We start from the raw sequence: 114909 nt of genomic DNA on the forward strand, positions 1-114909 counted from the left end.
CGGAAGCGCGAGAAAACATGCGGCCTGGCGTGTCTACTCTTCCAGCAAGCCGTTTTCCGTGAGCATATCCTGTACCAGTTCCAGGCGCAGCACGGGATTGTCCTGGCTCAGCAGGAGCTGTTTCTGCATGGCGCTCAGGGACAGCAGCTCGCACCAGCGGTTCGCCACCCAGCCGCACTCGTCGAGGCGGTACGGCGGCTGCAGGGGCATCTGTTCCGGCGGAATCTTTTGTTCCTGCAAGGTGCGGATCAGGGCGCCCAGCGCGTCGGCCACGTTCTGCTGCTCCTGGGGGATGGGGATGGTTTTGTCGGGCGGCAAGGTTTCAATCTGCGCCATCCACAAGCCGTGCTTCAGCTGTTCGCTGGAGACGATGTGGAAGCGCTGCATGCCCATGCATTTGATTTGCAGCAAGCCCGACAAGGGCGCGGCCCAGTCGATAACGCGCGCCAGCGTGCCCACGGGCGCCAGGGTTTCCAGCTGGCCCGGCTTGCGCACTTCCGCGCCGTCCAGCAACTGCACCACGCCGAACGGCTGCTCGCCCATGATGCACTGACGTATCATGTCCAGGTAGCGTACCTCGAAGATCTGCAGGGGCAGATAGCCGTCGGGATACAGCACCGTATTGAGCGGGAACAAAGGTATCGAGGTCATGGCGCATGATGGCACGAATGCGATATCCGTGCTGCGCGCCTTGCCCTGCCCGGCCAACTGCGCCGATTATTTGTAGAAGCGCCTTTTCTTGGCCCGCTCCGCCGCCTTCGGCGCCAGCACTTTCACGATCTTTTTCTGGATGGTGCCGCCGGCGGACGTGCCCGGCACGCGGTGTTCCGCCTCGAAACCGGGTTCCTCGTTGCGTTTGAGGGTTTGCCGCGTCAGCGCTTCCACGGCCGACAGCAATTCGACTTCGTCGGCGCAGACGAGGGAAATGGCTTCGCCCGAGGCGCCCGCGCGGCCCGTGCGGCCGATGCGGTGGATATAGTCTTCCGCCACGGTGGGCAAGTCGAAATTGACGACGACGGGCAACTGGTCGATATCGAGGCCACGGGCGGCCACGTCGGTAGCCACCAGCACTTGCACCTCGGCAGATTTGAAACGGGCCAGCGCGCGCAGGCGGTTCGGCTGGGTCTTGTCGCCGTGGATGGAATCGGCGCGCACGCCCTGCTCCAGCAAGGTGTTCACCAGCAGCTCGACGCCCTTGCGCGTCTTGACGAAGACGAGGACCTGGCCCCAGCGCTTTTTCTTCAGCAAGTGCAAGAACAGTTCCGGCTTGCGTTTCTTGTCGCACACGATCACCGACTGCTTCACGGCCTTCACCGTGCTGTTGCGCGCGCTGACTTCCACCGAAATCGGGTCTTTCAGCATGGTCTTCGCCATGGCGCGGATGGCGTCCGAGAACGTGGCAGAGAACAGCAGGGTCTGGCGCTGCTTGGGCATCGTCATCAGCAATATATCGAGTTCGCGCTCGAAGCCGAGGTCCAGCATGCGGTCCGCCTCGTCCAGCACCAGCGTCTGCACTTGCTCGAACTTGACGGCGCCCTGCGTCTGCAAGTCCAGCAAACGGCCCGGCGTGGCCACCAGCACGTCGAGGCCCTTGCGCAGCTTGCTGATCTGTGGCTCGATGGGCACGCCGCCATAGGCGACAAAGCTGCGCAGCGGCAAGTTGCCGCCATAGCTGCGGAAGCTGGCATAGACTTGCTCGGCCAGCTCGCGCGTGGGCACCAGCACCAGCACGCGCACGCATTGGGGCGCCACCACGCCTTCCAGGGTCAGGCGCTGCAGCAGCGGCACGGCAAAGCCGGCCGTCTTGCCCGTGCCCGTCTGGGCGGCGGCCATCAGGTCGCGCCCGGCCAGCACGGCCGGGATTGCCTGTGCCTGCACGGGCGTGGGCTTGGCATAGCCGAGCTCATCGAGTTTGCGGGCCAGGGGATCGATCAGGCCGAGGGAGGAAAACGTCATGGGGAAAGCAATCTTGGCAAATGAAAAGGCGGCGCGCACGGGCTGGCCGCGCGCGCAATTGCCGAGATTATAGGCCAGCGGGGATGCCGGCCGGGGTTTTCAGCGCGAGAACATCGCCATCAGAACTTCATTTCCAGGGTCGCGCGCGCCTGCGGCGAGCTCGGCGAGATGCTGTTGCGCACGATCGTGCCGCTGGCATCTGTATAGATGGTGTCGCTTTCGAAGTCTTGCGCCAGCAGGTTCGACACGGCCAGGCGCAGCTGGTTCTTCGCATCGAATTTCCACAGCGCATAAATGTCGACGTCGCGCCGCGGCGACGTATAGGCGCTCTGGCGCTCGGTGATGCGCACGGGGCCGCCGTTGCGGAAGTTGAAGCTGCCGCCCGTCGTCAGCATGCCGTCCGGCGTCTTGTAGTCGATGCCGAAATTGCCGCTGACGGGCGTTTGCTGGTCGAGCCGGTTATTCGGCCCCGGCACCTGCTCCACCTGCGACCAGTTGCGGCTGACGCTGGCGCGCAGGTCGATGGCCGGCACGGGCGCGGCCAGCACGGCGCGCAGCGGGAACTTCGCTTCCAGTTCCAGTGTCTGCGTATTCGCGCGGCCATCGTTGACGGGCGTGGAGACCCAGCGATCATTGATGAACAGCAAGCCCTGGCGCGTATAGCCATCGATGCGGCGGGCCGAGGCGCGCGCACTGAGCAAGGCGCCTTCGGCCCAGTAGTGCTCATATGAGGCATCGATGCCCAGCGCCAGCTCCGGTTTCAGGTAGGGATTGCCTTCGCGGTCGGGGTCCGTCTGGCTGTTATTCGTCGAGGTATTGCGGCGCGGAATCAGGCTCGCCGTGGGCTGCGCCTTGTAGGTGCGCGTCAGGGCCAGGCGCACCTGGTCGCCCTTGGTATCGGGCAACTTCCACAGGGTTTGCAGCAGCGGGCTCCACACGCTGGTGCGCTGGTTCACTTCGTCGTAGGTATCGCCCGCGCTGCGCGTATCGATGCCTTCCCAGCGCACGCCCGCATACATCGACCAGCGCGGCGTGATTTCCCATTCATCCTGCACGTACAGGGCCAGGCGCTGGATGGTGGCGTCGAAACCCTCGTCGCTGTTGACGGGCGGGCGCGCGCCCAAGGCCGCCAGCGCCGCTTCGCGCTGGCGGCGCGTTTCCTCGCGCTCCGTGTAGGCGCCATCCCAGCCCATCGACAGAGCATGGCCGGGCAGCAAGGGCGAGGAGTACTTGCCGGTGGAACTGACGCCGTTTTCCGTCGCCTTCACGCCCACCTTGCGCTCGAGCGCCAGGCCGCTGCCGTCGATAAAGCCCTGCTGCAGGCTGTCGGACGTGTTGCGGGCGGCCGAGGCGCCGATCTTCAGTTCCAGTTTGGCGCCGCCGGCCAGCTTGTGCATCCACGTCAGGTCGCTGCGGCCGAAGGCATTGTGGTTGCTGGAGCTGCCCGTGTTGGTGTCGTAATCGGGGCGCAAGCCCAGTTCTGTTTCCGCGCGGCTGAAATTGCGGTGGTTCGAGCGCCCGCCGTTGAAAAAGAATTGCGCCGTCACGTTATCGCCGTTGGCCAGCACCCAGTTCAGGCGCGGCGACAGATTGATGCCTTCCGGACGACCGTCGCCCGTGCCATTCGTGCGGCGCAGCAAGTTTTGCCGGCCGTCAGGCGCGTAGCCCAGTTCCAGTCCGGGATTGTCGTAGTGGTAATCGTAGCGGAACAGCGAGCCGGCCAGCGAATACGAGAAATTGCCGTCGCGGTCGGACAATTGCAGGTTCACGCTGGGCGAGAAGCTCACGTCGCTGCCCTGCACGCCCAGCTTGAGTTCGCGCTGCGCCGTCTTGACCGCTTTTTTCAGCACCACGTTGATGGTGCCGGCAATCGACTGGGTGCTGTATTCGGCGCTGGCCGCATGCAAAATCTCGATGCGTTCGATCACGTCGGGCGACAGGGTGTCGAGCGAAAAGCCGGCCGGCGCCCGCTCGCCGTTGAGCAATATCTGCGTGTAGCCGCTGCCCAGGCCCCGCATGCGGATTTCGCCGCCCGAACGCCCGGCCGCGCCGGACACGGTAATGCCGGGCAAGCGCTTGAGCACGTCGGTGACGTTCGTGTCGCCATACTTGAGGATTTCCTCGCTGCCCACGATCATCTTGCTGGCCGTATCGTCGCGGCGCGGATCGTAGCCGCTGCCCTTGACTTCGACCGTTTGCATGGCGGGCGCGGCGGTTTTATCGGCCTTCAGCGGCGCGGCGGCGGCACCGTCGGCGGCTGGCGTTTCGGATGGCTGGGCCTGGACATTCCAGGCGAGTAAAACGGCGGAACAAACAACGGTGAGGCGGAGGCAACGGCGTGGCATCATGACCTGGCTGAAAAAGTTGGCTGAATAAAAATGGCTAAAAACTAAAAAACCGGCCGCCATATTGTGCTGCAATTTTTTCCGAGCGACACAGTTTCCTGAAAATATTTCCTATGGCAAATTAAATTCGGTGGCAGACTGCGATACGCACCCTTGCATACGGCACATATCATTGCCTGCCACATCGCCGCTATAATGCGTTTTTCGCCGATTCCCATCACCCCGTCAAAGGCTTCCCATCGTGTCTGACCGTCTTGCCGTTTTGCCTCAATATCTGCTGCCCAAGGGAGCGTTGACCAACTTCGCCGGCCGCATCGCCGGTGCCAAGGGCGGCGCCATGACCACGCGGCTGATCCGCTGGTTCGTCGGCCGCTACAACGTCAACATGGATGAGGCGCTGGACCCGGACATCACGCACTACGCCAGCTTCAACGACTTTTTCACGCGCGCGCTGCGCCCTGATGCCCGCCCGCTGGCCAAGGCCGACTACGTCTGCCCCGTCGATGGCCGCATCAGCCAGTTCGGCACGATCGACAAGGACCAGATCTTCCAGGCCAAGGGCCACAACTTCAGCACCACGGCCCTGGTAGGCGGCGACGCGGCGCTGGCGGCCCAGTTCGAACACGGCAGCTTCGCCAACCTGTACCTGAGCCCGCGCGACTACCACCGCATCCACATGCCGTGCGACGGCCGTTTGACGCGCATGATTTATGTGCCCGGCGAATTATTCTCCGTCAACCCGACGACGGCGCGCGGCATTCCCGGCCTGTTCGCCCGCAACGAGCGCGTCGTCTGCGTATTCGACACGGCCAACGGCCCCTTCGTCATGACCCTGGTGGGCGCCACCATCGTCGGCAGCATGGCCACCGTCTGGCACGGCGTCGTCAACCCGCCCCGCACGGGCGAGATCCGCGACTGGAGCTATGCCAACGACAATGTGGTGCTGAAACAGGGCGAAGAGCTGGGCCGCTTCCTGCTCGGTTCCACCGTCGTGATGCTGTTCCCGAAAGACACCGTGCAATTCAACGCCAACTGGCAACCGGCCGGCCCCGTGCAGCTGGGCGAAGTCATGGGCAACGTGCCCAGGTAGATCCTCTGGACGCGCCTACACGGGCGCGTCGGTCCGGTACATTTCTTCCATCAAATCGAGAAACGCCCGCGTCTTGGCCGGCATCAAGCGCCGGCCGGGAAATACGGCCCAGCCCGTGACCAGCGGGAAACTCCACTCCGGCAGCACGCGCACCAGTTCCCCCGTCGCCACATAGGCCTTGGCGAAGCGGTCCGTGCTGGCCGCGATGCCCACGCCCGTGCAGGCCATGCGCACCAGCAATTCCGGCGAATTGGCCAGCAGGCGCACGGGCAAATCGCGCTCCCACGTCGTCTTGCCGCGAATCAAGGTCCAGTGCACGAGGCCATGCACGGCCCGTGGCAAGCTGAGCAGATCATGGCCATACAGATCGTCGGGATGCTCGGGCAAGCCGTGCACGCTCGTGTATTGCGGCGAGGCATACAGCGCCAGGGTACTGAAGGCCACGCGGCGCGCGGACAGGCTGGCGTCGTCGGGCAGGTTGCCCATGCGGATGGCCAGGTCGAAATTTTCCTCCAATAAATCCACGCGGCGCGCCGACAAGTCCAGTTCCAGCGAAATGGCCGGATAACGGCGCACGAACTCGGCCAGCACCTGGCGCATCAGCGCGTCGCCGAAGTCGGCCGGCATGGAAATGCGCAGCAAGCCGCTGGGCCCCGCCTGGCGGTGCTGCGCCAGCGCGCCGGCCGCCTCCGTTTCCTCGACCACCTTGCGCGCGTGCTCGAGCAAGCTGGCGCCAAATTCCGTCAGCGCCAGCTTGCGCGTGGTGCGCAGCAACAGCCGTTCGCCCAGCTTCGCTTCCAGCTGCGAGATGCGGCGCGACAGGGTCGACTTGGGCAAGTCCACGCGCACGGCGGCGCGCGAAAAACTGCCGCACTCGACGACGCGGGCGAACAGCAGCAAATCTCCGGGATCGATATCCATCGCTTACCTTTACAGTCAATTGTTCCATGAGTGGATTAATGTTATCCATTTTAACGGCTTCCGCATCAATTTTGGAATTGCTATAGTTCATCCATCGCAAGACACCTCACAACGGAGAAAACAAGATGAACATCCTGCAAATCAATTCCAGCGCCCGCAGCACCGGTTCCGCCTCGACCCGCCTGGCTGACGCCATCGTTGCCCGCGTGCAAGCCGCCAACCCCGGCGCTACCGTGGCGCGCCGCGACCTGGCTGCCCAACCGCACCCCGTGCTCGACGAGCCGACCCTGCAAGCGCTGTTCACGCCGGCCGACAAACGCACGCCGGAACAGGCAGCCCGCATCGCCCTGGACGACGCTTTGATTGCGCAAGTGCAAGCGGCTGACGTCATCGTCATCGGCGCGCCGATGTACAACTTCGGCATCACCGTGCAACTGAAAAGCTGGTTCGACGCGATTGCCCGCGCCAACGTCACCTTCAAGTACACGGAAAACGGCCCCGTGGGCCTCTTGGCCGGCAAGAAAGTCTACGTGGGACTGTCCCGCGGCGGCTTGCACCGCGACAGCGCCAACGATAGCCAGGTGCCTTACCTGAACACCATGTTCGGCTTCCTGGGCATGACCGACGTGCAGTACGTGTATTCGGAAGGCATGGGCATGGGCCCGGAAGCCGTCGCCAAGGCGCAAGCCCAGGCGGACGCCGAGATCAACGCCATTTTGGTGTAATTCCCAGCAGTGAATGGGGCGGCGCACTGGCGCCGTCCTGGCCTAGAGGAGAAAGCAATGAGCGACATCACCACCGTCAACAAGCCACGCGCCGTCGAGCGCGTGATCGCCGGCCAGGCCGTCATGGATGGCGCCGGCGTGAAGATCAACCGCGTGCTGACGCAGCAGTTGCAGCGCCGTCTCGACCCATTCTTGATGCTCGACAACTTTGCCAGCGACAAGCCGAACGACTATATCGCCGGTTTCCCCGAGCATCCGCACCGGGGTTTCGAGACGGTGTCGTACATGATCACGGGGCGCATGCGCCACAAGGACAGCGCTGGCCACGAAGGCTTGCTGAGCTCGGGCGGCGTGCAATGGATGACGGCCGGCAGCGGCGTGATCCACTCGGAAATGCCGGAGCAGGAAGAAGGCGTGATGGAAGGTTTTCAGCTGTGGCTGAACCTGCCCGCGCGCGACAAGATGCGCACGCCGTGGTACCGCGATTTCACGAGCAACGAAATCCCCCGCTACACGACGGACGCGGGCGTGGCCGTGCAAGTGATCGCAGGGACCAGCCATGGCGTGACGGGCGCCGTGCAGCGGGAGCTGACGGAACCGCTGTACCTCGATATCGACTTGCCTGCCGGCAGCAGTTTCGAGCAGCCCTTGCCACCAGGCCATAACGCCTTCCTGTACACCTTCCGCGGCGAAGTGCAGGTCGATGGCAAGGCCGTGCCCGCCCTGCGCATGGCCATCTTCGCCAATACGCCAGACAGCGACGGCGTGCGCATCGAAGCACCGGACGGCGGCCGCGTGATCCTCGTCGCCGGCCAGCCCTTGAACGAGCCCATCGCGCAGTATGGCCCGTTTGTCATGAATACCCAGGCGGAAGTATTCCAGGCCGTGCAGGACTTCCGCGAAGGCAAGTTTGGCGAGACGGCCGCGCAGTAAATGATGTATCTCAGCAAAAACCTGCAGTGCCTTTAGGCCTGCGGGTTTTTTGTCGTGCCGACTATGTTGTTGCTTTTCAATTACACTGACGGCAACCTCATTCAACAAAGCATTCCATGCAGCCGACGCACACCGAACACGACGCCACCCATTTGCACGCCCACCTGAAAGGCGACGCCAAGCACACCCACTCATTCGAGGGCCGCAGCCAGAGCATCCTCGCGTGGGCGCTGGGCCTGACCCTGTCGTTTGCCGGCATCGAGGTGGCGGCCGGCTTCCTGTCCAATTCGCTGGCGCTGATTTCCGACGCGGGCCACATGGTGACTGACGCGGCCGCGCTGGGCCTGGCCTTGCTGGCGCAGCTGATCGCGCGCCGCCCGCCGTCGCCGCGCCACTCGTTCGGCTTTGGCCGCGCCGAGGCGCTGGCCGCCTTCGTCAACGGCCTGGCCATGCTGTGCGTGGTGGGCTGGATCTGCTATGAAGCCGTGCTGCGCTTTTCCGCCCCGCAACCCGTCAAGGGCGGCATTGTCTTCGTCGTCGCCTTCATCGGCCTGGCGATCAACGTGGTGGTGGCGTGGGTGCTGTCGAAAGACAAGCAAAGCGTGAATACGCGGGCCGCCCTCGTGCACGTGATGGGTGACCTGCTCGGCTCGGTCGCCGCCATCGTCGCGGGCGCCGTGATTTACTTCACGGGCTGGATGCAGATCGACCCGCTGCTGTCCGTGCTGGTATCCCTGCTGATTCTGAAATCCACGTTTGGAGTATTGAAGGAGTCCTACCATTTCCTGATGGAAGGCGTGCCCATGCACATCGACTACGTCCAGGTGGGCGCGGACGTGGAACAAGTGGACGGCGTGATCGCCGTGCACGATCTGCATGTGTGGGACATGTCGCCGGGCCAGCCGGCCCTGATCGGCCACGTGGAAATCGAACACCTCGACCATTGGCCGAAGGTCTTGCGCGCGATCAAGAAAATGCTGCTGGCCAAGCATGGCATCGACCATATTACCCTGCAGCCGGAGACGGCGGCGATGGCGGGGCTGCATCAAGATGATCACAGCCATAGGAAGTTGACTTAAGGTCGCCAAGAAAGGCAGATGTTTGATGACGAATACCTCTCAGATTGAACACAAGGCAATCCTCAGAACACTTTGGTATCAAAAAGACGAGGCAAACACGGGCACACTTTCGCAAGCTGATCTTGTTCAGCGTACTGAACCAATGATCATCCTTGGCGAAGCTGGAATGGGGAAGTCCTATCTTCTTGAATGGCTGGCCACAAATTCAGCCTATGCACGCTGTACTGCTCGCCAACTCCTTAATCGTCATAATCCTCATACCCTTCTTGGCGATGCCAAAATTTTGTTAATTGACGCTTTAGATGAAGTGAGCACACAACAGGGTGGAGATGCAGTTGACCAAGTCCTTCAAAAGCTGGGAGAGCTTGGCTACCCGACTTTTGTATTGTCATGTCGTGTAGCGGATTGGCGTAGTGCTACTGGCCTGGCAGCTATTAACGAGCAATATGTAGAAAAACCACTTGAACTGCACCTTGAACCTTTCAATGATGATGATGCAGTCAATTTTCTTGGTTCTAGACTGGGAAACGATACAGCACAAAAAGTGATCGAGCATTTCAATGCGCGTAACCTGCAGGGCCTGCTCGGTAATCCACAAACACTAGAGCTAATAGTCAGAGTTGCTGATAAGGAAGATTTACCAGAGACGCGTAGTGAACTTTTCTCAAAAGCAATCGAAGTATTACGAGTTGAACATCAGGATAGCAAAGCGTCCTACCAACCCGCGGAGGAAGCCGGACTCAACGCTACTGGTGCAGCTTTTGCGGCATTAATCCTGACTGGTAGCGAAGCTTTGGTGCGGAAAGCAGCAGCGAACCTAAGCGAAGGAGAGCTACTACTTGCCGATATCTCTATTCTTCCGGGCACCAATGATATCCGGGCGATGCTATCAAGTAGACTATTCAAGGCGGACGGCGCAGACCGGTTCAGCTACTGGCATCGCCGGATCGGTGAATTCCTGGCTGCACATTGGCTGGCAAAGAACGCTAACACGCAACGCAAACGCAGACGTCTTCTTACTCTGTTTCACAGTCATGGTTTGGTACCTGCAAACCTTCGGGGACTTCATGCTTGGCTAGCGCGCGAACCCTCGCTTGCATTTCAAGTAATTGCGGCAGACCCTATGGGAGTCATCGAATATGGTGACGCCGATGACATCTCACTTGAACAAGCACGTGCCCTTATTAACGCCCTGCAACGCCTTGCTAGTGATAATCCTGATTTCCGCGACTGGGGTTCCTATTCGGTACGTGGGATCGTTCAATCAGAACTCCTCAGCGAGGTGCGCGAACTGATCACTCATCCTAAAACACCATTCGGTCTGCGTCTGCTTATACTTGAAGCGATGAAAGGAGCGAAGATTGCGTCTGATCTCACGAACGAACTACGTGCTCTCGTACTAGACGACAGCGCTTTTTTCGCAAATAGAAGCGCAGCAGCGGAGGCACTTGGGGGATTAGTAGTCGATGAAGATTGGGCAACTATCATACGAACTCTACACGCATATGGAAACGATCTCTCCGTTCGTCTAGCGATAGAAATAAGCGATGAAGTCGGCTATGCTCATTTAGATGACAGTTTGATTGTCGACCTAGTCATAAGCCATACACAGATCGACAATCGCACGATTGGTATCCTTCTACGTATGCAGCAACACTTACCGCTCTCACGTCTTGATGGAATTCTTGATCACCTTGCATCTGCAACGAAAGCACTAGGTAATCCACTCAATCCCCATACAATTTACGATATTGCCGATTTTGCCAATTATCTCATCGTAAGGCGCGTTAGCGCTGGCGGAGTATCGGCAGATAATCTCTGGTCGTGGCTAGATACATTTGATAGCTGGGTAGGGCATCAACTAACACATAAACAACAGTTAGATGAGCTTATTCGAAATGATGATTCTCTACGTCAATGCATCCAAAATCTCGTGCTGTTAGAAAAAGCAATGATGACTCTATCGAAAAAAGAGCATTTTCTCTGACCAGAAGAGCCCCAAGCCTTTTTCCGACATCTAGCGATGACGTTATTGCCTTGCTAAAAAACTCGATCCAGCCAACCGAAACGATCTGCGTTGGCGTGGAATCGTAAATCTTGCCATGTATATGGATGAGACTAGCGCCATAATCAAAGAGGCTGCACTGCCCTTCGCAGAACATAGGCCAGATTTGCAAGCTTGGATAAAAAACCCGAGTATCTCAATTAACTAAATTTCAGATCCACAACAAAAGACTAGAACTTCGACAATCGGCAAAGCACGCCAGAAAATACGCTGAACAACGTCAATATTTCACAGCTAAAATCGACCGTATTCGTTTGGGTGAAGGCGATATACTCATCCAACCAGCCAAAGCCTATCTCAACCTGTTCAGCGATCTCGACAAGTCGATCGCAGCTCATCAACGTATCGCGAATTGGCTCGGAGATGAAGTCGCTGATGCTGCGCGCAATGGTTTTGAGGTATTCCTAAAAAGAAACCCGCCATCTCCTACTGCCAAAGAAATTGCCGACTCACATGCACAAGGCCGGCATTGGGAATTGGCTTACGTCATAGTTGTAGCTCTTGCAGAACGCTTCCGGCAAGATATTAAGTTGGATGACCTTACTGATGAATGCTTAATGGCGGGATTTTTCGAATTACGCCGCAGCAAAACAGAAAAAGACGCAGGAATCGACGGTTTAGATGGAGCGCTGGAGGCAGCACTCCATAAACGTGGAGTATGGTGTGCCGCGATGCGACTGTATTATGAGCCTCAGTTTGTGGCGCGGCTCACCTATGTTGATGAACTCTATGCATTGATGCGGGATGAAAAAAATGCGATTGCCGCAGCCGATCTCGCAGACGATTGGTTGAGGCGCTTTCCAAAAATGCCGCACGCCCCCGAATTGGAACTGATTACCCGCCTCCTCCGCTCCGGAGATTTCGACAAATTACGTCACGCAAGAGAGCGATTTACAGAAATAAACGATGAAGAGCGCTGCCGTAACTGGTTTGCTACTGGCGTGCTAGTTGATTTCGAAAGAAATTTGACATGTCTTGAAAATTCCACGGTTGATCCAGAAGTGCTTTGGAATTTAAAAAACTGATCGGCGGGGCTTCTACTGATGGCGCCAATATCGCACTCAATTCCTCACAGTTAGAATGGATCATTAGAACCTTTCGTCCACTCTGGCCATTTGCCCATCGTCAGACTGGCGGCTTTGGTGGGAATAAAAATGCCTGGGATGCTAGCGATCAACTGACTTACCTTATTCGCCGCCTTGGTAATGATGCTAGCAGCGAAGCCAGTGCATCACTCCAACGTCTGAGAAATGCGCCGGATGATAGCTATACAGAAACAATCAAATCTATAGCCTCCGAGCAAGCACGAATCCGTGTCGAGGTTACCTATACAGCACCTACGCTTGACGCTATCAATGCAATCGTTCTCGATAGCGCACCTTCGAATGCCACCGATCTCCAATCCTTCATGATAGAAGAACTGTTAGTCGTGCAAGCAAAAATCAAGAGTGACGATGCAGAATCATGGCGGGGCTTCTATAACCACAACACCGCGTGCGATGAAGAGCGCTGCCGTGATCATCTGCTCGGGCTCCTGCGCCAAGGTTCAGAGGGAATAGTACTCGAACCAGAAACCCATATTGCCGCAGACAAAGAAGTCGACATCACCTGTTCGGTGGGATCGATACGTATCCCAATTGAAATTAAGGGGCAATGGCATCCCCAACTGTGGGTTGGCGCAGATGCTCAGCTTGATGCACTCTATACGCAAGATTGGCACGCAGATGGATGCGGTATTTATCTTGTGCTGTGGTTTGGAAAAGGACAGCCAGCAAACAAGACTCTCAAAAATCCAGGTAACCCCAGAGTCCCCCCTCAAAACCCTGAGGAGCTTCACCAGATGCTAACGGCCTCCAGCAGAGCCGCATCCGAAGGACGCGTCATAGTCTTTATACTTGATTTGACGCGTCCCTGAAAAGTTGCGGATTTACATGAATTGCCCCGCACTCAGTATGGGGCTCAAGTTCATCAATTTATTTATATTGGCCAATAAATCAGTCAATTTCCATGGCCGGATTCATTGGCAAATATTAATTGGGCTACGTCAAAGATTAACTGCGTCTTGCTTCCAGCACGCCACTCACATCCTTGATCACATTCAGCGCTTTTAATAACTGCGCCGTCGAGCTGATCTCGGCCGTAAACGTCATGCGGGCCTGGCCCTTGGCGCTTTGGGTGTTGACGCCGATCACGTTGATCTTTTCGCGCGAAAAGATTTCGGAGATGTCGCGCAGCAAGCCCTGGCGGTCGCCGGCCAGAATGAAGATGTCGACCGGATACACGGTATCGTGCCCGCCCGTGCTGCCCCATTCGGTAAAAATCACGCGCTCGGGCGACTTGGCGCGCATTTCCTCGAAGTTTTTACACGTGGCGCGGTGGATCGAGACGCCCTTGCCGCGCGTGACGAAACCGACGATGCTGTCCGGCGGCGCCGGCTTGCAGCACTTGGCCAGCACCGTCATCAAGCCTTCCGTACCGACCACCAGCACGCCGGACTTGGCGCCCTGCTCCACGCTGGAAGCGCGGCTCTTGCCCACCAGTACGGCGTCTTCCGGCACCACCACTTCGCCATTGTCGTGCAGCGCCTGCTCCACGTGGCGCAGGCTGAATTCATCCTTGCCCACCGACAGGAACAGCTCGTCGACCTTGGCAAAGCCCAGCTTTTGCGCCAGCGCCTCGAGGTTGACGGCCGTCTTGCCTTCGCGCTGCAGGGACTTTTCCACCAGCGCCCGGCCGTGGGCCAGGGTTTCCTGCATGTCGATGGCGTGGAACCAGGCGCGGATCTTCGAGCGCGTGCGCGTGCTGACGGCGTAGCCGGCGCTGAGCCAGTCGCGCGACGGCCCGGCCGTGCCCGGCGCGCCCTTGGCCGTGATGATTTCGCAGGTCTGGCCGTTCTTCAGCTGGGTATTCAGGGGCACCATGATGCCGTCGACCTTGGCGCCGCGGCAGCGGTGGCCCACGTCCGTGTGCAGGTGATAGGCAAAGTCGACGGGCGTGGCGCCCACGGGCAATTCCAGCACGCGCGCCTGCGGCGTCATGACGAAGATGCGGTCATCCAGGGTGGCGGATTTGAGCTTTTCCACCCATTCGCGCTGGATTTCTTCCTGGCCCACGACGGCATCGGCCACTTCCGTTTTCCACGCCAGCAACTGGCGCAGCCAGGCGATCTTTTCGTCGTATTTCTGCCCGGCAAAGTTCGAGCCGCCCTCTTCCTTGTAGCGCCAGTGCGCGGCCACGCCGTATTCGGCAAAGCTGTGCATTTCATTCGTGCGTATCTGCACTTCCAGCGGGCGGCCATCCTCGGCCGTCACCACCGTGTGCAGCGACTGATACCCATTCGGTTTCGGGCGCGAAATGTAATCGTCGAACTCTTTCGGGATGGGGGTCCAGATATTGTGGACCACGCCCAGCACCGTGTAGCAAGTTTTCACGTCGGCAACGATGACGCGGAAGGCGCGCACGTCGTACAGGGCCGTGAAATCGAGTTCCTTGCCGCGCATCTTGTTCCAGATGCTGTAAATGTGTTTCGGGCGGCCAAATACTTCCGCCTGGATACCGGCCGAAGCCAGTTCCGTCTGCAGGCGCAAAATCGCCGAGGACACGAAGCCCTCGCGCATCATGCGCTTTTCTTCCAGCATCTTGGCGATGCGTTTATACGCTTCCGGCTCGATGAAGCGGAACGATAAATCTTCCAGTTCCCACTTCAATTGCCAGATGCCGAGGCGGTTGGCCAGCGGCGCGTACAGATCCAGGGTTTCCTTGCCGTACTCGCGCGTCATTTCATTGAACAGCTTCAAGTCGGCAAAGTAGCGCAAGGTCGTCACGCAGGCGGCCAGGCGCACCAGCACGACACGCATGTCGGACGCCATTGCCAGCAACATCTTGCGCAAGGTTTCCACCTGGGCCACGGCTTGCTGCGCCGCATTCTTGCCGCGCCCGCCAGCGCCGCCGTGCTGCGCCTGGGTCAGCGCGCGCAGACGGATCAGCTGGCGCACGCCTGTTGCCAGGTCGCACACCTGCTTGCCGAAGCGCGGCTCGATGTCGGCCGCCGTGTCCGGTTCCAGCAAGGTCAGCTCGAACATCAGGCCCGCGATGCGCGTTTCCGCATCGCTGCGCAAAAACGCCAGGGTGGTGGCCACGCCGATGGCGAACTCCAGCGCGGAACGGCCGGCAAAGGTCTGCTTGTCGCCATATGCTTCGGTGGCATACGCGAGCGCATCCAGCACGCGCGCGCTGTCCGGCGCACTCAAGCCCTCTACCAGTTGTTCCGAGGTGGCGCTATTCGGGGCCGAGATGGAAACCATGTGATACCTTTAAACTTAACAACTCAATAACTGAATGACTTAGCGCTCTGCAGCGATGATGACGATTTCTACCAAGCAAGCCGGATTGGCCAGTTTCGCTTCCACCGTGGCGCGCGGCGGCGTGTGGCTTGATGCGACCCAGTCGTCCCACACTTCATTCATGCCGTCGAAATCCTTCATGTCGGCGATATAGATCTGGCACGACAGGATGCACGTCTTGTCGCTGCCCGCTTCCATCAGCAGACGGTCGACGTGGCCCAGCACTTCGCGCGTCTGGCCGACGATGCCTTGCGTGGTGTCTTCCGCGATCTGGCCCGCCAGGTAGATGGTGCTGTTGTGTATCGCTACTTCGGAGAGGCGTTTGCCTACGTGCAGTCGTGTAATTTCCATGCTTCTTCTTTCGGTTGTTTCAAAATCGGTACAGCGGTATCGCTTGATATCTGATTACTTGCCTAGCAAAAACTTGCGGGCGATGGCGATCTGGTCGTCGTGCACGAAAGTGGGCGCATGGCCCACGCCAGCGATCTCGACCAGCTGCGCCTTCGGGCCGCGGCCCAGCATGATCTGCGCCGTATCGTGCGACAGCAGATCGGATTCCGACCCGCGCACCAGCAAGGTGGGGCAGCGCACGGCATCATACGCGGCCCACAGCATGGCTTCGTCGCTGGCCGCCGATTCCGGCGTTGCCGAGCGGAACGGCATGGCCAGTCCCATATCATAGTGGCGGCGCCAATGGCCATCCTTGTCTTGCCGCAACACATCCACCGCCAGTTTATGCCATTCCGCGTCCGTGTGCGGGCCGAAGCTGGCGGACACGTCGCGCACAAACTTGGCGCCCTGCTCGAAGGTCTCGAAACGCAAGTCCTGGCCGATGTAGTCGCCGATGCGCTGCAAGGCTTCCGGCGCCAGGGTCGGGCCGATATCGTTCAGGACCAGCTTGCTGATCGGGCTGTCCGGCAGCGAAGCCAGGCCCAGGCCGATCAAGCCGCCCATCGAGGTGCCGAACCAGTCCACCGTCTGGCGCTCGCCATTGGCCAGCACGCGCGCCAGCAGGGTCACCATGTCGCTTACGTATTGCGGCACGCGGTAGAACTGGGGATTGGCCAGCCAGCCCGAGCGCCCGCGCCCCACCACGTCGGGGCAGATCACGCGGTAATCGCTGGCCATGGCGCGCGCCAGGTTGTCGAAGTCGTCCGCCACGCGCGTCACGCCGTGGGCGCAGACGAGCACGTTCGGATTGTCGGGTGCGCCCCACTCCTTGTACGACATGGTATGCAAGCCCGCGGGGGAGATGCATTGCACTGACTTGATGCTCGCTTCGATCATGCCGATTCCTTATTTGATATAAAAAGAGCACCGCTTCCTGCCTTCTGCCGGGTCTCCCGCGCGCGACGCTACGGCAGTGTAGCGCAGCGCGGGCAATGCTCCAAGCGCGCGCCTGAAATGCTGCGCCGCAGCACGCTGGCCATGGCGCAATACCCGATATAGCGAAACTGCATATCTGCGGTTATCCACAATTGAGCACGCCTGGCAATGGGCGGATGATTCGCAGCATCAACCCGCAAGAGGAGACCACTCGTGAAAAAACCATTCTATAAAATCCTGTACGTGCAGGTGCTGTTCGCCATCGTGGCTGGCGTGCTGCTGGGGGTGTTCTACCCATCGAACGCCGTCGACATGAAACCGCTGGGCGACGGCTTTATCAAACTGATCAAGATGATCATCGCCCCCGTGATCTTCTGTACCGTGGTCTCCGGCATCGCCGGCATGCAGGACGTCAAGAAAATCGGCCGCGTGGGCGGCAAGGCGCTGCTGTACTTCGAAGTGGTCTCCACCTTCGCACTGGCCATCGGCTTGCTGGTTGCCAATATCCTGAAACCGGGTGCCGGCTTCAACGCCGATCCGGCCCACCTGGACGCCAAGTCGATCGCGCAATACACGCACGCCGAAGGCATGACCACCGTCGACTTCCTGATGAACATCATCCCGAAGACCTTCGTCGATGCCTTCGCCAAGGGCGACATCCTGCAAGTGCTGTTGATCGCCATCCTGTTCGGCTTCTCGCTGTCCCTGCTGGGCGAGCGCGGCCGTCCGGTCACCAAGCTGATCGACGAGCTGTCGCATGCCATCTTTGGCATGGTCAACATCATCATGAAAGTCGCACCGATCGGCGCGTTCGGCGCGATGGCCTTTACCATCGGTAAATACGGCCTGGCGTCGCTGATTCCGCTGGCAAAACTGATGGGTTCGTTCTACCTGACCTGTTTCCTGTTCGTCTTCGTCGTGCTGGGCCTGATCGCCAAGTACACGGGCTTCTCCATCGGCCGCTTCCTGTTGTACATCAAGGAAGAACTGCTGATCGTGCTCGGCACCAGCTCGTCGGAATCGGCCCTGCCGGCCCTGATGAAGAAACTCGAGCGCCTGGGCTGCTCCAAGCCAGTCGTCGGTCTGGTCGTGCCGACCGGCTACTCGTTCAACCTGGACGGCACCAACATCTACATGACCATGGCCGCCCTGTTCGTGGCGCAGGCAACCAACACGGAACTGACGATCTGGCAAGAGCTCACCATCCTGGGCGTGGCGATGCTGACGTCGAAAGGCGCGTCCGGCATCACGGGCGCCGGCTTCATCACCCTGGCCGCCACCCTGGCCGTGGTGCCGACGATTCCCGTGGCCGGCATGGCGCTGATCCTGGGCATCGACCGCTTCATGAGCGAATGCCGCGCGCTGACCAACTTTGTCGGTAACGGCGTGGCCACCATCGTCGTGTCGAAATGGGAAAAGGAACTGGACATGGACAAGCTGCACAGCGAGTTGGCCCATCCCACCCACCCGGCCGACGACGCCTACGTTGCACCGAACGTGAACATCGTCAAGTAAGCCCGTCAAGCAAGCTGTACTCTCCATTGAAAAGCCCCGCAGAGCGATCTGCGGGGCTTTTTGCATGCGCGGGTTTTTTATTGCATCATCAACATATAGTAAATCATGCATCAATATTTTACTGGATGATCAATGAATAAAAACCATTACAGTACTGCTTACCGTTCGCCGCCAGGCTCCCGCATAATGACATTGCGTTGATGCAAGCCAGACACCGAACCATCCACCTTTGAATGGAGTACGCCATGTCCCTCTCGCCCGCCCTCTACGCCACCTGGTCCCCACGCTTGCTGGGCCTGCTGCGCATCATCCTCGGCTTCCTCTTCCTGCAGCATGGCACGGCCAAGCTGTTCGGCGCGCCGCACGTGGCCATGTTCGACGGCTTGCAACTGTTTTCCCTGATGGGTGCGGCCGGCGTCATCGAGTTGGTGGGCGGCACCCTGCTGCTGGTCGGCCTGTTCACGCGCCCCGTCGCCTTCATCCTGTCGGGCCAGATGGCTGCCGCCTACTTCATCGCGCATGCGCCGGCCGGCTTTTTGCCGATCCTGAACGGCGGCGAAATGGCCGTGATGTACTGCTTCACCTTCCTGTACTTCGCGGCAGCGGGCGCCGGCGCCTACAGCCTGGACGGGCTGCGCGGCAAGGCCGGCGCATAAAAAAGGGCGGACATCGCTGTCCGCCCTGCTTCGATACGACCATCTGCCTGCTTACACGGCGGAAACGTCCAGTTCCGCGCCCGTGGCCGCCTGCACCTGCTCCTTGGTCACGCCCGGCGCCAGTTCCACCAGCTTCAGGCCGTTTTCCGTCACGTCGATGACACCCAGGTCGCTGATGATGACATCGACCACGCCCACGCCCGTCAGCGGCAGGTCGCACTGCTTGAGCAGCTTGTGCGACGTCGTGCCATCCTTGGCCGTAGCCACGTGCTCCATCAGCACGACGACGCGCTTGACGCCGGCGACGAGGTCCATCGCGCCGCCCATGCCCTTGACCATCTTGCCTGGAATCATCCAGTTCGCCAGGTCGCCCTTTTCCGACACTTGCATGGCGCCCAGGATGGCCAGATTGATCTTGCCTCCACGAATCATGCCGAAGGAATCAGCCGAGCTGAAGTAGGCGGCGCCGGGCAAGGCCGTCACCGTCTGCTTGCCCGCGTTGATCAGGTCGGCATCGACCTCATCCTCGGTGGGAAACGGGCCGATGCCCAGCAAGCCGTTTTCCGACTGCAGGAATACTTCGATATTCTCCGGCACATAGTTGGCCACCAGGGTCGGCAAGCCGATGCCCAGGTTCACATAAAAGCCATCCTGCAATTCCTTTGCCGCGCGCGCGGCCATTTCGTCACGTGTCCAAGCCATTATTATCTCCCTCAATTTTCGTGGAACGCCTGTCCAAACCTACTGCGCGGCGCGCTTTGCGGCCTGCGATGCTCACCGTACTAAAGTACGGTTGCGCTTCTTAGCCACAAATCACTGCCGCTCGCTACGGTTTTGCCATGCGTAAATCTTCTATTTATTAGTCGGCGCGCACGGTGCGCTGCTCGATGCGTTTTTCCGGGTTCGCGTTGACCACGATGCGGTGCACGAAGATGCTCGGCGTGTGGACCTGGTCCGGATCGATCTCACCCACTTCGACCAGTTTTTCCACTTCGACGATGGTGATCTTGCCCGCCATGGCCACGTTCGGGTTGAAATTGCGCGCCGTTTTGCGATAGACCAAATTGCCCGCGCGGTCGGCCATGTAGGCTTTGACCAGCGCCACATCGGCCACCAGGCTGCGTTCCATCACGTATTGTTCGCCGTCGAATTCACGGATTTCCTTGCCATCGGCAACGATGGTGCCCACGCCCGTCTTGGTGAAGAAGGCGGGGATGCCGGCGCCGCCGGCGCGCAGCTTCTCGGCCAGGGTGCCTTGCGGCGTGAATTCCAGTTCCAGCTCGCCCGCCAGGTACTGGCGCGCGAATTCCTTGTTTTCACCCACATAGGAGGCGATCATTTTCTTGATCTGGCGCGTGGTCAGCAGCTGGCCCAGGCCGAAGCCGTCCACGCCGGCGTTGTTGGAAATGGCCGTCAGGCCCCTCACGCCCGAATCGCGCAAGGCGCCGATCAGGGCTTCGGGAATGCCGCACAGGCCGAAGCCGCCGACGGCGATGGTCTGGCCATCTTGGACGATACCGGCCAGCGCCGAGGCGGCGTCAGGATAAACTTTATTCATGGGTGTCCCTCTATCTTTTGTTAAGCTTTGGTCTTGAGTCCATGACTCAGGCAGCGACTCAGCATAAAATACGCGAGTGGAAAGTACAATACCGTAGAACTACCGGCGCCGTGCCGGCCATCCCCCTGTGAGAGTGATACGTATCAGATGAACGCCGCGTCAGCCATCGATTATGAAAGCATCTTCCTGCACGCGCCCGTGGGCATGTGCATGTCGGAAAACCGTATCATGCGCAGCTGCAACGAAGCGCTGGCAGCCATGTTCGGCTATGCGCGCGCCCAGCTCGACGACCAGTCCTTCGAAGTACTCTACCCCACGCACGACGAATTCCTGCGCACGGGTGACCGCATCATCCCCATCATGAACGCCAGGGGCCGCTATTCGGACGAGCGCATCATGCGCCGCAGTAATGGGGAATTGTTCTGGTGCCACGTCACGGGCCACGCCATGCTGCCGAACAAACCGCTGGGAGCGGGCATCTGGACGTTCGAGGATGTCAGCGAGAAACGTCCCGTGACGGCGGAGCTGACTCCGCGCGAGCGCGAAATCGCCGCCCTGCTGGTGGAAGGCAAGACCAGTAAGGTCATCGCCCGCCAGATCGACCTCAGCCCCCGCACGGTGGAAATGCACCGCGCCAAGCTGATGCGCAAGTTCGCCGCCTCGACGTCGTCCGAACTGGTACACAAGCTGGTGGGACTGCAGCTGCAGCGTTAGAAGGTACTCATTCCACCGTCTGCGGAAATGATCGCACCATTGATGAAGTGCGAATCCTCGCCCGCCAGCAACAGCAGCAGGCCGTCGAGGTCTTCCGGCTTGCCCGGGCGTTTATTTGGCAGCATCTCGATCAGCTTCTTGCCCTGCTCGGTGGCGAAATAATCTTCGTTGATCTCGGTGGAAATGTAACCGGGGCAGATGGCGTTGGTGTTGATGCCATATTTACCCCATTCCACGGCCATGGCGCGCGTCATGTGCACCATGCCCGCCTTGCTCATGCAGTACACGCCGATCTGCGGCAGCACCTGCAAGCCCGCCATCGAGGCGATATTGATGATGCGGTGCTGTTTCTTCGGATCGCCCTTGGCGCGCGCGATCATGCGTTTGGCCGTCTGCTGGGCCACGAAGAACGAACCGCGCAGGTTGGTGTCCATCACGAACGAGTAATCTTCGGGCGTGACGTCGACCAGGCGTTGCGTGGTGGAGACACCTGAATTGTTGACGAGGATATCGATGGGGCCCGCTTCCGTTTCCGCATGCGCGATGGCCGACTTGATGCTGGCGAAATCGGTCACGTCGAGCGACACCACGTGCGCGGCGCCGCCGTCCGCCTCGATTTCGGCGCGCAACTCCTTCAGGCGTTCGGTGCGGCGCGAGGCCAGCACGACCTGGGCGCCGGCCTGGGCCAGCACTTTCGCAAAGCGCGCGCCGAGGCCGCTCGATGCGCCGGTAATCAGGGCAATCTTGCCCTCGAAATTGACTTCTATGCCCACGAGCTACTCCTGTTTTATTTTAGATAACACTTTACGCCGTGCCGCCGGCACCGGGGCAAAATACCCTGCGCCGTACTTGAGCAAAGGTAAACGTCATCATTACACAAAATGGCCGGATTTAGATTGCGGCGAGGGGCAATGTCACGCAAAATGGCGCCAAAGTTGCAATCCTCGCCAAAAACAAGCACACTCGTGCTTAAATTTCCCCGAAGATTCCTCACCCACCCATTTAGTGACTAACAATCGAGACCATGACACAGCCTAATAACTTAGTTGAACAGTACGGACCGCGCGAGACCATGGAGTATGACGTGGTGATCGTCGGCGGCGGCCCCGCAGGCCTGGCGGCGGCGATCCGCCTGAAGCAGCTGGCCGCGGAAAAGAGCCAGGAGGTGTCCGTCTGCGTGCTGGAAAAAGGCGGCGAACTGGGCGCGCATATCCTGTCGGGCGCCATCATGGACCCGAAAGCGCTGACGGAACTGATTCCGAACTGGAAAGAACTGGGCGCGCCCCTGAACACCGAAGTGACGGAAGACCGCATCCTGTTCCTGACCGAAACGAAAGCCTATAAAACGCCAGGCTTCGCCGTGCCGGCCTGCTTTGAAAACCATGGCAACTACATCGTCTCGCTGGGCAACGTGGTGCGCTGGATGGGCCAGCAGGCGGAAAAACTGGGCGTGGAAATCTTCCCCGGCTTCCCGGCCGCGGAAATCCTCTACAACGACGACGGCTCCGTGAAGGGCGTGGCAACGGGCAATATGGGCGTCAAGCGCGACGGCGAGCCGGGTCCCGACTTCCAGCTGGGCATGGAATTGCACGCCAAGTACACCCTGTTCGCCGAAGGCGCGCGCGGCCACCTGGGCAAGCAATTGATGGCCAAGTATGACTTGAACGCCGGCAAGGATCCGCAATCGTACGGCATCGGCATCAAGGAATTGTGGGAAATCGACCCGGCCCAGCACAAGCCGGGCCTGGTGATCCACTCGAGCGGCTGGCCGCTGGACACGAAAACCTATGGCGGTTCCTTCCTGTACCACCTGGAAAACAACCAGGTCATGGTCGGCTACGTGGTGGGCCTGAACTACGAAAACCCCTACCTGTCGCCGTACGAGGAATTCCAGCGTTATAAAACGCATCCGGAAATCCGCAAGTTCTTCGAAGGCGGCAAGCGCATCTCGTACGGCGCGCGGGCGATCGCGGCCGGCGGCCTGCAATCGCTGCCGAAGCTGGTGTTTGCCGGCGGCGCGCTGATCGGCTGCGATGCGGGCTTTTTGAACATGAGCCGCATCAAGGGCAGCCACGCGGCCATCAAGAGCGGCATGCTGGCGGCGGACGCGGCCTTCGGCGCGCTGGGCGAGCAGCGCCAGCACGACGAACTGACGAGCTACCCTGTGGCATTCGAGAAATCCTGGCTGCATGAAGAACTGCACGTGGCGCGCAACGTCAAGCCATGGCTGTCGAAGGGTTTGTACCTGGGCAGCCTGATGACGGGCATCGACCAGCTGATCTTCCGCGGCAAGGCGCCGTGGACCCTGCACCACTCGCATGGCGACCACGAATGCCTGAAACCGGCGGCCCAGTCGAAACCGATCGTGTATCCGAAACCGGATGGCAAGCTGACCTTCGACAAGATGTCGTCCGTGTTCATCTCGAACACGAACCACGCGGAAGACCAGCCCATCCACCTGACCTTGAAGAACGCCAGCGTGCCCGTCGACGTCAACCTGGCCACGTATGCGGGTCCGGAAGCACGTTACTGTCCCGCCGGCGTGTACGAATTCGTGAAGAACGACGACGGCGCAGAGCGCCTGCAGATCAATGCGCAAAACTGCGTGCACTGCAAGACCTGCGACATCAAGGACCCCACGCAGAATATCGTGTGGGTGACACCGGAAGGCGGCGGCGGGCCGAACTATCCGAACATGTAAGCTCGTCGCGCGGCATGCCAGCGCAGCAGCGCTAGCGCTGCCGCGCTTCGGCTGCCGCGGTTTCTACAGATACTTGTCGCCCGCCTGGCGGCCGCGTACGGTTTTTGCCGGCGCGCCATAGCTGACGCACAGATCTTCCACGGGCCGCGTCACGACGGCGCCGGCGCCGACCACGCAATGACTGCCAATCCGCATGCGCTGCAGCAGCAAGGCGCCCATGCCCAGGGCGCTGCACCTGCCGATAAGGCAATTGCCGCCCGTCGCGGCGGCAGGCGCCAGGCTGGAAAACGCCTCCATCACGGAATCGTGGTCGAGCGAGGCGCGCGTATTGACGATACAGCCCTCCCCCACGTCGCAGCCGGGATTGATCACCGCCCCCGCCATCACCACGCTGCCCGCGCCGACGCGCACGGCCCTGGCAACGCTTGCCTGCGGATGCACGGCGCTGACGAATGGCAGTTGCGGGCACAATGCCGCCACGCGCGCCGTCACGCTTGCCCGCACAAAATTGTCGCCGATGGCCACCAGCACCCCGGACACGGCGAGCCGTTCCACCAGGACCGGCAAATCGGACTCGGCGCCAAGCACGCGATAACCCGAGGTTTCTTCGCCGATCGTCCGGAACGCGTCGATCAAGCCGGCAATGCGAAAGTTCCCCTGTCGCTCGACCACGTCGATCACGACCTTCGCATGGCCCGATGAGCCTATGATTAAAATGTTTTGCATATATCTGCTGAAAAATGAACGATATCGGGCAGCGGCCATCCACCAGGGAAGGCGCCAATGCCGGGCATCATACCAGCAGCCCGGCGCGAGGCATGCCGTCCATTCCCCTGCAAGGTTTTTAAAACGGCCACTTTTTCCCACGCTTTGACCAGCCAGCAACAGCTAGTTTGCATTGCGACAGCATTCCTGGATAAATTCCATCTGGAAAGTTTCTCAGAAGCACTTTCACCAGTTACAATTCCCTCTGCTAACTATTTCACCTCCGCCCGCCCATGAACGCTAACGCCCTTCCCGCAGTGCCCCTCGACGCCGACTTGCAGCAGGCAATTGCCGAACACCAGGCTGGCCGGTATGCCGAGGCGGAAGCGCTTTACCTGGCGATTCTGCAGGCACAGCCGTATCACGCCATTGCCAACCATAATATGGGCTTGCTGGCGGGCCAGCTGGGGCAATACCAGGCCGGCTTGCCGTATCTGCACAAGGCGCTGTCGGTCAATCCCGACGAAGGCCAGTTCTGGCTGTCGTATGCGGATGGCTTGCTGAAGGCGGGCGAACGCGAGCAGGCGCTGGAAATCGTCACGGCGGCCATCGCGCGCGGCCTGGACAACGACCAGTCGCAAGGCTTGCGCAGCCGCATCGAAACGGCGATCGCCAGCACGCCGACAGCGCAGGAAACGCAGCACGTCATTGCGCTGTATCAAGCCGGCCACCACGCCGAACTGGAAGCGGCCAGCCGCGACCTGACGCAGCGCTACCCAGACTCCGACTTTGCCTGGAGCGTGCTGGGCACCGCCCTGCAATTACAGGGCAAGGACGCCTTCGAGGCCCTGCTGAAAACCACGCAACTGGCGCCCAACGATGCCGAGGCACATGGCAACCTGGGCACCGCATGGCAGGAACGGGGCATGTACGAGCAGGCGGTCGACAGCTATACCCGGGCGCTGGAACTGAATCCGGACTTTGTCGAGGCACATGGCAACCTGGCGGCGGCGCTGCAGGCGCAAGGCAAGCTGGAGCAAGCCGAACAGGCATACCGGCAGGCGCTGGCGCTGCGACCCGATTACGCCAAGGGCCATTTCAATCTGGGCAATACACTGCAAGCGATGCAGCGCAGCGCCGAAGCCGTCGCGTGCTATCAACGCGCGCTGGCCCTGCTGCCGGGCGACGCGGACATCTACCTGAACCTGGGCAATGCCCAGCAAGACCTGCAGCAATGGCACGCGGCCATCGTCAGCTACCGGGCGGTGCTGCAACTGGCGCCCCACACCACGGCGGCGCATGCCAATCTGGCCGCGGCGCTGCATGAAGCCGAAGACTACGCGGGTGCCGTGGCCAGCTACCGCCGCGCCATCGCACTGCATCCCGGCGACGCCAAGCTGCACAACAACCTGGGACGCGCGCTCCAGTCGCTGGACCAGGCGGAGGAAGCCATCGCCGCATATGCCCAGGCGATCGCGCTCGATGGCGATTTCACCCAGGCGCTGAGCAATCTGGGATTGCTTCAATGCAAACAAAAAAATTACACGGCGGCCATCGAGTACTGCGCCAGAGTGCTGCGCCTGCAGCCGGACGATGCGCAAGCCTGCGGCCAGCTCGCCATCGCCTACGGCGCGGCCGAAGACCGGGACAATGCCCTCAAGTATTTCCAGCAAGCCATTGACCTGGCCCCCGGCAGCGCCGCGAACCACAGGCAGCTGGCCGATTACTACAGCACCATCAAACGCTATCCGCTCGCCGTGGAGGCATACCGCCGCACGCTGGAACTCGATGCCGGCGATAGCGAAACGCACAATCACCTGGGCGTCGCCCTGCAGGAACTGGAGCAATACGAGGCAGCCACCGCCGCCTATGAGCGCGCGCTGGAACTGGAACCGAAAAACATCTCGGCGCTGTGCAACCTGGGTTCGACGCGGCAGGCGCAGAAACAATTGGAACACGCAAAGCGGACGTATCTGGCCGCACTCGAGCTCGACCCCGCCTTCGAGCGCGCGCACTTTGCACTCGGCAATTGCTACGTGCTCATGAACGAGCCTTTGCTGGCGCTCGAGTGCTACCACAAGACGCTGGAGATCAATCCCGACTATCGTGACGCCTACGTCAACATCAGCGCCACCTTCAGCAATATCGGCAGGATAGAAGAAGCCATTGAAACCTGCCGCAAGGGCCTGGCCGTCTGCCCGCTGTGGGAAACCCTGTTCAGCAACTACCTGTTCTTGTTGTCGCATAGCACCGAGATCGATCCGCAGGCGCTCTTTGCGGAGCATCAGCGTTTCAGCGCCACCTTTGAAACGCATATCGCCAAGGGACGCGCAGACCACAGCAACAGCCGCGACCCGCTGCGCACCTTGAAAGTCGGCTTCGTGTCAGGCGACCTGCACAACCATCCGGTGCCGCACTTCCTCATTCCGGTACTGGAAAATATCGCCGATGGCGCCCAATTGTCGCTGTATGCCTACCACAACAATCCGCAAAACGACGATATCACGGAGCGCCTGCGGGAAGTCATTCCCCACTGGCGCCAGGTGGAACACCTGTCCGACCCGGACCTGGGCCAGCTGATCCGCGACGATGGCATCGACATCCTCATCGATCTGTCGGGCCACACGGGCAAGAACCGGCTGCTCATGTTTGCTGGCAAGCCCGCGCCTGTCCAGGCCAGCTGGATCGGCTACCCGCTCACGACGGGACTGCAATCGATCGATTACTATCTGGGCGACCAGCACTTCACGCCGCCGGACGAACTGGGCGACCAGTTCTCCGAGAAACTGATGCTGCTGCCCGCCTGCGTTCCGTTCCTGCCGTCCAAGCTGGCGCCCAGCGTCCAGCCGGCGCCTGTATTGACTAATGGCTACATCACGTTTGGCAGTTTCAACCGCACCAATAAAATCAATCGTCAGGTCATCGCGCGCTGGGCCAGGGTGCTGCGCGCCGTCCCCGACGCCAGGATGATCGTGGCGGCCATGCCGAAATCGGAAGCGCCGCCGCAACTGGCAGCCTGGTTCGCGGAAGAAGGCATTGCGCCCGAGCGCCTGACCTTCGAAGGACGCACGGGGATGGCGCAATTCATGGCCATCCATCACCGCATCGATATCTGCCTCGATGCCTTCCCCTACTGCGGCAGCACGACGACCCTGCATGCGCTGTGGATGGGCGTCCCCACGCTCACGACGGCAGGGCCCACCATGCCTAGCCGCGCCGGCAACATGATCTTGCGCCAGGTCGAACTCGATGACTTCATCGCCGCCGACGAAGAGGATCTCGTGCGCAAGAGCGTGGCCATGGCGGCCAACCCCATGCTGCTGGGCGCCTACCGCTTCAGCATGCGGCACCGCCTGGAGCGCTCCGTCCTGGGCAAGCCCAAGCTGATTACGGAGGGGCTGGAAAATGGCTTGCGCATGGCATGGCAACGCTGGTGCGAAGGCTTGCCGCCCGTTTCGTTCGAAGCCCCCGTGGCCGTGCCCAACCCGCCGATCGGATTATGATGAGTATCAAGAAAAACAAGCCGGTCTATGTCACCCAGCCCCTGCTGCCGCCGCTGGAGGATTTCCTGCCCTATCTGGAAACGATCTGGGACAACAAGATCCTGACGAATGGCGGCCCGTTCCACCAGCAGCTCGAGCAGGCGCTGTGCGACTACCTGGGCGTCAAGCACATCTGCCTGTTCGCCAACGGCACGCTGGCATTGATGACGGCCTTGCAGGCGCTGCGCATCAACGGCGAAGTGATCACGACGCCGTATTCGTTCGTCGCCACCGCCCACTCGCTGCTGTGGAACAACATCAAGCCCGTCTTTGCCGACATCGAGCCGCATAGCCTGAACCTCGACCCGACCAAAATCGAGGCGGCCATCACGCCGCAGACCACGGCCATCATGCCGGTGCATTGCTACGGCCGGCCATGCGACATCGAGGCCATCGAGAAAATTGCCGACAACTATAATCTGAAGGTGATCTACGATGCGGCGCATGCGTTCGGCGTGCGCCACCGGGGCGGCAGCGTGCTCAATCACGGCGACCTTTCCGTGATCAGCTTTCACGCCACGAAGATCTTCAACACCTTCGAAGGCGGCGCCATCGTCTGCCCCGACGCCAAGACCAAGCAGCGCATCGACCACCTGAAAAACTTCGGCTTCGTCGATGAAGTCACGGTGGTGGCCGCTGGCATCAACGGCAAGATGAGCGAGATCAATGCCGCCTTCGGCTTGCTGCAGCTCAAGGGCATCGACGGCGCGCGCCAGAAGCGCAAGGCCATCGATGCGCACTACCGCCAGCAACTGGCCGGCATTCCAGGCATCACCTGCGTGCAGCAAGGGGATGCCGAGGCGGCCAACCACGCCTATTTCCCGATTCTGGTGGGTCCCGGCTATCCGCTGTCGCGCGACGCCCTGTTTCAATCGCTGCGCGACCAGGAAATCTACGCGCGCCGCTATTTTTACCCGCTCATCAGCGACTTCCCCATGTACCGCGGCATGCCGTCCGCCGCACACGCGAACCTGCCCGTGGCGCGGCTGGCGTCGTCGCAAGTGATCTGCCTGCCCATCTATCCGGATCTGGACATGGCAACCGTCGATGCCATCATCGCCATGATCGCCGCCCCCGCCTTGCAGCAAGAAACCGTACGGAACATCGCCTGATGCACATTTCCACCGAAACCAATTTCTCGGGCGTGGCGGAGAACCATGCCTGGTCGGCACAGTTCACGGTACTCGGCTACGACGATGGCGCGATCAGCACCCTGCCGCATCAATTCTTCCGCGACTGGCTGGACCAGGAACCGGAGAACGGCCACTTTTATATCGGGCGCGGCTCCTGCTTCGGTGTCGGTTCGCTGGTGAAATATGACAGCGGACAGCAAAGCCTGTGCGTGGGACGCTATGTGGCCGGCGGCTCGCGCCTGAGTTTCATCCTGAATGGCCAGCACGAGATGCGCACGATCTCGACGTACATGCTGTCGATCCTCGGCGGCGGCCTGAAAAATGTGCCGCCGCCGCAGTACGCCGACACGGTGATCAAGAACGATGTGTGGATCGGCGACGAAGTGATGGTGCTGGGCGGCAGCGTGATCGAAAACGGCTGCATCATCGGCGCACGCTCGCTGCTGCCACCGAATTTCCGCTCGGAACCCTATGGCATTTATGCGGGCTCGCCGGCGCGCCTGATACGCTACCGTTTCACGGAAAAAGTCCGTGCCGCGCTGCTCGAGCTGGCCTGGTGGGAAATGCCGCTGGAATGGGTGCGCAACAACAACGCCATGTTCCTGGAAGACCTGTGCGCCGACGAAGCGAAGGCATTGCTGGTCCTCGACATCCTGAAAAGCAGCCGCAAACAATGGGAAGCGGAACACGGCGGTGTGGCGGATTGAAGCCGGCATGGATTATCATTCAGGCAAGGGGAAAATATATTTCCACGCGGCATTTAATAAAGTGAAATGAATGGTCGTCTTGTACTGGTAGGAGCAGATAAACCGTCGCTCCTCACCATAACCACCCAATTAGGAATGACACCATGCTGAGTCTTCACACCAACGCTGCCTCCCTGTCGGCACAAAATTCGATCTCGAATACCCAATCCAAACTGTCGACTTCGATGACGCGCCTGAGCACCGGCTTCCGCATCAACTCGGCCATGGACGACGCTGCCGGCCTGCAAATCGCCACCCGCCTGAAAGCGCAAACCAGCGGCATGACCGTTGCGATGAACAACACGCAAAACAGCACCTCGCTGCTGCAAACGGCTGAAGGCGCGTTCGCCGAAGTGACCAACATGCTGGTACGCATGAAAGACCTGGCTACCCAGGCTTCCGATGCCTCGTCGACCGCAGCCGACAAGACCGCCATGCAAGCTGAATACAATGCATTGGGTCAAGAGCTGTACAACGTCATGACCAACACCACGTTCGGCGGCACCAAGCTGCTGGGCAAAGGAAGCGCTGCTGCCGACGGCACGCTGTCGACGTCGATGACGTTCCAGATCGGCGCCAGCTCGACGGAAAAAATGACCTTCGACGTATCGGGCAACCTGTCCACGCTGAACACCGCCCTGAGCGGCCTGAGCGCGAACTTCTCGAGCGGCGCATCGACCGGCGCGACGGAACTGACCGCTTCCGCCAACGCCACCATCGGCCTGCTGGCGACCGCCATCGACAGCGTCAGCACCGTGCGTTCGGCACTGGGCGCGACGGCCAACCGTCTGGACCACGTCAACACCAACCTGTCGAACATCGCCACCAACACCAAAGCCGCTACCGGCCGCATCATGGACACCGACTTCGCGACCGAAAGCTCGAACATGACGTCGTCGCAAATGCTGCTGCAAGCTGGCACCGCGATGCTGAAACAAAGCAACAGCATGTCCTCGATGGTCATGTCCCTGCTGCAATAATATGGACTTGGCCGCTTGCGGCCAATCTATCGAAGCCAGACTCCGGTCTGGCTTTTTTCATGCGCGCCTGGCGCGGGCATGCCGTCGCACGGGTCTGGCGGAGCGGCGAGGCAACAAATACCATTTATTTTTAAAAATTTCCGTAAAGCATTTAATTAAGGTGGCGGCACGGTCGTCTTGTACTGATAGGAGCAGATAAATCGTCGCTCCTCACCGTAACCACCCAATTAGGAATGACACCATGCTGAGCCTTCACACCAACGCTGCCTCCCTGTCGGCACAAAATTCGATCTCGAATACCCAATCCAAACTGTCGACTTCGATGACGCGCCTGAGCACCGGCTTCCGCATCAACTCGGCCATGGACGACGCTGCCGGCCTGCAGATCGCCACCCGTCTGAAAGCACAAACCAGCGGCATGACCGTTGCGATGAACAACACGCAAAACAGCACCTCGCTGCTGCAAACGGCTGAAGGCGCATTCGCCGAAGTGACCAACATGCTGGTACGCATGAAAGACCTGGCTACCCAGGCTTCCGACGCCTCGTCGACCGGCGCCGACAAGACCGCCATGCAAGCTGAATACAATGCATTGGGCCAGGAACTGTACAACGTCATGACCAACACCACGTTCGGCGGCACCAAGCTGCTGGGCGACGGCGCGGCTGCCGCCTCCGGCACGCTGTCGACGTCGATGACGTTCCAGATCGGCGCCAGCTCGACGGAAAAAATGAGCTTCGACGTATCGGGCAACCTGACCGCGCTGAACGCAGCCCTGACCGGCCTGAGCAAAAACTTCTCGTCGGCAGCATCGACGGGCGCGACGGAACTGACCGCCACCGCCAACGCCACCATCGGCCTGCTGGCTACCGCCATCGACAGCGTCAGCACCGTGCGTTCGGCACTGGGCGCGACGGCCAACCGTCTGGACCACGTCAACACCAACCTGTCGAACATCGCCACCAACACCAAAGCCGCTACCGGCCGCATCATGGACACCGACTTCGCGACCGAAAGCTCGAACATGACGTCGTCGCAAATGCTGCTGCAAGCTGGCACCGCGATGCTGAAACAAAGCAACAGCATGTCCTCGATGGTCATGTCCCTGCTGCAATAATATGGACTTGGCCGCTTGCGGCCAACCTATCGAAGCCAGACTCCGGTCTGGCTTTTTTCGCCTGCAGCGCGACGCATTCAGGCAAATTGAACTAAATTGCCATCACGTTTAACGATGTTGCCGGCATAGTCGCCTATACAAGGCAGAACACCGAACAATCATCCACTGGAGCCGCCGCGTGCTGAGCATTCATACCAATACCGCCGCACTGTCTGCCCAGCGGGCCATGGGCTGGGCCCAGCAGCTGCTGTCGACGTCGATGACGCGCCTCTCCACAGGCTTTCGCATCAACTCGGCCATGGACGACGCGGCCGGCTTGCAGATCGCCACCAGGCTCAGCGCCCAGACCAGCGGCATGGCGGTGGCCATGCGCAACACGCAAAACAGCACCTCGCTGCTGCAGACGGCCGAAGGCGCGTTTGGCGAAGTCACCAGCATGCTGGTGCGCATGAAAGACCTGGCCACCCAGGCAGCGGACGCCTCGTCGAACCAGAAGGACCGCGACGCCATGCAGGGCGAATACGATGCGCTGGGCGCCGAACTGTACAACGTGATGACGAACACCCGCTACGGCGGCACCTTATTGCTGGGCAACGGCGGCGCCGGCAACGGCACCTTGTCGCAAGCCATGACGTTCCAGATCGGCACCAGCGGCAGCGAGACCATGCAGTTCAGCGTGGCGGGCGACATGGCCGGCCTGGATGCGGCGCTGCAGGCGATCTCGGCCAATTTCGCGCCAGGCGCCACGCCCGGCAGCGAATTTGCCAGCAACAGCAGCGCCAACGGCATGATCGACCTGCTGGCGGCGGCCGTCGACAAGGTCGGCAGCGTGCGCTCGGCGCTGGGCGCCACGGCGAACCGGCTCGGCCATGTCTACAATAACCTGTCCAACATGATCACCCACACCAAGACCGCCATCGGCCGCATCATGGATGTCGACTACGCGGCCGAAAGCGCCAACATGACCTCGGCGCAAATGCTGATGCAGGCGAGCACGGCCATGCTCAAGCAAAGCCAGAGCATGAGCAAGCTGATTCTTTCTTTACTACAATAGTGACTGGCAGGACGCGATGGCGGATCGGATGAATAGGTATCAGCAGGAAGCAATGGCATGGCGATAGACCGCATTGCATCGGGCAATCCCGTGCCCCTGATTACCCAGCGCTTCGACGTCAGCCCCGCGACGCCGATGGTGCCGGGCGTGGTCCAGCCGCTGGTGCCGATCGGGCCCTACATGGCACCCGCACCGGACGCCGGCACCCTGCCCGCCCAGCTGCAGCAGCAGGGCCAGGACAGCCTGGCGTCCCTCATCAAGCCCAACGCCGACGGCACGGGCGGCGCCATGCCGCGCGACAGCAGCGCCATGCAGGTCAATCAGCTGTTCTTCACGCGCCAGCTGGTGTGGCAGCCGCCCGACGCGGCGCAGCTGGCCGCCTCGTGGCGCGTGATGGTCAAGACCTATGGCGAGCAATATGCGGCCCTGCAGGAACAGGCGCGCGGCCAGCACGTGCCGGGCAGCCTGTTCATGGCCGAGCAGCAACCGGCGCTGCTGCGCGAAGGCGCGCGTCCGCCCCTGACGGTCGACAGCGAAGCGTGGCGCTTTGCCGTGTATGGCTGGGGCGGCCAGCGCCTGCTGCTGCGCGTGCTGGCCAGCGATGAAGACGAAGAGGCAACGCCGAGGCGGCGCGGCAAGGTGGCGCTGCGCGTCGAGCTGATCATCATCGGCATCGGCCGGGTCGTGATCCAGATGGAGCCGTCCGGCGACGGCGTGCTGCTGGAACTGGCCGCCGACGAGGAAGCGGCACTGCGCCACCTGCGCCTGGCCCTGCCCGAGATCGCCGGCGCCGTGCGGCGCGCGGGCCTGCGCGTCGTGCGCTGCCGCCTGAACCGCCAGCTGCACGCGCAGCGCATGCACGGCAATTACCCGATGCAGGCGGGTGCCGCTGCGCTGTCGCTGCCCCTGTTCCGCGCCATGGCCGAAGTGGCCTTGCTGCTGACGCAGCCGGAAGCGGAAGCGGCGGCCGATCCCGATGCGCCCGCAGCACCTGCGGCGGCGGCAGAAGAAGAGACCATCGCCGCCTCGAAGGAAGTGGCGGCGCCGCTCGGCTACGACTATGGCGACGAGGCAGAAGCGGCGCAAGGCGGCACCGTGCTGCTGCTGGCCGATGGCCAGGAGCACGACCTGTTGCCGCCCATCGACGAGCAGGATTGATACAGCAGGATTGATACAGCACAAAAAAACGGCGCCCGCAGCGCCGTTTTTGTTATTGCCCCGCCGTTTACCCCACCGTGCCGATGATGCTCACTTCGCGGTTTTCCGGGATTTCGTTGTACGACAGCACATGCAGGCCCGGCGCGAACAGGCGCGCGTAGCGGGCCAGCAGCGGACGGATCTGCGGCAGCACCAGCAGCAGCGGCGGCGTGGCCTGCTGCTTCATCTGCTCGCGCGCCACCGGCATGTTCACTTGCAGCTGCGACAGCAGGTGCGGGTCGATCGGATAGTTATCGAGCGTCACCTTGCCCGACTGGCGCGCCTGGTTCAATGAGCCGAGCAGCATGTTTTCCAGCTCGCCGCCCAGGTTAAACGCCTGCATTTCCATCTTCTGGCCAAACAGGCCGCTGACGATCTGGCGCCGCAGCGCGCAACGCACTTCGGCCGCCAGCAGGATAGGATCCTTGGTGGTTTCCGAACTGTCGAGCAAGGTAGTGGCGATGGGCACGATATCCTTCAGGGACACGTTTTCCGCCAGCAAGACGCGGAACACGCGCAGCAGCTGCGTGTGCGTCAGCGCCTTGTCCAGCGCGCCGGCCAACTTGGGCGACAGGGCCGTCAGGCGCTCCATCATGTTCGAGACGTCTTCGTGGCGGAACAGTTCCGGCAGGTATTCGCGCACCATCTTCGACAAGTGCGTGGCGATCACGCTGGGCGCCTCGATGACCTGGTAGCCCAGGCCCAGCGCATGCGCCTTTTCGCTCGGTTCGATCCACGTGACGGGCATGCCGTAGGCCGGCTCGATGCCGGGAATGCCATCCAGCTGGCCATACACGTTCGGCGACGGGATCGCCATCAGCCGGTCGGCCTGCACTTCCGCCTGCGCCACCACGGTGCCGGACAGCACGATCGCGTATTGCGACGGTTTCAGGGCCAGGTCGTCGCGCACGCCGATATTCGGCAGCAGCAAACCCATCGCCTCGGACAAACTCTGTCGCACGCCCTTGACGCGCTTGTTCAGCGGCTCGCCTTGCGTTTTATCCACCATGCCGACCAGTTTATAGCCGAGCATCACCATCAATGGCTGCACGGCCGGCAGTTGCTGCCACTCCAGTTCGGCCGGCTTGTCGTCGCGCAAGGCCGCCTCGATGGCCGCCATGCCGGCAGCGTCCGGCCCCTTCACGCGCTTGGTCAATCGCCAGGCCACGAAGGCCAGCACGGCCGCGAAGGTCATGAACATGAACCACGGCATGCCCGGAATCAGGGCCAGCGCCACCATCATGCCGGCCGCGCTGAAGATCACCGTTGGCGAGGTCAGTACCTGGCCTGCCACCTGCTGTTCGAAGTCGCCCGAATCGCTGATGCGGGTCACCAGGATGGCAGCCGCGGCCGACAGCAGCAGCGCCGGGATCTGCGCCACCAGGCCATCGCCGATGGTCAGCAGCGCGTATTGACGGAAGGCATCGCCAAACGACAGATCGTGCATCAGCGAACCGATGGCCACGCCGCCGACCATGTTGATGATCAGGATCAGGATACTGGCGACGGCATCGCCGCGCACGAACTTCGACGCGCCGTCCATGGCGCCGTAGAAATCCGCTTCGGCGGCCACGTCCTTGCGGCGGATCTGGGCTTTTTCCTGGTTGATCAGGCCGGCGTTCAGGTCGGCATCGATGGCCATCTGCTTGCCCGGCAAGGCATCGAGGGTGAAGCGCGCCGACACCTCGGAAATACGCTCGGCGCCCTTGGTGACGACGGCGAAGTTGATGATCATCAAGATCACGAAGACCACGATACCGACGACGAAGTTACCGCCGATCACCACGTTACCGAAGGCCTCGATCACCTTACCGGCCGCGTCCGCGCCAGTATGGCCGTGCAGCAGCACCACGCGCGTGGACGCCACGTTGAGGGTCAGCCTGAGCATGGTGGTGGCCAGGATCACCGTCGGGAAGACGGAGAAATCGAGGGGCCGCTTGGCCGACACGCTGACGAGGATGACGATCAGTGCCAGCACGATATTGAAAGTGAACAGGATATCGAGCAGCACGGGCGGCAGCGGCAGGATGATCATCGCCAGGATCACCAGCAGGAACAGCGGCGTGGCGAACTTGTGGCGGCGCATTTCGGCAACCAACCGGTTCAGGAAATTCATGGCGGTACGACCTCGCTCAAATGAGATGGCACGGCCATCTCGGTGGGTAATACGGGCTGGGCAGCACGCTGCCCGGACCGGAATGCTTTCAATTGCAGGATGTAGTTCAGCACCTGCGACACGGCCTGGTACAGCTGCACGGGAATCTGCTGCTGCACCTGGCTGGTGTTGTAGATGGCGCGCGCCAGCGGCGGCAACTCCAGCGTTTCGATATGGTGTTCCTTCGCCACTTGCCGGATATACAGCGCCATCTCGTCGACGCCCTTGGCAACGACGAACGGCGCCTCGGCGCGGTCCTGGTCATACTTGAGCGCGACGGCGTAGTGCTCGGGATTGACGATCACCACGTCGGCGTCGGGCACGGTCTTGCGCACGCTGCGCCGGCCGATCTGCTGCTGCAGCTGGCGGATGCGCTGGCGCACTTCGGGCCGCCCTTCGCTGCTCTTGTGTTCTTCCTTGACGTCCTGCTTGCTCATGCGCTGGTTGCGGGCAAAGAAAAACGCCTGCGCCGGCACGTCGATGATGGCGAACAGCACGAAGACGGAAATGAGCGCCATCAGGCCGTCAAGCATCAGCGCGGAACCGTCGAGCATGGCTTGCTGCAGGGGCCGGTGTTGCAAATCCACGTACTGCGTCAGGCTGGAGCGGCTCACGTGCACGAGCACCATGCCCAGCACGGCGGCCTTGGCGATGGACAGGCCGAATTCAAAGCCATGCTTGGGCGACACCAGGCGGCCCAGGTTCTTGGCCGGGCTCAGGCGCTCCATCTTCGGCATCCAGTTCTTCGTGCTGACGACCCAGCCGCCGGGGATCAGTGAGCCGAGCACGACGAACAGGGGCACGCAAAACAGCGGCACGATCATCTTGATCAGCAAGCCCACCGAGGTGGTAAACGCCATCGACATGGCATTGTCCAGCGCGCCCTTGCTGTCGAGCGGCATGAAGGCCATGGCGAACAGCTCGCGAAAGCTGACCAGATAGCCCGGCAGCAGGTAGATGAAGACCTTCATGCTGATCAAAATGCCCAGCGCCGTCGACAGGTCGCGCGAACGCACCACCTGCCCTTCCTGGCGCGATTTCTTCAGCTTCTGGGCTGACGCCTTTTCTGTCTTGTCGCCCGTGCTGCTATCCGCCATGGGCCACCCGCATCTGTTCGGCGATCATGTCGAGCACGCGGTTCGTCATGGCGACATAGTGTTCCGGGATAAAGCGCACGATCTGCATCAGCATCAGCAGGCCGAACATGGTGATCATGGAAAAACCCAGCGAAAACAGGTTCAGCGACGGCGCCACGCGGTTCAGGAAACCAAAGCCCAGCTGCACCACCATGGTGGAAAAGATGATGGGCAAGGCCAGCAGCATGGCCGCGGCGAAGATCCACGCCACGTTGTACGCCACCGTCTGCAGCAGCAGCGGCCCGTAGCCCTGCCCCACTGGCCAGGCCTTGAAACTGGCGCCGATCACGCCCGTCAGCACGAGGTGGCCGTCGATGGCGAAAAACACGATCATGCACATGATGGTGAGCAAACCCGTGATCACGTCCGACGAAGTGCCGTTGAGCGGGTCGTTCATGACGGCCATGGAAAAGCCCACCTGGCTCGACACGAGGTAACCGAGCACCGACATGACGGACATGGCGAAGTGGAAGGCCAGGCCCAGGACGAAGCCGACGATGGCCTGCTCCAGGGTGGCGACGACGGCGTGCAGGGAAAACGGATCGATCTTCAGCAAGTCCTGCGAGATGCCCGACGCCTGCATCACGGGCAGCATCAGGATCGCCAGCACCAGCGACAGCAGCACCCGCACGGGCACCGGCACCATGGCGTCGCCGATCACGGGCGAGGCGCTGAGCATGGCCAGGATGCGGCAGAACGGCCACCACACGGCCAGCAGAAACGGCAGCACCTGATTGAAAATCTGATCCATGGCGCGCGGCGCTATCCGACCAGGGTGGCCGCGCGCTGAAAAATGGACACGCAATAATCCATCAGGTAGCCGGCCATCCAGCGTCCGGCCAGGATCAGGGCCAGCAAGGTGACCAGCAGGCGCGGCAGGAAACTCATGGTCTGTTCATTGATCGAGGTGGCCGCCTGCACCAGCGCGACCAGCAGGCCCATGAGCAAACCCGGCACGACCAGGATGACCACCAGCAGCATCACGACATGCAGCGCTTCGATGATCAGGTCGACGGCGACTTCAGGGTAAACATCGCTCAATAGCCCTGTATGCTGGTAACCAAGGTGTTGACGGTCAGGGTCCAGCCGTCGACCAGCACGAACAGCAGCAGCTTGAACGGCAACGAGATCACCAGCGGCGAGAGCATCATCATACCCATGGCCATCAGCACGGACGCCACCACCAGATCGATGATGAGGAACGGTATGAACAGCATGCAGCCGATCTGGAACGCCGTCTTGAGTTCGGACAAGACAAACGCGGCCAGCTTGACCGTGAAGCTGTGGTCTTGCGGACGCATGCTCGACGGTTCGCCGGCCAGGTGGGCGATCTGCGCCAGCGCGGCCTTGCTCGTCTGCGCCAGCATGAAGCGCGAAATCGGCACTTCGGCGATCTTCAGGGCTTCCTGCATGCCGATCTGGTCGCGGTCGTACGGCACGAACGCTTCCTTCCACACCTGGTCGCCGATGGGGCGCATGACCAGCAAGGTGAGGATCAGGGCGATGCCCGTGACAATGCGGTTGGGCAAGCCCTGCTGCAGGCCCAGGGCCTGGCGCAGCAGGGACAGCACGATGACGAAGCGGGTAAAGCTGGTCATCATCATGACCATCACGGGCAGCAGCCCGAGCAGGGTCATGACAACGAGGATCTGCATCTTCACCGACAGGTCGGTCTTTGCGCCCGGCACCACGCCGGCCAGCAGGTCCTGCGCGCCGGCGGCGCCGCAGCACAGCATCAAAAGAGGAACAGCCAGCGCGGCAGCCAGCGCGCCGCGGCGCCGGCTCAAACCGGGTACCGCCAGCTTCATGCTGTCATCAGGTCGAGATTGAGGCCGTCGAGATCGATGACTTTGAGGCCATAGTTCTCGCCGGCCACCACCACTTCGGCGCGGCCGATCGGCGTGCCGTTGACCTTGATCACCAGCGGTTCGCCGGCCAGCATATCGAGTTCGATCACGCTTTCCGGGCCGATCGCCATCAGCTCTTCCAGCGAAATGCGGGCCGAGCCCACTTCCAGGGTCAGGGTGACGGGAATCTTGCGCATCATCTGCGGAATGTCGCGGCGCGCGCGGGTGCTGGCCACGTCGGAGACGTCGCCCTGGTCGATGATCATGTCATCGCCCAGGTCTTCCAGCAGGGTTTCGCTCTGGTTGGTATCGGTCATATTCATATTATTCGACATCTTCAAATGAGGTTAAACAGAGCTTGCCCTTGTGTTCGGAAACAGCCGCTGTAAATAAACGGGAGTCGTCCAGCATGACGTCGGTACGACTGAGGCTGACGGGAATCACGTCGCCCACGCGCAAGTCGAACAAGGCGCCCAGCTGCATCTGCTTGCTGACCAGCCGGCCTTCCAGGGTCACTTGCAGGCGCGACGCGAGCGGGCGCACGCTGCCGCGCAAGGCTTTCTTCGCTTGCGCGCGCTCGGGCAGCAGGCCGCGCAGCACGTCGGCCATCAGGCGCTTGTCGAGCGAAAACCAGAACTGGCCGCTCTGCCCCGCCTCGACGTCGCTGAGCGCCACCGTGATGATCCAGCTGCCGCGCGCCGGATGCACGCCCGACTGCACGGCAACCTCGGCACTGGTGTCGATGTCGCTGCTCTTGCCCAGGGTTTGCAGGTTCTTGTGGATGCGGGCAAACAAGCTGCCCACCAACTGTTGTCCCAGCACCACAGCGAGGCGCTCCTCCGTGGCCGTCACGCGTACCTGCGCCGGATCGGGCAGCGCCCCCTTGGCGCCGGCACTACCATAGCGATAGTTCAGCACGCTCAAGAGTATCTGCCGCTCGAGCGCAAAGCCCGGCTGGCCGGCCGGCGCGGAAAAACTCAGCCAGCGGTTCGCGCCGTCCTCGTTCTCCACGCGCGACAAGCTCACGGCATCGATCTGGAAATTGCCCCAATAGCGACGGCTCATGGGCTGGCGCAGGGCCACGGCCAGGTCGTCGCGCAACTGGGCGCCGAATACATGCAGCAAATGGACAGGACGTCCAAGCAGACAGGAATCGAGGACTTGATGGCGCGCAGTTTGATCTGTCTTGGTAATGATTGTCATGTAGTGGTCATGTCGGTATTGCGGTGGCAGAACAAATTATACGGATCGCCCGAAATTAAATACAGCATCATCTTGGCCTGGCCGGCAGGCCCGCAAGCAAACGATTGCGCATCGTATCGCATGGTAGATGACTACGGTGCTGAACAATACATGAAAACGCTAAATATTGCCATGTATCAATATTCCTTGAGCCAATCCACTCTTTACTTTATAGTTGCCGCGAGGTAAGCTTATAGCGACAAAATAGTGATTTGCAGTGCGCCATTCCGCTTACCTGATTCCGGTTTTTATGGCAGTTTCCATTCCGTTATTGCCACCAGAAGAAACTTTTATCAGATAAATATTAGTTGTCATGGCCATGTGAATCATGTCGGCGCAGGTTTGCTGAGTTTGTTCGAGTCTGCTTCAGCGGATGGTGTGGCAACTGATAAAACTGATGGGCCTTGTGGACCGGGCCGGGCAGGATGGCATGATTGCACTGCTGCCGGATTGGCAACACCAGTAATTCTATTGATACGTCACCGCATATTGAAAGTAGAGGGCAAGATGAGCAACGAACTCGCAGGTCTGATCAAGGCCGATCTGGCAGCACTGAGCAATGACGCGCGCGCCCTGGGCGCCAGCATCGCGCCCGCCGCCCAGTTCGGCGCGCCGGAACAATCGGGCTTCTCCTTTGCGCAAAGCATGCAAGACGCCATCGGCAAGGTCAACGGCGACGACCGCCTGGCCGCGCAGAAAATGAGCGACGTCGACAGCGGCAAGAGCGACGACATGGTCGGCGCCATGCTGGCCAGCCAGGAAGCAAGCCTGTCCTTCTCCATGTTGATGCAAGTGCGCAACAAGGTCATGGGCGCCGTCGACGAACTCATCAAACTGCCTCTGTAATCTTCACGTCCTGATCCACGCCCAGCCTCCCAGCGAAAGTTACCCCAAGTGATTACCACCATGAAGTCCGCATTTGCGCGCTGGCGCCCTGGCGCCCAGCCCGCCATCCCGCCCGCCCTGCTGAAAAACCTGGTTCCCATCGTCGTGCTGGCCATCGGCATCACCGCCATGGTGACCATGTATGCCTGGCGCGACCAGGCCAACTACAAGCCGGTGTTTGGCGCGCGCGAAAAGGTGGCCGTGACGGACATGATGGCCACGCTGGACGCCGAGCACATCCCCTACCGCCTGCATCCGGACAGCGGCCAGGTGCTGGTGCCCGACGCCATGCTGGGCAAGGTGCGCATGCTGCTCGCCTCGAAGGGCGTGACGGCGCAGCTGCCGGCCGGCCTGGAACTGATGGACAAGAATGATCCGCTGGGCGTGTCGCAATTCGTGCAGGACGTGCGCTTCCGCCGCGGCCTGGAAGGCGAACTGGCGCAAAGCATCATGACGATGGACGCGATCGCTTCGGCGCGCGTCCATCTGTCGATCGCCAAGTCGACCTCGTTCGTCGCCAGCGATGGCGACAAATCGTCCGCCTCCGTGGTGGTGGCGCTGAAACCGGGCCGCACCCTGGCGCCGGAACAGATCGCCGCCGTCATCAACATGGTGGCCGGCAGCGTCGCCAGCCTGGCGCCCACGCGCGTGAGCCTGGTCGACCAGGGCGGCAACCTGCTGTCCTCGCACGTCGACCTGACGGACGGTTTCGATGCGTCGGCCGCCGGCAATGAAGGCGCGAAACGTTTCCAGGATGAAATCCGCCGCAACGTCACGGGCTTGCTCGGCCCCGTCATCGGCGAAGACAACTTCAAGCTCAGCGTGACGGCCGCCGTGAACAACGACCGCGTGGACGAAACGCTGGAAAAATACGGCGAAGCCCCGAAAGTGACGAGCGAAGCGATGCGCGAAGAGCAGGAACGCAACCGCACCGTGGCCGGCATTCCCGGCAGCCTGTCGAACCGTCCGCCTGCGGCCGCCGTGCCGGCACCGGCCGACGCCGCCGGCGCCGCGCCCGCCGATGGCGCACCGAAGCCATCCGACGACGGCACGGCCCGCAAGAACGCCACCACGCGCCAGTACGCGTACGACCGCAGCATCACGCAGATCAAGCGCAGCCGCGGCCGCCTGGAAAAACTCAGCGTCGCCGTCGTTCTCAACAGTGCCGCCGCGCCGAATCCGAAAACGGGCTGGACCCCTGCCGAACTGGGCAATATTGAAAAAATGCTCAACAGCGGCCTGGGCATCAACGCCCAGCGCGGCGACAGCCTGAGCCTGACGGCGCTGGCCTTCCCTGCCAAGCCGCCCGTGGCGCAGTGGTGGGAAGAGCGCGACACCGTCGTCGATTTCAGCGGCTGGCTGCTGTACGCACTGGGCGCCGTGCTCGGCTACTTCCTGATCCTGCGTCCGCTGCTGCGCCTGCTGACCTCGCGCCTGGCGCCGCCGCCACTGAAACAGCTCGATCCAGCCCTGGCACTGGGCGGCAGCAGCGCCGCCGCCGGCGCCAATGGCGTGGCCGCAGCCGGCGCGCCGGCCTTGGGCGTAAATGGCAGCCCGCTGGCGCTCGAAGGCGAGGCCGCCGCCGGCAACAGCATGCCGGTGGTGCCGCTGCTGGAAAATTATGACTTGCCGCCACCGGGCTCGGCGGTCGACGTGATGGTCGACCACCTGAAAGTGCTGGCGGAAAAAGAACCCGAGCGTGTCGCCGAAGTCGTCAAACAATGGATGCAGAAAAATGGCCGAACTCAACAACAATAATCCCTCCGACGGCGCAGAGTACGAAAGCGTCAGCCTGACTCCCGTGGAACAGGCCGCTATCGTGCTGCTGAGCATAGGCGAAGAACAGGCCGCCAATGTGCTGCGCTGCCTGTCGCGTGAAGAATTGCTGGAAGTCACGCAAGTGATGTCGCGCATGAGCGGCATCAAGGTCGAATCCGTGAAAACGGCCATGCAGACCTTCTTCGACGACTACCGCCAGCAAAGCGGCGTGCATGGCGCCTCGCGCAGCTACCTGAAGCGTTCGCTGGACATGGCGCTGGGCAGCGATATCGCAAATAGCGTGCTCAACAACATTTACGGTGACGCCATCCGTCCCAAAATGGCGCGCCTGCAGTGGGCCTCGCCAAAGTGGCTGGCCGAATACATCGTCAACGAGCACGTGCAGATGCAAGCCGTGTTCCTGGCCTTCCTGCCGCCCGCGCTGGCCGGCCAGATCCTCGACGCCCTGCCCGCCGAAGGCCGCGACCTGGTCTTGCTGAACCTGGCGCGCCTGGACGAGATCGACCGCGACCTGCTGGTCGAGCTCGACGAGCTGGTGGGCCGTTGCCTGGGCACGCTCGACACGCAAAGCACCAGCGTCGAAGGCATCCGCCAGGCGGCCGAGATTCTCAACCGCATGCCGGGCAACCGCGCCGCGCTGGTCGAACTGCTGCGCGCGCACGACCCGGACGTCGTCTCGGAAATCGAACTGAGCATGTACGACTTCCTGATCCTGGCCACGCAGAGCGATGTCACGCTCACGCGCATCCTGGAAGACGTGCCGATGGAACAGTGGGCCATTGCACTGAAGGGCGCGGAACCGTCGATCCGCGACGCCGTGCTGAAGACCATGCCGCGCCGCCAGGCACAGAGCTTCGAAGACATGATGCGCCGTTCCGGTCCCGTGCCGCTGTCGCGCATCGAACAGACGCGCCAGGAAATCATGGCCACCGTCAAGGGCCTCGCCGATGCGGGCGAGATCGAAGTGCAGTTGTTTGCTGAAGCGGTGATCGAATGAAACACTTCCGCTCGTATCGTTTCCCGCCCCTGTCGCAATTCATCGCCGCCGGCCAGCGCGCCGCCAGCGAGGACACGGACGGCCAGTGGCAGGCATCCGTCTCGGAAGGCTTCGAGCAGGGCCAGCGCGACGGCTACGAAGTGGGCCTGGTGCAAGGCCAGCAGGACGGCTATGACGCCGGGCGCAGCGATGGCATGGCGCAGGGCCGCGAAGAAGGCCGCAATGAAACCCTGGTGGCGCTGGACCGCCTGGCCCGCCCCGTCGACGCCATCCTGCGCGACCTGAAGAAAGTGCGCGCCGATTACCGCGAAGCGCAGCGCAAGGAAGTGGTCGACCTGGTGGCCAAGGTGGCGCGCCAGGTGATCCGCGCGGAACTGGCGCTGCAGCCGGTGCAATTGCTGGCCCTGGTCGACGAGACCCTGGCGTCGATGCCGCCTACGCGCGAGGAAATCGACGTCTTCCTCAATCCGGAAGAATTGAAACGCATCAGCGAACTCGATCCGAAGCGCGCCAAGCGCTGGAACCTGATCGCCGACGCGCGCCTCGACGCGGGCGAATGCCGCATCAAGGCGGGCGACAATGAAGTCGACGCCGGCTGCCATCAGCGCCTGTCGGCCTGCATGGAACAGGTCAGCAGCCACCTGGCGCTGGCCGCCGAACACGCGGACCAGGGCGCGCCTGCATGATCGCCGACACGCTGCGCAGCTTCGAGATCGGCGATATCCCGGTCGCGACACCGACCGGCCGCCTGGTCGGCGCTTCCGGCCTGCTGCTGGAAAGCGCCGGCTGCCGCCTGCACACGGGCCAGCGTTGTCAGATTGAAACTGTGAGCGGCGAGTGGCTCGATGCGCAAGTCGTCGGTTTCCGCGAAAAACTGTCCTACCTGATGCCGTTCAAGAAGGCGACGGGCCTGACCACGGGCGCCAGAGTCCTGCCCCTGCCCGACAAGGCCAGCCTGCAGATCGGCCCCTCGTGGCTGGGCCGCATGGTCAACGGCCTGGGCGAGCCGATCGACGACCTGGGCCGCCTCGGCGGCGAACACGTCCTGAAGTGACGCCGCCGAAAATCAATCCACTGAAGAAACAACCGGTCGTCGAGCCGCTGGACGTGGGCGTGCGGGCGATTAACAGCATGCTGACCTTGGGCAAGGGCCAGCGCGTGGGCCTGATGGCCGGCTCCGGCGTGGGCAAGAGCGTGCTGCTGGGCCTGATCACGCGCCAGACGGTGGCCGACGTCGTCGTCGTCGGTCTGATCGGGGAACGGGGCCGCGAAGTGCGCGAATTCGTGGAAAAGTCGCTCGGTGCCGAAGGCTTGAAAAAGGCCGTGCTGGTGATCGCGCCGGCCGACGAATCGCCCTTGATGCGCATCATGGCCACCGAACTGTGCCATTCGATCGCCGCGCATTTCCGCGACCAGGGCAAGCACGTGCTGCTGCTGGTCGACTCGCTCACGCGCTATGCAATGGCCTTGCGCGAAGTGGCGCTGGCCCTGGGCGAGCCGCCGGCCACGCGCGGCTATCCGCCGTCCGTGTTTTCGAACCTGCCGCAACTGGTGGAAAGCGCCGGCAACGGCGCCCACCTTGACGGCAGCATGAGCGCCATCTACACGGTGCTGGCCGAAGGCGACGACCAGCAGGACCCCGTGGTCGACACGGCGCGCGCGATTCTCGACGGCCACATCGTGCTCACGCGCGAACTGGCCGAGCGGGGCCACTACCCCGCCATCGACATCGCCGCCTCGATCAGCCGCTGCATGGCGCAGGTGATCACGCCCGGGCACATGCAGGCGGCGCGCGCGCTGAAAGCGTCGATGGCGCGCCATGCGCGCGTGCGCGACCTGATCCCGCTGGGCGCCTACGTGCCCGGCGCCGATCCGATCACCGACCGCGCCGTGCAGCTGCACGCGCCCATCGAAGCCTTCCTGTGCCAGGGCACGAAGGAAGAGGCGCCGATGGGACCGTGCATCGAACAACTTGAACAGATCATGGCCTAGGAGCATACGTGAGCGACGCGCATACCATCCGCAACCTGACCACCCTGGTCGGCCTGCGCAGCACCGAAGTGGAACGCCTGCAAAGCGAAATGGCGGCGCAGACGGCCGTGCGCGAGCGCTACCAGAAGAACCTGGAGCGCCTGACGGGCCTGTACACGGATAGCGGCCCCAGCGGCGCCCTGCCCCTGGCCCTGTCCGTCAATTGCGGCAACTTCAAGCAGGCGGTGATGCAGATGGCCGACCAGCACCGTACCGACCTGCATTTGCACGAAGCCAACATGGCCGTTTCGCAACGCGCGCTGAATACGGCCTGGGCCAAGCGCGAGGTGCTGGACCAGGTGCTGACGCAAAAACAAAAGCATGTTGCAAATGAGCAACACCGAGTTGATGCCAAGCGACAAGACGAGCTGGCGACGCAATTCTGGTTCCGCGGGCAGGTAAAATGAGGCTTGTGTAAGTTTCTTTCAGGAAAACTTCACGAAACGGGAATGGGGGTCGCCTTGTACCGGTATATCCCTTTATTCAGGAGTCTGGCATGGCAAACGCAATTACCGCACCACGATACGATCCGCTCGTCACAGCAGAACAACTGGCAACCAAATCGGTCGCGGCGCAAAAGGCAGCCCTGGCGGCTCAGACCACGCTGGCCAACAACACCACTAGCGCGCTGAGCAGCCTGAAATCGGCCATCTCGGCATTCCAGCTGGCGATGACGACCATGACGTCCAGCAAATCCGTGCTGAGCCAGTCCGCCACCTTCAGCAATACCGCGTATGGCACGGCCACGGCCGGCATCAAGGCGGCGCCGGGCAGCTATGCGTTCTTTGTCGAACAACTGGCCACGGCCAGCCAGACTTCGTATGGCGGCTTGAGCAGCACCACGCCCGCCAACGGCGGCAACATGACCATCCGCATCGGCGACCCGCTGGCCGCTGTCACGGCCGACAACGCCTTCGACATCGACCTGGCAGCCGCCAACAAGGATGGCGACGCCTACCTGACGCCACAGGAGCTCGCCGCCGCCATCAATGGCAACAGCAAGAATAACGCGCGCGTCACCGCTTCCGTCATCAATATCGGCAGCCAGGCGCAACTGGTGCTGACGTCGAATCTCACGGGCGTGGCCAATGCCGTCTCGATCGACACCGGCAGCGTGACGGATCCGGCGCTGCAGACGGCGCTGCAGAGCGACATGAAAAGCCTCGTGGCACCCAAGGATGCCATCGTCTGGCTGGGTGCCCAGGGCACCGGCACCAAGATCACCCAGGCATCGAACACGTTTACCAACGTGCCCGACGTGAAAATGACGTTCACCAAGGCCATGACGGCAGGCGAGAATCCCCTGACCGTGACCGTCGGCACCGACAGTGCCGGCACCATCGCCAACGTGCAAGCCTTCGTCGACGCCTACAACAAGCTGAAAAGCGTGATGGATGGCCTGGCCAGCCCCGGCAATCCGGAGAAAAATATCGCCGCCGGCATCTTTGCCCACGACTCCGGCCTGAACGCCCTGCGCAGCAGCATGGGCGATGCCTTGCGCCTGAACGTCGATGGCGTATCGCTGGTGGCGTACGGCATTACCGCCCAGCGCGACGGTACGATCAGCCTGAATACGGCCAAGCTGACGGCCAAGCTGGCGGACAATCCAGGCGGCCTGGACAAGCTGTTCGGCAACAACAGCCTGTCGGCCCCTGCCGGCGTGCTCGGCGGCCTGGACAAGGTGCTGGGCCAGTGGAGCAATGTCACCAAAGGCCAGATCACCCAGCGCATGGCAGCGACGGACAAGTTGCAGAAAAGCCTGGCCAAGAGCAGCGAGCGTCTGACCAACCAGTACAACACGGCGTACACCCGTTTCCTGGATCAGTATTCCCGCCTGCAAGTATTGCAGGAACAAATGACGCGGAATTCCGACATGTTCGATGCCATGTTCAGTAACGACAAATCCTAAGGCGGACGTGCCAGCCGCGCCGCCACAGTTAACATAGCGAGAAGATAACAATGTTGAACAATGAAGCTTACGGCAGCTACCACGCCGTCAACCTGGACTCCCAGACCGCCCGCGCCACACCGGTCGAACTGGTACTGGTGCTGACGGACGGCCTGCTGGAAGAACTGGCGCGCGCGCGCGGCATATCGTGGGCAAGCGCTACGAGCAGAAGGCGATCAGCCTGGACAAGTGCACGCAAATCATCAATGGTTTGTCGAGCTCGCTCGATTTCGACAATGGCGGCGAGGTGGTGGTCAATCTGGCGCGCCTGTACGACTACTGCGTGGCGCGCCTGTACACGGCCGGCATCAAGCTCGACCCGACGCTGATCGACGAAGTGACGACCTTGATGACCACCATCAAGCGCGGCTGGGTGGGCGTCCAGGCCAACAATGCCTAGGCGCGCCGCGCTGCAGCAGCTGAGCCGGCAATTGAGCGCGGCGCTTGCCGAGCCGGACTGGGCGGCGATGGAAAAACTCTCGGCCAGCCTGGCGAAAAACATCCCGCTGCTGGCCGAACGTGGCGCATGGACTGCGCTGGAACAAACAGAATTGTTGCAATTGCGCAAAATTCACGCGCAAGCGGTTAAAATTTGCTCTGAGGAAAAAGAACGCCTGGGCTTACACCTGGGTGCATTACAGGCAAATAAGGAAGGTTGGGTCGCCTACGCCGCGCTCGGCGAATACGACTCGGACGGGAATCAAGCATGATCATGAACTTCAACACGGCGCCGGCCGCTCCGGCACGGGCGGCCCCAGCCGCACCTGCACCAGCACCGGCGCCAGCGCCTTCCCAGGCCGCCGCCTTGCCCGGCGCGCCAGGCTATGGCGGCAATGGCGCCGCCCCCGCCGCCCTGCCCCTGTTTGCGCAGGTGCTCGACGTGACGGGCGTGGACAAGGCCGACGCCGGCACGCCCGCGCCCGCCAAGGACGGCGATGCCGAGAGCCAGGCCGATGGCAGCCTGCCGGCCATGGCCGCCCCCGTCATCGGCTTGCCGGTGACGATGCTGCCGCCAACGGATGCGGCCGCGGCCGAAGCGCGCGCCAGCGCGCAGGCACAGACACAAGCGCAGGCGAATGTGGCTCAAGCGAACCCGGCACTCAACATCAGCCTGCATCCGGCGGCGGTCACCCTGAACGCGGCTGCGCCGGCAACGCCGCAAGCGGCAGGCCGCGACACGCGCGAACCGCTGGCCGCCGCCAATCCGGCGACAGCCGCCAAAGGCAGTGCGCCGGCGCAGCCGTTCGAATCGCTGCTGCAGCAGAGCACGCCGGTGACTGCCGCCGCCCCTGCCGTCACCGCGTTCACCGCGCGCGAAGGCGAACGCGGCGCCGCGGCGCCGGTCGCGCCCAACCTGGGCCTGGCGGGCGCGGTGGCCAACACCGCCACGGCGGCCCCGGCCGGCGACACCATCAAACTCAACGGTCCAGCCCAGCAGTGGCAGGAACCGCTGCGCGAAGCGCTGGGCGAACGCCTGCAGACGCAGATCGGCCGCAACAGCGAACACGCGACGATCCGCCTCGAGCCGCCCATGCTGGGCCGGATTGAAATTTCCATCCGCCACACGGCCGGCGCGCTGCAGGTAAACGTCACGGCATCGAACTCGGAAGTGTTGCGCCAGCTGCAAGGCATCGGCGAAAACATGCGCAGCGACCTGGCGCAGCGCCAGTACACCGACGTGGCCGTGAATATCAGCGCCACCCCGCGCAGCCCCGCCGCCCAGGCGTTTGCCGAAGGCGATGCGCGCGGCCAGCGTCAGCCGGGCCGCCAGCAGGACGATGCCGAACCGGGCCGCGCCCTGTCCGACGGCAGCACTGCCGCCACCACTTACGCCATGCACGAGCGAGAGAGCGCCTGATGAATATGAAAATGAAACTGATCGCCGGCTTTGTCGGCGTGGCCGTGCTGGCCGCCGGCGCGGCTGGCGGCGCCATGTGGTACCTGGCCAAGCCGGTCGCCGGCCATGCCGATGCCGCCGAAGCGAAAGCCCCGCCGCCGCCCGCCACGGGCAAGAAGGCGCGCAAGTTCATCACGCTGGACAAGGTCATCGTGATGCTGCGCCGCGGCCCCGGCGAAGGCGACACGCATTACCTGTCGGCCGACCTGGTGATCGCCACCACCGAGGAAAAGGAAAAGCTGACCAAGGATCACTTGCCGCTGATGCGCTCGATCGCCGTCAGCACCCTGTCGAGTTTCCCGCTGGACAAGGCGCAAACCATGACCGTGGAACAGTATGCCGAGCAGATCAACAAGGCCTTCAATGTCAGCTACGAGCGCGAACAGATGGAAAAGCCGTTCACCGAAGTCATGGTCGGCAAGCTGATCATTGAATAAGCCAACACGCCAGCCGACCTAGTGGGAGATCCCTTGGCCTATGTAGAGCAATACCAGGAAGCGTATGGCGCCGGCGAATATGCCGCCGCCAGCGCTTGCGCGGCCGTGCTCAGCGTTGCTGAAGAGCAACAACATCTGGTGGCGTACTCCCCGCTGGTGAAACGCATCGTGCGCCAGCTCAATTCGCAGGTGTCGGGCGCCATCGACCGCGACGACATGGAACAGATCGGCCTGATGGGCCTGCTCGAAGCCCTGCGCCGCTACGGCGTGCCGGACCAGTCTTTCGGCAGCTATGCCAGTCTGCGCATCCGCGGCGCCATCCTCGATGAACTGCGGCGCCAGGACTGGCGCCCGCGCGCCGTGCGCCAGGAAAGCCACCGCCTGCGCGACAGCGTGCGCGCCCTGACCCGGCGCCTGGGACGCGAGCCGCAGGAAGCGGAAATCATGGCAGCCCTGAAGTTGACGCCGGAAGCCTTCCAGGAATATCAATTGGCGGAAAACGCCGAGCTGATCGCCAGTTTCGACGAAGTGCTGCAGGAAAGCCTGGGACAGGCCGACAGCGCACCGAGCCCGGAAGAGCAATTGATGGTGCGGCGCAGCCTGGAACAAGCGCTGCGCGCGCTGGACGAACGCGAGCAGCGCGTGATCCAGATGTATTACGAATTCGAACTGAGCTACAAAGAAATAGCCGCCGTACTGGACCTGAGCGACGCCCGCGTCTGCCAGCTCAACAAGACGGCGCTGGGCAAGATGAAAGCCATGCTGCAAGACGCATAAGTTTCAGCACTATCCATCAAATTGACGCAGCACAATGACGCAGAAAGGCAGTTGACATGGTAATTATCGGTATCTTAATCGTGATGGGGTGTGTATTCGGAGGCTTCGCCCTGATGGGCGGCACCGTCCACGCGATCTGGCAACCGGTCGAGCTGATCATCATCATCGGCGCCGCCGTCGGCGCCCTGGTGCTGGGCAACCCCAAGCATGTACTCGGCGAAATGCTGCACCAGATGCGCAAGATCGTCACGCACAAGAAGCAAGGCTCGGAATTCCAGCGCCAGTTGCTGCTGCTGATGTATGAACTGCTGCAAACGGCCGCCGGCGGCCTGAAGGCGCTCGACGCCCACGTCGAGGCGCCGCGCGAAAGCGCCCTGTTCCAGCGCTATCCGCTGGTGCTGGAAGAGCCGAAGCTGCTCGCCTTCATCGTCGACAACTTCCGTTTGATGGCGATGGGCAAGATCAACGCGCATGAACTCGAAGGCGTGCTGGAACAGGAACTGGAAGCCATCCACGACGAACTGCTGCAACCGTCGAAGTCGCTGCACAAGATCGCCGAAGCCATGCCCGGCTTCGGTATTCTGGCCGCCGTGCTGGGCATCGTGATGGCCATGAATTCCGTGGCCGACGGCGCCGATGCGGCGGAGATCTCGGAAAAAGTGGGCGCCGCCATGGTCGGCACCTTCATCGGCATCTTCTTTTGCTACGGCGTGCTCGATCCGATGTGCAACATGATGAAACAGCTGGTGGGCGAGGAAGGCTCGACCATGGAATGCGTGAAGGTCGTGCTGGTGACGCACGTGGCGGGCAAGCCGCCCCTGCTGGCCATCGATGCGGGCCGCCGCCTGGTGCAACTGAACATCAAGCCGAGCTTCGCCCAGCTGGAAAGCTGGATCAATGCGCTGGAAGATGGCGGCGCCGAACAAGAGCAAGGCCAAGGCCGGGGAGGCCGCCGTGCTAAAGCCGCATGAGAAACATGAACAGGCCATCATCAAGCGTGCCGGACGCAAGCACGACGACGATGGCCATGGCGGCGCCTGGAAAGTAGCGTTCGCCGACTTTTGCCTGGCCCTGCTGTCGCTGTTCCTCGTGCTGTGGCTGATGGCCGCGCGCGAGCAGCAGGCGATGAAGGAAATCATGATGGATGCATCGGCCAGCAGCCGCCAGGGCGAAGGCCAGGGCGTCATGCCGGAACAGAGCGGCGGTCCCCGTGGCAGCCTCATCGAGCGCTTCCCCATGCCCCGCAAGGGCTCGGGCGACACGCGCACGGAAGGCAAGCAGACGCAGGACGGCAAGGCCGGAGCAGCGCCGCAAAACCAGACGAAAGTGAGCTACCAGTCGCCGGAAGACTTGCTGAGCCTGTCGCGCGCGCTCGACAAGCTCAGCGACGAAGCGGGATTGAAGAGCAACCTGCAATCGGTGATCACGCCGTACGGCTTGCGCGTCATGCTGCACGATACGGACAAGCAAGGCATGTTCGTGCGCGGCAGCGCCGTGCCGACCGACCGTTTCCGCAAGCTGTTGCGCCAGATGGGTCCCGTGTTTGCGCAAATGGACAACCAGATGCTGATCGTCGGCCACACGGACTCGATGCAATACGCTAATACTGGCTATGAAGGCTTTTCGAACTGGACCCTGTCGGCCAACCGCGCCATGTCGGCGCGCGCACAATTGCTGATCGGCAGCATGAGTCCGGACAGCGTGCTGCAAGTGGTGGGCATGGCCGACCGCGCGCCGCTGGACGTGAAAAATGCCAGCGCCGGCATCAACCGCCGCATCGAACTGTTAATATTGACGCGTGGCCAGGCCGACAGCATCGCCGCCATGTTCGGCATGGCCGGACAAAAACCGCAAGGCGAGGAGCTGCAGGTGGGTGAGCCGGACTCGGGCACCTTGCAGCGCCTGCGCGACAAACTGGGCCTGCCCGCAAAGAAGGAACGGGACGAGCATGCAAATTAAGGGCAAGGGACAACGTATGAAAATCTCCTCCGGCAATACCGGCGCCGCCGTGCGCAGCAGCGCCGTCGCGCCGGCCGAGGCGATCGCCGAGAACGCGGGCGCCGCGGGCGCCATGGCCGGCTCGTCGGCCGGGGCGGAACTGCAATCGGCCGTGCTGCAACCGGCCATGGCCGCCCTGCGCGCCATGCCCGAGATCGACCACGAGCGCGTAGCCATGCTGCGCGATGCGCTGGCCAAGGGCGAATTGCCGTTCGATCCATCGAAGCTGGCAGGCTTGATCCAGCGTTTCCACGGCGGCGAATCGTGACCCCACCGCGCAAGGGCATCACGCGCCAGGAAGCCGTGCGCCGCGTGCTGCTAGGCATGACGGAAGACCGCGCCGGCTATGCCGCCCTGCAAACCTTATTGGAAGAGCAATTCCAGGCCACCCTGCAGCACCAGAGCGCCCGGCTGACGGCGCTGGCCGACCAGGTCATCGCCGCCGTCGAACCGCTCGACGCGCGCCGCCGGCAACGGGTCAGCCTGGTCACTGCCCTGCTGGGCCCGCAAGGCGATATGGCACAATTGTTTGCGTTGTTGCAAGAAGACGCGCGCAGCAAGGCCCAGGCTGAGTGGGCCGCGCTCGAGCAGATGGTGCTCGAATGCAAGCGCCTGAATGCCCGCAACAGCGATTTATTAACAGAGCAGTACAGCATCATGCAGCGCGTGCTGCATGGCGAGGAAGATACGTATGCGCCAGGCTGATTTCCTGACCACCCGCGCCACGGCGGCGACGCCATCGACGGCGGCGACCCATGCCGTGCAAAGCAATATGCGCGCCACCGAATCCGCCGCCTCCGGCGGCAGCTTTGGCAGCGTGTTCCGGCAAGTGCAGGGCGAAGTAGCCCGCTTCATCGAACAGGGCGGCGGCAACGCCACCAGCCTGAGCCCGCAAGGACGCGCCTACCTGGAGCAGAGCCAGCCCGTGAATGTGCTGGGCGCCATCAGTCAGGGCGGCGATATCGGTGAAACGCAGCAGCAATTCCTCGCCTCGATCAAGCCATGGACGCAGGAAACGGGCGCGCGCCTGGGCGTGGCGCCGGAAATCGTTGCCGCCCACGCGGCGCTGGAATCAGGCTGGGGCCAGCGTCCGCTGCGCCAGGGCACGGGCGCGGATACGAATAACTTGTTCGGCATCAAGGCCGGCGGGAAATGGCAGGGCGACGTGGCCAGCAATGTCACCACCGAATACGAAGCGGGCAGCGGCACGGCCCTGAAGAAAACGGAGCGCTTCCGCAGCTACCCGGACCAGGCCAGCGCCTTCCGCGACTATGCGCAGGTGTTGCTCGACAACCCGCGCTACCGCGCCGCCCTGAACACGGGCGCCGATGCGGGCGCCTTCGCGCAAGGCCTGGCGCGCGGCGGCTATGCCACCGATCCCAACTACGCCGCCAAGCTGACTCAGCTGGCGACACGGCTGCAGCGCACGGCCGCCGCCGAGTAAGTTTCCCTCAACGGCCGGGAAGTTCGGCCGGTTCCACCACGCCCGCATCGACCACCCTGGCACGTATCACCGTGCCGCTGGTGGCGTTGCGCACGCGGATCAGCTCGCCCAGCGCGCCCGGGTCCATCGCTTCGCCGGCCATGCTCACTTCCACCTGTTCCTTGCGCGCCACGATATTCACCGCACTGCCCCGCTTGACCAGCACGGGCGACGCCAGCTGCCCTTGCCGCAGCACTTCGCCCGTACGCAAGCTGCGCCGGCTCGACAGGCCAACGGCGCCGGGCAAGGAAGAAATGCTGTCCGGCACCATCGTCACGTCGCGCCGCGCCATCGTCACGTCACCCGCCTGCAGCGGCGTATTCGCCGTGACGGGGGCGCTGGTGACGGCCACTTGCGCCGTGATACTGCCGCGCGCCAGCATTTCATAGCGCCATCCGTTGCTTCCAGGACACACCGCGACAAAGCGCATGCGCTGCGCCGAGCGGCTGTCCGCCGTTTCCAGCGTGACGGGCGCCGCGCACGCCGGCACGGGGCGCGTGCTTTTCACGACGGCCACTTGAAACTGCGGTTCCAGCAATCCTGCCGTGGCCGCCTGCTGTGCCAATTGCTCCCGCGCCAACTGTTCCACACGTGAAAATATATTGTCGGCTGGCAATTCTGCGCGACCTGCACTACTATATAGGCTGGTCAGTAAAAAGAGACCAGGAAGCAGTATGTAGCGACATTGCGCCTTGTTCCACATCACGGAATAGTTCTCAAAGTAAATCATTGCTAACCTTAATCAAAGATACTGAAGCGGCATGACCTTACCATGCGTCAACATGACCAGGCTGGGATTTTACCTCTGCACCACCTATTTTCTGGCCCGAACCGCAAAAAGCACGATCGAATTCAATACAAAGGATGACCATGGGGATTAATTTCAAGGATGCGCTGGGCGTGCACGCCGATGCGCTCGCGCTGCGCGCCGACCGTACACGCGTGCTGGCGGCCAACATCGCCAATGAAAACACGCCCGGCTTCCAAGCCATGGACATGGATTTCGGCAGCGCCCTGCAGCAGCTGCAGGACAACGAGGCCGGCCTGCTGTCGACCGATGACGACGCCAGCGCCCTGTACCGCGTTCCCTACCACCCCAGCCGCGACGGCAATACCGTCGAAATCGGCGTGGAGCAGGCGGCGTTCTCGCAGAATGCCACCGACTTCCAGACCAGCCTCACTTTCGTCAACATGAAACTGAAGGGGCTGTCCAAGGCCATTTCCGGACAATAAGGATCAGCATGAGCTTCCAGGATATTTCCAAGATCGCCGGTTCGGCGATGGCGGCGCAAACCGTGCGCCTCAATACCATCGCCAGCAACCTGGCCAATGCCGATTCCGTTGCCGGTTCCGAAGGCGAGACCTACCGCGCGCGCAAACCCGTGTTTGCGGCCGTGATGGATGGCCCCGGCGCCAGCGGCGCCGGCGGACGGGTTCAGGTGCTCGACGTGGTGCAAAGCGATGAGCCGCTGCGCAAGGTGTATGAACCGGGCCACCCGATGGCCAATGCCGATGGCATGGTGTTCTACCCCAACGTCAATCAGGTTGCCGAGATGACCGACATGATGTCGGCGTCGCGCGCCTTTGAAACGAATGTCGAAGTTCTGGGCCGCATCAAGTCGATGCAGCAATCGCTCCTCAAATTAGGTGAAGCATAATCCATGGAAACCAATCTCTTTACAAATAACACCAGCGGCAGCAACAACGGCAGCAATGCCGTCAAGTCGCAAGGCAATGCCACCCAGGACATGTTCACCAAATTGCTGGTTGCGCAGATCAAGAACCAGGATCCCCTCGCGCCGACCGACCCGAGCCAGTTCGTCAATCAATTGACGCAGCAGGCGCAGACGGAAGCGATGCAGAACCTGTCGGCGCTGACCAGCGCCAATGCCAGCGTGCTGCAATCGATGCAAGTGCTGGCCCTGGGCGCGCAAGTGGGTTCCGAAGTCATGGTCAACAGCGACACGGTGCAACTCGACAAGAGCAAGGTCAGCGGCAGCATCGCGCTGGCCGCCGGCACCACCAAGACCACGGTGACCTTGAAAGGCATCGACGACAAGGAATACAAGATCGAACTGGGCGCCAAGGGAGCCGGCACGGTGCCGTTCACCATCGACCCCGTCGCGCTGGGCTTGCCTGCTGGCACCTACAGCATGAAGGTCAGCACCAGCGGCACCGAAAAGCCGACGGTCGACATCGCAGGCAAGCTCAACAGCGTGCGCCTGTCGTCCGGCGGCAGCATGATCCTGAGCGTGTCGAACCTGGGCGAAGTCAACCCTGGCGCGATCACCGGTTTCAACGGCAAGACGGCTTGATCCGCCCTTCCCTTCGTTTCCTGAACACTAATATCGTCCTTCACTAAAGGAAATCAACATGAGTTTCGACATCGCCCTGTCCGGTATCCAGTCCATCAACCAGCAGTTGAACAGCACCAGTAACAATATCGCCAATGCCGGCACCTACGGCTTCAAGAGCAGCCGCGCCAACTTTTCGGCCATGTATGCCGGTTCGCGCGCCACGGGCACGGAAATCGGCTCGCTGACGCAAAGCATGTCGCTCAATGGCGGCGTGCTGAACACGGGCCGGGCACTCGACGCGGCCATCGACGGCCGCGGCTATTTCGTCACGCGCGATGCGCAAAACACCATGACCTACAGCCGCGTCGGCATCTTTTCCGCCAGCAATGAGGGCAAGCTGATCGACTCGAACGGCCGCCTGGTGCAGGGTTATGCCGCCGTCAAGGGCACCACCACCCTGGGCACCATGGGCGACATGCTCATTCCGACGGGCCAGATTCCCGCCGTGGCAACGACCAAGCTGGCGTATGCGGCCAATATGTCGTCCGAATGGGCCGTGAAAACCCCGCCTTTCAGCAAGACCAATGAACTGAGCTACAACAGCGCCAAATCCTCGATCGTCTACGATTCGCTGGGCGCCAAGCACTCGCTGGGCCAGTACTTCGTCAAGACGGCGACGGGCGTGGACGTGCACTACACCTTCGACAACGCCGACGTGACGCCGGTAACGAGCATGACCTTCGACACGAACGGCAAGCTGGTGACGGGCGCGTCCGCCTCGCCAGTGCTGCCGACGCCGCCTGGCGCGGCGCCGATGACGGTCGCCATCGATTACACGGGCACGACCCAGTTCGCCGGCGAGGCGACGACCTCGACCGACCGCGCCGACGGCTATGCCTCGGGCACCTACACGGGCGTGGAACTGGCCGACGACGGCTCCGTCGTGGCGAAGTACACGAACGGCCAAAAGCAGAGCATCGGCGTGATCGCCCTGGCCACCTTCCCCGACGAAGGCGCGCTGACGGCCGTCAACGATACCAGCTGGGTCGCCTCGACCACCTCCGGCACCGCCATGTATGACCGCCCGGGCGTGGGCATGGCCGGCAAACTGGTGACGAGCTCGCTGGAACAGTCGAACGTCGACATCACCTCGGAACTGGTGGGCCTGATGACGTCGCAGCGTAACTACCAGGCGAACTCGAAGGTCATCTCGACCGAGAACGCCATGCTGCAATCGCTGATGCAAGCGCTGTAATCCACGATACGCAAAGGTAAAGAGCAATGGATGCGCTGATTTATACCGCCATGAGCGGGGCCGACCGCGCCCTGCGGGCACAGCAGGTACACGCCAACAATCTGGCCAATATCGAGACGGGCGGCTTTCGCGCCAACCTGGAAGTGTCCACTGCCCAGCCGCTGCAAAACGGCTATGGCTACGACGACCGCCACATGACGCAGACGCAGTCGAGCGCCGTCGGCACGCGCACGGGCACCATCAAGGAAACGGGACGCGAACTCGACGTGGCAGTCACGGGCCCCGGCTTTCTCGCGGTGCAATGGCAAAACGGCGAAGCCTACACGCGCGCCGGCGCCATGGACCTCGATGAGACGGGCGCGCTGACCATCAACGGCCGGCCCGTGCTGGGCGAAGGCGGCCCCATCACGATTCCCGAGCACACCAGCCTGTCGATCGGCGCCGATGGCACGATTTCCATCCAGGTGCCGGGGACGGCGCAGATGCAGACCGTCGACAAGCTCAAGCTGGTCAATGCGGAAGCGGGCGAGCTGACGAAGAACGAGGCGGGCCTGATCGTGGCGCGCGGCGGCGAAGACTTGCAGGCCGATCCGGCGGTGCGCCTGCGCGACCGCCACCTGGAAGGCAGCAACGTCTCTGCCGTCGAGGAAATGGTCGCCACCATGAGCCTGAACCGCAGTTTCGAGATGCAGATGAAAATTTTCAAGGCCAGCGACGCGATGACCGAGTCCGGCAACCGCCTGCTGGGCGCCTAAGCCCAACGCCAACCAATTACCAGGAGTAAATCATGAATCCAGCAATGTGGATCAGCAAGACCGGCGTGCAGGCGCAGGACGCCAAACTGCAAGCCATCGCGAACAACCTGGCCAACGTCAATACCGTTGGCTTCAAGCGCGACCGCGTCGTCTTCGAAGACCTGTTCTACCAGGTCGAGCAGCAGCCGGGCACGCAGCGCGCCGACAATACCCTGTCGCCATCGGGCGTACAGCTGGGTAACGGCACGCACATGGTGGGCACGCAAAAGGTGTTTACCACGGGCAGCCTGCAAACGACGAGCCGCGAATTCGACGTCGCCATCACCGGCAACGGCTTCCTGCAGGTGCTGCGCCCGAACGGCGAAGCGGCCTACACGCGCGCCGGCCAGCTGGGCATCAATGAAAACGGCGTGATGGTCAACGCCCAGGGCTTGCCGCTGGTGCCGCAGATCACCGTGCCGAACAACGCCACGGCGATCACCATCGGCGAAAACGGCATGGTCACGGCCACCGTGCCGGGCAATGTCAACGGCACCCAGCTGGGCCAGCTGAACCTGTCCAGCTTCGTCAACCCGACGGGCCTGCTGGCACTCGGTGAAAACCTGTTCCAGGAAACGGCATCGAGCGGCACGCCGACGGAAGGCCGTCCCGGCGAAGGCGCCCTGGGCAAGCTGAAACAGTTCGCGCTGGAAGGCTCGAACGTGCAGGTGGTCGAGGAGATGGTCGACATGATCGCGGCCCAGCGCACCTATGAAATGAACACCAAGGTGCTGTCGGCCGCCGACAATATGCTGCAATACCTGGCGCAAGCGGCACGCTGATGACAGTCGCCATGAAAGCCACGGCGGCCCTGCTGCTGGTGCTGGGCGCCGGTTGCGCCAGCCGGCCGGCCGCGCCGGTGGCGCCCAGCTTTTCCGATACGCCGCTGCCCGTGGCGCCGCGCAGCGCCGCGCGCGGCGGCGTGGGCGGCGGCGTCTTCAATGCCGATGCGGGCCTGGACCTGATCTCGGACAGCCGCGCCTTCCGCGTGGGCGACGTCGTCACGGTGGCCCTGCAGGAAACCACGCAGGCGAGCAAGAAGGCCGGCACCTCGTTCAACAAGGGCTCGTCCGTCGGCGTGAATGCGGCCAACATCCTCGGCAAGACCTTCCCGAAGACGGGCATCGACCTGTCGGCCGACCGCAACTTCGCCGGCGACTCGACCAGCACGCAGCAAAATGCGCTGTCCGGTGCCATCACCGTGATCGTGCAGGAAGTGCTGCCGAACGGCTTGCTGCGCGTGCAGGGCGAAAAAACGCTGACCCTGAACCAGGGCGAGGAATTCGTGCGCCTGCGCGGCTACCTGCGCGCGGCCGACATCGATTCGAACAACCAGGTCTCGTCCTTGCGCATCGCCAATGCACAGATCGCCTATTCCGGCCAGGGCACCCTGGCCGAAGCCAATACACCAGGCTGGCTGACGCGCTTCTTCGTCGGCCCATGGATGCCGTTTTAAGGTGACCTCATGAAATTTCGTTCCGCCCTGCCCCTGGCAGCCATGCTGGCCGCGCTCTCCGGCCTCGCCCTGCCCGCCAGCGCCGCGCAAGTGCTGCGCAACCTGGTCAGCATCGAAGGCGTGCGCGACAACCCGCTGGTCGGCTATGGCCTCGTCGTGGGCCTGAACGGCAGCGGCGACACCACCCAGGTGAAGTTTTCCAGCCAGTCCGTGGTCAACATGCTCAAGCAGTTCGGTGTGAAGATGCCGGACGGCGCCGAAGCGAAAAGCAAGAACGTCGCCACCGTCATGGTCAGCGCCGTATTTCCACCAGGATACCGCCGCGGCCAGGCCATCGACGTCACCGTCTCCTCCCTGGGCGACGCGAAAAGCTTGCGCGGCGGCACCTTGCTGCTGACGCCATTGCGCGCGGCCGACAATGAAACGTATGCGCTGGCGCAAGGCAACGTCGTCGTCGGCGGCCTCAACGCCACTGGCAAGAGCGGCTCGTCCGTCACCGTCAACACCCCCACCTCGGGCCGCATTCCCAACGGCGCCAACATCGAGCGCGAGATTCTCAGCGATTTCTCCACCAAGCCGACCGTCACCCTGAACTTGCGCCACCCGCATTTCGAGACGGCCATCAATATCGTCGAAGCCGTCAACCGCCGCTTCGGCGCCGTCGCCACCACGCGCGACGCCACCAGCGTGGAAGTGCTGGCGCCGGAAAACCCGACCCAGCGCGTGGCCTTCATGGCCAAGCTCGAAGCGCTCTCCGTCGACGTGGGCGTCGATACGCCGAAAGTGGTGTTCAATTCGCGCACCGGCACCGTGGTCATCGCCGAAGGCTTGCGCGTCAAGGCCGCCGCCGTCACGCACGGCTCGCTGAAAGTGGTCATTTCGGAAAGCTCGGCCGTCAGCCAGCCGGCGCCGTTCGGCCGCGGCCAGACCACCGTCACGCCGCAGTCGAAAGTGTCCGTCGACCAGGGCAACGGCAATATGTTCAAATGGCCGGCCGGCGCCAAGCTGCAGTCGATCATCGACGTCGTCAACAGCCTGGGCGCCTCGCCCGACGACATCATGGCAATTCTGCAAGCCCTCGACCAGGCCGGCGCCATCGAGGGCGAACTGGTGGTCATCTAACGTGGCACTGAAAGCGGAATGGAAATGAATGTAAACGACAGCAGCAGCGCCCTGCCCTCGGCGCTCGACGACCGCTCCCCTCCGGCAGCCACGCCGGCCGATCCCCGCTATGCGGCCAAGGCCACCGAGGCGGCCGTCAAGTTCGAAGCCTTCTTCATCTCGCACATGCTGCGCCAGATGCGTTCGGGCACGCGCGAGATGGCGGGCGAGGACAGCGTCTTCAAGGACCCCGTCAACAGCGACATGCTGGAAATGGCCGACAATCTGGTGGCCGACAAGATGGCCGGCCAGCGCGCGTTCGGCATCGCCGACGCCATCCTGCGCCAGCTGCTGCCGCCTGCCGGCGCTCCCGTGGCGGCCCGTGGCACTGTCAAGACCGACAATATTGCAGCGCCGCTTAATAAATCCGTCTGAAGCGTCGCCTGTACAAGGTAACAACGAATCAATGCCTGCCCACCCGCACGCGCCACTCTCTTCACGAAAGAAACTTGCCCAATGAGCATCATCAGCAATGCATTGTCAGGCAGCATCGCCGCCCAGGCCGCACTCAACGCGGCCAGCCAGAACATCGCCAACCTGCAAACGGCGGGCTACACGCGCCAGGGCGTGCTGTTGTCCTCGCTTGGCGCCGGCGTGGGCGTGCGCTCGGCCGGCAATGGCGTGGAAGTGTCCGCCCTGCTGCGCTTTGCCGATGCCTATAAAAGCCAGCAAATGTGGCGCGCCGCGTCCGATCAGGGCGCCCGGTCGCAGACCCAGCCTTACCTGACCCAGCTCGAGCGGGTGATGGGCGACGACGCTTCCAGCATCAGCAACGGCATCGACGGCTTTTTCGCCGCCCTGAACGCCTCGGCCGTCGACCCGACGTCGACGCCGCTGCGCCAGCAGATCGTCACCTCCGCCGACGCCATGGCGCAGCGCTTCAACAGCATCAGCACCGTCATGAGCAACCAGTTGCTGTCGGTGCAGCAGCAACGCTCGGCGATCGTGCCGCAAGCCAATACCACGCTGGCGAATATCGCCGCGCTGAACCAGCGCATCAGCACGTCCACGGCGGCGGGCACGAATGTGTCGTCGCTGATGGATGCGCGCGACCAGCTGATCGATGGCCTGGCCTCGCAAATGGGTATCGAAGTGCTCGACCAGCCGGACGGCTCGCGCAATGTCTCGCTGAAGTCGGGCCAGCCGCTGGTCATCGGCAGCCTGGCCGGCACCCTGAGCAGCAACATGACGAACACGGGCGAACAAACCCTGAGTCTCGATTTCGCCAAGTCGACGTACACCCTCGACCCGGTGGCCATCGGCGGCCAGATGGGCGGCCTGGGCGAGTTCGAGCAAAACACCCTGAAACCGCTGCAGCAGTCGCTGCAAGACATGGCAACCCAGCTGACCAGCAAGGTCAACGCGCAGCTGGCCCTGGGCAAGACCATGGCTGGCACGGCCGGCGGTCCCCTGCTGGTCTACGCGAATGGCAAGTTGAGCATTACCCCCGGCTTCAACGCCAAGGACCTGGCCCTGTCGCTGACGGGCCAGGCCGGCGACAGCGGCAACTTGCAAAAATTGATCGAAATCAAGAATCAGCCGATCACCGTCAGCTGGGTGGGTTCTGTCCTGATGAGCGACGCGGATACGCAGCTGGTCGGCAAGCTGGGCATCTACAGCCAGCAGAACCAGTCCTTGCTGAAGACGGCCAACACGGTGCGCTCGCAAGCGATCGACGACTGGAAATCGACCAGCGGCGTGAACAAGGATGAAGAAGCGATGAGCCTGGTCGAATTCCAGAATATGTATCAAGCAAACATGAAAGTCATTTCCGTGGCGAACAGCTTGTTTGACGCCACCTTGCAAATGATGGGTTAAGGAGAAGATCATGCGTGTCGCCAGTAGCCAGTACCAATCGCTGATCAATATTTCGCTTCAGCAAAATCAGGAACGCATCAACTTCCTGACCCAGCAGATGTCGTCGGGCCTGCGCATCCAGCTGCCATCGGACGATCCGATCGGCAACGTGCGCATTTCGCGCCTGACGCGCGAGCAAGCCATGGTCACCCAGTACCAGGACAATATCGCCACGGTCAAAGTGCGCCTGCTGAAGAATGAAAACTACCTGTCGAGCATGGTCACCGACATGGGCCAGGCGCGCGACCTGCTCGTGTGGGCCGCCGACGGCAGCAATACGCCGGGCGACCTGAACGCGATGACGCAATCGCTGACGGCCATGCGCGACAGCGTGCTGTACACGGCCAACCTGAAGGACCAGGAAGGCCGCTACATGTTTTCCGGCACCGCCACCGACCAGCCAGCGATCAAGTACGACCCGGCGGCGGCCGTCGGCTCGCGCTACAGCTACATCGGCAATACCGACACGCAAACCGTGGTGGTCGGCAATGGCGTGACGCAGGCGGCCAACGTCGACGTGAAGAACCTGGAAGTATGGCTCAACAAGATCGACCAGGTCGTCGCCACCCTCGGTGCGCCGGGCGTGAACCCCAACGATCCGGCCGTGCGCGCCATCGTCAACGACGGCCTCGGCGGCACCGATGACGGCATGGATTTACTCTCAGGCAAGATCGCCATCTTCGGCGGCGCGCAAAACATCCTTACCACGCTGTCGGGCAACCTGGCCAATGTCTCGCTGTCGAACAATTCGGCCCTGCTGGACCTGAAAAAGACCGACATGGGCGCGGCGGCCATTGAACTGACCGGCTACCAGACGGCCCTGCAGGCAACATACAAGGCCTACGCCAAGGTTGGCACTATTTCCCTGTTTGATCTTCTCTGACCATCATGCAAATCGTTCAGACCTCCTCCTCTTCCGGCGTCAATGCCAAAGGCGCCGGCACCGCCCGCGTCGTCGATGACGCGTCCGCCGCCATCAACGGCAGCGCCAGCGCGCGCAGCGAGGCGCCGGCGGCGAAGAGGTCGACGGCGAGCCTGCAGCGTGGCCTGAGCAACTGGGATCACCAGTTGCAGGGGGAGATTTCCAACGCGCAGCAAACACTCGATTACCTGGAACGCAGCAGCAGCCAGCTGCAGGCGCTGAAAAGCGAGCTGGCGGCCAAGCTGGCCGCGCGCCAGGGCCGCGAAGGGCAAGTCGAGGCAAGAGTGCGCCAGTTCAGCAATACCTGGCGCCAGCGCGCCAGCGCCTCGGGCGGCACGCTCGATGCACAGCTCAGCTATACCAGCCCGCAGGCGGCACAGCAGCAATTCAGCATCCGCGGCCTGACCATGGCCAGCCTGCAGGAAGGCCCGCAGGAAGTGCTGGCGTTTTCCGTGGGCGGCGCGAACCAGGCCTTGCGCTCGGTCAATATCGAGCCTGGCCTGAGCGCGAACGAAATCGTCTCGCGCTTCGACCGCGCCCTCATGCCGTCAGGCATCAGCGTCAAGCAGGGCGAGAACGGCGAACTAGTGTTCAGCACGCCGGAAGCGGCCTGGGCCAACGTACGCGACAGCCTGTCCGTGCGCGGCAGCGGCATCCGCTACCCGACCGGCCAGATGAGCCGCGTGCGCACGGATGCGGAGCCGGCCGCCATCGCCCCGGAAGAATGGAATACGGGCGACGTGGAAGCCCTGCGCGCCACCCTGCAGCAAGTGGTGCAGGCGCTGGCGCAGCTGCAGGCGGCGCGCAGCGCCGTCAGCCTGGCCCTGGCGCAGGCGACGGGACGGGTCGCCCGCGCACAACCGGTGCAGGTGAACGTCAGCATGGATACCCTGGCGGAAAACTTCACGCAAAAGGCCAGCGAGCCCGGCTACGAATCGCTGCTGGCGATCAGCTCGGCATTGGTCGGCATCAGCCGCGAAAGAGTCGTCGCCCTGCTGGGCCTGGAATAAGCGCTCTTCGCCCGTGCGCCGCCCTGGCGCACGCGGCAATAATGGGGCACGCCCCCTGGCTCAGGACGGTGAAAATCCGTAGGCTCTGTCCCCGACAAATAGGGGAACTCAAGGAATCTTCCCCAGCCCCGGCTGTCTGACTGTTCATATCAGACAAACGGGAGCCTTCCATGCAGCCAGCCGAATGGAAAACCTTCATCGCCCAGTTTGCCGCACTGAGCCGTCGCCAGCGTCTGGCGAGCACTGCTCTGCTGCGCGGGGCAGGATCGCAGAACGCCGTCGTGGCACTGGTCGAAAGCGTGGCCCGGCAGCGGCTACACTGTCCCGCCTGCAACAGCAGCCATGCGCACCGGCACGGTCATGCGCACGGACTGCAGCGCTACCGTTGCGTGCCGTGCGGGCGCACCTTCAATGCGCTCACCGGCACGCCGCTGGCCCGCTTGCGCCACAAGACCTTGTGGCTCGACTACGCCGACTGCCTGCTCGAGTCGGCTTCCGTGCGCAAGGCAGCAAGCCAGCTGGGCGTGCACCGCAACACCGCCTTTCGCTGGCGTCACCGGTTTTTAAGCCTGGCCAAGACGGACCGGCCCCATTGCCTGCATGGCATCGCCGAAGCGGACGAGCTGTATGTGCTGGAGTCAGAAAAGGGCGCGCGGCATCTGACGCGGCCGGCGCGCCGCCGTGGTGGCCATGCCCACAAGCGCGGCATTTCCAGTGAACAAGTCTGCATCCTGGTGGCGCGTGACCGCACGGGACAAACCCTCGATTTCGTCGCGGGAAAAGGGGCGCTGACCAAGGCGCAGCTGCATGCTTGCCTGCCACCCGTGATCGACAAGGACGTCTTGCTGATGACCGACGGCCACGCTGCCTATCGCGCCTTCGCGCGTGAAGCCGGCATCAGTCACCAGGCCGTCAACTTGCGTGCCGGCATCCGCGTGCAGGGCGCCGCCCACGTGCAGAACGTCAACGCGTATCACAGCCGCTTGCGCGGCTGGCTGCGCATCTTCCATGGCGTGGCCAGCCGTTATCTGCCGAATTACCTGGGCTGGCGCTGGATACTGGACGCCGGGCGCATCCGCTCCCCAGAAACATTATTGAAGGCAACGCTGGGAGAGTTCCCACATTTGACGGTGACATAGCCAATCCGTAAGATGCTGCTGTCGCCATCCACTTCCGGAGTTTCCTTGATAAAAACCGCCGCCCGGCTGATCAGCTATGCCCTGCTGGGCAAATCCGGCAAGCACCCCCTCGATATCGCCAAGGTGCGCAAGGTACTGATTTTGCGCAATGACAAGATCGGCGACATGATCGTCACCTCGGCCCTGCTGCGCGAGCTGAAGAAAAACTATCCGCACTGGCAGATCGACGTGGCCGCCAGCAGCGCCAACCGCGATGTCATCGCCGACAACCCGCACGTGAACGAGATCCTCATCTGGGACAAGCAGCCGCTGCTGCGCGACTTGCGCACCACCATCGCCGACCTGCGCCGGCGCCGCTACGACGTCATCTTCAATCCCTACAACCGCTTTTCGATTCCCTTGCTGCTGCGTATCAAATGGCTGGGTGCGCGCTACTTGACGGGCTTTGCCATTCCCAAGTACGGCACCTCGACGGCGAAGCTGGGCATGTTCGACCATACGGTGCCGTGCAACCGCAGCCGCCACATCCTGCACAGCTTTTTCGCCACGTTCGAACAATTTGGCTTGCGCGACATCGATATGCGCTACGAACTGTTCGGCGTGGACAAGCACGCGGCCCGGGTCGATGCCGCCTGCGACACCCTGCTGCGCACACATGCAGGCTTGTTTTGCCTCAATTTTCAGGGCAGCAATGCGCAGCGCACGGTCAGCGTGGCCGACGCCCAGCGCTGCTGCGCCACCCTAGCGGCGCGCTATCCGCGCCATGCGCTGCTGGTGATCGCCGCGCCGGGCACCGAGGCGCGCGCCGCCGAGATCGTGCGCGGCGCCGGCCATGCCAACGTGATGAGCGCGCCCACCACCGGCCACATCCTGGAACTGGCGGCCCTGATCCGGCGCTGCGAACTGGTGCTGTCGCCCGACACGTCGGTGATCCACATCGCCTCGGCGTACGACAAGAAAATCGTCGGCTACTACATCCGCACCGACAACTACCGCTTGTTCTATCCGGCCAGCCGCCATTACCGCGTCATCCTGGCGCCGGGCCTGACCCTGGCCTCGGTCAGCGATGCCGAGACGCTGGCCGCCGTGGAAGAGCTGATGGAAGGCGCCGGGCAGACGCAGGAGACGCTTCAGGCCGCCGGCTGAGACGCCAGCAGGCGGTCCATCTGCCCCGCCGGCAGCGCGCGCGAGAAGAAATAGCCCTGCGCATAGTCGCAGCCGGCGGCACGCAGCAGATCGCGCTGCGACGCCGTCTCCACGCCTTCGGCCACGACCTTCAGCCCCAGCCGCTGCGCCAGCGCGATGATCGCCTCGCACAGGCCCTGCCCGGCGCCCTCGCGCCCCAGTTCGCCGACCAGGGAACGGCCGATCTTGAGAAAATCGATATCGGCCTTCTTGATGCACGCGAGCGACACCTGCCCGCTGCCGAAATCGTCGAGCGCCAGGGCCAGGCCCATGGCGCGGAACTGGCGCAGGCGGTCGACCACCTGGCGCCCCTCGTCGAGCAGCACCGCTTCCCTCGCCTCGATGGCGATGGCGCCCGGCGCCAGCCCCTGGCGCGCCAGATGGCCGCCCCAGTCTTGGTATAGCGCGGCGTCGCAGCGAAATTCCATCGCCGACTTGTTGATGCAGATCTGGAACGCAGGGCCATATTCATCCTGCCACAGCCGCGCCTGGCGCACGACCTGGCGAAACACCCACTCGCCGATATCGATGATCAGGCCGTTCGCCTCGGCAAAGGCGATGAAATCGGCGGGCACCAGCAAGCCGCGCAGCGGATGGCGCCAGCGCAGCAGCGCCTCGGCCCGTTCGATGGCCCCATCGCGCAGGCGGATGATGGGCTGGTAGTGCACTTCGAACTGGTCCTGCGCCAGCGCCAGGCGCATCTCGCGCACCGTGCTGCGGCGCAGTTCGGCCGCCTGCTGCAAGGCCGGCGTGAAATAGCTGTAGCCGTTGCGCCCCGCACTCTTGGCCGCGTACATGGCCTGGTCGGCATGCCGCAGCAAGGCGTCCGGCGACTCGGCGTCGGCTGGATACAGGGCCACGCCCACGCTGGCCGACACTTGCGCCGTGTCGCCGTCGAGCATGAAAGGCAGGGCCAGCGCGGCCGTCAGTTCCTGCAGCACGCGCTCGATGCCGCCCAGCTGTCCCACGCCGGCCAGGATGACGGTAAATTCGTCGCCCCCCAGCCGCGCCACCGTATCCGTGGCGCGCACGCGCTCGCTGATGCGGCGCGCCGCCTGGCGCAGCAGCATGTCGCCCTTCTCGTGGCCGAGACGGTCATTCACCTGCTTGAAATGGTCGAGGTCGATGAACAGCAGGGCCAGGCAGGCGCCCTCGCGTTTGGCATGGGCCGCCTCGTGCTGCAAGCGGTCGAGAAACATGTGGCGGTTCGGCAAGCCCGTCAGCTGGTCGAAATTGGCTTGCCGCCAGATGCGCTCGGACGCCGCGCGCTGCGCCGTGATGTCGCTGACCAGCGCCAGCGCGCCCAGATAGGTGCCGCTGGAATCGAAGATGGGGTTGGTGGCCAGGGTGGCCCACAAGGTGCTGCCGTCACGCCGCAGGAACTTGAATTCGTGGCGCTCGACAATGCCATCCTGGCGCCGCGCAATGTTGCGCTCCAGGATGGCGCGCCCCTCCTCATCCATGAAGGCGGCCAGCGGCTGGCCCAGCATATCCTCGATCTGGCAATCGAGCATGTGCGCCATCTTCGGATTGACAAAGCTCGTCAGCGCCTGCGCATCGATTTCCCAGATGCCCTCCTCGGCGCTGTGCACGATGCGCCGGAAACGCTCTTCGCTGCGTTCGAGCGCGGCCAGCTTGCCCTCGGCCTGCTCCAGCACCAGGCGCAGCGCCTGGCCGTTCGGATCGGCGCTGCCCAGCAGGCTGACGGGCAAGCTGGCCTCGCGCGCGCCGGGACGCGGCGGCGGCAGCTGCACCTGCAGCTGGATACGCTCGGGCTCGCTGCTATTGAGCACGCGCTGCACGAACCGCTCGTAATCGTGGCGGAACGCCTCGTGGACAAAGGAACGGAACTGCACGTGGCCAGGATGCCCGCGCGCCAGGCCGAACAGTTCGGCCGCCACCAGGTTGACCTGCAGGATCACGCCATCGAGGCCCAGCACGAAATAGGCGACGGGCGCGAGCAGGTATAAATCGTTGAAATAGGCTTGCTCGCGTTCGGCCTTCATCCGTTCCGGACTGAAGACGCCATCGTCAAGCAGGGGCGCGACGTGCCGCGGCACGCCGTCGTGGACGCGCGGGGAGGAATCCGGAGCAGGTACTGCTGACGGTGGTGTGTCCATGGCTATCCTTTGCACCGCCGCCCTGGCAAACAGGTGGGTGCAGTAGCGAGACTAGCACGCGTCACGCGCAGTGTCGAGCCATGCCTGCCGCAGATAACGTTTCCGCAACAAAGCCGGTCAGCGGCCCTGCCCCATACCGCGCCGGCGCAAGCCGAAATCATGGCCGACCACCAGCAAGGTGCTGGCCACCAGGCTGGACAGTCCCACGATCAGCTGGATCAGCTTATCGTCAGGCAATATCCACAAGGACGAAGCGGGCGTCTCGCAACCCGTGGCGGCGCTGATCAGGGGAGACACCCAGGCCGCGTCCGGCGTCACGTCGAGCACGACGGCGCCGTCGGCGCTCGTCTGCATATAGATGTCGCCCCCTCGGCCAGGGTAAAGCAGATGCCCACGCCCGTTTCCGTGGCGCGGATATTGTCCTGCATGCTGCGGTTATGTTCCTCGATCCACACTTCCACGTCGTACGGCGTCTCCAGGTGCTCCCACGGGCGGGGGCGGAAACGGGGACGTTCGTCCGCGCCGGCGGGGGTATCGGGGATGTTGCTGTCTGCTGCGCCTTGCATGCTCGTGACCTTTTCTGCGGTGATGTTCTGCGGTGATGCGCGGGAGCGTTGGCCCGCCAGCCGCCATTATCCCTCGTTCGCAGGCAATATGCGATTACGCGCATCAACACATCAGGAAAACTGACAGCTATCAACTTTTAACATCAGCATGACTGACTTAAAATACGCGCCATCTCTTCTTTACAGGCTTTACATGCAAGGCATCAAACGCAAAATCGTCTACGTCACCGCCTTTGAAATCATTGGCATGGCCATTTCCACGGCCTGGCTGACCCTGCTTTCGGGCGAGTCGCCCACCAGCACGGGCCCGCTGGCCATCATGATCACCACCATCGCCGTGATCTGGAACCTGCTCTACAACACGGCGTTCGAATACTGGGAAATCCGCCAGGTATCGCGCACGCGCACCGTCTGGCGCCGCATCCTGCATGCGATCGGCTTCCAGATCACGCTCGTCATCTACCTGATCCCGCTGATCGCCTGGTGGCTCGACATCAGCCTGTGGCAAGCGTTCGTGCTGGACTTCGCGCTGATGCTGATCATCCCCTGCTACAGCTTCATCTTCAACTACTTCTTCGACGGCCTGTTCGGCGTGCCCCTGTCGGCGCAGCAGCCGAAGGAAGAGCCCAGCGACGTTCAGGCCGCTTCGCTGAGCAACTGAAGAAAGGACCGCGCCGCCATGCCCAGCGGCCGGTCCTTCATCCACACCAGGTGGATGGGCACGACCAGGCCATTACCCGTATTCTTGAACGCCACGCGGCGCACGCGCCCCGCCGCCAGCGAGTCCTGGATGGCCGAGGCGGCGAAGTTGCCCCAGCCCAGCCCCGCTTCCACCATCGCCAGCGCCATCGGCAAGCTGTCCGTGCGCCAGTAGGACAGCCCCACCACGGGGCGCGCATCGGCCAGGTCGAGTTCCCGGCTGGCGACGATGATCTGGCGCAAATTCACCAATTCCTCGATATACAGGGGCCGGCCCGCCGCGTCGGGCGGATGCTGGGTGGAGATAATCGCCAGCAAGGCATCGCTGCCCACCAGCTGGAACTGTTCCTCGTGATTGATGCGCCCGCCGGCAAAGGCCATGCAGGCGCTGATGCGGCCCCGGTGCAGCATGTCGAGCACGTCGTCCTGCGGCGCCGTCAGCACCTCGATGTCGAGCAGCGGATGGCGCTGCGACAGCGCGCGCACGGCGGCGAGAAAAGGCGCATGGTCGAGTTCGGCCGCGATACCCAGCGAAATGCGGCTTTCCAGCCCCTGCGACAATTCCTGCACGTGCAGGTGCAACTGCTTCAGCTGCTCGGCGATCAGGCGCGCGTGGGGCAGCAGCGCCATCGCGGCCGGCGTGGGCACGGCTTCGCGCGCGCCCCGGTCGAACAGGGCGATGCCCAGTTCCGCCTCGATGTTGGCCATCGCCATGCTGACGGCCGACGGCGCCCGGCGCAAGGCGCGCGCGGCGGCCGAGAACGAGCCGCCGTCGACGACGGCCAGGAACAGTTCGATGTTATGGCTGGAGAGTTTCATGGGAAGGGGAAATGGGAAGCGTGGGAAGCTGGAAACGGGCGACGCGTTCCTGCCGCCGGCGATAGAATGGCAGAAATCTCGATAGCAGGAGGGGCCATGACTCGTCCACTTCCCTACCGCCGCGGCGGCTATGTCTCGGAGTTTACCCGCTTTATCGACGGCTATCTGCGCGAGCATCCCGAAGCGCAAACCAGCCAGCGCCTGGGCTGGCGCATTTACTGGGAACGCCCCGTGAATTTCGATGAATGGCGGCGCACCAGCACCGATAGCGTGCCGGAGCCGCCGTATCACTACGATTAGAAAGCCTTAGCCTTTCCAAACGCGCTGCAATCCCGTATCCGCATGGATCCAGCCGCCACGGGGTCCCGAGCGGTAATAGAAGCCCACGCCGCCCTGCTTGAAGCTGCGCACCAGCGAACCGAGCACTTCCGCGTTCAGATTCGCCACGCGGATATCGGCGGCGCGGCCCGAGATGTGCAGCGACTGGCGCGCGGCCGGCACGCCCGCTTCGCGCAGCTTGCCATTCGATTCGGCCGTGCGGTAGCCCGACAGGATCTCCAGCGGCTGCTCGATGCCGTAGCGGGCCACGAACGCTTGCGTGCCCCACAGGGTTTCCAGCAGTTTCGGGTCGATGGGCGCCGTCTTCTTGCCGTTCACGTCGCGCAGCAGGTGGCACAGTTCCTGGTAGGCCGAATCGATGACTTCGCCATCTTTCCAGTACAGCAATTTCGCCTTTTCATTGCTGGCCGGGCGCACCACTTCCAGGGTGCGGGGCTTGAGCCAGAATTCCAGGTCCAGCGCCTGCGCATCGAAGATGTCGGGTGGCGGTTCCAGTTCCGTGATCGCCTGGCGCGACTGCGCGGTGATCGAGCGGTCGACGCTGGCCAGCTGCGTCGGCTGGGGCGGCACGCCCGTGCGCGGCGCGCGCGGCTTGGCGCTGGCCGAAGCCGCGGCGGGAGCGGCCGTGCGCGAGGCGCAGCCGATGAGAGGGGTAGCTACCAGGCCCAGCGCGGCCAGGCCCATACCGTGGTGTAGAAAATTTCTGCGCGATGCCATAGTCAGTCCAATGTAACGATGGGAATACTATAGCGTATTGTGCTGCGAAGAAAAACCCTCAACGCCTATCGTGCCGCCCTCATTTCGACTTCCGGCGCCCTAGGCAGTGGCGGCAACGTCCCGATTTGCCTGCGCCAGCGCCGTCAGGGGCTTGTCCAATAAATATCCCTGGGCCACGATGGGCAAGCCCGTGATGGCGGCGATGCGCTGCAGCGCAGCCAGCGCGGCCGGCGTGTCGAGGCGCTTGAAGATGACGCGTATCTTCGCCGCATGGCACACGCTGACGAAGCTGGCGACGGCCTGCTCGTCGCTGAGGTTACCCGCGTCGAGCTTGAACGCGTGCGGGTGCAAACGTTCCAGCATGCCCGCCGCCTCCTGCACGCTGGCCACGTTGATGGCCAGGCGGAAACCGTTGCGCCGGTAATTGTCGGCCACGTAGTTGAGCAGCCAACCCTGGTTCGGCGTGACCGTCGGCAATTGCAGCACGATGCGCTCGATGGGCAAGCCCAGCGCGTCGAGGATGCGCTGGAAGGCGTGGCCGTGATTGCTGCTGACGGCGCTGAGCAAGCGGTCATGCACGTTCAGGTACAGGTCCGACTGCTCCGCTTCGCCCTGGCGGAAGAAATTAATGGCGTGCAGCATGCGGCACAGCCGGTCCAGCTCCACCGATTCGTCGTCGCTGGCCGCGTGGTCCAGCAAGCGCCACAGCGACAAGCCCTCGTCCGCCTTCGACACGCTGCGCGCCAGCCCTCGAACGCCACCAGCTTGCCGCTGCCCAGTTCGCGCAGCGGCTGGAAGGCGCTGGTCATGGTGCAATTGAAAAAGCGCCCCAGCGCCCTGCCCTCCCCGTCGAGCCAGACGCTGGTGCCGGCCTGGGTTTGGTGCGACAGGCGGGCCAGGTAGTTTTTCAGGACGGGAAATGGCATACGTGCTCCTTCGTAAGGCTGCGCCAGGCTGTCCTCGCGGGAAAAGCGGCGCCAAAGCGTGCAGACTAAGGCAAGGCGAACCAAAGGAGAACGAATGGTTTCGCCATTTGATATGCGTCCAGCACATAAGGGATGCCACGGCCAGCGCATAACGATAGTCGGAAACATTCGTTCCAGCGGCCTGCCCCGGCCTTTACTGTGGGCGTGTACCGATACCATCAGGAAGGGCCGCCATGTGCCAGTTACTCGCAATGAACAGCAGCAAGCCGGCCGCGCTGGGCTTTTCCTTTGCCGGCTTTGCCGAGCGGGGCGGACGCACGGACGAGCACCGCGACGGCTGGGGCATCGCCTATCATTCCAGTAGCGGCTGCACCTTGCTGACGGATCATCTGGCCGCCATCGATTCCCCGCTGGCGGCCCAGGTGCAGCGGCATCCCGTGAAGGCGAAAAACATCGTCGCCCACATCCGCAAGGCCACGCAGGGCCGCATCGCGCCGGAAAACACCCACCCGTTCGCCCGCGAACTGTGGGGCAAGACCTGGTCCTTCGCCCACAACGGCGACCTCAAGACGTGGCGCGCCCCCGCCAATGCCCACTACCGCGCCAGCGGCGACACGGACAGCGAACAGGCCTTCTGCCACCTGCTGGCCCGTCTGCGCACGCGGTTTCCCGCCGGTGAACCCGCGCGCGCCGACTTGCGCGCCGCCATCGCCGAGGTGGCGCGCGAGATTGCCGCGCACGGCAGCTTCAATTTCATCCTGTCGGACGGCGAGCTGCTGTTTGCCCACTGTTCCACGCATCTGCACTACGTGATCCGCGAATACCCGTTTTCCGTGGCGCACCTGATCGATTGCGAGCGCAGCATCGATTTTCGCCAGCACAACCACCTGGACGACCGCATCGCCGTCATCGCCACGCATCCGCTGACGCAGGACGAAGACTGGCTGGCGTTCGCGCCCGGCGAACTGAAACTGTTTGCCGGCGGCACCTTGCTGCCGGCAAACGATGCCGCGCCGCAAGGCGTGTATATCCAGATCAGCTACTGAAGGGAAACTAAAGGGAAATATTCAAATGGAGGGAAAGGCCCGCCGCCGGATGGGCGGGCTGAAATGCTGGCGGGCCGTCAGGCCGAATTGCAGTTGCAGAAGCGCTTGCGCTTGGGGTCGCCGCTGGCGATGCCTGCGGGGTCAATCTGTTTCCAGCAAAAAATCGTTTCCACGCCATACGGCGAACGCACATTGCCCGCCTCGATATAGCCCTGCTTGACGAAAAAGGCCTGGCTGCTGGCCGTGCTGTGCAGTTGCAGGGCCTTGATGCCCCACTCGCGCGCCTGCGCTTCCAGCTGCTCCACCAACGCCTTGCCGGCGCCGCGGCCTTGCGCTTCGGGCAGCAGATAGCACAGGGCCAGCTTGCCGGCGCGCGTCAGCAAGCCGACGCCGACGACGGCACCCTGCTCGACTGCGACCAGTGAAAAATTGGTGGGCGACGCGAACCAGCACGCCACCATCTGCGGTGTTTTATTGCCCAGCCAGGCTTCCAGGATGGCCGGATCGTCCCGATGATCGAGGCTGCAGCATTCGACGATGGAGCGTCGTAATACGTTGCACGCCTCGAAAGCGTCGGTCGATGTTGCAATACGAATTTCAAGACTCATGTACGCTCACAAAATATTCCAGTTGCCGATGCAGGCGGTTTTACCCCTGTATCGCGCGATTCGACTATACACCAAGCGGCGCAATCGGGTTTTTTGCCGCGCGCCACGCGCCGGTTTTGCCTATGGCGCCATGCCTGCAGACTAAGTGCTGATGCGCGCCTTGCCCACGAATGTTTCCAAAAAACGATATCTGTTTTTTAGCGCAAACGGGAATCGGATCTAAGCATATTACGAAAAATTCGTTTCTTTTCCGGCCGGAATTTTAGACTATGACTGTCTATTCTCACAACAAGAGTTCAACATGCCCCATTCCAACGCCGTATCGACTGCCGCAGCGACACTCACCCAACGCTCGCGCCGCTGGTTCCTGGCCAGCGCCCTGGCCGCTTCCGCTGCCGCCATGAGCCTGCCCATGAGCGTGTCCGCCGCCGAACCCGTGGTCTTGCTGAACGCCTCGTACGACGTGATGCGCGAACTGTTCAAGGATGTGAATCCCGCATTTATTGCTGATTGGAAAGCCAAAACGGGCGAAACCATCACCATCAAGCAGTCGCACGGCGGCTCGAGCAAGCAGGCGCGCTCCGTGGCCGACGGCCTGGAAGCGTCCGTCGTAACCATGAACCAGGCCAATGACATCGATATCCTCGTCGACCGCGGCCTCGTGGTGGCCGACTGGGCCAGGAAATTCCCGAACAATGCGGCGCCGTTCTATTCCACCATGGTATATCTGGTGCGCAAAGGCAACCCGAAACACATCAAGGATTGGGACGATCTGGCCAAGCCCGGCATCAAGGTCATCGTGCCGAACCCGAAAACCTCGGGCAACGGCCGCTACACCTACCTGGCGGCGTGGGGCTATGCCGTGAAAAAAGGCGGCAGCGAAGCGCAGGCGCGCGATCTGGTGACCAAGCTGTTCAAGAACGTGCCCGTGCTCGACGGCGGCGGCCGCGGCGCCACCACCACCTTCACGCAGCGCGAAATCGGCGACGTGCTGGTGACGTTTGAAAATGAAGTGCAACTGGTGCGCGCCGAATTCGGCGACAACTTCGAAGTGGTGTATCCAAGCATCTCCATCCTGGCCGAGTCGCCCGTGGCCGTGGTCGACAAGGTGGTCGACCGCCGCGGCATCCGCAAGGAAGCCACGGCCTACCTGCAATACCTGTACTCGGAAGCGGGCCAGGAACTGGTCGCCAAGCATTATTTGCGCCCCCGTTCGGCCGCGGTCGCGAAGAAATACGCGGCCAGCTTCAAGCCGATCACCCTGTTCACCATCGATGACGTGTTCGGCGGCTGGAAACAGGCACAAAAGAAACACTTTGACGATGGCGGCGAGTTCGACAAGATCTATCAGAAGTAATCTGATCTGCATCAACGAGAAACCGGGACTTGTCCCGGTTTTTTTATGGCCTTCCCCATCAGCAGCCGCCCGGCAAAACGCAGCGATGAGCATATGCGTGCCTTCTTGCCTTCTTTCCCCGCCCAACCACGCTACCTCCTTCAGATGAAGGATGCGCATGCGCGTCAAGGCCAGCATCATGTCAGCAAGTGCGGCGGCATCCAGTGCGGCCGCCAGCCGGTGATTGCTACCCACCCACGTTCAAGGAGCCATATCATGCCTGCCACCGTTTCCGCCCATACCGTGTCGATTCCCGTGCCGACTCACATTCCCCATGCCTTCCGGCGCCTGGCCGTGGGCAGCGCCATCCTGCTGTCGCTCTCGGCCTGCGCCAATTTGCATACCATCAACCGCACGACGGAACTGCCTCTACATGGAAAAGCCATCCACCTGGACGCCCCTCAGCGCCTGGTCTACTCAAACGCTCAAGGGCACACTTGCGCGGAGCCGACGCCAGACGCCCTGCAAGCCTATATCTCGTCGGCTGGCGCCGGCGTGAACAGTGGTCAGAACGCCGCGTCCATTTCAACGGCCCTGAGCGCCAATGCCGCCAGCGTCGGCTTGCATTCCCAGTCGATCACCCTGATGCGCGAACATCTGTTCCGTATCTGCGAATACGCGCAAAACAAGTCGATCAATCCTGCCGACACCATGCTGCTGATGGAACGCTCGCAAGACCTGACGATGGGCGTGCTCGCCATCGAACAGCTGACGGGCGCCGTCGTGGCGCGCCAGGCAGCATTGACGGGGCAAGGCCAGTCCGCCGCATCGGCTGGCGTCCTTGCAACCCAGGCCCAGCTTGACAAGGCGGAGGAACGACTCGCAGAACGCGAAGCTGACCTCGATGATGTCCGCGATACGCGCATTGCCCAAGCCAGCGCAAGCGAGCAGGCACAACAGGTGCTGCAGGAAGCAGCCAAGACAGAACCCAAAAAAACCGCCGCTGAAATCAAGGCCCTGCAGGATACGGCGAGTTCCGCACAGCTGAAATTGGCCCAGCTCGACGCGCGCCTGGCCGCCGCCCAGCAGGCCGTCGACAAGGCCGAAAGCGAAAGAGATACCCTGGAGAAAAAACTCGACGCGGCATTGGCCGACAGCAGCGCATCGGCAGCGGGAACGGCACAGTTCAGCGGCGGCCGAGGCCGCAGCAATGTGTCGCCCGCCACGGCGCGCCATCTGGCCAGGGCCAGCGTCGAGATCGTGAAAGCCGTGCTGGAGAAGGGTCACATGACCGACAACTGCATCAATTTCATGAGTGCCATACGAGAACAGCAGCCGGAGCGCAGCGACGCGCCATTTCAGGCCATGACTGCGCTGTGCACAAAGGTATTCGAGGCCGCCATCAAAAAAACCTGGCGAACCCGGATCAACAAACATTGATGATGACACAATAAAAACAGCGTGCATTGGAACACTTTCGCATATCGATATGCGCATCGATTCGTGGTCAAAAGCGTGCGCGCGCCGTACTCTGGCCCTGTCGCGCCATACGGCGTATAACGGGCACAAAGGAAACATCATGGCTATCTCGGAAGTGAATGTACGCAACCAGTTTCGCGGCAAGATCAAGGAAATCATCTTTGGGCCCGTGGTGTCCGAAGTGGACGTGGAAACGCCGCACGGCATCGTCACTTCGGTGATCACCTCGCGCTCGATCAAGGACCTGGACCTGAAAGTGGGCAGCGAGGTCATCGCGCTGGTCAAGTCGACGGAAGTGTCGATCGCCAAGATCCAGTAAGCGTTGCCCGCCCCCACTGACTTCAGGGCTTGATATACGCATAGCCTTCCTGCCACTGCAAGCGGCTCAGCTCGGCCACGCCCGAGGGCACGATGACGGCTTCGGGCAGCACGCGCTGGCGGTCGATGTTGCGTCCTTGCAAGGTGTTATTACAGACGCGAAAGCTCACGCCCCGCTGGACCAGCTCACGCACCACCGCGTCATACGGCGTGCCGTTCCTGTCGGTGGCGCCGTCGAGCAGGAAATCGATGCCGGGGCCGTGCGCGACGAGCACGATGGTGGCTTTGGGGCTGGCGTCGAGGTGGTTGCGGATATTTTTCAGCGCAGCCGTGGCATTGCTGGCGTCATTGACGTGGTACACCACCCTTTCCTCCTTCTGCGCGGCCGTGGCGGCGGTGCAGGAGAGCAAGGCGAGGAGGATGGCGGTGAACCAGCGGCGCAAGATTGTCATGAGATGTCCATTCAGTATCAGATTAAAAACATTGGCATCATATCAATCCCTGAACAAATAGGTAAACGTGCGGCTGACGGGCAGCTTTTCCGTGCTGCCCCGCACCAGCACCTGCATGCGCTCGGCGTCGATGCGTTCGGCCGCCTCGATGGCTTTCACGTTGACCATGGTGCCGCGGTGGATTTGCCAGAATTGATCAGGATCAAGTCCCCCAAGTAAATCCTTCAGCGGCGTGCGCACCAGCGCTTCCGAGCCGGCCAGCACCACGCGCGTGTACTTGGTGTCGGCCTGGAAGAACAGCACTTCATTGACGTCGATCAAACGGATCTGCCTGCCCACGCTGGCCCTGATCCATTTCAGCTTGTCGCGCGGCGGCGCCGGCAAGGCGGCGCGCAGCGACTGCAGCAAATGGGCCATGTCGGCCGGCTGGGCGCCCAGCTTGTCGCGCAGGCGGGCCAGCGCCCGCTGCAGCCGCTCGGCCTGCACGGGTTTCAGCAGGTAATCGACGGCGCCCGCGTCGAACGCGTCGACGGCGTACTGGTCGTAGGCCGTGACGAACACCACGTGCGCCCGCTTGCCGATGCGCTCGGCCACTTCCAGACCCGACAGGCCCGGCATGCGGATGTCGAGGAAGACCACGTCCGGCTCATGTTCGAGGAAACCGTCCCAGGCATCGTTGCCGTTTTCCGCCACCAGCACGACTTGCGCCTCGGGCCAGGCTTGCGCCAGCAGCATTTGCAGGCGCTCGCGCATCAGGGGTTCGTCTTCGGCGATCAGGATGGTGGGATTCATGCGGTGGCTTCTTTCAGGCTGGATGCAATTTTGATGGGCAACACTATGTCAGCGATCACGCCGCCCTCTTCGCCGTTGCGCAGGCTCAAGCTGGCGGATGGAGCGGACAGCAACAGCCGGCTGCGCACGTTTTCCAGGCCCAGGCCGCCTCCGGGCACGCTGCCCGCACCGCTTTCCGGCAAGCCCATGCCCGTGTCCCGCACGCGCAGGCGCAGCATGCCGTCCACCCGCAGCGCCGACAGGCTGATCTCGCCGCCGCGCAACGATGGTTCAATACCATGCTTGATGGCATTTTCCGCCAGGGTCAGCAAGATCATGCTCGGTATCGTCGCGTGCGCCAGCTCGGCCGGCAAGTCCAGCGCATAGCGCAGGCGTGAACCCATGCGCGCCTGCATCACGCGCAGGTAGGCGGCCACCATGTCGAACTCGCTTTGCAAGGACACTTGCTCGCTGCGCATCTCCGCCAGGCTGGCGCGCAGGAAGGCGATCAGGTCGGCCGTCAGCGCCGCTGCCCTGGGCGCACCCTGCTCGGCCAGCTGCTGCACGGCGCCCAGGGTATTGAACAGGAAATGCGGCTCGATCTGCGCGCGCAGCAGGCGCAGCTGCGATTCGCTCAGTTCGCGCGCCAGGCGGTCGCGCTCGGCATCCTGCTGCAGCTGCAGGGTCAGCGCTTCGTACTGGCGGTTGCGCCAGGTGGTCACGATCGCCAGCGGCACCATGTAGAACAAACCGGCCACCAGCAGGGCAACGCCGCCCACGCGCAGCAAGCGCTCGAAAGCCATGGCCATGGAACCGGTATCGCTCAAGCCGGCCAGCAGCACGCCGGCCGCCACCCCAGCCGCGCAGGTCGAGACGATCAGCAGGAGTTTCTTGAACTTGTAACGCACGGAACTGCGGTAATTGAACCAGACGCCCACCAGGCCCCACGCCAGCGCAAAACCCAGGCCGTTGCTGAAGACCAGGGCCTTGAGCAGTTCGAACCTGGCCGGCAGCAGCAGGTGCAGGACGACGCCGATGGCGCTGAACAGCAGCATCAGCTTGAACGCGGCGATATAAAAACCGGCGCCACGGTACTTGAGCAGGAAATCGTGCAATTGCTGGCGCTCGATCGGCGTCAGCTTGACCAGCTTCATGGCGACGTAGCGGCGCACCCGCCCCTGGACCTGCGTCGCCATTTCGGGGTGTTTCAGCACCCGCAGCGATTCCTCATCGATGCTGCGGTACCAGTCCGTATATTTTTTTAACATGATGCGTTCTCCCTAGTCCGTGATGCAGGCATGAACGCAGTCTACGGCGCCCCGCTTGCGGGACCTAGCGCGGAGCGACGAAGCACGAAGGGGCAGGCATCAACGACGAAGCGCGCGGCGCCTGCCGCATCAAGGCTGCCAATCTTGCTGAAATCATACGAAGTTTCCAGGATGAAATCAATAATTGTGCAACAATTTTCACTACGGCAAGAATAGACCCATTTATTTGCCAAATTGGCCGCAACGCCGCCTGTCGCGGGCTTGTACCGTAGACATCGCTTGATCTTTAATGGTATTGTTTAAGCTTGGCAAATATTGCCTCCGAGATACACATGCCGCGTCCCCGCGCGGCCCTGTTCCGGATTTGCGCGCAGCGCCCACGATGGCGCCCCAAAACTGCTTTTCCACATACGATCCCATGCTCAAAAAATGTTCGCCGCGGTGCTGATGACGCTTTCGACAGCGGCCATCGCCGTGCCCTTCGGTTCCCAGTCGATACTGGTGGTCGAAGACGGCACAGGCAAAGTCTTGCTTGAAAAAATTCCAACGTGGTGGTGCCCATCGCCTCGCTGACCAAACTCATGACAGCCATGGTCGTGCTCGACTCCAAGGCGAATATGCAGGAAGAGATCAGCATCGACCGCGAGGACGTCGATACCTTGAAACACAGCACCTCGCGCGTGCCCGTGGGCGCCACCCTGAGCCGCCACGACGTGCTGCAACTGGCACTGATGTCGTCCGACAACCGCGCCGCCGCCTCGCTGGCGCGCACCTTCCCCGGCGGCCCGACGGCGTTTGCCGTGGCCGTCAACGCCAAGATCAAGGCTCTGGGCATGCGCCAGACCGTGATCGAAGAGCCGACGGGCTTGTCGCCGAACAACCAATCGACGGCGGCCGACCTGGTCAAGATGGCCGTGGCCGCCTCGCGCTACCCGGAAATCATCCGCATCACCACCGATTCGAAGGACGTCATCCAGATCAAGGGCCGCGACGTGGAATACCACAACACGAACCGCCTGGTGGGCGCCAAGGGCTGGGATATCGGTCTGTCGAAGACGGGCTACACGAATGAAGCGGGCCGCTGCCTGATCATGCGCATCAAGTCGGCCGGCAAGTTCGCCACCATGATCCTGCTCAACGCGCGCGCCAATTCCGTGCGCGCCATGGACGCCGTCAACATCCGCCGCATGCTGGCGGCCGAGAACGGCATCGAAGAGCCGAAAGTGATGCGCGCTTCCGTCAGCCGGCACAAGAAGGCGCCGGCCAAGCCATCGAAGCGCCGCCGCGCCCGCTAAGCACGGCTCAATGCCGGGGTCGGACCCGACGGGTCTGACCCCATAACTATTTCCCCTGCCGGTTGGTCATCACCACGCCGGCGATCGTCACCGCCCCGCCCACCAGCATCGAGGCGAGCACCGGCTCGCCCAGGAGCGCCGCCGCCAGCACGATGCCGAACACGGGCACGAGGTTGTTGAACACGGCCGTGCGCGACGGGCCCAGCGCCTTGACGCCCTCGTAATACCAGACAAAGCCGATCACCGTGCCGAACACGCCCAGGTAGCCGATGGCGGCCCACACTTGCCAGCCGAAGCTGTGCCATGGCACCGTGGGAAACTCCACGGCCGCCCCCACCAGCAAAAAGGCCAGGCCCCACATCGACGCATACGTGGTGGCGGCAATCGGACTCAGTCCCGTCAGCGCGACGCGGCCGATCAGGGTATAGGCGGCCCAGCTGGAAATGCCGCAGAACATGAACACTTCGCCCATGCCGATGCCGCCGCCCGTGCCGTGCAGCACGCCGGCCAGGTCGCCGCGCGTGATGACGATGGCCGTGCCGCAAAACGCCAGCATGATGCCCAGCCATTTGAACGATCCCAGCCGCTCGCGGAACAGCATGGCCGAGGCCAGCGCCGTGACGATGGGGTTCAAGGCCACGAACAGGGCCGTGCGCCCCGCCGGCATGCGCGACAGTGCCGCCAGGAAGCACAGGTTATATAAAAAGATGCCCGTCAGGCCCAGCGCGGCCGTCGTCGCCAGCTGCTTGCGGTCCAGGCGCGGCAAGCCCCCTTCCAACTTCCACGCCAGCGCGACGAGCAGCAGCACGGCCACGCCGAAGCGCCCGCTGGCAGCCGTCATGGGCGGCATCTGCTGCGCCAGCACGCGGCCCGCGATAAAGGTGCCGCCCCAGAACAGGGCGACGAAAATCAGTTTGAGGTAGACGAGCGGCGATTGCGCGGCAGGCAAGGCGGCAGAGGGCAAGGCGGATGAAGACATGGGAGTTCCTGTAAGGCCGCTTGCGCGGCGGGTGGCGTACATGCTGTACACTTATATATTAATACTAATATCAACTCATGAAATAATGAGCAAATACTCATAGAGCAGGAAAACCACAGATGACCTTCACGCAACTGGAAATCTTTACCCTGGTGGCCGAGCTGCACGGCTTTTCCGCCGCCGCCGCGCAGCTGGGCATCAGCCAGTCGGCCGTCTCGCATGCCTTGAAGGCGCTGGAAAAGGAGATGGGCGTGGACCTGATCGTGCGCCACCAGGCCTCGGCCGAGCTGACGGACGTGGGCCGCCAGCTGCTCGTGCGTGCGCGCGAAATCCTCGGTCTATCGGAAGCCATGCGCCAGGAAGCGGCCGACGTGCTGGGCCAGCGCCAGGGCAGCCTGCGCATCGGCTCCTTCGGCCCTACTTCGTCCTTGAACCTGCTGCCGGCCATCACGGCGCAATTCCGCCTGCGCTATCCGGGCATCGCCCTGCGCATCGACGAAGGCGCCGACCATGAAGTGGTGCAGTGGATACGCGAACGCCGCGTGGATGTGGGCTTCGTCGTGCTGCCCGACGAGCGTTTCGACACGGCGCCGCTGGTGGAAGACCAGATGATGGCGCTGGTGCCGCGCAGCCACCCGCTGGCCAGCGAAACCACCATCACCCTGGCGCAGCTGTGCGAAGGGCCGTTCATCATGTCCGAGGCGGGCTGCGCCTGCCTGATCGAACCCCTGTTCGCCGACGCGGGGCTGCAGCCACATGTCCCCTACCGCATCAGCCAGGTGATCACCATCCTCGACATGGTCAGCCGCGGCGACGGCCTGTCCATCGTGGCCGAACTGGCCCTGCCGCAGCGGCTGCGGGAGCAGTATCCGGAGCTGGTGGCCCTGCCATTGAATCCGCCCGTCAGCCGCAAGGTGGGCCTGGCCGTGCGCGACCGGCGCCAGAACACGCCGGCCACCAACGCTTTTTTCGAGGTGGCGAAGCAGATGGCGCCGACCCTGGCGCCCCGGCGTACTTAAAGTTTAAAACGTCTCCCACTCGTCGCTGCGCTCCTGCTTGGCGACGGGCGTTTTTGCGGCGGGACGGCTAGCGATGCGCGGCGCGATGGGCGCGCGCACCACGGGCCTGGCTGGCTGCTGCTGCTGCGGCGGCGGCGCTTGCCCGTCATCGAGCTTGAACACACCCACCACCTGCGCCAGCGTGCCGGCCTGGTCCTGCAGGCTTTCCGCCGCGGCGGCCGCCTCCTCCACCAGGGCCGCGTTCTGCTGCGTCACCTGGTCCATTTGCGCGATCGCCTGGTTCACCTGTTCGATGCCCGAGCTTTGTTCCTGGCTGGCGGCCGTGATTTCGCCCATGATGTCGGTTACGCGGCGCACGCTGTCGACGATTTCCTGCATCGTCGCCCCCGCCTCGTCGACCAGGCGCGCGCCCGAGTCGACCTTGCCCACCGAATCGTCGATCAGCAGCTTGATTTCCTTCGCCGCGCCAGCGGAGCGTTGCGCCAGGCTGCGCACTTCCGTCGCCACCACGGCAAAGCCGCGTCCTTGTTCTCCGGCGCGCGCCGCTTCCACGGCCGCATTCAGGGCCAGGATATTCGTCTGGAAGGCGATGCCGTCAATGACGCTGATGATGTCGACGATCTTCTTCGATGAATCGTTGATCGAAGCCATGGTGTCGACCACCTGCGCCACCACTTGCCCGCCCTTGCTGGCCACGCCGGACGCCGATTGCGCCATCTGATTGGCCTGGCGCGCATTGTCCGCGTTCTGCTTGACGGTGGACGTCAGCTCCTCCATCGAGGCGGCCGTCTCTTCCAGCGAGCTCGCCTGCTGTTCCGTGCGCGACGACAGGTCCTGGTTGCCGGCGGCGATTTCCATCGATGAGACCTTGACCGATTCGCTGGCCGTGCGGATCTTCACCAGCACGGCGGCGATCTTGTCGATGAAGCGGTTGAAGGCGCCGGCGATCTGCGCCAGTTCATCCACGCCGGAAGCGTCGAGGCGGCGCGTCAGGTCGCCCTCGCCCGAGGCGATGTCGTCAAGCGCATCGCGCACCAGTTCCAGGCGCTTGAGCATCTTGAACACCAGCAGCGACAGCAGCACCGCCGCCGCGCCGGCCAGCAGCACGGCCGTGACGGTGGCCGTCGTCAGCATCGTCTGCAAGGCTTGCATGGCTTCCTGCTGGTCCAGCACCACGGCCAGCAGCCAGTCGGTGCCCGCCACGCGCGTGACGTACAGCTTGCCGTCGCGCTCATTGAGGCGCACGGCCTCGCTCGCGCGCGTGCTTTCCAGCCGGTTCACCTGCGCGGCCGACAGCGCCGCATCGAGTTTCGCCACCGGCTGCAGGCTCAGGTCCTTGTTGGCATGCGCGATGATGGTGCCGCTCTGGTCGACCAGGAAGGCAAAGCTGTGCGGCGTCGGCTTGATCGCCACCACGTTGGCGATCACCGTATCGAGCAGCACGTCGGCGCCCGCCACGCCCAGCAGCGCCTCTTTCGGGCCGACGGGCGCCGTGAACGACACCACCAGTTTGTGGCTGGCCGCGTCCACATATGGCGGCGTGAGCATCGGCACGCCCGCCTTGACGGTGTCCGTGTACCAGGCGCGCGCCGTCGGGTCGAAATCGGCAGGGCGGCCCGGATGGGTAAATACGGAGCGCTTGTCCGCGTAGCCGATGAACACTTCCGCAAAATCGCCGGCCTTTTCCGCGATCTGGAAGGCACGCAGCGGATCGGGCGTCTCGGCCGACATGACGACGGAGGCCATGACCTTCTTCTTGCCATCGACCCATTGCGCCAGCACGGCCGACTGGCTTTGCAGCAGCTGCTGCATCTGCTGGTCGGACGAGGCCAGCATGCTGCTGCGCGTGGTGACGTAATTGGCGGCCGACAAGGCCAGCATGGACAGGACGACGATGGCCACGCAAATGAGCACCAGCCGCGTGCGAAGGGAAGACAACATGATGGACTCCTCGTTTCGATTTTATTGGCGTGAAACAGTACTTTTGCACTACTTCACCTACGCAAGCATTCTCACACAAAAAACGGAACAATTATCGTCAATATTCGGAATACAACACATATATTTCCGTAAGGAAACGCGTCGAACCCCATCAAGCCATCAGCCGATCAATCCTCTCAAGCCGCTGGCGCGCTGCGTGCGGCGCAGGATCGCGTCGAACAGCACGGCCTGCGTGGGCGAGACCAGGGTAAAGAAGTCGCGCGCGCGCGTGATGCCCGTGTAGACCAGTTCGCGCGCCAGCATGGCGCCACCTTCCTGCGGCAGCACCAGCACCGTGTGGCGGAATTCCGAGCCCTGCGATTTATGCACGGTCATGGCGAACGCCGTTTCCACGTGGCGCAAGCGCGTGGCCAGCACGCTGCGCACATTGTCCCCTTCCAGGAAGTACACGCGCAGGGAACCGGGCCGCGCAGGGTCGCGCAGGGTCAGACCGATGTCGCCATTGAACACGCCCGTGCCGTAATCGTTGCGCGTGACCATCACGGGACGGCCCACATACCACTCGCTGCGGCGTATCAGCCCTTCCTTTTCCAGCCGCAGCTCGATGGCCGTGTTCAAGCCCGCCACGCCCCACTCGCCTTCGCGCACGGCGCACAGGATGCGGAACGCTTCAAAAGCGTGCAGCACGGCGCGCACCCAGTCGTCATGCTGCGCGTAAGCTTCGCCGCCAGCATTCACCAGCGCCAGGTAGGGCTGGTAGCCGCCCGGCGCATCAAGACGTCCGCGCAAGGCCAGGCGCAGCACGTCTTCCTGCTGCGCCGGCACGCTCCACGCCAGCTGGCCGCCGCTGTCGGCGGCGAAGCACGCCTTGGCCAGGTCCGGCCTGCCGGCATTCACGGCCAGCGCCAGCTCGCCGATCGGGCCGCTGAAACGGTGGCTATGGCGCAGCATCACCGTCTGCTGCGCCAGCGCGCCGGCGCTCCCCGCAAACTGCGCGGGAATGGCCACGCCGCTGGCCGCCTGCGCATACGCGATGGTGTCCCCCGTGTAGCCGCCCGTCTGCGCGTCGTGGCACAAGTCGCCCAGCACGGCGCCCGCCTCCACCGATGCCAGCTGGTCCTTGTCGCCCAGCAGAATCAGGATGGCGGTGGAAGGCAAGGCGTCGAGCACGGAGGCCATCATTTCCAGGTGCACCATCGACGCTTCATCGACGATCAGCACGTCCACGTCGAGCGGATTGCCCGCGTGGTGGGCAAAGGCGCGCGTATCGGGCCGCGCGCCCAGCAAGCTATGCAAGGTGCGCGCCGCGCCCATGCGCCGCGCCAGTTCCAGCAACGGCAAGGCTTTCCCGACCTTTTCCGCCAGGCCGCTCAAGGCCTTGTCGATCGACTGTTTTAATCGCGCGGCAGCCTTGCCCGTCGGCGCGGCCAGCGCGATGCGCAGCTGCTCCGGTTGCGGCGAGACGGCAAACAGCAAGGTCAGCAAACTGGCCACCGTATAGGTCTTGCCCGTCCCCGGGCCGCCCGTGATGATGGCCGCCTTGCCGCGCAAGGCGACGGCACACGCCACCTTTTGCCAGTCCGGCCCACCGTCCTGCGTGGGCTGGTCGAACAGGATGTCGAGCCATTGCCGCACCTGCGCCAGCGGCGGATTCGTCAAAGCCTGCGCGCGGAGGGCGATCTTTTCACCGACCAGTGTCTCGTCGCGCCAGTAGCGGCGCAGGTACAAACGGTCGCCGTCGAGCACCAGCGGCTGTTTCACGTCGGGCGCACCCACCCGCCACACCTGCGGCGCGCCGGCCAGCAGCGCATGCCAGCCGGCGGCGCTGTCCGGCAGCGGGCCGGCAACGGCCAGCACGGCGTGCCACAATTCCTCGCTCCAGCCCAGCAGCTGCGACGGTTCGCCCGCCAGGTCGGCCAGCATCAAACAGCTGTGGCCCCGCCCTTCCAGCTCGGACAGCACCACGCAGGCCACGGCGACGGCGGGCGCATGCGGCGCCTCCCCGTCCAGGCTGGCGATGAAGCGGGCGAAGGCGGCGCTCAGGCGGCGCAGATGCCCGTCCCCGGCGACGCCGTCGACGTGGCTGAACAAGGCATTCATTTGCTCACTATGCTGCATGATGTTCCGCTTCTTCTGACAACAGTTGATCGAGGCCGTCCAGCAGTTCCAGCTGCGGCGCCAGCCAGTAGCAGCCGTGCGTGTCCGCATTCGCTATGCCGCGCAGGAACAGGAAGATGGCGCCGCCCAGGTGTTCGGCCGGGTCGTAGGTATCGCCAAGCCGGCTTTTCAGCAGCCGGTGCAGGGCCAGCATGTAGATGGCGCCCTGGATATCGTAGCGGTGCTGCGCCATGCCGGCCGCCAGCGCCTGCGTGTGATAGGCGGCGTCGTTGGGTCCCAGCGCGTTCGACTTGTAGTCGAGCACCCAGTAGCGCCCCTCCCGTTCGATGACCAGGTCGGCAAAGCCTTTCAGCATGCCGTGCAGTTGGCGCCGTGGCAGCGCGGGGCGCGGCGCGCCATCGAGCAGCAGCCGCGTGCAAAGTCTGTCCAGCGCCTCGGTGGACAAATGCTCGCTGGGGAACCAGAACTCCATCTCGGAGAGGGTGCTGTCCAGCTGCGACAGCGAGGCATCGAGCAGCGGCAGCGGCGTGACGGCGATTTCCCGGAGCCAGCCGATGGCGTCTTCCTGGCGGTGGCCCCAGCCGGCCCGTTCGCAGCGCGCGGCCAGGCGCGTGCCGAAATTGGCATCGTGGACGCCGTCAAAGCCTTCGCTGCCCATCCACTCGAGCTGCTCGTGCAGGAAATTGCCGGGCACGGAACCGCGCGGGAAGCGGTGCCACGGCGCGTCGCCCGTTGGCGTCGGCGCGGCCACGGCCGTGCCATCTTCCAGCAAGGTCTCTTCCAGCGCCCGCTGCGGCACGTGCGCGGCCGCCACGGCGCCGATCTGGCGCGTCAGCGAGGTAAAACTGCCCACCGACCAGTCGCGCTCGAACTCGCCCGCGAACACGGGCGCGGGGCGCAGCTCGGGCCGGCGCTCGATGCGATCGAGCACCGTGCAGGCGCCGGGTTGCGCCAGGGCAGTCACATAGATGGCGTCGCAGCTGCCCGCCACCTGCTGCCAGCGCAGCAGCAGCTGCTCCGCCGGCAGCTTGTCGCCGCCCGTCAGCAGGTAGCCGAGCGCCGACTCGTGCAGGGTGTTCTCGCCCGCCTTGCGCGCCGCCTGGGCGGCCACGCCCAGCCACAGGAAGTGGCGCGCGCGCGTCAAGGCCACGTACAGCAGGCGCAAGTCTTCCTCGATGCGCGCCTCTTCCACAAAGGCCATGGCCTCGTCGGACAGCGACAGGTCGAGGCGGCGCTCGCCTTTTTCATCCGCATACTCGAAGAAGCTGCGGTTGCGTTTGTCCACCTTGCGCGCCGTGACGGCGAACGGCAGATACACGAGCGGGTATTCGAGTCCCTTGGACTTGTGCACGGTGATGACCTTGACCAGCTCCGCATCGCTTTCCAGGCGCAGCACGCGCTCGTCGCCGTTGTCGCCCTCGCCGGCGATCTGCTCGGCCAGCCAGCGTATCAGCGCCTGCTCGCCATCGAGCTGGCGGCTGGCCGATTGCAGCAGTTCGGCCAGGTGCAGCAGATTCGTCAGGCGCCGCTCGCCGCCCGTCTGCTGCAGCAGCATGGCGGGCAATTGCAGTTCGTGGATGAAGCGGCGCAGCATGGCCAGCACGCCCTGGCGCTGCCAGATCAGGTGCAATGCCTTCAATTGCTCGACCCGGCGCTCCCACTCCAGTTCATCGCTCGACAGGCGCGCCAGCTCGCCCAGCGACAGGCCGATGGTGCGCGTGGCAAAGGCGGCGCGCGCCAGCCCCCGTCGAGCGGGTTGGCCAGCGCCGCCAGCCAGCGCAGCACGTCCTGCGCCTCCTCGCTGTCGACGACGGAATCCTTGTCGGACAGGTAGACGCTGGCGACCCGGCGGCGCGCCAGCGCGCGGCGGATGGCCGCCGCTTCCTTGCGGTCGCGCACAAGCACGGCGACATCGGCCGGCTGCAGGCGCGCAAAACCGTCGGGGCCGTCGAAACCCGCTTGCGCATCGCCCAGCATGGCGACGATGTGCTCCGCGCAGTGCTGCGCGAAATACTCGCGGTAGCCGTCGCCGCGCAGTCCTTCATCGCTGGCGCAGGCGGCCAGCAGGGCCGGCAGCGGGCCGCCGGCATTCACCAGCCATTCATCGCGCCCCTTGGCGTCGACGGCCTCGAACGGCAGCGGATTCTCGCCGTTTTTGCGGTAGCGGAAGGCGCCGGCCGGCACCTCGGCGCGCTCGGCGTGCAGGAACAGCTGGTTGACGGCCGCCACCAGCGGCGCCGTCGAGCGGTAGTTGGTGCCCAGCTGATAGTGGCGGCCGGCGGTGGCGCGCCGCGCCGCCAGGTAGCTCTGGATGTCGGCGCCGCGAAAGCCGTAGATCGACTGCTTCGGATCGCCGATCAGGAACAGGCCCAGCGCCGGATCGTTGTCGGCGATGCGGTACAGCAAATTGAAGATCTGGTACTGCGCGGGCGCCGTATCCTGGAATTCATCGACCATGGCCAGCGGGTACTGGTCGACGATGCGCTGGCGCAGGGCCGCGCCGTTTTCGCCGGCCAGCGCGTCGTGCAGGCGCTGCAGCATGTCGGCAAAGCCGAACTGGCGCGACTGGCGCTTCAACTGATCCATGCGCCGCGCGATGGCCGCCGCCGCATGCAGGTGCAGCTTGTGCGCCAGCGGCGTGATGGCCGCCAGGGCGATCCCCAGCGCTTCCGTATGCTCGAAGCACTCGGGCACCTGGGCCGTGAAACTCTTGGCAAACGCATCCTCGATGCCGAACGGCGTCAGGCGCTCCCAGGCCTTGGCCGTGATGGCGGGCAGCAGCAGGAGCGGATCCTGCGCCCAGCGGCGCAAGCCGTCGAACCACTTCGCCAGGTTCTCCGGCTTCATCTTGACGCCGTTAAAACACTTGGGATTGACGGCGCGGTGGTCGTTGATCCAGGCGGCCATCTGGTCCACGCGCTCGACCCAGCCCGCCTTCAGGGTGGCCAGCTGCGCGGCCAGCGCCCGCTGTTCGCGCGCGATCAGGGTGGACAACGATTCTTCGTCCGCCATGCCCATGATGTCGGCGCGGCGCGCCAGCTCGCGCGCGCCCTTCTTCAGCGCCGCCACGTCGGGCCAGCAGGCCAGCAGCACGTCGAGCGCCTGCGGCGGCAAGGGGTAGACTTGCTGACGCCAGTAATCGTGGGCGGCATCCTCGAACAGGGCTTGCTCGTCGCTGACCAGTTCCTCGTCGAACAGGCTGCCGCTGTCGAACGCGTGCTCGCGCAGCATGCGCTGGCACCAGGCGTCGATGGTGAAGATGGCCGCTTCATCCATCGTCTCGGCGGCCAGCATCAGCCGGTGCGCGGCCTTTTGCCGTTCGCTCTCGTCCGGACAGGACTCGAGCAGGGCGTCGAGGAACGGGTCGCTGCCGCCGGATTCGTGGCGAAAATACGCGGCCGCCTCGATCAGGCGCTCGCGCACGCGGTTCGACAATTCGCGCGTGGCGGCGCGCGTAAACGTCATCACCAAAATGTCGGCCGGCAGCAGCGGGCGCGTAAAGCGGCTGTCGTCGTCGCCGTGTCCCAGCACGAGGCGCACGTACAGCGCGGCGATGGTCCAGGTCTTGCCGGTGCCGGCGGACGCCTCGATCAGGCGCGAGCCGTGCAGCGGAAACGTCAGGGGTTGAGCAGGTGGCTCGTCATGGTTCTTCTCCCGCGCCATCATCGGGCGCGCTGATCGGGTCGATCGTGATGTGTTGCTGCAGCCAGTCGGCCAGCGGGCCATACAGCTCGCGCGAGCAGTCTTCCCACGCTTCCTCCGCGGCCAGCGCGGAAAACTCGGGCCACAGGCGCGCCAGGCACAGTTCTTCGCGCTCGCCCGACATCTCGAAGCCGCCATCGTAGACGGCGCGCGGGTCGCCCTGCTGTACCAGCGCCAGCCCCGTCTTGCACGCCGTGGGCAGCGGATGGTTCATGCCTTCGCGCCACAGCGCCAGCAGGGTGGCCAGCGCGTCGCGCGAACCGGCCGGATCGAGCGGCGCCATGCTGACGATGGCGTCGCGCGCCACCAGGTAGCCGGTGACGGGAAAGCCGAGGGCGGCGGCGGCCAGCTGGCGCAGCCACATCAGCATCAGCTTGTCGCCGCGCGCCAGGCCGTTCTTGTCCGTCACCTTCGAGGAAATCTGCATCAGCCAGGCCGTCTCCTGCCCGTTGCTGCACAATCTGTCGAGCCAGTCGTCGATCTGCAGCTCGCCGAAGGGCAAGTTGATGGCGCGCTTGTCGGCCGCCAGCGGGAACGAGGCGCGCAAGGACAGCCACGCGCTGCGCACGGGCACCAGCGCCTCGACCAGCTGCGCCTGCACCTGCCGGCCGATCAGGCCGATGGGCAGCACGCCTTCGCGCGCCAGGCGTGCCGCGCGCGCCTCCAGGCTGGCGCGCACGTCGCCGATATCTTCCACGGCGCCGCCGTCGTCCAGCATGGTGTCTTCCAGCAGGTAGCGCTCGAGCGCATTCAGGCCGAACGGCTCCTCATCCTCGCCCAGCATGGCCGCGTCGGCAAAATACACGCTCAAGCGGCGGCGAAAGAAGTACTTGACGGGCTGGCGCAAGAAGCTGGCCAGCTCGCCCAGCTTCAGACGCGTGCCGGGATCGAGTTCGTAAGGCCCCAGCGGCAGCGCGGCGGCCTGCGCATCGGCATCGGTATGGACTACGCGCCATTCGCGCGCATAGGTCAGCAAGCCATCGGCCTCGAAATAGCGGCGGCTGAACGGCTGCAGCGCGTGCTCGGTGGTCAGCGATGCCAGGTGCCGGTCCAGCGACCAGCCGGCGGCCAGGTAATCGCGCAGCTGCGACACCAGCACGGACGGCGGCTGCTCGGAATTGTCGCGCACATTGCGCCCCACCCAGCTCACGTACAGCTTGTCGCGCGCGGCCAGCAAGGCTTCGAGCATCAGGTAGCGGTCGTCGTCGCGGCGCGAGCGGTCGCCCGGTCGCGCCATGCCGGGCAGCGCCAGCAAGTCGAAATCGGCCTTCTGCGCGCGGCGCGGGAAGTCGCCATCGTTCATGCCCAGCAGGCAGACCACGCGAAACGGCACGGCGCGCATCGGCATCAGGGTGCAGAAGGTCACGCCGCCGGAGACGAATTGGTGGTTCAGGGTCGGCTCGTCCAGCGCGCCCAGCCATGCGACGCGCAGCACGGACAGCGGCACCGGCTCGACAAAGCCCGCATGCTCGCAGGTTTCCAGCCAGCCCTGCAAGGCGCCCTCGAGCTGCGCCAGGGTCAGGCGGTCGCCCTCGTCGTCGGCATCGAAAAAGGCCGCCAGCAGCGCGCGCGCCTGCGCGCCCCACTCGGCGGGCGTGCAGGCGCCGGCCAGCACGGTGCGCCAGTGCAGCAGCGCCTCGACCAGCTGCGCCAGCGAGCCGGCCAGCGCCGCATCGAGGCCGCCCACTTCCGCATACGGCTCGATGCCGCCAAAGCTGGCGCCAACGCCGCTGGCGTAACCGAGCAGCATGCGCCGCACGCCGAAGATCCACGCATTCTGTTCCCCGGCCGCACCCAGTCCCAGGCCGCTGCGGTGATGCTGGTCCAGGCCCCAGCGCACGCCGGCTCCCTCGATCCAGGCGCCCAGCGTGACCAGGTCGTCCGGCTGCAGGCCAAAGCGGGCCGCCAGCGCGGGCACGTCGAGCAGGTCGCGCACCTCGCTCTGGCGGCAGCGCTGCTGCGGCAGCTGCAGCAGCCACTCGAGCGCGACGAGCAGCGGATTGACGCTGCGGTCCTTGACGTCGCCGATCTCGAACGGGATGAAACGCTCGTCGCTGCGCCGGTACTGGCCGAAGACGGCGTGGATGGCGGCCGTAAAGGTATCGATGTCGGGCACCATCACGACCACGTCGCGCGGACGCAAGCCCGTCTCGGCGCTGTGCGCGAACATGGCCAGCAGCTGGTCGTGCAGCACTTCCACCTCGCGCTGCACGCTGTGCGCCACGTGAAATTCGATCGAGCGGTCGCCGGCACCGGGCGGCGTTTGCTCATGTTCGGCCAGCGGGCGCAGTTCGCGGATGGCCACCTGCACCTGCTGCAGCAGGGTTTCGCCCGTCTCCTCGCCGAACAGGTCGATGCGCAGGCTGTCGTCACGCCCTTCGGCTTGCGCGTGTTCGTCGAATTCGTCGAGCATGCGGATGAAATCGCGCCCTTGCCTGCCCCAGCTGGCCAGCAGCGGATGACTGTGCGCATGCAGTTCTTCCAGCGGAATGTGCGCCAGGTCGGTGCCGTTGCGCTGCCGCTGGCGCTTGTTTTCCGCGCGCAGCAAGTCGCGCCCGTCGATGATGTCGCCCCAGTAGAACTGGCATGGATTGGGCACGGCCAGCAGCACCTGCGTGTGGCGCGCCAGCGCGGCGAGCGCCTGCAAGGTCTGGTACGGCAAGGCCGACACGCCGAACAGCACCACCCTGCGCGGCAGCTTGCCAGCCGGCGCATCGCCGGCGGCGATCGCCGCCAGGAAGGCGTCGTGGATGTCGGCGCGGCCCGTGTCGCGCTCGAACGGCTCGACGTCCTGGCCCACGGCGCGCCACAACTGCGCCTGCCAGCGCTGGTCCTCCTTCAAGACGATGGACTCGCCGCGCGCCGTGCGCAACTGGTCGCACCCGGCCGCCCAGTCGGCCAGCCAGTCGGCGCGGTAGACCTGGTACTGGTCGAACAGGTCGGCCAGGCGCTCGGCCAGCTGCAGCCGGCGTTCGCAATCGCCATCGGCCAGGAAGTAGCGCAGCGGCGCAAACACGGGGTCGGCCAGCAGCGACGGCAACAGCCGCATCAAACGCCAGGTCAGCGGGGACTTATCGAACGGCGACACGCGCGGGACGCGCTCGCGGCCCAGCATGCCCCGGTAGCTTTCCCACAGCAGGCGCGCCGGCAAGGCGATGCGCGTGGCGGCGCACACCCCCATCTCCTCGGCCAGCGCGATCTTCAGCCATTCGGCCACGCCGTTCGACTGCACCAGGAAGATGTCGGTTTCCAGCGGCGCCAGCGGGTGGCTGCGCAGCCACTGGAAGACGGCGGCGCGCAGCTGCTCCAGCTGGTTGCCGTGCAGGATGAGTAGGCCGGGCGTGACGGGTGTTTGCATGCTGATCCGATGGGTTGCCGCGCCTCCGGCCGGGTGGCTGGAGACGTCAAAGGCATATTATCGCCGCTGCTTGCGTCAAGGGGCGTCGCTGGCGGCAAATTCCATGGAAATTTGTTCCGCCACCTGCGTCAGCGCCGGCCCGAGCGCCGTCAGCAAGCCGCGCGCCTGCTGCAGGTCGCCGCCCAGGCGCAAGCCTTCGATCGACGTGCACAGGCCCGCGAAGGCATGGGCGCCCACGGCCAGCGCCGACGATTTGCTGCGGTGTCCCAGGTCGGCCAGGCGCCCCAGGTCTTCCAGCGCCAGGGCTTGCTCCATTTCGGCGATGCCGTCGCGCGCCGTGTCGAGAAACAGCTGGGTGTACTTGCGCATCTTCACGGCATCATTGCTGAAGGTGAGCGCCAGGGTGGCCAGGTCGAGGATGGCCGTGTCGCGCAACTCCGGCGCGGCGCCCGCCGGCGGCGCCTTCGGCAGCGCCGCCAGCCTGTCGCGGCCGATGCCGCCGATGCCGCCACGCAGCCGGAACCATTTCGCCAGCAGGTGAAACAGCAGGTTCGGGGCGATCGGCTTGGTCACGAATTCATCCATGCCAGCCGCCAGGCAGCGGGCGCGGTCTTCGCTGCCCGCATTGGCCGTCATGGCGATCACCAGCAGGCCGGCAAGCCGCGGGTCGGCACGGATGCGGCGCGTCGCCTCGAAGCCGTCCATCTCCGGCATCTGCACGTCCATCAGCACGCAGTCGTAGCGCTGGCGTGCCAGCAATTCCAGCGCCTCGCGGCCATTGCAGGCGACGCAGACGGTGGCGCCCGCGTCTTCCAGCAGCTCGCAGCCCACCTGCTGGCTGAAGATGTTGTCTTCCACCAGCAGGATGGAGGCGCCGCGGATCACCCCCAGTACTTCCGGCTCGACTTCGGCGATGCGTTCGTCGGCCCCCTGCGCGCTTTTTTCCAGACGCGCCGTGAACCAGAAGGTGCTGCCCAGGCCCGGCTGGCTGTACACGCCCACCTTGCCGCCCATGAGCTCCACCAGCTGCTTGCTGATCACCAGCCCCAGGCCGCTGCCGCCATACTTGCGCGTGGTCGACGGGTCGGCCTGGTGGAAAGAGCGGAACAGCTGCGCCACCTCTTCCTGGTTCATGCCGATGCCCCGGTCCTGCACCTCGAAGCGCAGCATGGCGTGGCTGGCGCGCTCCTCGGACTGGCGCACGCGCACGAAGATGCTGCCATTGTCGGAAAACTTGATGGCGTTGCTGGTCAGGTTCAGCAAGACCTGCTCCAGGCGCAACGGGTCGCCGCGCCAGCGCTGCGGCAGCTCCGGCGCGATATCGAACTGCAGCGCCAGGCCCTTGACGGCGGCCGCGTCGCCCAGCTGGCTGGCGATGTTCGCCAGCAGGGTGTCGAGACGGAAGTCCAGCACCTCCAGCTCCAGCTTGCCCGCCTCGATCTTGGAAAAATCGAGGATGTCGTTGATCAGGCCCAGCAAGTGCTGGCCCGAATGGAAGATTTTCTGCAGGTAGTCGCGCTGGCGCGCGTCGGCCACCGATTTCAGGGCCAGGTGCGCCATGCCGATGATGCTGTTCATCGGCGTGCGGATTTCATGGCTCATGTTCGACAGGAAGTCGCTCTTGGCCTGGCTGGCCGCGTCGGCCTGCTCCTTCAGGCGGTGCAGTTCCGTCACGTCGGTGGACAGGCCAATCAGGCCCGTGACGGGACCGGGCAAACCCAGCGGCACCTTCACGCTCCACAGGTGATGCACCTGGCCCTGCGCATCGACGAAGCGCTCCTCGCCGACGAACTTGGCGCCGCTATCGAAGACCTGGCGTTCGGTCAGCTGCGCGGCGGCGGCCGCATCGCCGAGCATCAGCTCGCCGTCCTGGCGGCCGATCAGCTGCTCCGCCGGACGGCCCAGTATCTTCGCCGTGCGCGCATTCACATAGCGGTAGCGCAGGTCGGCATCCTTCATGTAAACGTAGGCGTCGACGCTGTCGAGCACCGTATCGAGCAGGGTGCGCTGCGCCACCGCGTTGCGGCGCGACCGGTACAGGGTAAAGATATAGCCATAAATAAGCAGCGTGCCGGCCACGCCCACGCCCAGCGCCAGCCATGGAAAATAGCGGTCGAAGGGGCTGTACAGCTCCGCCTTGCGCACGCGGAAATGGGCTTTCCACAGGCCGCCCTGGTAAGCGACGGGCAGCACCTGGTCGAAATAGTCGGCATCGCTGCCCGGTTGCGGCGGCGGCGCCGCCAGGTCGCCGTCATCGTTGAACAGCAGGCGGTCCTGCGGCGTGATGGCCAGGACCCCGCCGGCCGGCAACGGGTCGGCCGCGCTGTACAGGGTCAGGTGCAGCGGTTCCAGGGCGCTGCGTTCGAGCGCGCTGTGCACCAGCTGCGCAACGCCGAAGCCGATGCCCACGGAACCCTGGTAGGCGGCGCGGCGCTCGGCCACGCTGCCCTGCGGCATGCCGTTGCGGTACACGGGCAGGCGCATGCCCAGGCCGATATGCGCGGGCGGCCCCTTGATCATGATCACCTGCCCCGACGCGCTGACCTCGCCGCTGTCGCGCGCCTGCGCCAGGGACTGCGCCACCAGCGGGTTGGCGCCGATATCGACGCCCATGCGTTCGCCCAGCAGGGAATCGGGTTCAAGGTAAGTGAGCACCGTGTATTCCGCCCGCTCGCCGGGCGGACGGATGGTGAAAGCGGGATAGCCGCGCGGCGCCAGGCTGGTGTCGCGGCGCACGTCGGCGACATAGGCCGCGCGTTGCGCCTGCGTCAGCGCCACCGCATAGTTGACCGATTCGATGGCCGGGAACTGGCGCGCGATATCGAGGCCGGTCACGTAATCGTGGAACTGGCGGCGCGTCAGATGCTCGCTGGTGCGGAACAGGGCTTCGAGGCCGCGCAGCAGGTCGGAATAGCTTTTTACGCGTGTGATCAGGCTATGCTGGGCGCCATGCGTGAGATTGTCGAAACGCTGTTCGGCGTCGTCATTGACCGTGCGCGCCGCGCCCGCGTACAGGGCGCCGCCCACCGCCAACGCCAGCAGCAGGCCCCCTGCCCATATTCTGACGCCTGATCCCGCCCCGCCCTTGCTCAAAGTGTGCATTGTCGATCGCTTATTCCGGTTTCCTCGAATGTGCGGCGCTCCGGCCACCCAGCAAGCACGAGGATACTATCAAAGCTCATGCCCGTCGCGCTTGTGGAAGAAAAAAGCGCGCAGGATGGTTGTACCGGAAAACACCGCACGCCTAGGCCCCCTGCAGCGCCCCGGCCAGGAAGTCGCAAAAGGCGCGCACCTTTTCCTGCACGTGGCGCCCATCGGGCATCAGGGCATACACGCCGCGTCTGGCCATGCCGTGCGACGGCAGCACGCGCACCAGGCGCCGCTGGCCAGCAGCGGCGCGGCGACGAACGACGGCAGGGCGCCCACGCCGATGCCCGCCACCAGCATATCGGCCAGCAGCAGGCTGTTGTCGGCGGAAAAGCGCACGGGCAGGACGATGCTGCTCGCCCCTTCCGGCCCGGCCAGCTGCCAGACGCCGGGACTGTCGGCCAGGCGGTAAGCGAGGCAATCGTGGCCGTGCAAGTCCTGCGCCTGGCGCGGCGTGCCGCGCCGCGCCAGGTAGGCCGGCGCTGCGCAAATCATCTGCTCGACGTCGCCCAGACGGCGCGCCACCAGGGACGAATCGGCCAGCGCGGCGCGGATGCGCAGCGATACGTCATAGCCCTCGCCCACCACGTCGCGCAGGCGGTCGTCCAGGGTCATCTCGATCTTGACGTCCGGATAACGGGCCATGAAGTCCGGCAGCAAGGGCGACAGCACCTTCAGGCCGAACGACAGCGGCGCATTCACGCGCAGCCGCCCCGCCACCTTGCCGGCGCAGCCGCGCGTGGCCAGTTCCAGCGCATCGACCTCGTCGAGCAGACGGCAGCATTCGAGATAGTAGGCACGCCCGCCGTCCGACAGGCTCATGCGTCGCGTCGTGCGCACCAGCAGCAGCGTGCCCAGGCGCGCTTCGAGCTGGCGCACCTGCTTGCTGATGGCGGCCGCCGACTGGTGCAAGTCCAGCGCCGCCTTGCTGAAGCTGTCGCGCTCGACCACCTTGCGAAACACGCGCATATGCGCCAGGACATCCATCATTCTTTCCTTGCAGTTGAATATCTTATTATTTTATCGCTGATTATCATTGAAATAAAAAACAATATGATGGCGGCTTCTTTATTCATGTCACGCAAGGAGTACCCCATGTTCAAACCATCCGCCACCCTGACTGCCCTGCTGCTGGCCCTGCTGGCAGGAACGACGCAAGCCGCCGCCCTGCCCGAAGTGGGCATCAGCCCCTGGGGCCCGAAAGACGAGATCGGCCGCCTGAACCTGATGACGCCAGCCTCGCGTGCCGCCATCCTGGCGCGCATCGACGGCGGCAAGAGCTATGACCTGGCCGTCGATTTCTATGTCGGCATGCCCAGCTGGCAGGCGGCAGGCGACCCGCCCTACCAGATGTGGATGACGCACACGCCGAAGGGCAACGTGGTGGCCGACTCGATGCAGGTGGGCGAACAGATGAACCGCCACGTCAGTTACACGGGCTCGGCCGTGTCCATGTATGCGCACATGGGCACGCATATCGACGCCCTCAACCATTTCGGTCTGAACGGCAAGATCTGGAACGGCTTTACGGAAGAGCAACACCTGGGCGACCGGGGCTGGACGGTGACGGGGGCGGAAAAGCTGCCGCCGATCGTCGCGCGCGGCGTGCTGATCGACGTGGCCGTGGCCAAGGGACTCAAACAACTGCCCGACAATTACCGGGTGACGCGGCAAGACTTGCGCGCGGCGCTGGCGCAACAGAAGGTCACGCTGGAAAAGGGCGACGTGGTGCTGATACGCACGGGCCGCATGCAGCATTATGAGCAGGCGCAAGCCTACATGGCCAATCCGCCCGGCCTGTCGCTCGATGCGGCGAAATTCCTCGTGGAAGATGGCGGCGCCATGGTGGTGGGCGCGGACAACCTCAGTTTCGAGGCGTTTCCGTCCGAAGTGGCGAACAATTACCTGCCCGTGCACACCTATCTGCTGGCGCAGCAGGGAACGCCGATCCTGGAACTGGTCGACCTGGAAGCCTTGTCACGCGACAAGGTGTACCAGTTCGCCTTCATCGGCGCCTCGCTGAAATTCCGTGGCGGCGACGCGGCGCCCATCCGCCCCGTGGCCCTGCCGATCCGCTAGATGCTGACAGGCTCAGACGCAGGCGGCCTGCAAGGCAGCATGGTCATCCCAGGCATCGGCACAGCGCACCACTTCGCCCACGACGATGATGCTGGGACTGCCCAGGCCGCTGGCCTGCAAGTCGCCGGGCAAGCTATGCAAGGTGCTCAGCAGCTGGCGCTGGACCGGCAGGCTGGCCGATTGCACCACGGCCACGGGCGTGCCGGGCGCCATGCCGCCGGCCAGCAAGCCGGCCTGGATGGCCGTCACCCTGGCCACGCCCATATAGATGACGAGAGTGAGCTTGCTTTGCGCCAATGCCGCCCAGTTCGGCTCCGACGCGCCGTCTTTGCCGTGGCCCGTGACGAAGATGGCGCCCTGGCTCCAGGCGCGGTGCGTCAGCGGCACGCCGATGCTGGCCGGCGCGGCCAGGCCGCTGCTGATGCCGGGGATCACCTCGACGGCCACGCCGTGGCTGCGCAAATAAGCGCGCTCTTCGCCGCCGCGCCCGAACAGATACGGGTCGCCCCCTTTCAGGCGCACCACGTGCAGGCCGGCGCGCGCTTCGGCCAGCATGAGCCGTTCGATGAACGCTTGCGGCGTGGAAGCGCAGCCGCCCCGCTTGCCCACCTCGACCACGCGCACGCCTTGTGCCGCATGGGCGAGGATGGCCGGGTTGACGAGGTCGTCGATCAGCACCACGTCGGCCCGCGCGATGGCTTTTACTGCCTTGATCGTCAGCAGGTCCGGATCGCCGGGACCGGCTCCGACCAGTGTCACGCTTCCACATTGCGCCATGATGCAGTCTCCAGTCAGAAAAAATGGCCGATGGCAAACGATGCCGCGTACGCTTCCGGCGCGCTGCCGTCCCACACGACGCCGTCGCACAGGATCGAGCTGCGCATGGGGGCCTTTGGCACGGGCGTGGCCGTCATCTCCGCCGCCTGGCGGTACAGGTCGATGCGGTTGACTTGCCTTGCCACCGTCAGGTAATCGGGTTCGTCGCGCAGCAAGCCCCAGCGCCGGTGCTGGGTCATGAACCACATGCCGTCGGAAAGATACGGGAAATTCACGGCGCCATCGCCGTAGAACGTCAAGCCGTGCGCCTCGTCCCACGTCTTGCCCAGGCCATCCTGGTAATGACCGAGGATGCGCGGCGCCAGCGTTTCCTGCGGTGTATTCAAATAGGCGGGCTCGGCCAGGGTGGCCGCCATGGCCAGCCGGTTGGCATCGCTGGCGTCGATCCAGCGGCCCGCCTCGAGCACGGCGGCGATCAGGGCGCGGCAGCTGTTCGGATGCGCGTGCGCAAACGCGGCGCTGGTGCCCAGCACCTTGCCCGGATGGTCGGGCCAGATGGCGCCGCTGGCGGCGGCCGTCACGCCCACGCCATCGACGATGGCCTTGTAGCCCCACGGTTCGCCGGCGCAAAAGCCATCCATCTGGCCCGCGCGCAAGGCGGCCACCATCTGCGACGGCGGCACCGTCATCACGCGCGCGTCGCGCAGCGGATCGATGCCGTGCGCGGCCAGCCAGTATTGCAGCAGCATCGCGTGGTTGCCGGTCGGGAAAGTATGCGCAAACGCAAACGGCCGCGACGAGGCCCGCATGTGGCGCGCCAGCGAATCGCCATCGTGGGCGCCCTCGCGCGCCAGCGCCGCCGACACGGTGACGGCCTGGCCGCTGTGATTGAGATTCATCAATACGGCCATGTCGCGCTGCTGCCCGCCGATGCCCATCTGCACGCCATACACGAGGCCATACAGCACGTGGGCCGCGTCGAGTTCGCCACTGTTCAGTTTGTCGCGCACGCCGGCCCACGACATCTCCCGGCTCAGTTCGATCTTGATGCCGTGTTTCTCATCGAGGCCCAGCTTCGACGCCATCACCAGCGAGGCGCAATCGGTCAGCGGCAGGTAGCCGATGCGTATCGTGTGTTTTTCCGGATGCAGGGGGCGCATCACGTGGGCATTGGTGCCCGCTTGCTGTGTCATACCGTTCCTTGCTGATAAATACTGTTTTGCCGCGCCGCCGTGGACAAGGCCATGCACCTCCAGCAGCAAGGAGCGTGCCCGTGCATGCCCGGTTCGTGGCGGCTGAAAACGCACCGCGATGGTGCATTGCACCAGCATGTGTCAGGAAATGCGCCATTCATCCCAGCAAGTCCTCCACGTCGAGGATGCGCTGGGCAATTTCCGCCAGCTTGAGTTTCTTGTTCATGGCCATGCTGCGCAAGCGCTGGTAAGCCTGCTCTTCCGTCAAGCCGTGATGCGTCATCAGCAGGCCCTTGGCCCGCTCGATCACCTTGCGTTCAAGCAGCTTGTGCCGCGTGTCGTGCAATTCGGCGCGCAATTTTTCTTCCTGGCGGAAGCGCGCCAGCGCCACGTTGAGCACAGGTTGAATGCGCTCGGCATGCAAGCCGGCCACGATGTAGGCGGACACGCCGGCCGCCATGGCCGCGTCGATGCTGGCCGTGGCGCCGTCTTCCGTAAACAGCACGATGGGGCGGCGCTCGTCGCGCGTGGCGATGACGATGTGTTCGAGCACGTCGCGCGCATCCGATTCGGCGTCAATGATGATGAGATCAGGCTGCAACTGCGCGATACGCTCGGGAAGGTAGAGGTCGGCTGGGAGGGAGGCGACGATGTCGTAGCCCGATTCCAGCAAGCCGATGCGCAAGGCATTGCCGCGCTGCACCTGGGCAGCCAAGGCCGCATTCTCGTGCACGCCGTGCTCGACAATAGTGTTGACGACGACGATGCGCAAAGGCTGGGTACGGCTGGACGTCATGGGAGCGATCTGCAATGGCTAAACACAACCATTGCAGTAAGCAAGAAGCGAACCAGCCGGTTTTACAGAGGATTTTACTTCAGGGTCGGCATGGCAAACTCGGCCCCGGCCGCCGTCGAGGCCGGCCAGCGCTGCGTCACCGCCTTCTGCTTCGTGTAGAAACGCACCGATTCCGGGCCGTGCGCATGGTGGTCGCCGAACAGGCTGCGCTTCCAGCCGCCGAAGCTGTGGAAGGCCATCGGCACGGGGATCGGCACATTGACGCCGACCATGCCCACCTGCACCCGGTGCGTGTATTCGCGCGCCGTGTTGCCGTCGCGCGTGTAGATGGCCGTGCCGTTGCCGTATTCATGCGCATTGACCAGGTCCAGCGCGGTGGCAAAATCGGGCACGCGCACGATGCACAGCACGGGGCCGAAGATTTCTTCCTTATAGATCGTCATCTCGGGCGTGACGTGGTCGAACAGGCTGCCGCCGAGGAAAAGCCGCGCTCATGGCCGGGCAGGACGAAGCCGCGCCCATCGGCCACCAGCTTGGCGCCCTCTTCCACACCTTGCGCGATATAGCCGGCGATCTTGTCCTTGTGCACCTGCGTCACTACGGGACCCATCTCGGCCGACAGGTCCATGCCCTGCGTGATCTTTAACGCCGCGATACGCGGCACCAGCGCTTCCACCAATTGATCCGCCACATTGCCGACCGCCACGACGACGGAAATGGCCATGCAGCGCTCGCCAGCCGAGCCGAAGGCCGCGCCCATCAGGGCATCGACCGTCTGCGGGATATCCGCGTCGGGCATGACGACCATGTGATTCTTCGCGCCACCGAGCGCCTGCACGCGCTTGCCCTGCGCGCAGCCCGTCGCATAGATATATTCGGCAATCGGCGTGGAACCGACGAAGCTGACGGCGCGCACGTCCGGGTGGTGCAGCAAGCCGTCGACGGCTTCCTTGTCGCCCTGCACCACATTGAAGACGCCGTCGGGCAAGCCCGCGTCCGTCAGCAGCTGGGCCAGCAGCAGGCTGGCCGACGGGTCGCGTTCCGACGGTTTTAATACAAACGTATTGCCGCAGGCAATGGCCATCGGGAACATCCACATCGGCACCATCACGGGAAAGTTGAACGGCGTGATGCCGACACAGACGCCCAGTGCCTGGCGGATCGACCAGGCATCGATGCCGCCGGCCACCTGCTCCGAATACTCTCCCTTCATCATCTGCGGGATGCCGCAGGCAAACTCCACCACTTCGATGCCGCGCGTCACTTCCCCTTTCGCATCCGTGAAGACTTTGCCGTGCTCGGCCGTGATCAGGGCCGCCAGCTGGTCGGAATGTTCTTCCAGCAACTCCTTGAACTTGAACATGACGCGGGCGCGGCGCAGCGGCGAGGTTTGCGACCAGGCGGGAAACGCTGCATGGGCGGCGGCCACGGCCGCGTTCAGTTCGGCAGGGGTGGCCAGCGCCACCTTGGCCGTCACGGCGCCCGTGGCGGGGTTGAACACGTCGCTCGTGCGCTCCGAGCGCGAAGCCATCGGGTTGCCACCAATAAAGTGGCCGATCTGTTGCGTTGTCATCTTGAATCCTTGTTATTTGGTAGGCATCAGCCAGTCATGGGCCGGGTCGTTTTTAAAATGCCACACGCGTTTCGGGCCGGCCATCACGTTCAGGTAATAGCCGTCATAGCCATACGGCACGGTGACGGGGTGGTAGCCGCGCGGCACCATCACCACGTCGTGGTTTTCCACGGCCATGGCTTCGTCGATGGAGCGGTCATCCGTGTAGACCCGTTGATACGCAAAACCCTGCTCCGGGTTCAGCCGGTGGTAATAGGTTTCTTCCAGCGAACTTTCGGTTGGAATATTGTCGCTGTCGTGCTTGTGCGGCGGATAGCTCGACGAGTGGCCGGACGGCGTGACGACTTCCACCACCAGCAAGCCGTCCGCTGCTTCCGTCTGCGGCAGGATGTCGCACACATAACGCGTGTTGGCGCCCTGGCCGCGCACGGAGCGCGTCATGCTGGCCGGTTCGATCAGGCGCGCCGGGCGCTTAGTCGTGGCCGGGGCGCTGCACAGGGCCACCTCGGCGGCGCTCACGGCCGTGATACGCACCGTGGTTTCCAGCGGCACATACACGGCGTAGGGCGAGACGTCCTCGAAGACGCTGGCGCGCTTGCCGATCGCTTCCCAGGTCTGCTCGCCCGCCCGCACCGTGACCGTGCCCGTCAGCACGACGAGGCACAGTTCGCGGCGGCCAGTCTCCAGCGTCAAGACCTCGCCGGCCGCCAGGCGGTGGGCAGCAAAGCCCACGTGCGTCCAGCCGGCCGACGCCGGTGTCACCTCGACGATGGTGGAACCGGACTTTGCTTTGACCAGCAGCGGGCTCATGCCGCCTCCCGGCCCAGTCGGGGGATCGCGTCAACCAGGCGCGCCAGGTAATCGTGGCCCATCTTCGCGTATGCGTAGCTGGGCGCGACGGCCGGGTCCTGCTCCGCCTCCACCACCAGCCAGCCCTCGTAGCCGTGCAGATACAAGCGCGTCAGGATGGCCGGGAAGTCGATGCTGCCGTCGCCCGGCACGCTGAAGGCGCCATTGATCACCGCCTGCAAAAAACTCCAGTGGCCGTTGCGGGCCAGTTTCACCACATTCGGGCGCACGTCCTTGCAATGCACGTGGCAAATCCTGTCGATATGTTTATTTAACACCGCCAAGGCATCGCCGCCGGCGAAGGTGATGTGACCCGTGTCGAACAGCAAGCCGACCTCGGGACCCGTCAAGGCCATCAGTTGGTCCACGTCGGCCGGCGTTTCCACGTAGGCGCCCATGTGGTGGTGATAGGCCAGGCGCACGCCGTGCGCCAGCAGGTGGGCGGCAAACGCCGTCAGTTTGTCGGCGTAGTCCTGCCATTGCTGCTGCGACTGGAAGCGAGGGCGTTTATACAAGGGACGCGCTTCGCCCTGGATGGCGTCGGCCACTTCGCCATACACCATGACGGTGGCGCCGCTGTCGGCAAGCAAGCGCAAATGCGATGCGACGGAGGCGATCTCTTCTTCCACAGACCGATGGGCCAGGCGGCCCGAATACCAGCCGGAAACGCACGCCAGGCCATATTTGCCCAGCACGGCGTTCAGGGACGGGGCATCTTTCGGAAACTTGTTGCCCAGTTCAAAACCCACATAGCCGATCTCGGCGCCTTCCTTCAGGGCCGTTTCCAGGGGCGTTTCGCCGCCCAGGCTCGGTAAATCGTCGTTCATCCACGAGATCGGGTTGATGCCGATACGTACATTCCAGGTAGTCATTTTCAATTCCTTTGTTTCAGGCGATCGTTTTCATAACGGGCACGGGCAAGCTGCACGCCGGGCTGGGTGGAGACCTCGGGCACGGCCACTTCCCACCAGCAGCCGCCCTCCTGCGTCGTGCGCGTGTCGTCCGTGTCGATACAGATCAAATACGTGCGCGCAGCGGCACGGGCGCGCAGCATGGCCTGTTCCAGTTCGGCAATCGAGCCCACATGTTCGGACAGCGCGCCCAGGGATTGCGCATGCAGGGCGAAGTCGATGCGGGGGCGCTGTCGGGCAACATATTGTTGAACGAGGCATTGCCGCAGGCCTGCTGCAGGCGGTTGATGCAGCCATAGCCCCGGTTGTCGAGCACGACGATGATGAGCTTTTTGTCGAGCATCACGGAGGTGGCGATTTCCGAATTCATCATCAGATAGCTGCCGTCGCCCACCATGACGATGACTTCCGAGTCAGGCTTGGCCATCTTGACGCCGAGGCCGCCGGCGATTTCATAGCCCATGCACGAATAGCCGTATTCCATGTGGTAGCCGCCCGGCGTGCTTGTCCGCCACAGCTTGTGCAGCTCGGCCGGCAGAGTCCCTGCCGCGCAGACGACGATGTCGCGGGTGGTGGAGTCAAGTGAAGAGCGCTGCACGGCGCCGATGACTTCGCCGTCGTACGGTAAGCCGGCCACTTCCCGCTTGCCGGTGATCGCCAGCAAGGTGGCGCGCCAGGCATGCGCTTCCTGCTGCGCCCGCTCCTGCCACTGGCCCGCGCTGTGCCAGCCATCCAGCCGCCGCGACAGTCCCTGCAAGCCAAGCGTCGCGTCCGCCTGTACACCCAGGCCCCGGCGTTTCAGCGCATCAAAGCTGTTGACGTTCAGGCTGAGCAGTTGCGCCTGCGCAAACAGGGAGTTCGATCCTGTCGTGAAATCCTGCAGGCGCGTGCCGACGGCCAGCACCACGTCCGCGTCCGCCGCCAGCGCATTCGCGGCGGGCGAACCGGTGACGCCGATGGCGCCCAGCTGCAAGGGGTGGTCCCAGGGCAAGCTGCTCTTGCCGGCCTGGGTTTCCGCCACGGGAATGCCGTGCCGTTCGGCAAACGTCCGCAGGGCGGCGCCGGCCTGGCCGTACAGCACGCCGCCGCCGGCGACGATCAGCGGCTGCTTCGCGTTTTTCAGCAAGGCGGCCGCCTCTTCCAGCTCCTGCTCGACGGGCGGCACGGCACGGAAACGCACGACTCTCGGTTCGAAAAAGTCGGCAGGATAGTCATACGCCATCGTCTGCACGTCTTGCGGCAGGGACAAAGTCACGGGGCCGCAGGCGGCCGGGTCCGTCAAGGCGGCAATGGCGCGCGGCAAGGCCGTGAGCAATTGCTCCGGATAGACGATGCGGTCGAAATAGCGCGACAGCGGTTTGAAGGCATCGTTGACGGAGACGCTGCCGTCCGTGCCGTCTTCCAGCTGCTGCAAGACGGGGTCCGGCGCGCGCGAGACGAACACGTCGCCGGGCAGCAAGAGCACGGGCAAACGGTTGACGTGCGCCAGCGCGGCGGCCGTCAGCAGGTTGGTGGCGCCGGGACCGATGGAAGTGGTCACCGCCATCATGCGCCGGCGCATGTGCGCTTTCGCGTAGGCGATGGCCGAGTGCGCCATCGCCTGTTCGTTATGGGCGCGGTAGGTGGGAAATTGCTCGCGGTACTGGTACAGCGCCTCGCCCATGCCGGCCACGTTGCCGTGGCCAAAGATGGCGAAGGCGCCGCCGAACAAAGGTTCGCCGTCCTCGGTGCGCAGCACGGACAGGTAGCGGATCAAGGCCTGCGCCATGGTCAAACGGATCGTGGTGGTGGTCATGCCGCACGCTCCAGGCGGTTGCGCGTGCGCTGCCACAAGCTGATCAGCTGTTCGAAATTGGCGCGCACGGCGGCGATCAGGCCCGCATCATCGAGTTCGCCGGCCAGCCAGCGGCGGCTCGGTTCCTGGAAGATGGTGCGGCCCACCATGAAACCCTTGCAGGTGCTGCTGGCACTGGCTTGCTCAAAACTGTCGGCCAGGGCGGCGATGGGCGCGTTCAGGCCCAGCAGCACCACGCCACGGCAATACGGATCGCGCTCGTTCACGAGGGCATCGATGGCTTGCCATTGCTGGGCCGACATGCTTTCCAGCTTCCACCATTCCGGGTAGATGCCGAGGTTGTACAGGCGCTTGACGGCGCGCAAGACCGTGTCTTCACTGTGCGGCAAGGCTTCCGACGGTATGACTTCGAGCAACAGTTCGTGACCGCTCACTTGCGCCGCGTCGTACAGGGCCTTGATCTGCGCTTCCTGCTCCAGGCGGTTTTCCACGGCATCGTCCGGGTGCAGCTGCACCAGGCACTTGATCACGTGTTCCTTCGGCCAGCTGAGCAGGTGTGAACCGATGGAGCGGCCCCAGTCGAATTGCAGCGGGTTCGATCCCGGCAATTCCACGGGACGGCCTATCCACCAGCCGCGCCCCGTCGCATCGTTGAGCGCATCGACGCCATAGCGGCCATCGATCAGCACGCCCGTCTTGCCGGCCAGTTGCAAGGCCGTTTCCGTCTGCGCCACGGCTTGCACCATCAATTGCTTCAAGGCCGCAATGGCCGCTTCGGGCGCGCCGGTTTGTTGCGCCAGCTCAAAGAATTGCGTACGGTGGTCGAACGCGAACACGCACAGCTCGTTCCACTGCGGGCGCGCCACCGTCGTGCGATGCAGGCGCGACAAGGTGGCGTCCTGGTCCGGCTGCGTCAGTTTGGCCGCATTGGCCAGGAAATAGTCGAGCTCGACGGGCGACGGCATGGCCGGTGCGCAGCCGTGGCGCGACACGACCAGGGCGCCGCAGCCGTTCGCGTAGCGGCAGCACGCCTCGTAATCCTCGCCGCGCAGCCAGCCCTTCAGGAAACCGGACAGAAAAGCGTCGCCCGCGCCGAGCACGTTCAAGACTTCCACGCGCACGCCGCGGTAGTTATACGCGTCATCCAAACTGGCGGGCACCACGTTGTCGATGATGGCGCTGCCCAGCGGCCCGCGCTTGACGACGAGGGTGGCCAGGGTGGCGGCCCGCACGGCGCGCAGGGACGCCATGATATCAAAGCCGCCGCCGGCGATCATGAATTCCTCTTCCGTGCCGACGATCAGGTCGAACTGCGGCAGGATGGCCTGCAAGTGGCGGGTCACGCCTTCGTTCGAGACGAAACGCGTTTCGCCGTCCGCCTTGCCGGACAAGCCCCACAGCACGGGCCGGTAATCGATGTCGAGCACGGTGCGCACATTATTGGCGCGCGCCAGCTGCAATGCCTGCGTGCTGACGGCGTGCATGGCGCTAGTCGAGAAATGCGTGCCGGTGATTAATAAGGCTTTGCTCGACGCAATGAAAGCCGCATCCACCGACGATGCGTCGATGGCCATGTCGGCGCAATTTTCACGGTAAAAAATCAGCGGGAAGGTGTGCTTGTCCTTGATGCCGAGCATCACCAGCGCCGTCAGGCGGTCGCGGTCGATGCCCACATGGCTGACGTCGCAGCCCTCCTGCGCCAAGGTCTCCGTCAAGAAACGGCCCATGTGGTCGTCACCCACCTTCGACAGCATGGCCGATTTCAAGCCCAGCCGGGCCGTGCCGAAGGCGATGTTCGCCGACGAGCCGCCCAGGTACTTGGCAAAGCTCGTCGCGTCTTCCAGGGGCTGCCGATCTGCTGGGCGTACAGGTCCACCGCCAGGCGGCCCAGGCAGATCACGTCCAGCGCCCGCCCCTGGGCAAATTGTGTGGAATTATTCATGGCTATCCTTAAATCGTGACACCGTCGAGTTCACTCATCAGCGTTTGCATTTCCGCACCGCCCGCCATCATGTCCAGCAAGGCATCCTTGCTCACCGTCTCCTTGGTGAAGGTGCCCAGCGACTTGCCCCGGTTCAACAACGTGAATGAGTCGCCCACCGGATACGCATGGTGCACATTATGCGTAATAAAGATCACGGAAATGCCCCGCTCGCGCGCCTTGTAAATCAGTTTCAGTACATTGAACGATTGTTTCACGCCCAGGGCAGCCGTCGGTTCATCGAGGATCAGCACGCGCGCGCCGAAGTGGATGGCGCGGGCGATGGCCAGGCACTGCTTTTCGCCGCCCGACATGGTGCCGATGGCCTGATGCGGGTCGCGCACCATGATGCCCATCTCGGCCAGCTTGTCGCGCGCCGTGTCGGCCGCATAGTCGATATCCATCACGGGAACCAGGCCCAGCAGCTTTTTCATCGGCTCGCGGCCCATGAAGAAATTGCGCGCCACGGACAGCAGCGGCACCAGCGCCAGGTCCTGGTAGACGGTGGCCACGCCCATGTCCAGCGCTTCGCTGGGCGAATTGAAGACGACGGGCTTGCCATCGACCAGGTATTGACCATCGGTGGGCTTGTGCACGCCGGCCAGGGTTTTGATCAAAGTCGACTTGCCGGCGCCGTTGTCGCCCAGCAAACAATGAACCTCCCCTCGCGCAACCGCATGGTGATGTTTTGCAAGGCCAGCACGGAGCCGAAGCGCTTGCTGACATTTTCCAGGGCAAGAATATATTCGCTCATGATTTATCTCGCTTCCGTGACGCGTGAGCGTACAAAGTTATTGAACAGCACCGCGATCAGCAGCATCACGCCGAGGAATACGCGGAACCAGTCCGAATTGATGTTGGTATAAGTGATGCCGATCTGCACCACACCGAAGATCAGCGCGCCGAAGCAGGCGCCGACGACGGAACCGTAGCCGCCCGTCAGCAAGGCGCCGCCGATGACGGCCGCGATGATGGCTTCGAATTCCTTTTGCATGCCCCGGTCGGCGGCGGCCGAACCCACGTCGCATACTTGCAAGGTGGCAAACAGGCAGGCGCAGAAGGCCGTGAAGACGAACAGGGAAATCTTTACCTTGCGCACCGGCACGCCTACATTCTTGGCCGCGTTGGCGTCGCCGCCGACGGCAAACATCCAGTTGCCGAAGCGGGTACGCGACAATACGAATGCGGCGCCGGCGGCCAGCACCAGCCACCAGGCGATGACTTTCGGCACGCCTTTCACCAGCGGCGAGCCGTCGTCGAGCACGGCGATCCAGCCATGCGCGCCCAGCCACTGGAACAGGCCGGTGGCGACGTTGCCGTGGAACAGCAGGCTGGCCAGCCAGTCCTGCGCCGCCAGATCGCCCACGCCGCTGACGATGGTGCGGTTGGCGAACATGATCGACAGAGCCAGGGTCAGGCCGCGCAGGATGAACAGGAATGCCAGGGTGACGATGAACGATGGCAAGCGCGTCTTGATGACGATGTAGCCGTTGAGCCAGCCCAGCGCCATGGAACCGGCGAAGGCGAACAGGATCGAGGCCCACAATGGCCAGTGGAAATAAATCGTCGGGATGGCGATCATCATGCCGGCAAAGCCGATCATGGAGCCGATCGACAGGTCGAATTCACCGGCGATCATCAACAGGCAGGCGCCGATGGCGATGATGCCCAGGTAGGACGCCACTTGCATCCAGTTGACGACGCCATCGAGGTTGAACATGCCGGAATCGCCGGCCGTGATGACGAAGAAGGCAAACACGAGCACCGCGCCGGAAATCGAGGCGAACTCGGGGCGGCCGAAAAACCGTTTGACCCAGCTGGTCGTGCCCACACGCTCGTCGGCGGCGGCAACTGGCTTGCTGGAGGCGCCGGGAGGCGGAGGAGGATACTTGCCGGGGCTAGCCAGGCTGGATTTGAGCGCAGTCATACGAAGTCCTTTCAGTGATACTTGTTACCAATTCCGATTACTTTCCTGCCGGCATCGCTGGCGCCAGGCGTGTTGCTCCCATGCGCCGCCCGCGGGAGGCGGTGCGGCGCTGGGCAACTCCTGGTGGCGACTGGGTGGCTTAGCGGTATTGGCCGGCGTACTTTTCGACCTTGGCGATGTTTTCCTTGGTCACGAAACCGGGGCCGGAGCTGATGTGGCGCGGGCCGTAGATGGGCGTCAGGCCGTATTCCGCCAGGCGCGCCTGATATTTCGGATTGGCGATCAGGATTTCCTTGACCTTGGCCAGGTCCGTGATTTTTTGCTGTTTCATGATGGCCATCACGGCGACGGGAATGTAGCCTTGCAGGTAGGGCTGCTGGTCGATGGCGAACTGGATGCTGCCATCCTTGATGCCCTTGGCGATTTCTTCCGACAAGTCGAAGCTGGCGAAGTACATCTTGCCTTTCAGGCCCAGCTTCTCGACGGCGCGCATGGCGGCCGGCGCCGAATCCGGTCCCAGCGCCAGCACGGCCTGGGTCTTCGGATTGCTGCGCAGATAGGCGCTGACCTTGCTCTCGATCACGCCAGGGTCGACGCCATTGGTGTCGAGCGTGGACGCTTTGAAATCGACGCCGAGCGCATCGGCAAAACCGCGGCAGCGTTCGAACGACGATGCATTCATCGCATAGTGATTCACGCACACGAACGATTTGATGCCCGCTTCCTTGGCCCGCTTGCCGGCGCCCAGGCCCGCGTCATACTCGGGCTGGCCCACGTGCATGATGGCTTTCAACTGTTCGCTTTGCGCCAGGGTGCCCGAATTGATGGTCACGAGCATGATTTTCTTCGCCACGACCGTGCCCAGCGGCTTTTGCAGCACGCTGAAGTCGGCGATGTCGGCGATCAAGCCATCGTAATTGCGCGCGGCCGATTGCTCGATCAGGCGCGCCATGTCGGCCAGGTCGCCATTCGGCGGATTGCGGTAGTCGACGGACACATTGAAGTCCTCGCCCGCTTGCTTGATGGCGTTCTTGATGGTGTTCCACCAGGAATCGGAGTCCGGCGCATGGCTGACCATGACGAATTTCTCGCCGGCAGCATGGCTGGCGCCCGTGCTCAATCCCAGGCTCAGGCCCAGGCTGGCGATGGCCAGGCACTTCATCAAACCCTTGCTTTTATTGCTATGCATGAATGTCTCCTAGACGGATTAATTTTTATAGTTGCGAGCTTTTATGAAGGGTGTCACCGGCCTGGCCTTGCGGCACGCGAACCGATGCACTGCGCACAGCTTAGGCCACAAAAAAGACAAATGCAATAAAATTTTCAAAATAAATTTAAATAGAAATTCGTTTCTATTTTTAGGATTCCCTCCTATAATTCTCGCCAGAACCAGCCGCACGGAATTGATACGTCATCGCGGCCCAGCAAGCACACCGAGGAAAAAATCATGGCAGCCACCGCCCCCATCGAACAGCTGATGCAGCACATTGCCGCCGAGTACGACAACCTGTCGCGCCAGTTGAAAGTCATCGCGCAATACATCGAAAAGCACCGCGCCAGCCTGATGCTCGAGCGCATCAGCGACATCGCCGCCGCCTGCGACGTGCAGCCGTCGGCCATCGTGCGTTTCGCGCAGCGCTTCGGCTACACGGGCTTTTCCGAAATGCAAGATGTGTTCCGCCAGGCGTACACGGACCAGGCCGGCGCCACGCCCGACTACCAGCAGCGCATCCGCAAGCTCATCTCCACGCGCGACGCGGCCCTCAGCGCGGGCGACCTGACGCGCGAATTCGTCGGCGCCAGCCGCGCCGGCCTCGACGATCTGGCCGCCGGGCTCGACGACGTGCAACTGGAAGCGGCCGTCAACCTGCTGCTCAAGGCTGAAAACATCTATGTGATCGGCGTGCGCCGGTCCT

103 protein-coding genes and 6 pseudogenes (1 of these 109 only partly in view) are annotated in these 114909 nt (G+C 63.4%); 61 read left to right on the forward strand and 48 right to left on the reverse strand.

Going from position 1 to position 114909, the window contains the following annotated elements; genetic code table 11:
- Positions 1–33: 33 nt before the first annotated feature.
- The 3 genes from ACRHIG_RS21645 to ACRHIG_RS21655 form a co-directional block, all read right to left on the reverse strand.
- The gene (locus ACRHIG_RS21645) at positions 34–651 is read right to left on the reverse strand and encodes an LON peptidase substrate-binding domain-containing protein (RefSeq protein WP_489627859.1); all 618 of its coding nucleotides are present in this window, start codon (positions 649–651) and stop codon (positions 34–36) included.
- Positions 652–717: 66 nt separating this feature from the next.
- On the reverse strand, positions 718–1956 hold the full coding sequence (locus tag ACRHIG_RS21650) for a DEAD/DEAH box helicase (protein ID WP_475414277.1): 1239 nt from the start codon (positions 1954–1956) through the stop codon (positions 718–720).
- 119 nt (positions 1957–2075) lie between these two features.
- The gene (locus ACRHIG_RS21655) at positions 2076–4304 is read right to left on the reverse strand and encodes a TonB-dependent receptor plug domain-containing protein (protein ID WP_489627860.1); all 2229 of its coding nucleotides are present in this window, start codon (positions 4302–4304) and stop codon (positions 2076–2078) included.
- A gap of 238 nt (positions 4305–4542) precedes the next feature.
- On the opposite strand from ACRHIG_RS21655, the gene asd reads away from it, so the two are divergent.
- Positions 4543–5391 carry an archaetidylserine decarboxylase gene (gene asd, locus ACRHIG_RS21660; RefSeq protein WP_475414279.1) on the forward strand — a complete coding sequence of 283 codons (849 nt, stop codon included), beginning with the start codon at positions 4543–4545 and terminating at the stop codon, positions 5389–5391.
- A 15-nt stretch (positions 5392–5406) separates the two neighbouring features.
- Here the strand turns inward: asd and ACRHIG_RS21665 are convergent, their stop codons facing one another.
- Positions 5407–6312 (reverse strand): LysR family transcriptional regulator, encoded by a 906-nt coding sequence (locus ACRHIG_RS21665; RefSeq protein ID WP_070221552.1) that lies wholly within the window; start codon positions 6310–6312, stop codon positions 5407–5409.
- Between the two features lie 125 nt (positions 6313–6437).
- On the opposite strand from ACRHIG_RS21665, the gene ACRHIG_RS21670 reads away from it, so the two are divergent.
- The 6 genes from ACRHIG_RS21670 (at position 6438) to ACRHIG_RS21695 (ending at position 13029) form a co-directional block, all read left to right on the forward strand.
- On the forward strand, positions 6438–7037 hold the full coding sequence (locus tag ACRHIG_RS21670; protein ID WP_475414280.1) for an FMN-dependent NADH-azoreductase: 600 nt from the start codon (positions 6438–6440) through the stop codon (positions 7035–7037).
- A 57-nt stretch (positions 7038–7094) separates the two neighbouring features.
- Positions 7095–7970 carry a pirin family protein gene (locus ACRHIG_RS21675; protein ID WP_489627861.1) on the forward strand — a complete coding sequence of 292 codons (876 nt, stop codon included), beginning with the start codon at positions 7095–7097 and terminating at the stop codon, positions 7968–7970.
- A gap of 116 nt (positions 7971–8086) precedes the next feature.
- Positions 8087–9049 (forward strand): cation diffusion facilitator family transporter, encoded by a 963-nt coding sequence (locus ACRHIG_RS21680; protein ID WP_489627862.1) that lies wholly within the window; start codon positions 8087–8089, stop codon positions 9047–9049.
- A gap of 22 nt (positions 9050–9071) precedes the next feature.
- Positions 9072–11036, forward strand: coding sequence for an NACHT domain-containing protein (locus ACRHIG_RS21685; RefSeq protein WP_489627863.1), 1965 nt, complete (start codon positions 9072–9074; stop codon positions 11034–11036).
- 332 nt (positions 11037–11368) lie between these two features.
- On the forward strand, positions 11369–12139 hold the full coding sequence (locus tag ACRHIG_RS21690) for a hypothetical protein (RefSeq protein WP_489627864.1): 771 nt from the start codon (positions 11369–11371) through the stop codon (positions 12137–12139).
- A complete protein-coding gene (locus ACRHIG_RS21695; protein ID WP_489627865.1) occupies positions 12121–13029 on the forward strand; it encodes a hypothetical protein in 909 nt (302 codons plus the stop codon). The genes ACRHIG_RS21690 and ACRHIG_RS21695 overlap by 19 nt, the downstream gene beginning before the upstream one ends.
- Positions 13030–13165: 136 nt before the next feature.
- On the opposite strand, the gene ACRHIG_RS21700 is transcribed toward ACRHIG_RS21695, so the two are convergent.
- The 3 genes from ACRHIG_RS21700 to ACRHIG_RS21710 are packed head-to-tail and all read right to left on the reverse strand — an operon-like array spanning position 13166 to position 16744.
- Positions 13166–15418: a RelA/SpoT family protein gene (locus ACRHIG_RS21700; RefSeq protein ID WP_489627866.1), complete on the reverse strand. Its 2253-nt coding sequence runs from the start codon at positions 15416–15418 to the stop codon at positions 13166–13168.
- A 39-nt stretch (positions 15419–15457) separates the two neighbouring features.
- Positions 15458–15808: a RidA family protein gene (locus ACRHIG_RS21705; protein ID WP_475414283.1), complete on the reverse strand. Its 351-nt coding sequence runs from the start codon at positions 15806–15808 to the stop codon at positions 15458–15460.
- 54 nt (positions 15809–15862) lie between these two features.
- Entirely contained in the window at positions 15863–16744 is an 882-nt protein-coding gene (locus tag ACRHIG_RS21710) for an alpha/beta fold hydrolase (RefSeq protein WP_489627867.1), read from the reverse strand.
- A 252-nt stretch (positions 16745–16996) separates the two neighbouring features.
- Here ACRHIG_RS21710 and ACRHIG_RS21715 point away from each other — a divergent pair, with 252 nt between their 5' ends.
- Complete coding sequence (locus tag ACRHIG_RS21715; RefSeq protein ID WP_489627868.1) at positions 16997–18298, forward strand: dicarboxylate/amino acid:cation symporter; 1302 nt, start codon at positions 16997–16999, stop codon at positions 18296–18298.
- Between the two features lie 245 nt (positions 18299–18543).
- Complete coding sequence (locus ACRHIG_RS21720) at positions 18544–18954, forward strand: DoxX family protein (RefSeq protein ID WP_489627869.1); 411 nt, start codon at positions 18544–18546, stop codon at positions 18952–18954.
- A 51-nt stretch (positions 18955–19005) separates the two neighbouring features.
- Here ACRHIG_RS21720 and ACRHIG_RS21725 read toward each other — a convergent pair whose 3' ends face one another.
- Positions 19006–19656 carry a CoA transferase subunit B gene (locus ACRHIG_RS21725; protein WP_092715651.1) on the reverse strand — a complete coding sequence of 217 codons (651 nt, stop codon included), beginning with the start codon at positions 19654–19656 and terminating at the stop codon, positions 19006–19008.
- Between the two features lie 157 nt (positions 19657–19813).
- Positions 19814–20512, reverse strand: coding sequence for a CoA transferase subunit A (locus ACRHIG_RS21730; RefSeq protein ID WP_489627870.1), 699 nt, complete (start codon positions 20510–20512; stop codon positions 19814–19816).
- A gap of 147 nt (positions 20513–20659) precedes the next feature.
- Here ACRHIG_RS21730 and ACRHIG_RS21735 point away from each other — a divergent pair, with 147 nt between their 5' ends.
- Complete coding sequence (locus tag ACRHIG_RS21735) at positions 20660–21226, forward strand: LuxR C-terminal-related transcriptional regulator (protein WP_086137696.1); 567 nt, start codon at positions 20660–20662, stop codon at positions 21224–21226.
- On the opposite strand, the gene ACRHIG_RS21740 is transcribed toward ACRHIG_RS21735, so the two are convergent.
- The gene (locus tag ACRHIG_RS21740) at positions 21223–21999 is read right to left on the reverse strand and encodes an SDR family oxidoreductase (RefSeq protein WP_034752351.1); all 777 of its coding nucleotides are present in this window, start codon (positions 21997–21999) and stop codon (positions 21223–21225) included. The two genes, ACRHIG_RS21735 and ACRHIG_RS21740, sit on opposite strands and share 4 nt — an antisense overlap.
- A gap of 251 nt (positions 22000–22250) precedes the next feature.
- Here ACRHIG_RS21740 and ACRHIG_RS21745 point away from each other — a divergent pair, with 251 nt between their 5' ends.
- Complete coding sequence (locus ACRHIG_RS21745; RefSeq protein ID WP_489627871.1) at positions 22251–23927, forward strand: electron transfer flavoprotein-ubiquinone oxidoreductase; 1677 nt, start codon at positions 22251–22253, stop codon at positions 23925–23927.
- Positions 23928–23990: 63 nt separating this feature from the next.
- Here the strand turns inward: ACRHIG_RS21745 and ACRHIG_RS21750 are convergent, their stop codons facing one another.
- Positions 23991–24653: an acetyltransferase gene (locus tag ACRHIG_RS21750; protein WP_489627872.1), complete on the reverse strand. Its 663-nt coding sequence runs from the start codon at positions 24651–24653 to the stop codon at positions 23991–23993.
- Positions 24654–24925: 272 nt separating this feature from the next.
- On the opposite strand from ACRHIG_RS21750, the gene ACRHIG_RS21755 reads away from it, so the two are divergent.
- The 7 genes from ACRHIG_RS21755 (at position 24926) to ACRHIG_RS21785 (ending at position 34362) form a co-directional block, all read left to right on the forward strand.
- Positions 24926–28135, forward strand: a complete 3210-nt coding sequence (locus tag ACRHIG_RS21755; protein WP_489627873.1) for a tetratricopeptide repeat protein — start codon at positions 24926–24928, stop codon at positions 28133–28135.
- Entirely contained in the window at positions 28135–29286 is a 1152-nt protein-coding gene (locus ACRHIG_RS21760) for a DegT/DnrJ/EryC1/StrS family aminotransferase (RefSeq protein ID WP_489627874.1), read from the forward strand. The genes ACRHIG_RS21755 and ACRHIG_RS21760 overlap by 1 nt, the downstream gene beginning before the upstream one ends.
- A complete protein-coding gene (locus ACRHIG_RS21765) occupies positions 29286–30014 on the forward strand; it encodes an LbetaH domain-containing protein (RefSeq protein ID WP_489627875.1) in 729 nt (242 codons plus the stop codon). The genes ACRHIG_RS21760 and ACRHIG_RS21765 overlap by 1 nt, the downstream gene beginning before the upstream one ends.
- A gap of 143 nt (positions 30015–30157) precedes the next feature.
- On the forward strand, positions 30158–31033 hold the full coding sequence (locus tag ACRHIG_RS21770) for a flagellin N-terminal helical domain-containing protein (protein WP_070303093.1): 876 nt from the start codon (positions 30158–30160) through the stop codon (positions 31031–31033).
- Positions 31034–31274: 241 nt separating this feature from the next.
- Complete coding sequence (locus tag ACRHIG_RS21775) at positions 31275–32150, forward strand: flagellin N-terminal helical domain-containing protein (RefSeq protein ID WP_070303092.1); 876 nt, start codon at positions 31275–31277, stop codon at positions 32148–32150.
- 178 nt (positions 32151–32328) lie between these two features.
- Complete coding sequence (locus tag ACRHIG_RS21780; RefSeq protein WP_489627876.1) at positions 32329–33204, forward strand: flagellin N-terminal helical domain-containing protein; 876 nt, start codon at positions 32329–32331, stop codon at positions 33202–33204.
- A gap of 57 nt (positions 33205–33261) precedes the next feature.
- Complete coding sequence (locus ACRHIG_RS21785) at positions 33262–34362, forward strand: hypothetical protein (RefSeq protein ID WP_489627877.1); 1101 nt, start codon at positions 33262–33264, stop codon at positions 34360–34362.
- Positions 34363–34429: 67 nt separating this feature from the next.
- Here the strand turns inward: ACRHIG_RS21785 and ACRHIG_RS21790 are convergent, their stop codons facing one another.
- The 7 genes from ACRHIG_RS21790 to ACRHIG_RS21820 are packed head-to-tail and all read right to left on the reverse strand — an operon-like array spanning position 34430 to position 40664.
- Positions 34430–36517: a flagellar biosynthesis protein FlhA gene (locus ACRHIG_RS21790; protein ID WP_326457476.1), complete on the reverse strand. Its 2088-nt coding sequence runs from the start codon at positions 36515–36517 to the stop codon at positions 34430–34432.
- Positions 36514–37653 carry an EscU/YscU/HrcU family type III secretion system export apparatus switch protein gene (locus ACRHIG_RS21795; protein WP_489627878.1) on the reverse strand — a complete coding sequence of 380 codons (1140 nt, stop codon included), beginning with the start codon at positions 37651–37653 and terminating at the stop codon, positions 36514–36516. Before ACRHIG_RS21795 ends, ACRHIG_RS21790 begins: the two co-directional genes overlap by 4 nt.
- Entirely contained in the window at positions 37643–38443 is an 801-nt protein-coding gene (locus tag ACRHIG_RS21800; protein WP_489627879.1) for a flagellar biosynthetic protein FliR, read from the reverse strand. Before ACRHIG_RS21800 ends, ACRHIG_RS21795 begins: the two co-directional genes overlap by 11 nt.
- An 11-nt stretch (positions 38444–38454) precedes the next feature.
- Positions 38455–38733 (reverse strand): flagellar biosynthetic protein FliQ, encoded by a 279-nt coding sequence (locus ACRHIG_RS21805; RefSeq protein WP_489627880.1) that lies wholly within the window; start codon positions 38731–38733, stop codon positions 38455–38457.
- A complete protein-coding gene (gene fliP / locus ACRHIG_RS21810) occupies positions 38730–39500 on the reverse strand; it encodes a flagellar type III secretion system pore protein FliP (RefSeq protein ID WP_475415842.1) in 771 nt (256 codons plus the stop codon). Before fliP ends, ACRHIG_RS21805 begins: the two co-directional genes overlap by 4 nt.
- Positions 39497–39862 carry a FliM/FliN family flagellar motor switch protein gene (locus ACRHIG_RS21815; RefSeq protein ID WP_046684914.1) on the reverse strand — a complete coding sequence of 122 codons (366 nt, stop codon included), beginning with the start codon at positions 39860–39862 and terminating at the stop codon, positions 39497–39499. The genes fliP and ACRHIG_RS21815 overlap by 4 nt, the downstream gene beginning before the upstream one ends.
- Position 39863: 1 nt before the next feature.
- The gene (locus tag ACRHIG_RS21820; protein ID WP_489627881.1) at positions 39864–40664 is read right to left on the reverse strand and encodes a FliM/FliN family flagellar motor switch protein; all 801 of its coding nucleotides are present in this window, start codon (positions 40662–40664) and stop codon (positions 39864–39866) included.
- Here ACRHIG_RS21820 and ACRHIG_RS21825 point away from each other — a divergent pair.
- The 18 genes and pseudogenes from ACRHIG_RS21825 (at position 40656) to ACRHIG_RS21910 (ending at position 54974) form a co-directional block, all read left to right on the forward strand.
- Positions 40656–40970 (forward strand): hypothetical protein, encoded by a 315-nt coding sequence (locus tag ACRHIG_RS21825; protein ID WP_489627882.1) that lies wholly within the window; start codon positions 40656–40658, stop codon positions 40968–40970. The genes ACRHIG_RS21820 and ACRHIG_RS21825 overlap by 9 nt on opposite strands.
- 318 nt (positions 40971–41288) lie before the next feature.
- The gene (gene fliE, locus ACRHIG_RS21830) at positions 41289–41627 is read left to right on the forward strand and encodes a flagellar hook-basal body complex protein FliE (protein ID WP_152252600.1); all 339 of its coding nucleotides are present in this window, start codon (positions 41289–41291) and stop codon (positions 41625–41627) included.
- Positions 41628–41687: 60 nt separating this feature from the next.
- A complete protein-coding gene (fliF, locus tag ACRHIG_RS21835; protein WP_489627883.1) occupies positions 41688–43424 on the forward strand; it encodes a flagellar basal-body MS-ring/collar protein FliF in 1737 nt (578 codons plus the stop codon).
- Complete coding sequence (locus tag ACRHIG_RS21840) at positions 43402–44442, forward strand: flagellar motor switch protein FliG (RefSeq protein ID WP_475415839.1); 1041 nt, start codon at positions 43402–43404, stop codon at positions 44440–44442. Before fliF ends, ACRHIG_RS21840 begins: the two co-directional genes overlap by 23 nt.
- On the forward strand, positions 44439–45128 hold the full coding sequence (gene fliH, locus ACRHIG_RS21845) for a flagellar assembly protein FliH (RefSeq protein WP_076569647.1): 690 nt from the start codon (positions 44439–44441) through the stop codon (positions 45126–45128). Before ACRHIG_RS21840 ends, fliH begins: the two co-directional genes overlap by 4 nt.
- Positions 45125–46434, forward strand: a pseudogene (gene fliI / locus ACRHIG_RS21850) (flagellar protein export ATPase FliI). Before fliH ends, fliI begins: the two are co-directional and overlap by 4 nt.
- An 8-nt stretch (positions 46435–46442) precedes the next feature.
- Complete coding sequence (locus tag ACRHIG_RS21855; protein ID WP_489627884.1) at positions 46443–46880, forward strand: flagellar export protein FliJ; 438 nt, start codon at positions 46443–46445, stop codon at positions 46878–46880.
- An 89-nt stretch (positions 46881–46969) separates the two neighbouring features.
- Entirely contained in the window at positions 46970–48382 is a 1413-nt protein-coding gene (gene fliD / locus ACRHIG_RS21860) for a flagellar filament capping protein FliD (RefSeq protein ID WP_475415837.1), read from the forward strand.
- A gap of 50 nt (positions 48383–48432) precedes the next feature.
- A pseudogene (gene fliS / locus ACRHIG_RS21865) lies at positions 48433–48821 on the forward strand (flagellar export chaperone FliS).
- Positions 48814–49131, forward strand: a complete 318-nt coding sequence (locus ACRHIG_RS21870) for a hypothetical protein (RefSeq protein ID WP_475415836.1) — start codon at positions 48814–48816, stop codon at positions 49129–49131. The pseudogene fliS and the gene ACRHIG_RS21870 overlap by 8 nt, the downstream one beginning before the upstream one ends.
- A complete protein-coding gene (locus ACRHIG_RS21875) occupies positions 49128–50279 on the forward strand; it encodes a flagellar hook-length control protein FliK (RefSeq protein ID WP_489627885.1) in 1152 nt (383 codons plus the stop codon). The genes ACRHIG_RS21870 and ACRHIG_RS21875 overlap by 4 nt, the downstream gene beginning before the upstream one ends.
- On the forward strand, positions 50279–50755 hold the full coding sequence (locus ACRHIG_RS21880; protein ID WP_489627886.1) for a flagellar basal body-associated FliL family protein: 477 nt from the start codon (positions 50279–50281) through the stop codon (positions 50753–50755). The genes ACRHIG_RS21875 and ACRHIG_RS21880 overlap by 1 nt, the downstream gene beginning before the upstream one ends.
- Before the next feature lie 33 nt (positions 50756–50788).
- On the forward strand, positions 50789–51532 hold the full coding sequence (locus ACRHIG_RS21885) for a FliA/WhiG family RNA polymerase sigma factor (protein WP_326456117.1): 744 nt from the start codon (positions 50789–50791) through the stop codon (positions 51530–51532).
- 56 nt (positions 51533–51588) lie between these two features.
- Positions 51589–52503 carry a flagellar motor stator protein MotA gene (motA, locus tag ACRHIG_RS21890; RefSeq protein WP_034757817.1) on the forward strand — a complete coding sequence of 305 codons (915 nt, stop codon included), beginning with the start codon at positions 51589–51591 and terminating at the stop codon, positions 52501–52503.
- Positions 52487–53491 carry a flagellar motor protein MotB gene (locus ACRHIG_RS21895; RefSeq protein ID WP_489627887.1) on the forward strand — a complete coding sequence of 335 codons (1005 nt, stop codon included), beginning with the start codon at positions 52487–52489 and terminating at the stop codon, positions 53489–53491. Before motA ends, ACRHIG_RS21895 begins: the two co-directional genes overlap by 17 nt.
- A 16-nt stretch (positions 53492–53507) precedes the next feature.
- A complete protein-coding gene (flgM, locus tag ACRHIG_RS21900; protein ID WP_100872639.1) occupies positions 53508–53798 on the forward strand; it encodes a flagellar biosynthesis anti-sigma factor FlgM in 291 nt (96 codons plus the stop codon).
- On the forward strand, positions 53795–54235 hold the full coding sequence (flgN, locus tag ACRHIG_RS21905) for a flagellar export chaperone FlgN (RefSeq protein ID WP_489627888.1): 441 nt from the start codon (positions 53795–53797) through the stop codon (positions 54233–54235). The genes flgM and flgN overlap by 4 nt, the downstream gene beginning before the upstream one ends.
- Entirely contained in the window at positions 54222–54974 is a 753-nt protein-coding gene (locus ACRHIG_RS21910; protein ID WP_489627889.1) for a glycoside hydrolase family 73 protein, read from the forward strand. Before flgN ends, ACRHIG_RS21910 begins: the two co-directional genes overlap by 14 nt.
- A gap of 7 nt (positions 54975–54981) precedes the next feature.
- Here the strand turns inward: ACRHIG_RS21910 and flgA are convergent, their stop codons facing one another.
- Positions 54982–55602 (reverse strand): flagellar basal body P-ring formation chaperone FlgA, encoded by a 621-nt coding sequence (gene flgA, locus ACRHIG_RS21915; RefSeq protein ID WP_489627890.1) that lies wholly within the window; start codon positions 55600–55602, stop codon positions 54982–54984.
- Between the two features lie 281 nt (positions 55603–55883).
- Here flgA and flgB point away from each other — a divergent pair, with 281 nt between their 5' ends.
- The 14 genes from flgB (at position 55884) to ACRHIG_RS21985 (ending at position 68050) form a co-directional block, all read left to right on the forward strand.
- Positions 55884–56246 carry a flagellar basal body rod protein FlgB gene (gene flgB / locus ACRHIG_RS21920; protein ID WP_034758109.1) on the forward strand — a complete coding sequence of 121 codons (363 nt, stop codon included), beginning with the start codon at positions 55884–55886 and terminating at the stop codon, positions 56244–56246.
- Between the two features lie 8 nt (positions 56247–56254).
- Positions 56255–56671 carry a flagellar basal body rod protein FlgC gene (gene flgC, locus ACRHIG_RS21925; RefSeq protein ID WP_034757795.1) on the forward strand — a complete coding sequence of 139 codons (417 nt, stop codon included), beginning with the start codon at positions 56255–56257 and terminating at the stop codon, positions 56669–56671.
- Positions 56672–56674: 3 nt separating this feature from the next.
- Positions 56675–57328 carry a flagellar hook capping FlgD N-terminal domain-containing protein gene (locus tag ACRHIG_RS21930; RefSeq protein WP_475415829.1) on the forward strand — a complete coding sequence of 218 codons (654 nt, stop codon included), beginning with the start codon at positions 56675–56677 and terminating at the stop codon, positions 57326–57328.
- Between the two features lie 58 nt (positions 57329–57386).
- On the forward strand, positions 57387–58565 hold the full coding sequence (locus tag ACRHIG_RS21935) for a flagellar hook protein FlgE (protein ID WP_489627891.1): 1179 nt from the start codon (positions 57387–57389) through the stop codon (positions 58563–58565).
- Positions 58566–58591: 26 nt separating this feature from the next.
- Entirely contained in the window at positions 58592–59320 is a 729-nt protein-coding gene (locus tag ACRHIG_RS21940) for a flagellar basal body rod protein FlgF (protein ID WP_475415827.1), read from the forward strand.
- A 32-nt stretch (positions 59321–59352) separates the two neighbouring features.
- Complete coding sequence (gene flgG, locus ACRHIG_RS21945; protein WP_171985002.1) at positions 59353–60141, forward strand: flagellar basal-body rod protein FlgG; 789 nt, start codon at positions 59353–59355, stop codon at positions 60139–60141.
- Entirely contained in the window at positions 60141–60815 is a 675-nt protein-coding gene (gene flgH / locus ACRHIG_RS21950; protein ID WP_475418120.1) for a flagellar basal body L-ring protein FlgH, read from the forward strand. The genes flgG and flgH overlap by 1 nt, the downstream gene beginning before the upstream one ends.
- 9 nt (positions 60816–60824) lie before the next feature.
- Entirely contained in the window at positions 60825–61937 is a 1113-nt protein-coding gene (locus ACRHIG_RS21955) for a flagellar basal body P-ring protein FlgI (RefSeq protein ID WP_475415825.1), read from the forward strand.
- A gap of 24 nt (positions 61938–61961) precedes the next feature.
- Complete coding sequence (locus ACRHIG_RS21960; RefSeq protein WP_489627892.1) at positions 61962–62351, forward strand: rod-binding protein; 390 nt, start codon at positions 61962–61964, stop codon at positions 62349–62351.
- Positions 62352–62432: 81 nt separating this feature from the next.
- A complete protein-coding gene (gene flgK / locus ACRHIG_RS21965) occupies positions 62433–63794 on the forward strand; it encodes a flagellar hook-associated protein FlgK (RefSeq protein WP_475415823.1) in 1362 nt (453 codons plus the stop codon).
- A gap of 10 nt (positions 63795–63804) precedes the next feature.
- Positions 63805–64716: a flagellar hook-associated protein FlgL gene (gene flgL, locus ACRHIG_RS21970; RefSeq protein WP_475415822.1), complete on the forward strand. Its 912-nt coding sequence runs from the start codon at positions 63805–63807 to the stop codon at positions 64714–64716.
- Positions 64717–64721: 5 nt separating this feature from the next.
- Complete coding sequence (locus ACRHIG_RS21975) at positions 64722–65765, forward strand: hypothetical protein (protein ID WP_489627893.1); 1044 nt, start codon at positions 64722–64724, stop codon at positions 65763–65765.
- A gap of 170 nt (positions 65766–65935) precedes the next feature.
- Positions 65936–66904: an IS1595 family transposase gene (locus ACRHIG_RS21980; RefSeq protein ID WP_475415820.1), complete on the forward strand. Its 969-nt coding sequence runs from the start codon at positions 65936–65938 to the stop codon at positions 66902–66904.
- Positions 66905–66949: 45 nt separating this feature from the next.
- Positions 66950–68050 carry a glycosyltransferase family 9 protein gene (locus ACRHIG_RS21985; protein WP_489627894.1) on the forward strand — a complete coding sequence of 367 codons (1101 nt, stop codon included), beginning with the start codon at positions 66950–66952 and terminating at the stop codon, positions 68048–68050.
- Here ACRHIG_RS21985 and ACRHIG_RS21990 read toward each other — a convergent pair.
- From ACRHIG_RS21990 to ACRHIG_RS22000, 3 genes are all read right to left on the reverse strand, one after another.
- A complete protein-coding gene (locus ACRHIG_RS21990; protein ID WP_489627895.1) occupies positions 68035–70209 on the reverse strand; it encodes a putative bifunctional diguanylate cyclase/phosphodiesterase in 2175 nt (724 codons plus the stop codon). The two genes, ACRHIG_RS21985 and ACRHIG_RS21990, sit on opposite strands and share 16 nt — an antisense overlap.
- A 117-nt stretch (positions 70210–70326) precedes the next feature.
- A complete protein-coding gene (locus ACRHIG_RS21995) occupies positions 70327–70563 on the reverse strand; it encodes a hypothetical protein (protein WP_489627896.1) in 237 nt (78 codons plus the stop codon).
- Complete coding sequence (locus ACRHIG_RS22000) at positions 70524–70775, reverse strand: hypothetical protein (RefSeq protein ID WP_489627897.1); 252 nt, start codon at positions 70773–70775, stop codon at positions 70524–70526. Before ACRHIG_RS22000 ends, ACRHIG_RS21995 begins: the two co-directional genes overlap by 40 nt.
- A 193-nt stretch (positions 70776–70968) precedes the next feature.
- On the opposite strand from ACRHIG_RS22000, the gene ACRHIG_RS22005 reads away from it, so the two are divergent.
- The gene (locus ACRHIG_RS22005) at positions 70969–71436 is read left to right on the forward strand and encodes a PACE efflux transporter (RefSeq protein ID WP_314608180.1); all 468 of its coding nucleotides are present in this window, start codon (positions 70969–70971) and stop codon (positions 71434–71436) included.
- Here ACRHIG_RS22005 and ACRHIG_RS22010 read toward each other — a convergent pair.
- Positions 71412–72293, reverse strand: coding sequence for a LysR family transcriptional regulator (locus ACRHIG_RS22010; protein ID WP_489627898.1), 882 nt, complete (start codon positions 72291–72293; stop codon positions 71412–71414). The genes ACRHIG_RS22005 and ACRHIG_RS22010 overlap by 25 nt on opposite strands.
- Positions 72294–72389: 96 nt before the next feature.
- On the opposite strand from ACRHIG_RS22010, the gene ACRHIG_RS22015 reads away from it, so the two are divergent.
- Complete coding sequence (locus ACRHIG_RS22015; protein WP_475415815.1) at positions 72390–72593, forward strand: DUF3460 family protein; 204 nt, start codon at positions 72390–72392, stop codon at positions 72591–72593.
- A gap of 6 nt (positions 72594–72599) precedes the next feature.
- Here ACRHIG_RS22015 and ACRHIG_RS22020 read toward each other — a convergent pair whose 3' ends face one another.
- Together ACRHIG_RS22020 and ACRHIG_RS22025 are read right to left on the reverse strand one after the other, a co-directional pair.
- Positions 72600–73349: a YcbK family protein gene (locus tag ACRHIG_RS22020; RefSeq protein ID WP_489627899.1), complete on the reverse strand. Its 750-nt coding sequence runs from the start codon at positions 73347–73349 to the stop codon at positions 72600–72602.
- A gap of 99 nt (positions 73350–73448) precedes the next feature.
- Positions 73449–74084 (reverse strand): EAL domain-containing protein, encoded by a 636-nt coding sequence (locus tag ACRHIG_RS22025; RefSeq protein ID WP_489627900.1) that lies wholly within the window; start codon positions 74082–74084, stop codon positions 73449–73451.
- Between the two features lie 30 nt (positions 74085–74114).
- On the opposite strand from ACRHIG_RS22025, the gene ACRHIG_RS22030 reads away from it, so the two are divergent.
- Positions 74115–74252, forward strand: a complete 138-nt coding sequence (locus ACRHIG_RS22030) for a hypothetical protein (protein WP_489627901.1) — start codon at positions 74115–74117, stop codon at positions 74250–74252.
- 256 nt (positions 74253–74508) lie between these two features.
- Positions 74509–75321, forward strand: a complete 813-nt coding sequence (locus ACRHIG_RS22035; RefSeq protein ID WP_489627902.1) for a class II glutamine amidotransferase — start codon at positions 74509–74511, stop codon at positions 75319–75321.
- A gap of 77 nt (positions 75322–75398) precedes the next feature.
- Here ACRHIG_RS22035 and ACRHIG_RS22040 read toward each other — a convergent pair whose 3' ends face one another.
- Positions 75399–75929 carry a GNAT family N-acetyltransferase gene (locus ACRHIG_RS22040; RefSeq protein WP_070291260.1) on the reverse strand — a complete coding sequence of 177 codons (531 nt, stop codon included), beginning with the start codon at positions 75927–75929 and terminating at the stop codon, positions 75399–75401.
- A gap of 301 nt (positions 75930–76230) precedes the next feature.
- Here ACRHIG_RS22040 and ACRHIG_RS22045 point away from each other — a divergent pair, with 301 nt between their 5' ends.
- From ACRHIG_RS22045 to ACRHIG_RS22055, 3 genes are all read left to right on the forward strand, one after another.
- On the forward strand, positions 76231–77286 hold the full coding sequence (locus ACRHIG_RS22045; protein ID WP_475415811.1) for a sulfate ABC transporter substrate-binding protein: 1056 nt from the start codon (positions 76231–76233) through the stop codon (positions 77284–77286).
- Between the two features lie 45 nt (positions 77287–77331).
- Entirely contained in the window at positions 77332–78705 is a 1374-nt protein-coding gene (locus ACRHIG_RS22050) for a hypothetical protein (protein ID WP_489627903.1), read from the forward strand.
- Positions 78706–78844: 139 nt separating this feature from the next.
- Entirely contained in the window at positions 78845–79063 is a 219-nt protein-coding gene (locus ACRHIG_RS22055) for a TOBE domain-containing protein (RefSeq protein WP_034757699.1), read from the forward strand.
- A gap of 22 nt (positions 79064–79085) precedes the next feature.
- Here the strand turns inward: ACRHIG_RS22055 and ACRHIG_RS22060 are convergent, their stop codons facing one another.
- The 3 genes from ACRHIG_RS22060 to ACRHIG_RS22070 are packed head-to-tail and all read right to left on the reverse strand — an operon-like array spanning position 79086 to position 81553.
- Positions 79086–79514, reverse strand: coding sequence for a DsrE family protein (locus tag ACRHIG_RS22060; RefSeq protein ID WP_489627904.1), 429 nt, complete (start codon positions 79512–79514; stop codon positions 79086–79088).
- A 42-nt stretch (positions 79515–79556) separates the two neighbouring features.
- The gene (locus tag ACRHIG_RS22065; RefSeq protein ID WP_489627905.1) at positions 79557–80306 is read right to left on the reverse strand and encodes a LytR/AlgR family response regulator transcription factor; all 750 of its coding nucleotides are present in this window, start codon (positions 80304–80306) and stop codon (positions 79557–79559) included.
- On the reverse strand, positions 80303–81553 hold the full coding sequence (locus ACRHIG_RS22070) for a sensor histidine kinase (protein WP_489627906.1): 1251 nt from the start codon (positions 81551–81553) through the stop codon (positions 80303–80305). The genes ACRHIG_RS22065 and ACRHIG_RS22070 overlap by 4 nt, the downstream gene beginning before the upstream one ends.
- Positions 81554–82101: 548 nt before the next feature.
- Between ACRHIG_RS22070 and ACRHIG_RS22075 the strand changes: the two genes are divergently transcribed.
- Positions 82102–82848 carry a serine hydrolase gene (locus ACRHIG_RS22075; RefSeq protein ID WP_489627907.1) on the forward strand — a complete coding sequence of 249 codons (747 nt, stop codon included), beginning with the start codon at positions 82102–82104 and terminating at the stop codon, positions 82846–82848.
- 46 nt (positions 82849–82894) lie between these two features.
- On the opposite strand, the gene ACRHIG_RS22080 is transcribed toward ACRHIG_RS22075, so the two are convergent.
- Positions 82895–83827, reverse strand: coding sequence for a DMT family transporter (locus ACRHIG_RS22080; RefSeq protein ID WP_489627908.1), 933 nt, complete (start codon positions 83825–83827; stop codon positions 82895–82897).
- Between the two features lie 119 nt (positions 83828–83946).
- Here ACRHIG_RS22080 and ACRHIG_RS22085 point away from each other — a divergent pair, with 119 nt between their 5' ends.
- Positions 83947–84846, forward strand: a complete 900-nt coding sequence (locus ACRHIG_RS22085) for a LysR family transcriptional regulator (RefSeq protein ID WP_489627909.1) — start codon at positions 83947–83949, stop codon at positions 84844–84846.
- Between the two features lie 3 nt (positions 84847–84849).
- On the opposite strand, the gene ACRHIG_RS22090 is transcribed toward ACRHIG_RS22085, so the two are convergent.
- The 7 genes from ACRHIG_RS22090 to ACRHIG_RS22120 form a co-directional block, all read right to left on the reverse strand.
- Positions 84850–86787, reverse strand: a complete 1938-nt coding sequence (locus ACRHIG_RS22090; RefSeq protein WP_489627910.1) for a methyl-accepting chemotaxis protein — start codon at positions 86785–86787, stop codon at positions 84850–84852.
- Positions 86788–86946: 159 nt separating this feature from the next.
- Positions 86947–88905, reverse strand: coding sequence for an exodeoxyribonuclease V subunit alpha (recD, locus tag ACRHIG_RS22095; RefSeq protein ID WP_489627911.1), 1959 nt, complete (start codon positions 88903–88905; stop codon positions 86947–86949).
- Positions 88895–90544, reverse strand: a complete 1650-nt coding sequence (locus ACRHIG_RS22100; protein ID WP_489627912.1) for a 3'-5' exonuclease — start codon at positions 90542–90544, stop codon at positions 88895–88897. The genes recD and ACRHIG_RS22100 overlap by 11 nt, the downstream gene beginning before the upstream one ends.
- Positions 90541–92571 (reverse strand): UvrD-helicase domain-containing protein, encoded by a 2031-nt coding sequence (locus ACRHIG_RS22105; RefSeq protein ID WP_489627913.1) that lies wholly within the window; start codon positions 92569–92571, stop codon positions 90541–90543. Before ACRHIG_RS22105 ends, ACRHIG_RS22100 begins: the two co-directional genes overlap by 4 nt.
- Positions 92546–95965: an exodeoxyribonuclease V subunit gamma gene (gene recC, locus ACRHIG_RS22110; RefSeq protein WP_489627914.1), complete on the reverse strand. Its 3420-nt coding sequence runs from the start codon at positions 95963–95965 to the stop codon at positions 92546–92548. The genes ACRHIG_RS22105 and recC overlap by 26 nt, the downstream gene beginning before the upstream one ends.
- 75 nt (positions 95966–96040) lie before the next feature.
- Positions 96041–99067: a CHASE domain-containing protein gene (locus ACRHIG_RS22115; RefSeq protein WP_489627915.1), complete on the reverse strand. Its 3027-nt coding sequence runs from the start codon at positions 99065–99067 to the stop codon at positions 96041–96043.
- Positions 99068–99286: 219 nt separating this feature from the next.
- Positions 99287–100102 (reverse strand): LysR family transcriptional regulator, encoded by an 816-nt coding sequence (locus tag ACRHIG_RS22120; RefSeq protein ID WP_489627916.1) that lies wholly within the window; start codon positions 100100–100102, stop codon positions 99287–99289.
- A gap of 105 nt (positions 100103–100207) precedes the next feature.
- Here ACRHIG_RS22120 and ACRHIG_RS22125 point away from each other — a divergent pair, with 105 nt between their 5' ends.
- A complete protein-coding gene (locus ACRHIG_RS22125; protein WP_489627917.1) occupies positions 100208–101191 on the forward strand; it encodes a cyclase family protein in 984 nt (327 codons plus the stop codon).
- 12 nt (positions 101192–101203) lie between these two features.
- On the opposite strand, the gene cobA is transcribed toward ACRHIG_RS22125, so the two are convergent.
- The 11 genes and pseudogenes from cobA to ACRHIG_RS22180 all read right to left on the reverse strand — a co-directional run bounded on the left by cobA (position 101204) and on the right by ACRHIG_RS22180 (position 114182).
- Positions 101204–101968, reverse strand: coding sequence for a uroporphyrinogen-III C-methyltransferase (gene cobA, locus ACRHIG_RS22130; protein WP_489627918.1), 765 nt, complete (start codon positions 101966–101968; stop codon positions 101204–101206).
- Positions 101969–101982: 14 nt separating this feature from the next.
- A complete protein-coding gene (locus tag ACRHIG_RS22135) occupies positions 101983–103161 on the reverse strand; it encodes a CmpA/NrtA family ABC transporter substrate-binding protein (RefSeq protein WP_489627919.1) in 1179 nt (392 codons plus the stop codon).
- A gap of 157 nt (positions 103162–103318) precedes the next feature.
- Positions 103319–103957, reverse strand: coding sequence for an ANTAR domain-containing response regulator (locus tag ACRHIG_RS22140; protein WP_475417857.1), 639 nt, complete (start codon positions 103955–103957; stop codon positions 103319–103321).
- Between the two features lie 74 nt (positions 103958–104031).
- Positions 104032–105530, reverse strand: a pseudogene (locus ACRHIG_RS22145) (CoA-acylating methylmalonate-semialdehyde dehydrogenase).
- A gap of 12 nt (positions 105531–105542) precedes the next feature.
- The gene (gene iolB, locus ACRHIG_RS22150; protein WP_489627920.1) at positions 105543–106340 is read right to left on the reverse strand and encodes a 5-deoxy-glucuronate isomerase; all 798 of its coding nucleotides are present in this window, start codon (positions 106338–106340) and stop codon (positions 105543–105545) included.
- Complete coding sequence (gene iolE / locus ACRHIG_RS22155; protein WP_489627921.1) at positions 106337–107251, reverse strand: myo-inosose-2 dehydratase; 915 nt, start codon at positions 107249–107251, stop codon at positions 106337–106339. The genes iolB and iolE overlap by 4 nt, the downstream gene beginning before the upstream one ends.
- A gap of 2 nt (positions 107252–107253) precedes the next feature.
- Positions 107254–109085, reverse strand: a pseudogene (iolD, locus tag ACRHIG_RS22160) (3D-(3,5/4)-trihydroxycyclohexane-1,2-dione acylhydrolase (decyclizing)).
- Positions 109082–111027 (reverse strand): annotated as a pseudogene (locus ACRHIG_RS22165) (bifunctional 5-dehydro-2-deoxygluconokinase/5-dehydro-2-deoxyphosphogluconate aldolase). The pseudogenes iolD and ACRHIG_RS22165 overlap by 4 nt, the downstream one beginning before the upstream one ends.
- Positions 111028–111035: 8 nt before the next feature.
- Positions 111036–111820: pseudogene (locus tag ACRHIG_RS22170) on the reverse strand (ATP-binding cassette domain-containing protein).
- 3 nt (positions 111821–111823) lie between these two features.
- Positions 111824–112993, reverse strand: coding sequence for an ABC transporter permease (locus ACRHIG_RS22175; protein WP_489627922.1), 1170 nt, complete (start codon positions 112991–112993; stop codon positions 111824–111826).
- A gap of 139 nt (positions 112994–113132) precedes the next feature.
- A complete protein-coding gene (locus ACRHIG_RS22180; protein WP_070218091.1) occupies positions 113133–114182 on the reverse strand; it encodes a sugar ABC transporter substrate-binding protein in 1050 nt (349 codons plus the stop codon).
- A 258-nt stretch (positions 114183–114440) separates the two neighbouring features.
- Between ACRHIG_RS22180 and ACRHIG_RS22185 the strand changes: the two genes are divergently transcribed.
- A protein-coding gene (locus tag ACRHIG_RS22185; RefSeq protein WP_326457795.1) for a MurR/RpiR family transcriptional regulator crosses the window boundary here: on the forward strand, positions 114441–114909 show its 5' portion. The gene runs 398 nt beyond the window's last position; 469 of the gene's 867 nt are visible here — the first part of the coding sequence; it begins with the start codon at positions 114441–114443; the stop codon falls past the right edge of the window.

The sequence above is a fragment of the Janthinobacterium sp. C22 genome, from assembly GCF_057919405.1.

Bases quoted from the DNA above. Each gene is read 5' to 3' on its own strand.
- ACRHIG_RS21645 (WP_489627859.1), bottom strand. From the start codon at position 651: ATGACCTCGATACCTTTGTTCCCGCTCAATACGGTGCTGTATCCCGAC.
- ACRHIG_RS21650 (WP_475414277.1), bottom strand. From the start codon at position 1,956: ATGACGTTTTCCTCCCTCGGCCTGATCGATCCCCTGGCCCGCAAACTC.
- ACRHIG_RS21655 (WP_489627860.1), bottom strand. From the start codon at position 4,304: ATGATGCCACGCCGTTGCCTCCGCCTCACCGTTGTTTGTTCCGCCGTT.
- ACRHIG_RS21665 (WP_070221552.1), bottom strand. From the start codon at position 6,312: ATGGATATCGATCCCGGAGATTTGCTGCTGTTCGCCCGCGTCGTCGAG.
- ACRHIG_RS21670 (WP_475414280.1), top strand. From the start codon at position 6,438: ATGAACATCCTGCAAATCAATTCCAGCGCCCGCAGCACCGGTTCCGCC.
- ACRHIG_RS21675 (WP_489627861.1), top strand. From the start codon at position 7,095: ATGAGCGACATCACCACCGTCAACAAGCCACGCGCCGTCGAGCGCGTG.
- ACRHIG_RS21680 (WP_489627862.1), top strand. From the start codon at position 8,087: ATGCAGCCGACGCACACCGAACACGACGCCACCCATTTGCACGCCCAC.
- ACRHIG_RS21700 (WP_489627866.1), bottom strand. From the start codon at position 15,418: ATGGTTTCCATCTCGGCCCCGAATAGCGCCACCTCGGAACAACTGGTA.
- ACRHIG_RS21705 (WP_475414283.1), bottom strand. From the start codon at position 15,808: ATGGAAATTACACGACTGCACGTAGGCAAACGCCTCTCCGAAGTAGCG.
- ACRHIG_RS21710 (WP_489627867.1), bottom strand. From the start codon at position 16,744: ATGATCGAAGCGAGCATCAAGTCAGTGCAATGCATCTCCCCCGCGGGC.
- ACRHIG_RS21720 (WP_489627869.1), top strand. From the start codon at position 18,544: ATGTCCCTCTCGCCCGCCCTCTACGCCACCTGGTCCCCACGCTTGCTG.
- ACRHIG_RS21725 (WP_092715651.1), bottom strand. From the start codon at position 19,656: ATGGCTTGGACACGTGACGAAATGGCCGCGCGCGCGGCAAAGGAATTG.
- ACRHIG_RS21730 (WP_489627870.1), bottom strand. From the start codon at position 20,512: ATGAATAAAGTTTATCCTGACGCCGCCTCGGCGCTGGCCGGTATCGTC.
- ACRHIG_RS21735 (WP_086137696.1), top strand. From the start codon at position 20,660: ATGAACGCCGCGTCAGCCATCGATTATGAAAGCATCTTCCTGCACGCG.
- ACRHIG_RS21745 (WP_489627871.1), top strand. From the start codon at position 22,251: ATGACACAGCCTAATAACTTAGTTGAACAGTACGGACCGCGCGAGACC.
- ACRHIG_RS21750 (WP_489627872.1), bottom strand. From the start codon at position 24,653: ATGCAAAACATTTTAATCATAGGCTCATCGGGCCATGCGAAGGTCGTG.
- ACRHIG_RS21755 (WP_489627873.1), top strand. From the start codon at position 24,926: ATGAACGCTAACGCCCTTCCCGCAGTGCCCCTCGACGCCGACTTGCAG.
- ACRHIG_RS21760 (WP_489627874.1), top strand. From the start codon at position 28,135: ATGAGTATCAAGAAAAACAAGCCGGTCTATGTCACCCAGCCCCTGCTG.
- ACRHIG_RS21765 (WP_489627875.1), top strand. From the start codon at position 29,286: ATGCACATTTCCACCGAAACCAATTTCTCGGGCGTGGCGGAGAACCAT.
- ACRHIG_RS21770 (WP_070303093.1), top strand. From the start codon at position 30,158: ATGCTGAGTCTTCACACCAACGCTGCCTCCCTGTCGGCACAAAATTCG.
- ACRHIG_RS21775 (WP_070303092.1), top strand. From the start codon at position 31,275: ATGCTGAGCCTTCACACCAACGCTGCCTCCCTGTCGGCACAAAATTCG.
- ACRHIG_RS21785 (WP_489627877.1), top strand. From the start codon at position 33,262: ATGGCGATAGACCGCATTGCATCGGGCAATCCCGTGCCCCTGATTACC.
- ACRHIG_RS21790 (WP_326457476.1), bottom strand. From the start codon at position 36,517: ATGAATTTCCTGAACCGGTTGGTTGCCGAAATGCGCCGCCACAAGTTC.
- ACRHIG_RS21795 (WP_489627878.1), bottom strand. From the start codon at position 37,653: ATGGCGGATAGCAGCACGGGCGACAAGACAGAAAAGGCGTCAGCCCAG.
- ACRHIG_RS21800 (WP_489627879.1), bottom strand. From the start codon at position 38,443: ATGGATCAGATTTTCAATCAGGTGCTGCCGTTTCTGCTGGCCGTGTGG.
- fliP (WP_475415842.1), bottom strand. From the start codon at position 39,500: ATGAAGCTGGCGGTACCCGGTTTGAGCCGGCGCCGCGGCGCGCTGGCT.
- ACRHIG_RS21815 (WP_046684914.1), bottom strand. From the start codon at position 39,862: ATGAATATGACCGATACCAACCAGAGCGAAACCCTGCTGGAAGACCTG.
- ACRHIG_RS21825 (WP_489627882.1), top strand. From the start codon at position 40,656: ATGCAGCAAATGGACAGGACGTCCAAGCAGACAGGAATCGAGGACTTG.
- fliE (WP_152252600.1), top strand. From the start codon at position 41,289: ATGAGCAACGAACTCGCAGGTCTGATCAAGGCCGATCTGGCAGCACTG.
- fliF (WP_489627883.1), top strand. From the start codon at position 41,688: ATGAAGTCCGCATTTGCGCGCTGGCGCCCTGGCGCCCAGCCCGCCATC.
- ACRHIG_RS21840 (WP_475415839.1), top strand. From the start codon at position 43,402: ATGGCCGAACTCAACAACAATAATCCCTCCGACGGCGCAGAGTACGAA.
- fliH (WP_076569647.1), top strand. From the start codon at position 44,439: ATGAAACACTTCCGCTCGTATCGTTTCCCGCCCCTGTCGCAATTCATC.
- fliD (WP_475415837.1), top strand. From the start codon at position 46,970: ATGGCAAACGCAATTACCGCACCACGATACGATCCGCTCGTCACAGCA.
- ACRHIG_RS21870 (WP_475415836.1), top strand. From the start codon at position 48,814: ATGCCTAGGCGCGCCGCGCTGCAGCAGCTGAGCCGGCAATTGAGCGCG.
- ACRHIG_RS21875 (WP_489627885.1), top strand. From the start codon at position 49,128: ATGATCATGAACTTCAACACGGCGCCGGCCGCTCCGGCACGGGCGGCC.
- ACRHIG_RS21880 (WP_489627886.1), top strand. From the start codon at position 50,279: ATGAATATGAAAATGAAACTGATCGCCGGCTTTGTCGGCGTGGCCGTG.
- motA (WP_034757817.1), top strand. From the start codon at position 51,589: ATGGTAATTATCGGTATCTTAATCGTGATGGGGTGTGTATTCGGAGGC.
- flgM (WP_100872639.1), top strand. From the start codon at position 53,508: ATGAAAATCTCCTCCGGCAATACCGGCGCCGCCGTGCGCAGCAGCGCC.
- ACRHIG_RS21910 (WP_489627889.1), top strand. From the start codon at position 54,222: ATGCGCCAGGCTGATTTCCTGACCACCCGCGCCACGGCGGCGACGCCA.
- flgB (WP_034758109.1), top strand. From the start codon at position 55,884: ATGGGGATTAATTTCAAGGATGCGCTGGGCGTGCACGCCGATGCGCTC.
- flgC (WP_034757795.1), top strand. From the start codon at position 56,255: ATGAGCTTCCAGGATATTTCCAAGATCGCCGGTTCGGCGATGGCGGCG.
- ACRHIG_RS21930 (WP_475415829.1), top strand. From the start codon at position 56,675: ATGGAAACCAATCTCTTTACAAATAACACCAGCGGCAGCAACAACGGC.
- ACRHIG_RS21935 (WP_489627891.1), top strand. From the start codon at position 57,387: ATGAGTTTCGACATCGCCCTGTCCGGTATCCAGTCCATCAACCAGCAG.
- ACRHIG_RS21940 (WP_475415827.1), top strand. From the start codon at position 58,592: ATGGATGCGCTGATTTATACCGCCATGAGCGGGGCCGACCGCGCCCTG.
- flgG (WP_171985002.1), top strand. From the start codon at position 59,353: ATGAATCCAGCAATGTGGATCAGCAAGACCGGCGTGCAGGCGCAGGAC.
- flgH (WP_475418120.1), top strand. From the start codon at position 60,141: ATGACAGTCGCCATGAAAGCCACGGCGGCCCTGCTGCTGGTGCTGGGC.
- ACRHIG_RS21955 (WP_475415825.1), top strand. From the start codon at position 60,825: ATGAAATTTCGTTCCGCCCTGCCCCTGGCAGCCATGCTGGCCGCGCTC.
- ACRHIG_RS21960 (WP_489627892.1), top strand. From the start codon at position 61,962: ATGAATGTAAACGACAGCAGCAGCGCCCTGCCCTCGGCGCTCGACGAC.
- flgK (WP_475415823.1), top strand. From the start codon at position 62,433: ATGAGCATCATCAGCAATGCATTGTCAGGCAGCATCGCCGCCCAGGCC.
- flgL (WP_475415822.1), top strand. From the start codon at position 63,805: ATGCGTGTCGCCAGTAGCCAGTACCAATCGCTGATCAATATTTCGCTT.
- ACRHIG_RS21975 (WP_489627893.1), top strand. From the start codon at position 64,722: ATGCAAATCGTTCAGACCTCCTCCTCTTCCGGCGTCAATGCCAAAGGC.
- ACRHIG_RS21980 (WP_475415820.1), top strand. From the start codon at position 65,936: ATGCAGCCAGCCGAATGGAAAACCTTCATCGCCCAGTTTGCCGCACTG.
- ACRHIG_RS21990 (WP_489627895.1), bottom strand. From the start codon at position 70,209: ATGGACACACCACCGTCAGCAGTACCTGCTCCGGATTCCTCCCCGCGC.
- ACRHIG_RS21995 (WP_489627896.1), bottom strand. From the start codon at position 70,563: ATGCAGACGAGCGCCGACGGCGCCGTCGTGCTCGACGTGACGCCGGAC.
- ACRHIG_RS22000 (WP_489627897.1), bottom strand. From the start codon at position 70,775: ATGCAAGGCGCAGCAGACAGCAACATCCCCGATACCCCCGCCGGCGCG.
- ACRHIG_RS22005 (WP_314608180.1), top strand. From the start codon at position 70,969: ATGCAAGGCATCAAACGCAAAATCGTCTACGTCACCGCCTTTGAAATC.
- ACRHIG_RS22010 (WP_489627898.1), bottom strand. From the start codon at position 72,293: ATGAAACTCTCCAGCCATAACATCGAACTGTTCCTGGCCGTCGTCGAC.
- ACRHIG_RS22015 (WP_475415815.1), top strand. From the start codon at position 72,390: ATGACTCGTCCACTTCCCTACCGCCGCGGCGGCTATGTCTCGGAGTTT.
- ACRHIG_RS22020 (WP_489627899.1), bottom strand. From the start codon at position 73,349: ATGGCATCGCGCAGAAATTTTCTACACCACGGTATGGGCCTGGCCGCG.
- ACRHIG_RS22035 (WP_489627902.1), top strand. From the start codon at position 74,509: ATGTGCCAGTTACTCGCAATGAACAGCAGCAAGCCGGCCGCGCTGGGC.
- ACRHIG_RS22040 (WP_070291260.1), bottom strand. From the start codon at position 75,929: ATGAGTCTTGAAATTCGTATTGCAACATCGACCGACGCTTTCGAGGCG.
- ACRHIG_RS22045 (WP_475415811.1), top strand. From the start codon at position 76,231: ATGCCCCATTCCAACGCCGTATCGACTGCCGCAGCGACACTCACCCAA.
- ACRHIG_RS22050 (WP_489627903.1), top strand. From the start codon at position 77,332: ATGGCCTTCCCCATCAGCAGCCGCCCGGCAAAACGCAGCGATGAGCAT.
- ACRHIG_RS22055 (WP_034757699.1), top strand. From the start codon at position 78,845: ATGGCTATCTCGGAAGTGAATGTACGCAACCAGTTTCGCGGCAAGATC.
- ACRHIG_RS22060 (WP_489627904.1), bottom strand. From the start codon at position 79,514: ATGACAATCTTGCGCCGCTGGTTCACCGCCATCCTCCTCGCCTTGCTC.
- ACRHIG_RS22065 (WP_489627905.1), bottom strand. From the start codon at position 80,306: ATGAATCCCACCATCCTGATCGCCGAAGACGAACCCCTGATGCGCGAG.
- ACRHIG_RS22070 (WP_489627906.1), bottom strand. From the start codon at position 81,553: ATGTTAAAAAAATATACGGACTGGTACCGCAGCATCGATGAGGAATCG.
- ACRHIG_RS22080 (WP_489627908.1), bottom strand. From the start codon at position 83,827: ATGTCTTCATCCGCCTTGCCCTCTGCCGCCTTGCCTGCCGCGCAATCG.
- ACRHIG_RS22085 (WP_489627909.1), top strand. From the start codon at position 83,947: ATGACCTTCACGCAACTGGAAATCTTTACCCTGGTGGCCGAGCTGCAC.
- ACRHIG_RS22090 (WP_489627910.1), bottom strand. From the start codon at position 86,787: ATGTTGTCTTCCCTTCGCACGCGGCTGGTGCTCATTTGCGTGGCCATC.
- recD (WP_489627911.1), bottom strand. From the start codon at position 88,905: ATGCAGCATAGTGAGCAAATGAATGCCTTGTTCAGCCACGTCGACGGC.
- ACRHIG_RS22105 (WP_489627913.1), bottom strand. From the start codon at position 92,571: ATGATGGCGCGGGAGAAGAACCATGACGAGCCACCTGCTCAACCCCTG.
- recC (WP_489627914.1), bottom strand. From the start codon at position 95,965: ATGCAAACACCCGTCACGCCCGGCCTACTCATCCTGCACGGCAACCAG.
- ACRHIG_RS22115 (WP_489627915.1), bottom strand. From the start codon at position 99,067: ATGCACACTTTGAGCAAGGGCGGGGCGGGATCAGGCGTCAGAATATGG.
- ACRHIG_RS22120 (WP_489627916.1), bottom strand. From the start codon at position 100,102: ATGATGGATGTCCTGGCGCATATGCGCGTGTTTCGCAAGGTGGTCGAG.
- ACRHIG_RS22125 (WP_489627917.1), top strand. From the start codon at position 100,208: ATGTTCAAACCATCCGCCACCCTGACTGCCCTGCTGCTGGCCCTGCTG.
- cobA (WP_489627918.1), bottom strand. From the start codon at position 101,968: ATGGCGCAATGTGGAAGCGTGACACTGGTCGGAGCCGGTCCCGGCGAT.
- ACRHIG_RS22135 (WP_489627919.1), bottom strand. From the start codon at position 103,161: ATGACACAGCAAGCGGGCACCAATGCCCACGTGATGCGCCCCCTGCAT.
- ACRHIG_RS22140 (WP_475417857.1), bottom strand. From the start codon at position 103,957: ATGACGTCCAGCCGTACCCAGCCTTTGCGCATCGTCGTCGTCAACACT.
- iolB (WP_489627920.1), bottom strand. From the start codon at position 106,340: ATGAGCCCGCTGCTGGTCAAAGCAAAGTCCGGTTCCACCATCGTCGAG.
- iolE (WP_489627921.1), bottom strand. From the start codon at position 107,251: ATGACTACCTGGAATGTACGTATCGGCATCAACCCGATCTCGTGGATG.
- ACRHIG_RS22175 (WP_489627922.1), bottom strand. From the start codon at position 112,993: ATGACTGCGCTCAAATCCAGCCTGGCTAGCCCCGGCAAGTATCCTCCT.
- ACRHIG_RS22180 (WP_070218091.1), bottom strand. From the start codon at position 114,182: ATGCATAGCAATAAAAGCAAGGGTTTGATGAAGTGCCTGGCCATCGCC.